The sequence below is a fragment of the Albimonas marina genome (assembly GCF_029223255.1).
Classification (GTDB): Bacteria; Pseudomonadota; Alphaproteobacteria; order Rhodobacterales; family Rhodobacteraceae; genus Albimonas.
The window spans coordinates 1-114,377 of the sequence record NZ_JARHUC010000006.1; the positions used below are offsets into that span (position 1 = coordinate 1).

Genomic DNA, 114,377 nt, shown 5'->3' on the forward strand with positions numbered 1-114,377 from the left:
CTCGAGCCCATAGGCAATGTGCCGCCCGCAGAAGCCGAAGCCGCATTCCACGCTGCGCTGGAAACGCGCGATGTGGCCGCGTAGCTAACGAACATCGGCCTCCGGCAGACCCGGAGCGGTTCAGACATCCTCGAGGGCTGCTGCGACATCGCCGGGCTCGAGGCGCCCAGCGACCCGGGTCTGGTCGACTGGCTGATCCACGCGAGCCGCGGCCGCTTCGGCCGCTGCATCGAGAACAACATCAACGTCATCGAGGTGGCGCTGCTGCGCCGCGACGCGCAACTCACGATCCGGCATTTCGTGGAAGCCTGGGAGATGGCCGAGGGCTGCGCGCCCGAGCGCAACGTCTTCGTCGCCGCCCGCTGGGCGCAGATCGACCTCTCCGCCTGACCGTCGCCGCCCCGCCCATTTCGTTTCGATCCGGAGCTCACGCGATGACGACCCTGTTCCCGCACCTGCCCTTCGACCCGACCGAAACCCCGCTGTCCTTCGCGACCCGCCTGGCCGCGCTGCATACCGGCGACCGGCTCACGCCCTTCCTGACCGACTTGGGCATTCGCGCCGACCGCCTGGCCCGCGGCGACGAGACCTCGGTACGCCGCCTCTGCGAGGTGGCGGACGTCGACCGGGAGGCTGCGCTCGCCAATACGGCCATCGGCGGCGAACGCCGCCGCTATCGCCTGCGCGGCTTCGACATCTCGGCCGAGTTCCTCGCGAACCCCGCCACGGTGTTCTGCCCGGCCTGCCTGCGGGAGGACGACGCCCGCGACCCGCGCGCGGCGCTGGCCCGTCGGGGGCGGCTCGCCTGGACGCTGCGCCCGGTGCGGACCTGCCCGGCGCACGGCATCGCCCTGGTCCAGCGGGCGCCCAAGGGCTACGACGACAAGCTGCACGAACTGGCTGTTCGAGCGCCCGAGCGGGGCGAGGCGCTGGACCGCCTCGTCGACGCCGCCGAGGCCCGCTCCGTGTCGCCGCTGCAGACCTATGTCGAACGTCGCCTGGCCGGCGAGGCCGGCCCGGCCTGGCTCGATGCGCAGTCCCTCGAACAGTCCGCGCGCGCCTGCGAGATGCTCGGCGCCCTCGTCGCCGTCGGCCCGAAGGCGAGCGTCAGCGCCTTCACGTCGTGCGACTGGGACCGCGCCGGACGCGCCGGCTTCGCCGCCGCCGCAGAGGGCGAGTGCGGCATCCGGGCGGCGCTGCACGAGGTGCAGGCGACTTTCCGCGCCACCGGCGCCCAGCCGGGCCCGCGCAAGGTCTTCGGCCGCTTCTACGAGTGGCTCTTCGCCTCGCGCGGCGAGAAGGCGCCGGGCGACATCCGCCGGATCCTCGGCGAGCACATCTGCGAGACCATGGAGCTGGACGTCGGCCGCGAGGTCCTTGGCGTCGCCATCGAAAAGCGCCGCCTGCACAGCGTCGCGACGCTCGCCGCCGAGACCGGCTCCGACCGCCGCACGCTGCGCAACCTGCTGGCCGCCCGCAGCCTGGTCGGCAAGGACGACCATGCCGTCTACGACGTGTTCGACGCCGAGGCCGGCCGCGCCGTCGCGGCGACCCTGCAGCGGGTGGCGCACGCCATCATCCTTCCGAAGATCCTCGGCTGCTCGCGCCCGCAGGCCGAGGCGCTGATCGACGAGCGGGTCCTGCCGCCGCTGGCCGAGGGCTGCGCGCCCGGCAACAAGCACAAGGCGGTCGACGCAAGGAATGTCGAGACGCTGCTCGCCCTCCTGGCGTCCGAGGCGCCGACGGTGGAGGCCGCGCCGATCGGCCTGGTTCCGATCGCCAAGGCCGCCGAGAAGGCGAAGGTGGCCGGGATCGAGATCATCCACCTCGTGCTCGGCGGCTTCCTCGAGACTGTGGTGAGGCTGGAAGGGCAGGGCGGTTTCGCCGGCGTTCTGGTCGATCCCGGCGAGGTTCGTCGAGAGATCCGCCACCACCTGATCGGGATTTCGCCGATCGAGGCCTTCGGACGCCTCCGGATTCCGGTCCGCTCAGGCTGGGCGTTGACCGATGATGATCTTCCGGGCGGCGCCTTGCTGTCGCCGATCGAGGTGCAGGGAGCGAACGGGCGCCACCTGGTCCGTCGCTTCGATGAAGCCGAGGTCGATGCCTTGGCATCCCGTCTCATGAGCATCGCCCGGCTTTCGACCGAGACCTCGCTGTCGCGGCAGGAGGTTCGGCGCCGGCTGAGAGCCGCCTCGGTCCGGCCGATGCTCACCGAAGATCAGATCGGGGCCGATCTGTTCCGGGTCGAAGATCTCCCGGAAGACCTGGCGTCGGAACTGTTCCAAGACGGTCGCGCTGACCTCGCCGCCGCGTAGCCGACCCACATCGCCGAAAATCGAAAGGCCGCCCTTCGGGGCGGCCTTTTTCGTTTGGCCGCGTCCCGCCGGGGCCTATGTCTGATTTGTCATAATGCAGATTCAGCGCGCCTTTTGACGCCTGCGACCCAGTCGATCCGGAAACTGGTCAACTATTCATTGCATTGAGACCAAGCTGGCGGCGGCTTGGCCGGCGTGACGTCTCGTACATTGGCGTGTCTGTCGCTGCGATGGTCGATTGTTGCCCGCGCCCACAGGTGCGATAGCGGCGGCGCATCGGGCGCGCCGCCTCCATCGCGTCGGACGCAAGGGCTCAGAAGATCCCGATGTCGGCGGCGACCTGGTCGAGGTCCAGGGGGCCGTCGCCGCGCAGGGTCAGGACGTCGCCGCCGCCGAAGGCGAAGGTGGCGACGCGGCCGTTTCCGGAAAGGGTCGCGAAGGCGTCGACCACCTCCTGGCCGGTGTCGATGGCGGGGTCGCGGAACAGGTCCGCGTCGAGCCGCAGCGAGTCCGCGCCCGACTGGTAGTCCAGCGCCTCGTCCTTCCCGTGCCCCCTGGCGTAGACGAACACGTCGTCGCCCCCGCCGCCCGTCAGCTTGTCGCGTCCCGCGCCGCCGTCCAGCAGGTCGTCGCCGCCGCCGCCCTTGAGCGTGTCCTTGCCGGTGCCGCCGCCGAGGTCGTCGGCCCCGCCGCCGCCCTTCAGGACGTCCCCGCCCTTGCCGCCCCGCAGCAGGTCGGCCCCGCCGTCGCCGGCCAGGGCGTCGCCGCCGTCCTGGCCGAACAGGGCGTCCGCGCCGCCGCCGCCGGAGAGGTCGTCGCCCTTGTCGCCGCCCTCCAGCCGGTCGTCGCCGGCCTCGCCTTCCAGCGCGTCGGCGCCGTTCTGGCCGAACAGGGCGTCGTCGCCCTCGCCCCCGCGCAGCAGGTCGCCGCCGCCGGCGCCGCGGAGCTGGTCCTCGCCCGCGCCGCCGTCCAGCGAGTCCGCGCCGCCGCGGCCGGAGAGGCGGTCGTCGCCGCCGAGCCCGATAAGGATGTTGGCGCCGCCGTCGCCGCGCAGGACGTCCGCGACATCCGAGCCCTGCAGGTTCTCCACCGCGGTCAGCACGTCGCCCTGCGCGTCGCCGCCCGACTGGGCGCCCGGGCGCGTCAGGTCGACGTCGACGCCGGCGGCGCTGTCGGAATAGTCGGCCGCGTCGTTTCCGTCGCCGCCGCGGATCTCGTCGGCGCCCGCGCCGCCGGCCAGCAGGTCGCGGCCCTTGCCGCCGCCGAGCCGGTCGTCGCCGTCTCCGCCCTCGATCCGGTCGGCGCCCTCGCCGCCCGAGAGGTCGTCGTCGCCGCCCAGGCCGAAGATGCGGTCGGCGCCGCCGCCGCCCAGAACGACGTCGTCGCCCTGGTCCGCGCCGCTGATCTCGTCGTCGCCCTCGCCGGAGACGAAGCGCTCGATCCCGATCAGCACGTCGCGCTCGTCGTTCACCGGCGTCAGGATGTCGTCGCCGGTCACCACCCGGACGAAGCCGTCCAGAGGCGCGCCCCCGCCCAGCGGGTCGATGGCGAGGAAGACCTGCAGGTTCACGTCCGCGGGCGTGGCGGAGTAGTCGGCCGTGTCGAGGCCCGCGCCGCCGTCCAGCACGTCGACGCCGGCGCTGGCGATCAGGCTGTCGTCGCCCAGGCCGCCCGACAGGATGTCGTCGCCGGGCGTGCCCGCGAGGACGTCGTCGCCATCGGTCCCCTCGGTCAGGATCGGGGCGGCGAAGATGCGCGTCTCGATCGCGTCCTCGCCCTCGACCCGCCAGGTCAGCGCGATGCGCCCGTCGGCCAGCGATGCGGCGGTCAGGTCGGCGCCGTCGCGCTCCGCGGCCAGGAAGGATTCGCCCGCGGCCGCGCCGGCGGCGTCGAAGCGCTGGCCGCGGATCTGCGGCGGCTCGACCCCGTCGACGTCGTAGAAGACGACGAAGCCGCCGTCGGGCAGGGCGGCGATGGCGGAGTCGTCGTCCAGCCCGTCGATGGCCGCGCCTGTCTCGGTCACGGCCGAGAGCGGCTGCGCCTCGGCGTCGAAGACCTGGAACAGCACCCGGCTGCCGCCGAGGCTCTGCGTGCCCGAGACGACGAAGCCGCCGCCCTCCAGCGCCGCCACCGCCGGCTGCAGCGCCGAGCCGCCGGAGACCGAGAAGACGCCGGTCGCCACGGTCTCCCCCGCCGCGTCGCGGACCAGGATCCGGAACCGGTCGTCGCCGCCCGCGTCGCCGTCGGCGTCGACCACCAGCACGACGTTCCCGCTCTCCAGCGTCGTCGAGGCCAGGGTCGCCTCGCCGATGTCGTCGGTCAGGATCTCGTCGCCGCCGTCGCCGTCGGCCTGGCCGTCGCGCCCCTCGACGATGGCGCGGCCCTCGTCGCCGTCCGAGACGGCGTGGAAGACGAAGCCGTCGTCCTGGGCCGCGATGGTCGGGCGGAAGTCGAGGTCGAAATCCGCGAGGTCGATGATCGAACCCTGGGAGCCGGCGCGCAGGACCGCGTCGCCCGCGACCACGTCGTAGGCCCGCCCCAACACCGTCAGGCCGTTGGCCGCCAGGAAGGCCACGGCGAAGCCGCCGTCGGGCAGGGCCGCGAGGTCGTATCCGGCGACGGTGCTGATCGCGCTCTCGATCTCGAAGGCGTCGCCCAGCGGCGCGCCGTCGGCGTCGAACAGCCGGCCCTCGAGGGAGGAGAAGAACGCCTGGTCGATCTGCGTGACGACGAGGATGCGCCCGTCCGCGAGCGCGATCGACTGCGGGTCGCGGAAGGCGTCGGCCTCGACGCCGGAGGCGAAGGGCGCGTCGATCGGCCTGGGGTCGCTGGGCATCCGAAGTCCTTTCCATGGCCGACCGCGGCCTGGGGGCCTTCGGCGAAACGATCTGATCCGAAATGTCGACGCCCGGCGCGCGCGGGGGCCGTCGCGTCGGCGAGGTCTCAATCCTGGGGAATGAAAGTCGGCTCCGGGCCGGAAGGCAACACGGTTGCGCGATCACGCGGCCGCGGCGCGCCGTCCTGTGCGCGAGGGGCGGGATCGCGGGACCGGACGATCCGCGGGCCGGTCGGCCCCGGACCGGGCGGACGGCCCGGCCCCCGCGCGCGACGCGCGGGCCGGGCGGCCGCGGAGGAGCCCGGCCGTTTCCGGCCGGGCGCGGAGGGCTTACTGCATGCCCTGGCTCAGGAAGTCCTCGACCACGTTCGACATGTCGAACGAGGCGCCGCCCTGGACCGGCGGATGCTCGGCCAGCGTCTGGAGGTGCTGGGAGAGCAGCACGTTCATCGGCTGGAACAGCCAGGAGACCTTCTGGATCAGGTGGCCGAAGGAATCCGTCGAGTCGTAGCTCTCGAACGGGTCCATGCGCAGGTTGAACACCCGGGGCATCGAGTGGGCGACGATGTCGCCGTAGTAGTCCTCGCGGGTGATGAAATGGAACTTCCACGGCCCCATCCGCACCGCCGCGAGGCGCCCCTCGTAGTAGTGGAAGATGTGGGTCCGAGCGGAGTCCTCGGCGTCGCCTTCCCAGTAGGGCAGGTTGTTCACGCCGTCGATGACCTGGTCCTTCTCCTCCATCACCTCGGCGGCCACGTCCTCGATGCCGGCGGCCGCGGCGAAGGAGGTGAACATGTCCTGGTGCGCCTGGATGCCGTTGAGGGTCTTGCCCGCCTCGAACTGGCCGGGCCAGCGGAGCATCGAGATCACGCGGACGCCGCCCTCCCAGGTCGTCATCTTCTCGCCGCGGAAGGGCGTGGTGGCGCCGTGCGGCCAGGAGGAATGCTCGGGCCCGTTGTCGGTCGAGTACCACACGATGGTGTTGTCGCTCAGGCCCTGCTCGTCCAGCCAGTCGAGCACCATCCCGATGTCGTGGTCATGCTGGAGCATGCCCGAGCCGTGGTAGTCGGCCTCGGACGTGTATTGCTCGGCCGCGTAGCGCCACTCGTCGTTCAGGCGGGTGTAGAGGTGCATGCGCGAGGTGTTGAGCCAGACGAAGAAGGGCTCGCCCGCCTCCTTCGCCGCGCTCATGAAGTCGAGCGCCAGCGGGATCACCTCGTCGGCGTCGAAGTTCTTCATCCGCTCCTGCGTCAGCGGACCGGTGTCCTCGATGGTCTGCTTGCCGATGCGGCCGAAGCGGGGCTGCTCGGTCGGGTCGTCGGTCTCCGAGGCGAAGGAGTGGATCACGCCGCGGGTGCCGAACCGGGCCTCGTAGTCCTCGAGGCTGCCGGAGAAGGCCTCGGCGAAGCGCTGGTAGTCGCGCTGCTCGGCCTCCTCCTGGGTGTTGAGGTGGTAGAGGTTGCCGAAGAACTCGTCGAAGCCGTGCACCGTGGGCAGGTGCTCGTTGCGGTCGCCCAGGTGGTTCTTGCCGAAATGCCCGGTGCGGTAGCCCACCTGCTTGAGCTGCTCGGCCAGCGTGGGGGAGGCCGCCTGCAGGCCGAGCGGCGAGCCGGGCTGGCCCACCGTCGTCATGCCGGAGCGGATCGGGTACTGGCCGGTGATGAAGGCGGCGCGGCCCGCGGTGCAGCTCGGCTGGGCGTAGTGGTCGGTGAAGCGCAGGCCTTCCTGCGCGATCCGGTCGATGTTGGGCGTGGTGTAGCCCATCGTGCCCAGCCCGTAGGCGGACACGTTCTGCCAGCCGATGTCATCGCCCCAGATGACGAGAATGTTCGGCCGTTCCGCCTCCTGCGCGGCCGCGCCGCCGAAGAGCGACGTCGCGACGAGCGCGCAGATCGCCAGTGTCCTGGTCATGGTGTCCTCCCTTGCCCGCTCTTCTGCATCGAGCTTGAATATCAAAGCACAACTCAGGTGATCGCGCCATGACGCGCGAGGGGGGCGGGGCGGTTTCTCCTCCCGCGGGAGCGTCGGGTCGGGGGCTTCGTCGGGGCCGTCGCCGCGGAGCGCAGGACGGGCGCGGCGCCCGCCGGGACGGCCCCCGGTCAGCCCTTCCCGGGCCGGTAGAGGCTCGGCGCGGCGCCGGTCCAGCGGCGGAAGGCGCGGTGGAAGTTGGCGGCGGAGGAGAAGCCGAGGTCGTGGGAGATCTCCTCGACGCTCTTGCGCCCGTCGCGCAGGGCGCGGATCGCGAGGTCGCGGCGCAGGCCGTCCTTGATCGCCTGGAACGAGGTCTCGTCCGCCTCCAGCCGCCGCATCAGCGTGCGGGGCGTCAGGCCCAGGGCCGCGGCCACCTCGGGCAGGCGGCCGTCGGGGCCGTCGGCGCGGTGCAGAAGCTCGCGTACCCGGAGCGGCAGGCTGTGCTCGCGCGAGCGGGTGAAGATCCAGTCGCGCGGGGCGCGGTCGAGGAACTCGACCAGCTCGGCGGCGCTGCGGGCGACGGGCGGGCCCAGCGTCGCGGGATCGAAGGCGATGGCCGAGCGGGGGGCGTCGAAGTCCGCCGTCGCGGGGAACAGGACCGGGTAGTCGGCCGCGAAGGCCGGGCGCGGGAAGGCGAAGGCGACGCCCGCCACCGGCAGCTCGCGCCCCGCGAGCCAGGACAGCAGCCCGTGCGAGAGCTTCAGGATCAGCATGTGCCCGAAGCGCTGCACCGACGGCGGCGGCTCGGCGCGCGGGAGCAGCGACAGGCGCAGCCGGGCGGGGCCCGTCTCGACCTCCAGCCGCCAGTCGTCGAGCAGCAGGTTCCAGAAGGTCGAGAACCGGTGCAGGGCGGAGGGTAGGCTCGAGGCCTCGCGCACCGTGGTCAGCAGATGCTGGAGGGCGCGGGCGCGGATCGGGCGGCTCCACAGGCCCATCATCTCGTCCCCCGTCTCGACCGCGGCGATCTGGTAGAGGCGCACGATCTCGTCGAGGGTGATGCGCCCCGGCCGGCTGCGCGCGCTCTCGCCCAGGCCCGCGCGGCGCAGGAACGAGGTCAGCTGCGCCTCGGAGCAGACGCCGCGCAGGGCGGCGAGCCAGTCCTCGACGAAGGCCATTGACACGGTGGGGATGTCGGGCGGGGCCGGAACGGGCGACAGGGGCGGGGGCGCGGGCGATTTCGTCACTTTATGACAGCGATCTGTCCTCAGCGGAGATTTCGGAGCGGGTCCGGAGCATGTAGATGGCGCGATGCGACAGTACGGGGGAGGGGCCGGCCCGGTCCAGCCTGCGCGGGACGCGCCGCCGGCCGCGGCGGGCGCCCCGGGCGCGGGGGCGCGGGCCTCTCCGCCGTTCCGTCCGCCGCCCGCCCCGCCGCGCCCGGATCCCATCGGCCGCCGGGCTCCGCCTCGCCGCGCCAAGAAAGGACCGAAACATGGCCCTCGACCCCAAGGACCTCGCCTACGACAACCTCGCGATCCGCGAGCATGGCGACGGCGTCGCCATCCTGACCCTGAACCGGCCCGAGAAGCGCAACGCGCTCGACGTCGCCACCATCGAGGAGCTGGTGACCTTCTTCAGCTCGGCGCGCCGGATCGGCGTGAAGGCGGTGGTGCTGGCGGGGGCGGGGGACCACTTCTGCGCGGGTCTCGACCTGGTCGAGCACTGGAAGGCCGACCGCAGCCCCGACGACTTCATGCACGTCTGCCTGCGCTGGCACGAGGCGTTCAACAAGATGGAATACGGCGGCGTGCCGGTGATCGCGGCGCTGAAGGGCGCGGTGGTCGGCGGGGGGCTGGAACTCGCCAGCGCTGCCCATATCCGGGTGATGGACGACAGCACCTATTTCGCCCTGCCCGAGGGGCAGCGGGGCATCTTCACCGGCGGCGGCGCGACGATCCGGGTCTCGGACCTGATCGGCAAGGCGCGGATGATCGACATGATCCTCACCGGCCGCGTCTACCAGGGGCGCGAGGCGGTGGACCTCGGGCTGGCGCAGTATCTCGCCGAGGGGTCGAGCTTCGACCTGGCGCTGGAGCTGGCCGAGAAGATCGCCGCGAACCTGCCGCTGACCAACTTCGCGATCTGCTCGGCGATCAGCCACCTCAACAACATGTCGGGGATGGACGCGGCCTATGCCGAGGCGGTGGTGGCGGGCGTGGTCAACACCCAGCCCGCCGCCCGCGCCCGGCTGGAGGCCTTCGCCAACAAGACCGCCGCGCGCGTGCGCCCCAACGGCTGAGCCGGCGCCGGGCCGCGCGGCCGGCCGGCGCCGGCGCCGGCGGCGGGCGGGGCCGGTCCCCGCCCCCGTCGACCCGGCCCCGTCGCCCCGGCCCGCCGCCGCGGTTGCCCGAAGGGCCGTTCCCCGCTACCGCAGGAGGGGCGGGCCGCCTCCGCCCCCGCTCGACGACGAGGATACCGCATCATGTCCCAGCCCCGGCGCGTCCCCCATTGCAGCCACTGGGGCGCCTACGACGTCCTGGTGGAGAACGACGAGATCGTGGGGGTCGAGCCGTCGCCGCTCGATCCCGCGCCCTCGCCGATCCTGCGCTCGGTGGCGGCCTGGCTCGATCCCGCGCGGCGGGTGAAGACGCCCCGGGTGCGCGAGGGCTGGCTCGCCGCCCGCGGCAAGGGCGGCGCGGGCGAGGGCCGGGGACGCGACCGCTTCGTGGAGGTGAGCTGGGACCAGGCGCTGGCGCTGGTGGCCGAGGAGCAGGCGCGGGTGCGCGAGGCGCACGGCCCCGCCTCGATCTTCGCCGGCTCCTACGGCTGGACGAGCTGCGGGCGCTTCCACCATGCGCAGACGCTGGTGAAGCGCTGGCTGAACCTCGCCGGCGGCTTCACCGGCCATGTGGACACCTACAGCTACGGCGCGGGCCCGGTGATCCTGCGCCACGTGCTGGGCGAGACCGACGCGCTGACCGGGCGGGGGGTGACGCTCGACGCGGTGGCGCGCCACGCGGGCACGGTGCTGATCGTCGGCGCGCTCAGCCCGCGCACCGCCCAGATCGAGGCCGGCGGCCTCGCCCGCCGCACCCTGCCGCGCAACCTCGAGGCGCTGCGCGAGAGCGGGGCGCGGATCGTCCACGTCTCGCCCCTGCGCGACGACGTGCCGGCGGAGCTGGGGGCCGAGTGGTGGGCGATCCGGCCCGGCACGGACGCCGCCCTGCTGCTGGGGCTGGCGGGCGAGATCGTGGCGGCGGGGCTCGAGGACGCGGACTTCCTCGACCGTTGCTGCAGCGGCTCCGACCAGCTTCTCGCCCACCTGCGGGGCGAGGACGACGGGCGGCCGAAGACGGCGGAGTGGGCGGCGGAGATCACCGGCCTCGACGCCGAGGCGATCCGCGGCCTCGCCCGGCGCTTCGCGCAGACCCGCAGCTTCGTCACCGCGAGCTGGAGCCTGCAGCGCGCGCGCTTCGGCGAGCAGCCCTACTGGGCCGCCATCGCGCTGGCCGCGGTCGCCGGGCAGATCGGGCTTCCGGGCGGGGGCGTGAGCTTCGGCCTCGGCTCCACCGCCGGCAACGGCGGGCCGTTCGGCACCGGGCGCGCGCCCTCGATGACCGCCGGACGCAACGCCATCGACAGCTTCATTCCCGTGGCGCGCATCGCCGACCTGCTGGGGAACCCCGGCGCGCCCTTCACCTACCAGGGCGAGACGCGCGCCTATCCCGACATCCGCATGATCTGCTGGGCGGGCGGCAACCCGTTCCACCACCACCAGGACCTCAACCGCCTGGCCCGCGTCTGGGCGCGGCCCGAGACCATCGTGGTGCAGGATCCGATGTTCACCGCCACCGCGCGGCGGGCCGACATCGTGCTGCCGGCCTCGACCTCGCTCGAGCGCAACGACATCGCGGCGACCTCCCGCTCGGACACGATGATCGCCATGCACCGGGCGGTCACGCCCCGCTGGCAGGCGCGCGCGGACTTCGAGATCTTCCAGGAGCTGGCCGAGCGCACCGGCGTGCGCGCGGGCTTCGACGAGGGGCTGGACGAGATGGGCTGGCTGCGCCGGCTCTACGAGGACGCGCGCGCGGCGACCCGCGCGGCGACGGGGGCCGAGGGCGTGGGCTTCGACGAATTCTGGGCCCGCGGCTGGACCGAGAACCCCGCGCGGGAGGATCACGCCTACCTCGCCGGGTTCCGCGCCGACCCCGAGGCCGCGCCCCTGCGCACCGAGAGCGGGCGCATCGTGCTGGGCAGCCGCAAGCTGGCGGCGCTGGGCCATGACGACTGCCCTGCGCATCCCGCGTGGCTCGAGCCCGAGGAGTGGCTGGGCGCGCCCGAGGCCGAGGGGCGCTTCCACCTGCTGACCCAGCAGCCGCAGGGCCGCCTGCACAGCCAGCTCGACACCGGCGCGGCGAGCGTCGAGGCGAACAAGGCCGGCGGGCGCGAGGTCGCGACCCTGCACCCGCAGGACGCGGCCGGGCTGGGCGTGACCGAGGGCGACCTGATCCGCCTGTTCAACGCGCGGGGCGCGTGCCTCGCGACCGCGCGGCTGAGCGACACGCTGCGCCCCGGCGTGGCGGTGCTGCCGACGGGCGCGTGGTGGACGCCGGAGGGGGAGGGCGGCCTCGACCTCGCCGGCAATCCCAACGTGCTGACGCGGGACGTGCCGGCCTCGGCCTTCTCGGGCGGCTGCGCGGCCTACACCTGCCTCGTCTCGATCGAGCGGGTGGAGACGGGGGCCGAGGACGCCATGGCCCGCTATGACGCGGAACTGGCCGGGCTGGTGGCGGCGGGCTGAGCCGGCGCGCGCCGCGCTCAGGTCACCTTGGCGCGGCGGCGGAACTCGGGGCGGTCCCAGGCGGCCGTCTCCAGCACCTCGACCAGGATCTCCGCGGCGCGGGCGACCTCGTCGCGGGTGTTGTAGAGCGGCGCGAAGCCGAAGCGGATCAGATCCGGCGCGCGGAAGTCCCCGATCACCCCGCGCGCGATCAGCGCCTGCATCACCGCGTAGCCCTGCGGGTGGCGGAACGAGACCTGGCTGCCCCGCGCCGCCGGATCGCGCGGCGAGGCGAGGACGAGGTCCTCGCGCCCCGAGAGCGCCGCGACGAAGGCCTCCGACAGCTCGATCGAGCGGGCGCGCAGGGCGGCGAGGTCCACCCCCTCCCAGACCTCCAGCGCCGCGTCGAGGGCGGAGAGGGAGAGGATCGGGGGCGTGCCCACCAGCATCCGGTCCATCCCCTCGGCGGGGGCGTAGTCGGGAACGAAGCCGAAGGGCGCGGCATGGCCCATCCAGCCCGCCAGCGCCGGCGCGGCCTGCGCCTGGTGGCGCGGCGCGACATAGAGGAAGGCCGGCGCCCCGGGCCCGCCGTTGAGATACTTGTACCCGCAGCCCACCGCGAAATCCGCGCCGGCGCCGGCGAGGTCCACGGGCAGGGCGCCCGCGGAATGGGCGAGGTCCCAGACCGTCAGCGCCTCCGCCTCATGCGCTCGCGCGGTCAGCGCCGCCATGTCGTGCCGCCGGCCGGTGCGGTAGTCGACCTCGGTCAGCATCAGCACGGCCACGTCCGCGTCGATCGCGTCGGCCACCGCCTCGGGGGCGGCGAGGCGCAGTTCATGGCCCTGTCCCAGCGCCTCGGCCAGCCGCTGGGCGACGTAGAGATCGGTGGGGAAGTTGCCGGCGTCCGACAGGATCACCCGCCGCCCGGGCCGCATCGCGAGCGCGGCCGAAAGGACCTTGAAGAGGTTGACGGAGGTCGAGTCCGCCGCGCGCACCGCCCCGGGCTCGGCCCCCACCAGCCGACCGATGCGCTCGCCGACCCGGGCGGGCAGGTCGATCCAGCCGGCCTCGTTCCAGCCCCGGATCAGCAGCCGGCCCCATTCCTGCGCCGCGACCGTCGCCAGCCGCGCCTGCGCCGCGCGGGGCAGGGGGCCCAGCGAGTTGCCGTCGAGGTAGATCACCCCCTCGGGCAGATCGAACAGGGCGCGGGTGCGCGCGAAAGGATCGGATGGGGTCACGGGCGGGGCCTCCTGCGGGGGAGGCCTCTTGTTCCGCGGGCCGGCGGCGGGCGCAAGGGGGCGGCCGGCGGCCGGGGGCGAGGGTCGGCTCCCCTCGCAGGGGGAGAGGGGGCGGCCGCGCCGCCCCTTCCCGCGTCTCGCGCCGTCACTCGGCGGCGTGGCGGCGCGCCTCGAAGAAGCCGCCAAGCGCCTCGGCCATGCGGGCGCGGACCTCGGCGCCCGACAGGATCACGTCCACCGCCGAGTAGGAGGTGTGGATGTGGCCCCGCCCGACCAGCAGGGTGGTGGGCACGCCGGCGGCCTTCATCGCCTCGGCGTAGGCGATGCCCTCGTCGCGCAGGGGATCGAACTCCGAGACCACGACCATCGCCGGCGGCAGGCCCGCCAGCGACGTCGCGCGGATCGGGGCGACGCGGGGGTCCCTGCGGTCGGCCTCGTCGACGTAGTGGTCCCAGAAATAGTCCATCAGCTCCCGCGTCAGGACCGGACCGGCGGCGTTGTCGGCGTAGGAGGGGCGCGAGAAGTCGCTGTCCGTCACCGGCGTCACCAGGAGCTGCCCCGACAGGGCCGGCCCGCCGTGGTCGCGCGCGTGCTGGGCGCAGACCGCCGCGAGGTTGCCGCCCGCGCTCCAGCCCGCGACCGCGAGCTTGCCGGGCGCGCCGCCCAGCGCCTCCGCCTGCGCCCCGATCCAAGCCAGCGCCGCCAGCGCGTCGTCGACCGCGGCGGGGAACCGGGCCTCGGGCGCGTGACGGTAGTCGCAGGAGACGATCACCGCGTTCGAGCGCACGCAGAGATCCCGGCAGAAGGCGTCGTCCGAGACCTCGGAGCCGATCACCCAGCCGCCGCCGTGGAAATAGAGGACCAGCGGATGCGGACCCGGCGTGGCGGGGCGGTAGAGGCGATGGCGCAGCGGCGCGCCGTCGGCGCCGGGGAAGGTCCCGTCCACGACCTCGCCGACCTCGGGGCCCTTGGGCGACTGCTCGCCGATGGCGGTCATGGTCGCGCGAAGCGCCTCCGGGGGAAGCGTGTGCAGGGGCGGCAGGCCCGCCTCGGCCATCGCCTCGAGCAGCGCGGTCACGTCGGGCCGGAAGGGGCGTACGATCCGCTCGTCGACCCGCTCGCCGGCCTCGCCGCGGAAGTTCAGCCCGATCCAGTCGCCCGCCTTCATGTCCTCGCAGGCGCGGCGATAGGCGTCCACGCCTCCGATGAAGGGCAGGAAGCGCCGCGGCTTGCCCGGCACGTTGGCGCCCATGTACCAGCTGTTCGCGGTGACGTGCAGCGTCAGGTTCCCCGCGTCGTCGTTGTAGCGGGTCCAGGCGGCCTCTGCGGCCTTCGAGGGTTCGACCACCTCGCGCCCCTTCGCCGCCATGTCGGCCAGCAGGTCGTCCACCAGCTCCACGTGCTGCTCGATCGAGACGGCCATGTTGGACAGGACCGAGGGGCTGCCCGGCCCGGTGATCAGGAACAGGTTGGGGAAGCCCGCGGTCATCAGGCCCATGCAGGTCTGCGGGCCGTCGGCCCATTTCTCCTTCAGGCTCAGCCCGTCGCGGCCCTTGATGTTCACCCGCACCACCGCGCCGGTCATCGCGTCGAACCCGGTGGCGAGCACGATCACGTCGAACTCGTGCAGGCCGCTGCGGGTCCGCACCCCGGTCGCGGCGACGCCCTCGATCGGGTCCTTGCGCAGGTCCACCAGCGACACGTGGGGCAGGTTGAACGCGGCGTAGTAGCCGTCGTCGAGGCAGGGGCGCTTCGAGGCGATGGGATGGTCGGTCGGGCACAGGGCGTCCGCGGTCGCGGGGTCGTCCACGATCTCGCGGATCTTCTCGTGCATGAAGGCGACCATCGTGTCGTTGGCGGCCTTGTCGAACAGCGTGTCGGCGAACTGGGCGAACATCGGCTGAAGCTCTCCGGTCCGCCAGACATGCTCGTAGCGGCGGCGGCGCTCGTCTTCGGATACGGTCTTCGTCTGCTCCATCGAGACGGGGCCGGGCACGCCCAGCTTCGACCAGCGCGCGGCCTCGCGGTAGGCGTCGGGGTCGGCCTTGAAGGCGGCGATCCGCTCGTCGGAGACGGGGCCGTGGCGGGCGGGGATCGAGAAGTTGGGGGTCCGCTGGAACACGGTCACCGACCTGGCCTGCTTGGCGATCTCCGGGATCGCCTGGATGCCGGAGGAGCCGGTGCCGATCACCCCGACCCGCTTGCCGGCGAAGTCGACCGCGTGGTGCGGCCAGCGGCCGGTCGAGTAGACCTCGCCCTCGAAGGCCTCGATGCCGTCGAACTCGTTCTCCTTGGGGACCGAGAGGCAGCCGGTGGCCATGATGTAGTGGCGGCAGGTCAGGACGTCCCCGGCCTCGGTCGTGATGCGCCACAGGCCGGCGGCGTCGTCCCAGGCGGCCTCGGCCACGCGGGTCTCGAAGCGGATGTCGCGGCGCAGGTCGAAGCGGTCGGCGACGTGGTTGAGATAGGCGAGGATCTCGGACTGCTTCGCGTAGCGCTCGGACCAGGTCCAGTCGGTCTGCAGGTCCTTGTCGAAGCTGTAGGAGTAGTCGACCGAGAGGATGTCGCAGCGCGCCCCCGGATAGCGGTTCCAGTACCAGGTGCCGCCCACCCCGTCGGCGGATTCCAGCACCTGCACCGAGACCCCGCGCGAGCGCAGGCGGTGGAGCATGTAGAGGCCGGCGAATCCGGCCCCCACGACGATGACGTCGAGATCAGGTTTGGTGAAAGACATGGCGTTTCCTCGGGCTGTCGCGCCCGCATTCCGCGGCGGGCGTCGTCGGGCCGTTTTCGGCCTCTGACGGCGGGAGAGCGCTCCCGCGTCCCGGGGGCGGCGCGGCGCGCCGGAAACGGAATCCCCCGGGGACGCCTCCATGGAAATCGCCCTTGGGTTGCCGGTCAAGCCTTGCGACGCGTCCGCCGGTTGCGGGGCGCAACAACGTTACGTCAACGTGAGCTTGGGATGAGCGGAGGCTGCACCTGCGCTGAACACAGGCGGCCGGGGCCGCGGGAGAGCCGCTTCCGATGCGGGACCCGGAGTGCGCGGATCCGGGCGCCAGCGCGTCCGTGCAGGGCGGTCCCGCCGCCGGATCGTTTCGGCGGCGGGGCGAGGGGGCGGCGGAGGCGTCCGCGGCCCCGCCCCCCGGGGCCTAGCCCTCGAGGAAGCGCGCGGCGGAGGCGGCGATGGCGGCGGCGAGGTCGGCGAGCTCGCTCACCTCCAGCGCCTCGTCGGGGCCGCCGAGGTTGCGGGGCGTCAGGCCCATGGCGACCGTCTCGAACCCCGCGCGCCGCCACAGCCGGGCGTCGGAGCCGCCGATGCGCCCGTCGTGCCAGGCGTCGCCCAGCGCGGCCGCCGTCCCCTCCAGGCAGGCCCGCGCGATGGGGCTGCCGGCGGGGGTCCAGGTGGGCTCGTAGCGGCGCACGATCTCGAGCGCGACGTCGTGGGGGGCGAGCAGGCGGCGCGCCTCCGCCTCGACCTCGGCGGTCGAAAGACCCACGGGGATGCGCACGTCGCAGGCGGCGCGGGCCGCGCCGGGCACCAGGTTGGCCGAGGTTCCGGCCTCGATCCGCCCGAGGTTGACGGTCAGACGGCGCATGGTTCGGCGCGCCTCGGGCCCGTCGGCGCCGGGGTGGGCTGCGGCGGCGTCGAGGATGCGCGCGGCCTCGGCCGGCTCCTGCAGGGGCAGGGCCTCGAGGCCCCGCAGGGCGACCAGCGCGTCGAGCATCCGGTCGGCGGCGTTGTCGCCGGCGTGGACATGGGCGCCGTGGGCGGCGCGGCCCTGCGTGGAAAGCTCCAGCCAGAGCATCCCCTTCTCGCCCAGCCGCACGGCGCGGGGGCCGCCGGCGTCGGCCACGATCACCCCGTCGCCGCGGGCGCGGGGCAGGTCGTCGATCATCGCCTGGGTCCCGAGCTCGCCCATCCGCTCCTCGTCGCCGCCGAAGACCAGCGCGATCTCGCCGGCGAAGGGGCGGGCGGCGAGCAGGCGGGCGGCCTCGATCATCGCGATCAGCCCGCCCTTCATGTCGGCCGAGCCGCGGCCGTAGAGCAGCCCGTCCGCGATCTCGCCGCCCAGGGCCGCGCGGGTCCAGCGGGCGGCGTCGCCGATCGGGTAGGTGTCGAGATGGCCGTTCAGCACCAGCCGCCGCCCCGGCCGGGCGCCGGGGAGGACGGCCAGCAGGTTGGTCACCGGGGCCTGCGCCTCGTGGAACTCGATCTCCACGCCGGGCAGGTCGGCCATCAGGGCGGCGCAGGCCTCGGCCATCGGGCGGGTGGCCGAGGGGGGGGTCTGGCTGTCGATGCGCACCAGCTCGGCCGTGCGCGCGGCCATCTCGGGCGCGCGGGCGGCCATCCAGGCGCGCGTCGCGGCGCCGTCGCGGGCGTCGGGCGCGTCCCCGGCGGCGCCCGGCAGGTCGCGGGCGCTCATGCGCCGGCCCCGGGCAGGCGGGCGCGGGCGGAGCGGATCAGCATCAGGATCTCGAAGGTCACCGCGGCGGCGAGGAAGGCGGTCATGCCGTTCACGTCCTGCGGGGGGCTGACCGTGTTCACGTCTGCGGCCACGATGTTCAGCCCATCCAGCGCCTTCAGCAGGCCCAGCCCCTCGCGCGAGTTCAGGCCCCCCCAGACCGGCGTGCACACGCCCGGCGCGCAGGAGGGGTCGAAGACGTCCATGTCCCACGACAGATAGACGGGCCGGTCGCCCAGCGTCGCCTTCAGCTCGGCCACCACGTCGTCCTGTCCCCGCTCCAGGAACTGGGCCAGCGTCAGGGTGTTGTAGCCCAGCTCCCGCGCATGGGCGTGGGCGCCCGAGCGGATCGTCGTGCCCCGCAGCCCGAGGTGCCAGGACAGGCCCGCCAGCGCCCGCTGCTCCAGCGCCACGTGGGTGAACTGGGTGGAGGGGTCGATGGGATAGGCGGGGTCGATGGGATAGGCGTCGGTGTGGCTGTCGATATGCAGCACCGCCAGCCCCGGATGCACCCGCGAGGCCGCCCGCACCAGCGGCAGCGAGACCGAGCCGTCGCCTCCGAAGCCCACCGGCGCCGCGCCTTGGGAGGCGAGGCGGAAGGCGGCCTCCTCCATCGCGGCGAAGCTCTCCTCGATGCGCGAGGGGGTCAGGATCACGTCGCCCGCGTCGACCACGCCCATCTCGGCGATCACGTCGAGGTCGGCGCGCTCGCTGTCGTAGCGGCGCACGAGGGCGGACTGGGCACGGATCGCCTCCGGCCCCTGGCGCGAGCCGATGCGGAACGGGTGGATGCCGCAGTCGAAGGGGCAGCCCAGGATCGCGGCCTGCGCGCCGCGGGCGTCGGTGGAGAAGGGGGCCGACATGAAGGTCGGCGGGCCGCGGAAGAGGTCGGCGTCGGGCAGGTCTTCGAGGGGCATGGTCCGGGTTCCGTGGCGGCCGGCGCAGGGCGCGCGGGCGGCGTCTGGGCAAGGCGGCCGCCGCGGGGCGGCGGGTGGGGCAGGGCGGCCGGCGCCCGGCGGCGCCCGAGAGGGGCGCCGGCCCCGGGGCCGGGATGGACGAGGAAGGCGGCGGTCGGTCGAGCGTCTCAGCGGCGGGAGAGCCGACGCTCCCACACCCGGATCGCCATGGCCAGCGGCCAGCAGATCAGGAAGTAGACGACCGCGATGAAGGTGAAGATCTCCAGCGGGCGGAAGATCGAGGACGACAGCTCCATGCCGCGCCGGGTGATCTCGCCCACCGAGATGACCGAGCCCAGCGAGGAGTACTTGATCAGCTGCACGAAGTTCGCGGCCAGCGGCGGCAGGGTCATGCGCACGGCCTGGGGCATGGTGATGCGCACGAAGGTCTGCAGGGGCGTCAGGCCCAGCACCTGCGCCGCCTCGCGGTGGCCGACGGGCACCGACTGGATGCCGGCGCGGTAGGCCTCGGCGATGAAGGCCGAGGCGTAGAGCGACAGGCCGATTACCAGCGCCGTCCAGGCGTCGAGGTTGATGCCCAGCGTGATGGGCATGACGTAGTAGACCCACAGCAGCTGCACGAGGATCGGGGTGTTGCGGATCACCTCGCCCACGCTCAGGCCGATCAGGCGCAGGACGCGGAAGGGCGACAGGTCCAGCAGCGCGATCACCAGGCCGCCGACCAGCGCCAGCGCCAGCGTGATGGCCGAGATCAGCAGCGTCTGCTGCAGGCCGCTCATCAGGAAGTCGATGTTGGCGGGAATGACGTCCCACCGGAAGCTGTAGTCGCCCATTCGGCGGCCTCTCCGGGTTCGGGGTTCGCCGCGAAGGGCGCGGCGGTCGCGGGGCGCGAGGGGGCGGGGGACGGGCGGCCGGGGCCGCCCGCCGGCGCCGCGTCAGGGGGCCACGATCGGGCCCAGCTCGTTCTTCTCGGCGAACTGCTGCAGGCGGCCGTCCAGCTTGATGGTCGACACGAACAGGTTGATGTAGTTCAGCCAGATCTGGTCGCCCTGCGGGACCACGTAGGAATAGGGCGTCGGGCGCAGCGCGCCGTCGGGCTCGATCGTGTGGGTCCAGTCGAACAGCGAGGCGAGCTTCACCGAGGTTGGGTAGTCGGTCATCAGCACGTCGGCGCGCCCGGCGATCACCTCGCCTTCGCGCGAGGCGGGCGGGGCCACGGTGACCAGCTCGGCGTTCTTGAGGTAGCCGCGCATGAAGGGCTCGATGTAGGAGCCCAGCGTGACGACGACGCGCACGCCCTCCTTGTCGATGTCCTCCCAGGCCTGGATCGGCCCGCCCTTCTTGGTCACCGCGTAGATCGAGGAGACGAGGTAGGGATCCGAGAAGGCCACCGCCTGCGCGCGCTGCAGGGTGGCGCCGATGCCGAACATGCCGATCTCGCATTTGTCGGCCTGCAGGTCGGCGATGAAGGTGCCGAAGGAGCTCTCGACGATCTCGAGCTCCACGCCCAGCTCCTTGGCGAGCTCCTTCGAGAGGTCCGCGTCGATGCCCTCGATCTCGCTGGTCTGCGGGTTGCGGTAGGAGATCGCGTAGTAGTTCGGGTACTGGCACACGCGCAGCGTGCCCGAGGAGGTGACGCGGTAGAGGCGCGAGTCCGTCTGCTGCGCGGCGGCGGGCTGCGCGGCGGCGAACCCGCCGGCGGCGACGAGGGCGGCGAGGGCCGTCTTCAGGATCTGCTTCATGGGTCGGCTCCGTTGCAGGGAAGGGAGGGGGGAGGAGGGGGGCGTCTTCGGCGGCTCAGTCCTCGAGCCGGGCGAGGAAGCGGGCGGCGCGTTCCGTCTTGGGGGCGTCGAAGAAGCTCGCAGGCGCGCCTTCCTCGACGATCTCGCCCGCGTCCATGAAGATGACGCGGGTGCAGGCGCGGCGGGCGAAGCTCATCTCGTGGGTGACGGCGAGCATGGTCATGCCCTCCTCCGCGAGCTGGCGCATCACCGCCAGGACCTCGGCCTTCAGCTCGGGGTCGAGCGCCGAGGTCGCCTCGTCGAACAGCATCAGCCGGGGCTTCATCGCCAGCGCGCGGGCGATCGCGACGCGCTGCTGCTGACCGCCGGACAGGCGCTTGGGGCTGGCGTCGCGCTTGTCGGAGAGGCCGACCTTGGCGAGCAGCGCCTCGGCCTCCTCCACCGCCTGGGCGCGGGGCAGGCCGCGGGCGCGCATCGGCGCCTCGATCACGTTGCCCAGCACGCTCATGTGCGGCCACAGATTGAAGTGCTGGAAGACCATGCCGATGTCCGAGCGCACCGCCCGGGCGGCCCGGCTCACGGCGCGCGAGGGCGCGCCCGAGGCGATGATCGCGCCGTCCATGCGGATCTCGCCTTCCGAGGGCGTCTCGAGCAGGGCGAGGCTTCGCAGCAGCGTGGTCTTGCCCGAGCCCGAGGGGCCGACGACGCAGACCACCTCTCCGCTCTGCACGCCCATGGTGACGTCGCGCAGGACCGTGTTCTCGCCGAACCGCTTCGTGATAGCCCGCGTTTCGATCAGGGGCAGGGCGGGTGCTTCCGTCGGATGCATTCGGGCGGGACTCGCTGCTGATTCATTGGTCATCACGAGTCGTTATGCATTGACCGACCTATGCCAGCAAGGATAAATTTTTGCCTGCCTACAATGGAAATCTGGCCATAAGGATTTTGAATGACCCTCGATCCGCGCTTGCTGGAGGCGTTCCGCACCGTCGTCGAGGCCGGATCGGTCACCGGGGCCGCCCGGCTGCTGGGCGTGACCCAGCCGGCGGTCAGCGCCCAGATCGCGCGGCTGGAGGCGCACGCCGGGTTCGAGCTGTTCGAGCGCTCCGGCGGCCGCCTGGCGATCACCTTCCGCGGCCGCCGCTTCTACGAGGAGATCCGCACCGCGCTGGGCGCGCTGGAGCGCCTCGAGCAGGCCGCGCGCGACATCCGCTCGGGCGAGACCGAGACGCTGGTCGTCGCGGGCCACCCCTCCGCCTCGATCTCGCTGCTGCCCGAGGTGGTGGCCCAGCTTCGCGCCCGCCGGCCCGACGCGCGGATCGTGATGCTCAACCGCACCTCCGAGGAGGTCGCCGCCGCCTTCGAGGCGGGCGCCGTGGACATCGCGGTCGCCGAATGGCCGATCCATGTGCAGGGCGTCGAGATCCGCCGCCACGCCGCCGACTGCGTGGCCATCGTCCCCGCCGGCCACCCGCTGGCCGAGGCGCCCTTCATCGGCCCGGCCGAGATGGCGGGCCACCCGCTGGTGGGCATGTCCGAGCGTCGCCTGATCGGCCACCGGGTGCGCGAGCTGTTCGTGGAATGCGGGCTCGACTACGCGCCCGCGATCGAGAGCGAGTTCTTCGCCGCGATCTGCGGCCTGGTCGCCGCCGGCGCGGGCGTGGCGGTGGTCGACGCCTGGTCGGCGCGCACCTTCGCCTCGCTGGGACTGGTGGCGCGGCCGTTCCGCCCCTCCCTGCGCTACGAGATCGGCGTGTTCCGCCGCGCCTCGACCTCGCCCACGCCGCTGGCCGAGGAGCTGATGGCGCTGATCGAGCGGCGTCTGTCGGACCGCGCGCCGCCGCCGGCCGAGGCCGCCCCCCTTTCCCCCGCCCCTCCGGAGACCGATGCATGACCGACGCCGCCTTCCTCGACCGCGCCTTCGCCGCGATCTGCGACACCGGGGGCCGGCTGTGCGGCACGCCCTCCGAGCGCGCGGCGACGGCGCTGCTGAAGGCGCTGGGGCGCGAGGCGACGGGCGTCGAGGCGCGGGCGGAGGCGTTCGACTACGCCGGCTGGCGCCCGCTCGCCTGCGCGCTGACCGGGCCCGACGGCGCGGCGCTGCCCGCCCATCCGCTGGTGCGCAGCGCGCCGGGCGAGGTCGAGGCCGAGGTGATCGACCTCGGCCGCGGCGAGCCCGAGAGCTTCGCCGCCCATGCGGACGAGATCGCCGGCCGCATCGTGCTGGTGCGCCATGAGCTGATGTTCAATCCCGGCACCATCCATCGCCGCATCAAGTACCGCGCCGCGGTCGAGGCCGGCGCCGTGGGCTTCCTGATCGCGGGCCCGGCCGAGGGCGGCTGCGTCGCCGGCTCCTCCGGCCGCGGCGGGGACGAGCCGGGCATCCCCGCCTTCGGCATTTCGCCCGAAGCGGCCCGGGCCCTCGCCCGCCGCGCCGCGGGCCGCCCCCGGGCGCGGATGTCCCTGAGCGTCGAGGAGGCGCCGGCCTCGGCCGAGAACCTGTTCTTCGACCTGCCGGGACGAACCGACGAACGGGTGGTGCTGACCGCCCATATCGACGGCCACGACCTGGGCGAGAGCGCGATCGACAACGCCTCGGGCCTCGCCGCGGCGCTGGAGGCGGCGCGACGGCTCTGCGCGGACCGGCCGGCGGGCGGCTGGCGGCGGGGGCTGACGCTCGCCTTCTTCAACGCCGAGGAATGGGCGCTGACCGGCTCGGCCCTGCACCTCGCCGCCCTGTCGGAGGCCGAGCGCGCGCGCATCGCGGTGGCGATCAACCTCGACTCGCCGGTGGGCGGGGCGGGGCCCGACGGGGGGCTCGCGGCGCTGACCTGCGGGGCTGCGGGGATCGAGCCGATGCTGCTCGCCGCCGCCGAGGCGGAGGGGATCGCCCTGCGCCTGCACCGCCCGTTCCAGGCGAACTCGGACCACGCAAATTTCGCGAAGGCCGGCATTCCCGCCTTCCGCCTCGTCGCCGGCTTCGGCCAGCACGCGGCGCCCGCGCGCCTGGTGCTGACTCCGCTCGACCGTCGCGACCTGGTCGAGCCCGCCGAGCTGCGCCGGGCCGCCGACCTCGCCGAGCGCATCGCCCGCCACGCCCTCGACGCGCCGGCGGAGGAGGCCGCCGCCTGGCGCCCCGTGGCCCCCGCCGCCTGAGGCGCGCGCCCCCTCGCGCTTGAGGCCCGCGGGTCGGCGCTCTATGCCTTCCGGCAGACGACCGACGTTTCAAGCGCGAGGATCACGAATGGACATGGGCGGCGCGACGGACCCGCGGGAGCGGAGCTGGGAGGTGGACGGGCTGCGCTTCGCCGGTCTCGAGTGGGGACCCGAGCGCGGTCTTCCGGTGCTGGCGCTGCACGGCTGGATGGACCACGCCGGCAGCTTCGCGGAGCTCGCGCCGCGGCTCGAGGGCTGCCGGGTGGTCGCGCTCGACCTCTCGGGCCACGGGCTGAGCGGGCATCGCGCGGCGCACGCCACCTACAACATCTGGGACGACCTGCCCCAGATCGCGGGCCTGCTGGAGCAGCTGGGCTGGCGCAGCTGCGTGCTGGTGGGCCATTCGCGCGGGGCGATCATCTCGGGCCTCGTCGCCGCCACGATGCCCGATCGGGTGCGGGCGCTGGTCTCGCTCGATTCCCTCGCGCCCTATCCGCACGAGGCCGACGCGGTCGAGACGCTGGCCGCCTTCGTCGAGGAGACCCGGAAGCAGGCCGCCCGCGGTCCCCGGCGCTTCGTCGACGTCGAGGACTACGTGCGCCGGCGCAGCGCGCAGGGCAACTCGCCCGAAAGCTCCCGCGCGCTGGCCGGGCGGGCGCTGGAGAAGACCGCGGACGGGTTCGTGCTGCGCGGGGATTCGCGGCTGTTCGCCAGCTCCGCCATGAAGCTCACCCGCCCCCAGGTCGAGGAGCTGCTGCGCGCGATCCGCTGCCCGGTGCTCAACATCTGGGCGGAGGAGGGCTCGCTCGCCGCGCGCCCGCGCTCGGCCGAGATCGCGAAGCTGGGGGCGGAGCTGATCGCGGACTACGTGCGCGCCGACCTGCCCGGCGACCACCACTTCCACATGGATCCCGAGGTCGCCGGCCCGATGGCCGACACGATCCTCGATTTCCTCCGGCGCCGCCTTCAGGGCTGAGCGCCCGCCCCCGGCCCGCCGGGGGCCGCGCCGGGATCAGGCCGCCCCGGGATCAGGCAGCGTCGTAGCGCGACCACAGGCTGAGGGCGCCGTCGCGGCCGATCAGGACCACGTCGTAGGCCTCGCGCTCGCTCTCCGGCCCCATGCCGGGGGAGCCGTAGGGCATGCCGGGCGTGGCGATGCCGACGGCGTCCGGCCGCTCGGCCAGCAGGCGGCGCACGTCGGCGGGGGGCACGTGGCCCTCGACGACGTAGCCCTCGATCACCCCGGTGTGGCAGGAGGCGGCCTGCTGGGGGATGCCCAGCACGATCTTGCGCTGGACGAGGAGGGCGTTGCCCATCTCCTCGGTCGTGACCTCGAAGCCCGCGTCCTGCATCACCTCGACCCAGGCCGAGCAGCAGCCGCAGCCGGGATCCTTCATCACGTGCAGGGCCGGCGCGGCGGCGGCGCGGGCGCGCGGCGCGGCGGCGACGAAGGCCGAGGCGGCGGCGGCCAGAAGCAGGGTCCGGCGGGCGGGATCGAAACGGGTCATCGGGCGTCCTCTCTCGTCGGATCGCCGCCGGGGCCGGAGCCGCGGCGGACGCATCGAAGCCCGGCATGGGCCGGGCGTCGGGCAGGGTATCGAACCTTCCAGCGCGGGAAGGCAAGCCGCCCGTCGCCCCCGCCGCTCACGTCCGCGCGACCGTTTCGCGAAACGGCCCTCCGGGCCGCCTCCCGGACCCGGCGCGCGCCGCAGGCTCAGCCCGCCGCCATCGCCGACTGGGCGCAGAAGCACGAGGCGTTGACCGGCATGTCGGCCCGCGCCGCGGCGAGGTCGAGGCGCTGGCGGATCAGCTTGCCCTCGGCGGTGTCGGCGGCGCCGCGCCTCTCCAGGCACTGCATCAGGCCGCGCAGGCTCCAGACGTTGTCGGGGTGCACGCAGGCGCGCGACAGCTTCCGGCCCAGGCCGAGGTCCTCGCGATAGGCGGCCTCGGCCTCCTCGACCCGGCCCTGCTCCAGCAGCAGGGCGCCCAGCGCGTGGCGGGTGGGCTGCATCCAGCCCCAGGGCTCGTCGTAGGGCAGGCCGTCGTCCAGCTCGACCGAGCGGCGAAGCGCGGCGAAGGCGGCCTCGTAGGCGCCCTTGCGGTATTCCAGCTCCCCCTCCAGCATCGCCTCGGCGATGGCGAGCTGGTCGACGCAGCGGTTGTTGTGCATCAGCCGGCTTTCGGGGACCTGGGCGTAGGCCTCCTTGAACAGCGCCTGCTCCCGCTCCGCCGCCGCCACGTCGCCCAGGGCCGCGTGCGCCACCCCCTTGGCGTAGCGCCAGGAGGCGGTCAGCACCCGCCAGATCTCGGGGCGTTCGGGCATCGGTTCGGCGATGATCTCCCGCCAGCGGCCGAAGCGGACGAGGATGTGGGGCTTCATGCCGAGGTAGCTCTCGAAATAGTCGGCCATGGGGGGCGACTGGATCTCGAGCAGGTCGGGGGGCGTGATCGCCACCATCTCCTCGCAGGCGTCGAGCGCGGGCTGCATCTGGCCCAGGAACATCGCCCCGTAGATGGCGAAGTGATAGTTGTGCAGCCGGTAGCCGGCGTAGATGTTGTAGGGGCCGAGGCGCTCGTAATACAGCCGGTCCCGCTCGATCGCCTTCAGGTTCCAGTGCAGCACGTCGCGATAGTGGCCGCACAGCACGTCGATATGGGTCGGCATGTGGATCAGGTGGCCCGCGTCGGGCACCAGTTCGCGCAGCCGGTCGCCCTGCTTCAGCGCCTTTTCGGGGAAGGGCGACATCTCCATCAGGTGGACGTAGAGGTGCAGCAGGCCGGGATGGTCCCAGGCGGCGGGGTCGCGCTCGAACGCGCGCTCCAGCGCCGCCTGCGCCTCCGTCGTGCCGGCGCCGGGGGCGACCTCGCCCGAGGGCAGGTCCCACATCTTCCAGGGCGTGCGGTTCATGATCGCCTCGGCGAAGACCGTGGTCACCTCCAGGTCGTCGGGCAGGGCGGCGTGGGCGGCGCGCATCGCGTCGGCGTAGGCGTCGTCCCAGGCGCGCATGTCGGGCAGCGGCGCGCGCTGGGGATAGCGGGCGGGCAGGGCCTCGATCAGCGCGCGTTCGGGCGGGGTCAGCCCGTCGCGCCGGGCCATGGCGGCCTGCGTCGCGTCGAAGGCCTCGGCCAGGCGCGCCTCGCGCATCGCGGCGTCCATGCGCACCCAGGGCATGTTGTAGTTGGGCCCCAGCGCGTAGGCGAGGCCCCACCAGGCCATGGCGCAGTCCGGGTCCGCCTCGAGCGCGCGCTTGAAGCATTCGATGGCTTCTTCGTGGCTGTAGCCGTAGGTCCAGATCAACCCGCGGTCGAACCACAGCTGCGCCTCGGCGGAGCCTGTCGAGACCTTCCGCGAATAGACGTCGATGTCGAAGTAGCCGTCCATGAGCGTCCCCTCCCTGTCGCGGACGGCACGATAGCAGCATCCGCGCCGCGACCGGGAGGCGAAATGCGCCCTCAGCCCATGCCGGCCACGGCCTTGTGACGGGGGCAGCCGGCGAGGTGGTCGTTCACGAAGCCGGTGGCCTGCATGAAGGCGTAGACGATGGTCGGCCCGCAGAAGCGGAAGCCCTTCGCCTTCAGCGCCTTCGAGACCTCGCGCGAGAGCGGCGTCTCGGCCGGCACGTCGGCCATGGAGGGGAAGTCGTTCTGCAGCGGGCGGCCGTCGACGAAGTCCCACAGGAAGCGCGAGAACCCCTGCTCGCCCTCGATCTCCAGCCAGGCGCGGGCGTTGCCGATGGTCGCCTCGATCTTGCCGCGGTGGCGCACGATGCCGGGATCGGCGAGGGCGGCGACGATCTCGGGCTCCCCCCAGGTCGCCAGCCGCTCGGGGTCGAACCCCTCGAAACGGGCGCGGAAGGCGTCGCGCTTGCGCAGGATGGTGATCCAGGCGAGGCCCGCCTGGAACCCGTCCAGCATCAGCTTCTCGAACAGGGCCCGGCCGTCCCGCTCCGGGACGCCCCATTCCTCGTCGTGGTAGGCCACGTAGAGCGGATCGGTCCCGCACCAGGGGCAGCGATCAACCATAGGGCGAACTCCTGCTTGACTCGAATCGGGACAAAAGTAGAACATGATCGCGCCGGCCGAAAGCGCGCGTTGGGGATCGCGCCGGGCCGGAGAGGGAGGGATCCGGGATGACGGATCGACATCGCACGGGCCCGCCCGGCCGCCCGCCGGGCGACGGCCGCCGTCGCGACCCGCGCGGCCGGGGCCGGACGCCCCCTGCGGGAGAGCGCGGGGCGGACGGAGGCTCCGACGAGGTCGGCGCGACGGCCGCGGCCGGCGGCGCTCCCGTGGGCGCGCAGGATCCCGCGCGCGACGCCGAGATCGCGGCTGCGGCGCTGGGCGCGGGACGGCTGCGCCTCGCCCTGCAGCCGGTGCGCCCCGCCGCCCGGCCCGACCTTCTGTGCTTCCGCGAGGCGCTGGCGCGGGTGGAGACGCCCGACGGCGCGCTGCTGCCCGCCTCCCGTTTCGCCGAGGCGCTGGAGCGGCAGGGCCTCGCCCCCGCGCTCGACCGGGCGGCGCTGGCGCTGGCGCTGGGGCTGCTGCGGCGGGACCGGGGGGCGCGGATCTCGGTCAACGTCTCGGCGCTGAGCGTGGGCGACCGGCGCTGGGGCCTGCTGCTGGACGCGGCCGCCGAGGCCGACGGCGACGCCGTGCGCCGCTTGATCGTCGAACTGACCGAGACGGCGCGGGCCGTGCCCGCCGCCGCGCTCGCCTTCCGCGACCGCGTCGCCGCCCGCGGCGCGGCCTTCGCGCTGGACGATTTCGGCGCCGGCCACGCCGACGCCGAGGCCGCCCGCGCTCTGCGCCCGGACGTGCTGAAGCTCGACGCCGCGCTCTGCGCCCACGACGCCCAGGTCGCCGAAGCGGTGGCCCTCGCCGCGGAGTTCGACGCGATGACGGTCGCCGAGGGCGTCGAGCGCCGCGCCGACGCCCGCCGCCTGCGCCTGCTGGGCGTCGACGCGCTGCAAGGCCGCCTGACCGGCGAGCCGGTGTGCATGGCGGCCTGAGCGGAGCGCGTCGCGGAGCGTGGCGACGAGGGCTGCGCCGCCGCGACGGAGCAGGGGACGTCCCCGCGATGGCTCGCGCCGGGACCGGGAATTCAGCCGCCCGGCGCGAATGTCGCTTCCGCTCCCCCGACGATTCTCGCCGCCGATTCCAGCCGTCGGGCGTCCTCCACGCGATTCGCCCCGCAGCCACCGTCTGACCGCGGGCGCCGGGCGCGCCGAGCCTGCCGCCGGTCGCTCGGGACCGGGCGTTCGGCGCCGCAAGCCGGTCGGCCGGAACGGAAACGGGCGGGCCTTCCGGCCCGCCCGCTCGATCTCGTCAGCCGGCCGTGCGCCGGATCACTCGCCCTTGTCGCGGGCCAGCGCGTCCAGGCGCGCCTGCATCGCCTCGAGCTGCTCCTTGAGCGAGGCGAGGTCGCCGGTGGTGCGGGGCACCGGGGGCTCGGTCGGGGCTGCGGGGGGCCTGGGCGCGTCGGCGGGGCGGCCCGCCGCGAAGGGCGCGAACATGCGCATGGCGTTCTCGAAGAACTCCATGTTCGACTTCGCCATCGCCTCGAAGTTCGACAGCGCCGGATTGGCCCCGAACGCCGCCGTCACCTGGTCGCGCAGCTGCTCCTGGTTGCGGGTGAAGGTCTCCATCGAGGCCTCCAGGTACCCCGGAACCACGCCCTGCAGCGTGTCGCCATAAAGCCGGATCAGCTGCCGCAGGAAGCTGATGGGCAGCATGTTCTGCCCCTTGGCCTCTTCCTCGAAGATGATCTGCGTCAGCACCGAGCGGGTGATGTCCTCTCCGGTCTTGGCGTCGTAGACCACGAAGTCCTGCCCGTCGCGCACCATCTGGGCCAGGTGATCGAGCGTGACGTAGCTGCTCTTGGCCGTGTTGTAGAGACGCCGGTTGGCGTACTTCTTGATGGTGATCGGCGTGTCGCCCTTCGGCATGTCCTTCGCCAAACCGCAACCCTCCCGTGTCGTCCGCGTCGCGGTCCCCGTCTTGGGAAAACTCGCCGCACGGCGCGTGAATAGGCGCAGACCCTATCGCGCTTGGCGCGGCGCCGCAAACGCGATTTCCGCAGGCGCGAAGCGCGGCCGAGAACGACCCGCCCGCCGGGCCGGGCGTCGTTTCCGGGCGCGAGCCCCGCGCGACGCGGTCGAGGGAGGGGACTGTTTCGGAATGGCGCAGCGCTGCGACCGCGGTTCGGCGCCGCGGCGCGTTGTGGACCGGCTTCGCCGGGGCTAGGCTGAGCCTCGCCGAGAGTTGGGAGTCCACCGTGGCGCGCAGGGAGATCGACGTCGATGGCGCAGGCCCGCAGGCCGTCCGCACGGGACCGCAGGCGGACCCGCACGCGTCGCCGGGCGCGGCGGGCGACGGCGCGGGCCGCGCGGCGGCGCGCTATCTCGACGCCTGGGACGCGAACCAGTCGGAAGTCTCGCGCGTCGGGCCGCAGGTGCTGCCGGGGTTCCCGCCGGGCGGCTTCGGCCGCTAAGGCGGAGGCGGCAGGCGCTGCGCCCGAATCCCTCTCCGAATCTCCCAACCCCTCCGAATCGCCCGGGGCCGAGCCCGCGCCCCCGCCCGACCGTCGCGGCCTGCCCTCGCCCCTCCTGATGCACCTGGCGGCGGCGGCGGCGAACTATTCGCAGGCGATCTCCCTCCAGGCGCTGGCCGACGATCCCCGCTTCCCCTGGACGCCGGAGGTGCGGCCCGAGGGGCGCGCCTCGGGCAAGGGCCTGGGCGAGGCGGGGCGCGAGGCGCCCTTCGCGGTGGCCGCCGAGGCCGGGCGGCGCCTGCGCGAAATGCTGGCGGGGATCGAGCGCTACCAGGCCCATCCCCTGCGCCGCACGCTGCCCGATCCCCCCGTCGTCTGGAAACGGGGGGCGGCGCGCCTGCTGGACTACGGCCGCCCCGGCGCGCGGGGACCGGTGATCCTGGTCACGCCGTCGCTGGTCAATCGGGCCTATATCCTCGACCTGCATCCCGAACGCTCGCTGATGCGCTGGCTGGCGGGGCGGGGGATGCGGCCGCTGCTGCTCGACTGGGGCCTGCCGGGGCCGGAGGAGGCGGGCTTCGACCTCTGCGACTATTTCCGCGAGCGGGTGCTGCCCGCGGCCGAGACCGCGGCGGCGCTGGCGCGCGAGGCCGGGGGCGGGCCGCCCGCCCACCTGGGCTATTGCATGGGCGGCGCCTTCGCCGCGGCGCTGGCCGCGCGGCGCCCGGACCTGTGCGGGCGGCTGTCGCTGATCGGCTCGCCCTGGGATTTCTCGCGCCTCCAGGGGCTGGGGGAGGTGCTGGCCGGCCTCGCGGCGCGGGAGGATCCGGAGGCCGTGCGCAGCCGCATCCTCGCCGTCGGACAGGCGCTGGGGGCGGTGCCGGTGGACGCGCTGCAGGCGCTGTTCGCCGCCCTCGACCCCACGCTGGCCCTGCGCAAGTTCCGCCGCTTCGCCCGCCAGCCCGAGGGGCTCGCCGCCGACCTCTTCGTGGCGACCGAGGACTGGCTGAACGACGGCGTCACCCTCGCGGCCCCCGCCGCGGCGGAGATCGCGACGGGCTGGTACATGCGCAACCTCACCGCGAAGGGCGAATGGATCCTGGACGGCGAGCCGGTGGTGCCCGAGGCGGTCGAGGCGCCGACCCTGGCCTTCTGCGCCCCCTCCGACCGGATCGCGCCGCCGCTCTGCGCCGAGGCGCTGCCCCGCGCCATCCCGGGCGCCCGCCTGCGTCGGCCGCGGACCGGCCATGTGGGCATGATCATCGGCTCGCGCGCCGAGGCGGAGGTGTGGTCGCCGCTGGCGGCGTTCCTCGAGGAAGGCTGAGCCCCGACCGGACGCCGGCCCGGCCCCGGCGCCATACGCCGCACGGCGCCAAGGTCGCCCCCGGTTCCCTTGCGTCGCCTGCGCCGCAACGCTTTCGCGAGGCGGGAACAGCGTCTAGGCTCCGCCCCACGAGGTTGCGAATGAAACCGGTCGGGCAAGTCGCCGCAGCGTCAATCTCCAGGTCGACATGGAGGCTCGCCCGGGTATGTTGCGCTGCAACAAGAGATTGAAGGGCCGGCGCGTTCGAGGCGCGCGGGCCCCGGACATCCGGCCCGCCCCGCAACCGGCGCGGACCCAGACGCGGAGGAAGACTTCATGACGGACGTGGTGATCGCGGGCGCGGCCCGCACGGCCGTGGGCAGCTTCAACGGCGCCTTCGCCGACGTCCCGGCGCACGAGCTGGGGGCGACGGCGATCAAGGCGGCGCTGGCACGCGCCGGCGTCGAGGCCTCGGAGGTCTCCGAGACGATCCTCGGCCAGGTGCTGACCGCCAACCAGGGCATGAACCCCGCCCGCCAGGCCCACATCGCCGCCGGCCTGCCGCAGGAGAGCGCGGCCTGGACGGTGAACCAGGTCTGCGGCTCGGGCCTGCGCACCGTGGCGCTGGGCGCGCAGCACGTGCTGCTCGGCGACGCCGACGTGGTGGTCGCCGGCGGGCAGGAGAGCATGTCGCTCTCGCCCCACGCCGCCCACCTGCGCGCGGGCAAGAAGATGGGCGACATGCAGTTCGTCGATCTGATGATCAAGGACGGCCTGTGGGACGCCTTCAACGGCTACCACATGGGCATCACCGCCGAGAACGTGGCCGAGGGCTGGCAGATCTCCCGCGAGATGCAGGACGAGTTCGCCGTCGCCTCGCAGAACAAGGCCGAGGCCGCGCAGAAGGCCGGCAGGTTCGCCGACGAGATCTGCCCGGTGACGATCAAGACCCGCAAGGGCGAGGTGGTGGTCGACGCGGACGAGTACATCCGTCACGGCGCCACGATCGAGGCGATGCAGAAGCTGCGCCCCGCCTTCAAGAAGGACGGCTCGGTGACCGCGGCCAACGCCTCGGGCATCAACGACGGCGCCGCCGCGGTGGTGCTGATGAAGGCCGCCGCCGCCCAGTCCAAGGGCGTGAAGCCGCTGGCGCGCATCGCGGGCTACGCCACCGCCGGCCTCGATCCCAAGATCATGGGCATGGGCCCGGTGCACGCCTCGCGCAAGGCGCTGGCCAAGGCGGGCTGGAAGGTCGAGGACCTGGAGCTGGTCGAGGCCAACGAGGCCTTCGCCGCCCAGGCCTGCGCGGTGAACAAGGACATGGGCTGGGATCCGTCGATCGTGAACGTGAACGGCGGCGCCATCGCCATCGGTCACCCGATCGGCGCCTCGGGCGCCCGGGTCCTGATCACGCTGCTCTACGAGATGGAGAAGCGCGACGCCAAGAAGGGCCTGGCGACGCTCTGCATCGGCGGCGGCATGGGCGTGGCGGTCTGCGTCGAGCGCGACTGACCGCGCGCAGGTCCCGCCCGCCGTCGCCTCCGCCAGGGGGCGCCGGCGGACGGGTCCGCGCGGGCGCCGAGGCCAAGCCTTGAAATTTTCCTGCGCAAAATCACCTGACGCCTTGAAGAAAATTGCGCGTTAGGTTCTAGGTGAGCGCCCCGCCGGTCGACCCCCGGCAGGCAGGGCGGACACGCGGACTTCACTTGGGTTCCAGGCGGCGGAGACCGTCCCGGGACCGGACAGAACGGACAGGAGGAACTCCCCATGGCACGTGTGGCGGTGGTCACCGGCGGCAGCCGAGGCATCGGCGCTTCGATCTCGATCGCGCTGAAGGCGGCGGGCTACTCGGTCGCGGCGAACTACGCCGGCAACGACGAGGCGGCGGCGGCCTTCAAGAAGGAGACCGGGATCCCGGTCTACAAGTGGTCGGTGGCCGACTACGACGCCTGCAAGGCGGGCATCGAGGCCGTCGAGGCCGACCTGGGCCCCGTCGACGTGCTGGTCAACAACGCCGGCATCACGCGCGACGGCATGTTCCACCGCATGACCCTCGACATGTGGAAGGCCGTGATCGACACCAACCTGACGGGCCTGTTCAACATGACCCACCAGGTCTGGCCCGGCATGCGCGAGCGCAAGTTCGGCCGGGTGATCAACATCTCCTCGATCAACGGCCAGAAGGGCCAGGCGGGCCAGGCCAACTACTCGGCCGCCAAGGCCGGCGACCTGGGCTTCACCAAGGCCCTGGCGCAGGAGGGCGCGCGCGCCGGCATCACCGTCAACGCGATCTGCCCGGGCTACATCGGCACCGACATGGTCATGGCCGTGCCCGAGAAGGTTCGCGAGTCGATCATCGCCCAGATCCCCGTCGGCCGCCTGGGCGAGCCCGAGGAGATCGCGCGCTGCGTGGCCTTCCTCGCCTCGGACGAGGCCGGCTTCATCACCGGCTCGACCATCTCGGCCAACGGCGGCCAGTCGATGATGTGATCGCTCCGGGCGCGCGGGCAGGGGGACGTCCCCGCCGCGCGCCCGCTTTCCGGGGTCCGGCCCCGGAGGTCCGGACGGGGCCCGCGCGGCCCCGCCGTCGACCGCTCGCTTCCAGCGCAGCCGGGAACGCGGATCGGCCCGGCCGATCGCATCTCTTCATGAACTCGCGCACCAGGCGCCTTCAGCGCCTTGCGAAGGTCCTGCGCAGGGCGGGGCCTGGGGCCCTGCTCGCCGAATGGGCCGACCAGCGCGCCCCGCGCGCTCGACCGCTGGTATCGCGACGCGCTGGCCCGAGGCGCAGGTCGTCGCCCTCGAACCCTCGTCCGAGAGCTTCGCGCTGCTGACCCGCAACGTCGAGGGCTACGCCAACATCCGCGCCGTGCACGCCGCCATCTCGGACCGCCGCGCCTATTTGCGGGTCGCGGACGAGGGCCGGCAGCCCCGGGGCGTGCGCACGCAGGAGCTGGAGGTCGGCGAGGCCGAAGACGGCGAGCCGTCCGGCCCCGCGCCGGAAGGCATGGCCTGCTCGGTGACCGTGCCCGACCTGGTCGCCGCCTGCCCGGAGGCGGAGCTCTTCATCGTGAAGATCGACATCGAGGGATTCGAGCGCGAGCTGTTCCGTTCGAACCACGACTGGGCGGACGCTGCGCCGCTGGTGGTGTTCGAGCCGCACGACTGGCTGATTCCCTTCGGCGGCACGGGGCATACGGTGTTCTCCGCCCTCGCCGGGGCGCCGCGGGATTACCTTATGCGCGGCGAGAACGTCTTCGCCTTCTCGGTCCCCCTGCTGAAGCCTTTCGCCGAAGGCTGATCGGCGCGGCGGGGGGCCCTCGGCCGCGCGTTCCTTTCCGGCCGACAGGTCATCGGGCCTTGGAAAAGACAAGGCTTCCGAATTATCAAGGGAGGAAGAACCCGCGCGCGGGCCCCCGGGGCCCGGCCTTCGACGCGGGACCCGAAGGGAGGCGCGTTCGCTCCATGGCTCATGCTCTGGCGGAGTCCGCCAAGGCCCGCACCCTCGCCACCGAGGCGGCGGAGACGGCCGAGGCCGAGCGGCGGAAGGTCCTGCGCGGCATCGGCTGGATGGTGGTGACCACCCTGCTGTTCGTCTGCGTGACCGGCATCGTGCGCCACGTCGGGCCCGCGGCCCCGGCGGTGGAGGTCGCCTTCATCCGCTACGGCGTGGGCATCGTGCTGATCGTGCCGATCCTGGGCCAGATGATGCGCAATCCGCCCTCGCGCCGGGCCTGGGGCTTCTTCGCCGGGCGCGGCATGCTGCATGCCTGCGGGGTGATGCTGTGGTTCTACGCCATGGCCCACATCCCCATGGCCGAGGTCACGGCGCTGAGCTACGTGGCGCCGATCTTCGTGGCCGTGGGCGCGGCGATCTTCCTGGGCGAGCGGCTGCAGCTTCACCGCATGCTCGCCATCGGCGCGGGCATCGTGGGGGCGATGGTCATCATTCGCCCGGGGTTCGAGGAGATCAAGCTCGGCCAGCTGGCGCAGCTGGGCGCGGCGCCATGCTTCGCGGCCTCGTTCCTGATCGCCAAGGGTCTGACCAAGAACGAGAATCCCACCGTCATCGTCGCGATGCTGTCGATCTTCACCACCATCGCCCTGGCGCCGGCGGCCCTCGCGGTCTGGGTGCCGCCCAGCTGGGAGATGATCGGCTGGCTGAGCCTGTGCGCCGTCTTCGCCACCGCGGGCCACTGGACGATGACCAAGGCCTTCCAGTGCGCCCCGATCACCGTCACCCAGCCGGTGCAGTTCCTGCAGCTGGTCTGGGCGACCCTGCTGGGCATCGTCGCCTTCGGCGAGCCGATCGACCCGTTCGTGATCCTGGGCGGCGGCATCGTGGTCGCCTCGGCCACCTACATCGCCCACCGCGAGCGGCTGAACGCCAAGCGCGCCACCACCCCGCCGGCCGTCGCCACCAAGACCTGACGCCGCGGCTTCGCTTGACACCGGGGCGGGGGAGGACGAAACCTGCTCCCTGCGCATGGTTCCGATGGGCGGCCTCTCAAGGCGGCCCGGGATGAAAACGGGAATGCGGACAGGACCGACCCACGCCGGGGGTCCGAAGCCGCAGCCGCCCCCGCGACTGTATGCGGCGAGCTCGCCCCAAGGCCACCGGAGACGGGAAGGCGGGGCGCGCGTGGAGGGAAGCCCCCTCCGAAGCCGCGAGCCAGGAGACCTGCCACGCGTCGTTGAAACCCCGAATCCGTCCGGGTGGGACGGAGAGGAGACAGACCGATGACGACCGCTTCCAAATCCTCTTCCCGCGTTCTCGACCGCGAACTCCTGGCCGTGGCCTTCGCGCTCGTCGCGGGCGCGTTCCTGGTGTTCGGCGCGGGCTTCGCCAACTCGGCGACGCTGCACGACGCGGGCCACGACTCGCGCCACTCGCTGTCGTTCCCCTGCCACTGAGGTCATGACCTCCCGCCTGTTCGCCAGCGCGTTGATCGCTGGCTTGGCGGCAGGGCTCGCAAGCGCGGCCCTGCAGCAATGGTTCACCGTGCCTCTCATCCAGCAGGCCGAGCTCTACGAGTCCGGCGAGATGACGCATGACTTCGGGCAGCCGATGACCGCCGCGCACGATCATGCGGCGGGCGATCACGCTCACGACGACGACGGCCATGCCCATGACGAAGGTCATGCGCATGGATCGGACGGGCACGCCCACGAGCACGGCGCGGGGCCCGAGGGGCTGACGCGCACGGCTCTGACGGCGCTGACCACGGTGCTGGCGATGGCGGGCTTCGGCCTGCTGCTGACCGCCGGCTTCGCCCTGGCCGAACGTCTGACGGGCGCGCGCATCGACCTGCGCGCCGGACTGGCCTGGGGGGGCGCGGGGTTCCTCGCCACCCAGCTGGCCACCGCCGCGGGCCTGCCGCCGGAGCTTCCGGGCTCGGCCGCCGCCGAACTGGGCGCGCGGCAGACCTGGTGGGTCTTCGCGGCCGTCGCGACGGCCGCGGGGCTGGCGGCGCTGGGCTACCTTCGGGGGCCCGTGCGCTGGGTCGGGCTGGCGCTGATCGCGCTGCCCCACCTGGTCGGCGCGCCGCATCCGCACGAGCTCTGGGGCGTGACGCCGCCCGAGCTCTCCGGCCTCTTCGCCGCGCGGGTGCTGTTCGTGGGCGCCGTGGGCTGGCTGGTGCTGGGCGCCGTGGCCGGTCACCTGTGGTCGCGGGGCGAGAGCCGCCCGGCCTGACCTGAACCCTTCGCGCCGGCGCGGGCCCGCCCCCGCGCCGGCGCCTCCTTTCGGCGGCCGGCGCCGCCGAGCAACCCGCCGCCCCCCGAAGGGAGAGCGCCATGCCCGCCAAGATCCCCGCCACCGTCGTCACCGGCTTCCTCGGGGCCGGCAAGACCACGCTGGTGCGCCACCTGCTGACCCACGCCCACGGCCGCCGCATCGCCCTGATCGTCAACGAGTTCGGAGAGCTCGGCGTCGATGGCGAGATCCTGAAGTCCTGCGGGATCGAGGGATGTTCGGACGACGACGTGGTCGAGCTCGCCAACGGCTGCATCTGCTGCACCGTGGCCGAGGATTTCCTGCCCGCCATGAAGGCGCTGCTGGACCGGCCGAACCCGCCGGAGCACATCGTCATCGAGACCTCGGGCCTCGCCCTGCCGCAGCCGCTGGTGCGCGCCTTCAACTGGCCCGAGGTCCGCTCGCGCGTCACCGTCGACGGCGTGGTGACGGTCGTCGACGGCCCCGCCGTCGCCGCCGGCCGCTTCGCCGCGGACGAAGCCGCGGTGGACGCCCAGCGCGAGGCCGACGACTCGATCGACCACGAGACCCCGCTCTCGGAGCTGTTCGAGGATCAGCTCGCCTGCGCCGACATGATCGTGGTGAACAAGGCCGACCTGATGGACGGCGGCGCCCCCGCCACCGCGGCCGCCCTGCGCGAGCGGGCGCGGCGCGGCGTGCAGGTGATCGAGGCTGCCATGGGCGCCGTCGATCCCGCCGTGCTGCTGGGCCTGGGCATCGGCGCCGAGAACGATATGGAGGCGCGCCACGAGGTGCACCACCATCACCACCACCATGACGACGACGATCATGACGACCACGACGATCATGACCACGAGCACGAGCACGGCCACGACGAGTTCGAGAGCTTCCACGTCGACCTGCCGGAGCTGCCCGATCCGTCCGCCTTCCAGGCCTCGGTCTCCGAGATCATCGCCGCCCACGACCTGTTGCGCGTGAAGGGTTTTGCAGCTGTCTCCGGCAAGCCCATGCGCCTCCTGATCCAGGCCGTCGGGCCCCGCGTCGACGCGCATTTCGACCGGCCCTTCGCGGCGGGCGAGACGCGCGCGACGCGGCTGGTGGTGATCGGGCTGGCGGGGATCGACCGGGAGGCGGTCGCCTCGGCGCTCGTCGCCGCGGCCTCGCCCGAGACCGCGCCCGCCTGATGCACCTGCTCGCCGCCACGCCGGGAGAGATCTCCGACGGGACCGAGCCGGTCGACCCCGCGCAGGACCCCGCGGACCTGGTCTTCGTCTCCGCCGCCGACACCGAGCTGGCGGCGCTGTCGGAGGCCCGGCGCGGGCTGGGGGAGGGCGCGCCCTCCCTGCGGCTCGCGCATCTCAACTGGCTGGCGCATCCCTATTCGGTCGACCTCTACCTCGACCGGACGGCCACGAAGTCGCGCATGGTCGTCGCCCGCGTGCTGGGCGGCGCCGCCTACTGGCGCTACGGGCTCGAGCAGTTCGCCGCCCGCCTGCACGCGGCCGGCGTCCCCTTCGCGGCGCTGCCCGGCGACGACAAGCCCGACGAGACGCTGGCCCGCCTCTCCACCGTTTCGGCGGAAGATTACGCCGCCCTGTGGTCCTTCTGCGTCGAGGGCGGCCCCGACAACGCCCGCGGATTCCTCTCCCACGCCCGCGCCATGCTGGACGGGACCGAGCGGCCGGAGGCCGCGCGTCCGCTGTTGCGCGCGGGGCTGATCGGCGCCCCTCGCGCGGCCTGGCGGGCGGGGGCGCCGGTGGCTGCCGTCACCGTGTATCGCGCGCTGGTGCAGGGCGCGGGCCTCGCGCCGGTGGAGGCGTTGTGCGCGGCCCTGGCCGAGCGCGGGCTCAACCCCCTGCCGATCTTCGTGGCCTCCCTGAAGGACCCGGTCTCCGCCGCCACGGTGGAGGCGATCTTCGCCGAGACGCCCCCCGACGTGGTGATCAACTGCACCAGCTTCGCCGTCGGCTCCCCCGACGCGCCCGGCGCGGGCACGGTGCTGGACCGCTCCGGCGCGCCGGTCCTCCAGGCGGTGCTGTCCGCCGGGTCCGAGGCGGCCTGGGCGGAGGCCGCGCGCGGCCTCTCGGCCCGCGACATCGCCATGAACGTGGCGCTGCCCGAGATCGACGGCCGCATCCTGACCCGCGCCATCGCCTTCAAGGGCGAGGCCTGGTTCGACGAGGCCACCCAGTGCCCCATCGCCGCCTTCCGCCCCAAGGCCGACCGCATCGACTTCGTGGCGTCTCTGGCCGCCAACTGGGCCCGCCTGCGCCGGGCGGCGCCGTCCGAGCGGCGGGTGGGCATCGTGCTGGCGAACTATCCCAACAAGGACGGGCGGCTGGCCAACGGCGTCGGCCTCGACACCCCCGCCGGCACGGTCGCGGCCCTCGCGGCGCTGAAAACCGCCGGCTACGCGGTCGAGTCGCCTCCCGAAAGCGCCGCCGCGCTGATGGAGGCGATCCTCGCCGGCCCCACCAACTGGCTGACCGACCGCGCCGAGCGGCGGGGAGGCGAGCGCCTGTCGCTCGCCGCCTACCGAGAGGCCTACGCGCGGCTCCCCGAGGCCGCCCGCCGCTCGGTCGAGGAACGCTGGGGCCCGCCCGAAGCGGACCCGTTCTGCGATGGCGAGGGCTTCGCCCTCTCGATCCTGCGCTACGGCAATGCGGTGGTCGGCGTGCAGCCCGCCCGCGGCTACAACATCGACCCGGACGAGACCTACCACGCCCCCGACCTGGCCCCGCCGCACAACTACCTCGCCTTCTACATCTGGCTGCGCGAGGCCTTCGGCGCCCACGCCCTCGTCCACTTCGGCAAGCACGGCAACCTCGAATGGCTGCCCGGCAAGGCCGTGGCGCTGGCCGAGGAGGATTTCCCGGAGGCGGTCCTCGGCCCCCTCCCCCACCTCTACCCGTTCATCGTCAACGATCCCGGCGAGGGCACGCAGGCCAAGAGGCGCACGCAAGCGGTGATCGTCGACCACCTGACCCCGCCCCTGACCCGCGCCGAGTCCTACGGCGACCTGCGCGCGCTCGAGGCGCTGGTCGACGAATACTACGAGGCCGCCGGCGTCGACCCCCGCCGCATCGACCACCTCAAGGGCGAGATCCTGTCCCTGATGTCCGCCACCGGGCTGGACGTCGACGTGGGGGCCGAGGGCGACGACGCCGACAGCCGCCTGCAAAAACTCGACGCCTACCTCTGCGAGCTGAAGGAGAGCCAGATCCGCGACGGCCTGCACGTCTTCGGCGAGAGCCCGCAGGGCCGGCTGCGCCGCGACCTCGCCATCGCGCTGGCCCGTGTGCCGCGCGGCGACGGCAAGGGCGCCGACGCCTCGCTGATCCGCGCGCTGGCCGTGGACCTCGCGATGGACTTCGACCCCCTCGACTGCCCGATGGCCGAGCGCTGGACCGGGCCGCGGCCCGCAGCCCTGACCGCCCTGACCGACGACCCCTGGCGCACCCAGGGCGACGCGGTGGAGCGGCTGGAGCTGCTGGCCATCGCCCTGCTGGAGGGCGAGGCGCAGGCCCCCGGCTCCGCCTCGGCCGAGGTCATGGCCCATGTCCGCGACCACATCCTGCCCACCCTCGACGGCTGCGGGCCGGCGGAGATGGGGGCGCTGCTGACCGGGCTCTCCGGCCGCTTCGTGCCGCCCGGACCCTCGGGCGCGCCGACCCGCGGGAGGCTCGACGTGCTGCCGACCGGGCGCAACTTCTTCTCCGTCGACAGCCGCGCCGTTCCCACCCGCGCCGCCTGGGCGCTCGGCTGGCGCTCGGCGAGCGAGCTGATCGACCGGCATGTGCAGGAGCAGGGGGACTGGCCCCGCACCATGGCCGTCACCGCCTGGGGCACCGCCAACATGCGCACCGGCGGCGACGACATCGCCCAGGCGCTGGCCCTGATGGGGGTGCGGCCGCAGTGGGACGACGCCTCGCGCCGGGTGACGGGGTTCGAGATCATCCCGGCCTCCGCCCTCGGCCGGCCGCGGGTGGACGTCACCCTGCGCGTCTCCGGCTTCTTCCGCGACGCCTTTCCGGCGCAGGTGGACCTGGTGGCCTCGGCGGCGGCCGCGGTCATGCGGCTGGACGAGCAGGAGTCGGAGAACCCCGCCGCCGGCCGCTTCCGCCGCGAAGCCACGGAAATCGGCGAGACCCGCGCCCTGCGCCGCGTCTTCGGCTCCAAGCCCGGAGCCTACGGCGCCGGCCTCCAGGCGATGATCGACGAGAAGCTGTGGACCAACCGCGCCGACCTCGCCGACGCCTACCTCGAATGGGGCGGCTACGCCTACGGGGCGGGGGAGGAGGGGGCCTCGGCCCGCGCCGATCTCGAAACCCGTCTCTCCCTTGTCGAAGCCACCGTCCAGAACCAGGACAACCGCGAGCACGACCTGCTCGACAGCGACGACTACTACCAGTTCGAGGGCGGCATCGCCGCGGCGGTCGAGACCCTGCGCGGGCAGGCCCCGATCAGCTACCACACCGACCACTCCCGCCCCGAGCGCCCGGTGATCCGCACGCTGGACGAGGAGATCGGCCGCGTGGTCCGCGCCCGCGCCGTGAACCCCAAGTGGATCGAGGGGGTCAAGCGCCACGGCTACAAGGGCGCTTTCGAGATCGCGGCGACGGTCGACTACCTGTTCGCCTTCGCCGCCACGACCCATGCCGTTCGCGACCACCATTTCGATCTGGTCCACGCGGCCTATCTGGAGGACGACGACACCCGCGCCTTCATCGAGGACGCCAACCCTGCCGCCCTGCGCGAGATCGCCGAGCGCCTGCAGGAGGCGATCGACCGCGACCTGTGGCGCCCGCGCTCGAACTCCGCCCGGGCGCTGCTCGACGCGCTGACCGACAGGAGCCCTGCATGACCTATGCCGGACGCTGCCAGTGCGGCGCCTGCCGCTTCGAATTCGAGGGGCCGGCCAACTGGGTCGGCCACTGCCATTGCCTCAGCTGCCGGCGGGCCTCGTCGTCTCCGCTGACGACCTACGTGGCGGCGGAGAACGGGCGCTGGCGCTGGACGGGGGCGGCGCCGAAGGTGTGGAGCAGCTCGGCCCAGGCCCACTGGCATCGCTGCCCGACCTGCGGGGACCTGATGGCCTACGCCTCTGACAAGCCCAAGCTGGCGCACGAGATCCACTTCCTGCTGGCGCTGGTCGAGGATCCCGCCGGCCTCTCCCCCACCGTGCACTGGCACTGGGACGAGCGGGTCGACTGGTTCCCTGTCGACGACGCCCTGAAGAAGGTTTCCGGATGATCCGCGCGCTCTTCGTCGGCGGCCTCGCCCGCACCCGCGGCCCGACCGCCGCCCAGGTCTTCGGCGACTGGCCCGGCGTGCGCGCCGACTTCGCGGGCATCGAGCCCGGCGCCGACGCGCGCCTGAGCCCCGAGCAGCTCGACTGGGCCGACCGCATCTATTGCTTCGAGCCGCGCCACAAGACGCGGATCGCCAACCTTCACGGGCGGTCGCTGCGCGGCCGCACCGTCTACACGCTGGACGTGCCCGACCTCTACACCTTCATGCAGCCCGAGCTGGTGGAGCTGCTGGTGAACCGCGTCGGCCCCGACCTGAAGAAAGCCTGAGGGAGGCCAGAATGTCCGAGAAGCCGCCTGTCGACGACGAACGTCACGCCGCCAAGATGGCCAAGAAGAAGGCCGCCCGCGACAAGATCATGGCCACCAAGACCGACGAGAAGGGCCTGATCGTCGTCCACACCGGCAAGGGCAAGGGCAAGTCGACCGCCGCCTTCGGCATGATCTTCCGCTGCATCGCCCACGGGATGCCCTGCGCGGTGGTCCAGTTCATCAAGGGCGGCATGGCCACCGGCGAGCGCACCCTGATCCAGGACCGCTTCGCCGACCTGTGCGAGTTCCACGCCATGGGCGAGGGCTTCACCTGGGAGACGCAGGACCGCGCCCGCGACATCGAGATGGCGAAGGCCGCCTGGGAGAAGGCCAAGGAGCTGATCCGCGACCCCAAGCATCGCATGGTGCTGCTCGACGAGATCAACATCGCGCTGCGCTACGATTACCTCGACATCGACGAGGTGGTGACCTTCTTGGTGGAGGAGAAGCCCGAGATGACCCACGTGGTCCTGACCGGGCGCAACGCCAAGGACGAACTGCTGGAGATCGCCGACCTCGCCACCGAGATGGAGCTGCTCAAGCATCCGTTCCGCTCCGGCGTGAAGGCGCAGATCGGGGTCGAGTTCTGAGGGCGGCGGTCTCTTCGGGCCGCGTCCCGGGCCTGACCCGGGACCGTTCGCGGCCGCCCGCAGGCGCGACCATGGGGGCCTCATGCCCGCGATCATGATCCAGGGCGCCGGCTCCAACGTCGGCAAGTCGGTGCTGGCCGCGGGGCTGTGCCGGGCGGCGGCGCGGCGCGGCCTGTCGGTGCGCCCGTTCAAGCCGCAGAACATGTCCAACAACGCCGCCGTCACGCAGGACGGGGGCGAGATCGGCCGCGCCCAGGCGCTGCAGGCGATGGCCTGCGGGGTGGCGCCCCATACCGACATGAACCCGGTGCTGCTGAAGCCCGAGACGGACGTAGGCGCGCAGGTGGTGGTGCAGGGCAGGCGGATCGCCACCTGCAAGGCGCGGGACTACGCGCGCCTGAAGCCGTCGCTGATGGCGCCCGTGCTCGACAGCTTCGCGAGGCTGAGCGCGGGCTGCGACCTGGTGGTGGTCGAGGGCGCAGGCTCCCCGGCCGAGGTGAACCTGCGGGCGAACGACATCGCCAACATGGGGTTTGCAGAGGCCGCAGACGTGCCGGTGGTGCTGATCGGCGACATCGACCGGGGGGGCGTGATCGCGCAGCTGGTGGGCACGCTCGCGGTGCTCGACCCCGCCGACGCCGCCCGCATCAAGGGCTTCGTGATCAACAAGTTCCGCGGGGACCCCAGCCTCTTCGACGACGGCTACCGGCTGATCGAGGCGCGCACCGGCTGGCGGGGGCTGGGCGTCGCGCCCTGGTTCGCGGGCGCCGCGCGCCTGCCGGCGGAGGATGCGCTCGACATCGGCTCGGGCGGCTCGGGGGCGCTGAAGATCGTCTGCCCGATGCTCTCGCGGATCGCCAATTTCGACGACCTCGACCCGCTGAAGCTGGAGCCCTCGGTCTCGGTCGAGATGATCCGCCCCGGCCGGCCGCTGCCCGGCGACGCCGACCTGGTGATCCTGCCGGGGTCGAAGTCGACGCGGGGCGACCTCGACTTCCTGCGCGCGCAGGGCTGGGACGTGGACCTTGCGGGGCACGTGCGCCGTGGGGGGCGGGTGCTGGGGCTGTGCGGCGGCTACCAGATGCTCGGCCGCTCGGTGATCGACGAAGACGGGATCGAGGGGCTGCCGGGGGAGACGCCGGGGCTTGGCCTGCTCGACGTCGTCACCCGCATGACGCCCGCCAAGCGGCTGGAGCGGGTGCGGGCGCGCCACCTCGCCGCCGACCGGACGGTCGAGGGCTACGAGATGCACATCGGCGTCACCGAGGGCCCCGACCGCGCCCGACCGCTGCTGGAGATCGAGGGTCCGGACGGCCCCCGGCCCGAGGGCGCGGCCTCGGCCGACGGGCGCATCGCGGGGACCTATGTGCACGGCCTGTTCGCGCAGGACGGGTTCCGCGCCGCCTGGCTGGAGAGCCTGGGCGCCGCCGCCTCGGGCCTCGGCTACGGGGCGGAGGTGGAGGCGACCCTGGACGCGCTCGCCGACCACATGGAGGCGCATCTCGACGTCGACGGGATCCTGGAGATCGCCGGCGCGCGCTGAGGCGGGGCCTGCGCCGGGCCTCGCGCGGGGAGCCTCGCGAGGCGGCGCTCGCTCGGGGGGCGCTCCGCGCGGCGCCCCGGCCCGGCGTCGGCGCGGGACGTCGGGCCGCGGCGGCGGCCGTATCGCGCTCGGGCGCCCGGCCGGGGCGCCCCGGCCCGGAGCCGGGGCTTCCGATGCTCCGCCTTCGCCGCAGGCTCGCCCGTCCGCGCGCCCCTGCGGCGAGACCGGCTCAGAGGGTCAGCGCCCAGAGCAGGGCGAGGCAGGCGGCGGTCAGCCAGATCATGCGGCGGTAGAGGTCCAGCGCCCGGCGCAGGTCGGCGGCGCCGGGGTCGGGCGCCTCGGCGTTCAGCCAGGGCTCGTGGGCGATGTGGCTGCCGTAGACCCGCGGGCCCGACAGGCGGATGTTCAGCGCGCCCGCCAGCGCCGACTCCGGCCAGCCGGCGTTGGGCGAGCGGTGGTTGCGCGCGTCGCGCCGCATCACCCGCAGCGGCGTCTCGGGACGGCCGGAGGCGAGGGCGAACAGCACCCCCGTCAGCCGCGCCGGGACCCAGTTCACCACGTCGTCGAGCCGGGCGGCGAAGCGGCCGAACGCCTCGTGGCGCGCGTCGCGGTGGCCGATCATCGAATCCAGCGTGTTGATCGCCTTGTAGGCCACGATCCCCGGCAGGCCGAGCAGCGCGCCCCAGAACAGCGGCGCGATCACTCCGTCGGAGGCGTTCTCGGCCAGGCTCTCCATCGCGGCGCGGGCGAGGCCGGCCTCGTCCAGCGCCGAGGGATCGCGGCCGACGATGCGCGACACCGCCTCCCGCGCGCCGTCGACGTCGCGCGCCTCCAGCGCCCCGGCGACGGGGGCGACGTGGTCGTGCAGCGAGCGGGCGGCGACGAAGGGCCAGGCCAGCACGCCCGCCAGCGCCACCCCCAGCGCCCCGCCCGGCAGGACCCACAGCGCCAGCGCCGCCAGCCCGGCCGAGAGGCCGATCACCAGCAGCGCCGCGCGGATGCCGGCGGCGCGCCGCGTCTCCCAGTCCGCGTCCTCCTGGTTCCAGCCGCGGTCGAGGCGGTCGATCAGCCCGCCCATCCACACCACCGGATGCGAGATCCGGCGATGCACCTTGTCGGGCCAGCCCGCGAAGGCCTCGATCCCCAGGGCGATCAACATGACGAGGGCGCCGGTCATGGCCGGAGGTCTCCCACAAAAGCGCTAAGAGGGGGTTTCGCGCCGACGCCCGCCGCGACGCCGGGCGCGGCTGGGCGCGCGGCTGGGCGTGCGGCCGCGCGGGGCGCGGCGGCGGCGCGCTCAGATCTTGCCCGAGACGCCCGCGCTCTCGAAGCTCGCCATCTCGCGCAGCATGGCGGCGGCGGACTTCACCAGCGGCCAGGCGAGCAGGGCGCCGGTGCCCTCGCCCAGCCGCAGGTCGAGCTCCAGCAGCGCCTGCCCGCCCAGGTGGTCGAGCGCGGCGCGGTGGCCGAGCTCCGCCGAGCGGTGGCAGTAGACGAAGGCGGGCTCGCAACCCGGCTCCAGCGCGCGGGCGGCCATGGCGGCGGCGGTGGCGATGAAGCCGTCCACCAGCACCACCTTTCGCGCCTGCGCCGCGCCGATCATGGCGCCGGCCATCATCGCGATCTCGAAGCCGCCGTACTCGGCCAGCGCCTGCTCGGGCGTCAGCGCGCCGGTGCGGGCGGCGGCGGCCTCGAGCACCGCCAGCTTGCGGGTCAGCCCCTCGTCGTCCAGCCCGGTTCCCCGCCCGGTCAGCAGGTCCAGCGGCAGGCCGGAGAGCTTGTGGATCACCAGCGAGGCGGAGGCGGTGTTGGCGATCCCCATCTCGCCGAAGGCCAGCGCGTCGGCGGGCGAGGCCTCCGCCAGCTCGCGCCCCGCGGCCATCGCCCTGGCCAGCGTCGCGGCCGACATGGCGGGCCCCTGGGAGCTGTCGGCCGTGCCCGGGCCCATGCGGCGGTCGACCAGGTCGGGGTGGTGGATCTGCTCGGCGATGCCGGCGTCGACCACCTGCAGCTCCACCCCCACCGCGCGGGCGAAGACGTTGGCCGCGGCGCCGCCGGCGAGGAAGTTCAGCGCCATCTGCGCGGTGACCGCCTGCGGGAAGGCCGAGACGCCCTGCGCGGCGATGCCGTGGTCGCCCGCGAAGATGGTCAGGGCGCAGGTCTCCACCACCGGTTCGGTCGTGCCCTGCAGGGCGGCGATGCGGGCGGCGAGGTCCTCGATCCGGCCCAGCGCGCCCAGCGGCTTGGTCTTGCCGTCGATGGCGCGGCGGATGGCGGCGGCGAGCTCCGGGTCGCAGGCGAGGGCGAGGGCGGGGGTCAGGTCCTGCATGCGGGGGCTCCTGCGTCTGGATGGGCGCGCGGACCCTAGGCGCGGCCGGGGGACCGCGCAAGCCGGGCCGCGGCGTCGCGCGGGCGCTTCGCGACGCAGGCGCGAGGGCAGGGGCGGGACGCAGGCGCGAGGGCAGGGGCTGGACGCGGGCGCTAGGGCAGATGCGGGAGGTGGGCGCGAGGGCGGGGGGCTGGCCCCCCTGCGCGCCAGCGCCTATGGGGAAGCGCACGCATCCATCCGCAGGGAGAGACAGGATGACCGCCGGCGACGCCCCCCCCGCCCCGCGGCGCCACGCGCTGGTTCTGGGCGGCGCCCGCTCGGGCAAGACCGCCCGCGCCCAGGCCTGGGCCGAGGCGCTGGGCCCCGCGCGCGTCTACCTCGCCACCGCGCAGGCTTTCGACGACGAGATGGCCGACCGCATCGCCCGCCACCAGGCCGAGCGCGGCGCGGGCTGGGCGACGCTGGAGACGCCGCTCGACCTGCCCGCCGCCGTCGCCTCGGCCGCCGCCGCGCCGGGGCCCGCGGCCGCCGACGTGCTGCTGGTCGACTGCCTGACCCTGTGGCTGTCGAACCTGATGCACCACGACCGCGACCCGGAGGCGGAGACGGCGGCGCTGCTCTCCGCCCTGGCCGGGGCGCCGCGCCCGGTGATCCTGGTCTCGAACGAGCTGGGCCTCGGGCTGGTGCCCGAGACGCCGCTGGGCCGCGCCTTCCGCGACGCGCAGGGGCGGCTGAACCAGGCGGTGGCGGCGGCGGTCGACGACGTGGTCTTCGTCGCCGCCGGCCTGCCGCTGGTCCTGAAAGGGCGGCTCCCGGCCTGAGGCGCGGAAGGCGGGCGCGGGACGGCTGAACCGACGTCGCTGCGGATTGCGCAGGCGCCGGGCCGGTCGGGCGCCTGAAATGCGGGCGTCGGGGCGACCGGGGCGGGGATTTCCCCCCATCGTATCCCGTCTGGCCCGGAACATGCTTTACTCAAGGGACCGCCACCTGCCGGGAGCGCCCTTGCCCATGGCCGACATCGCCGCCACCGCCAAGCGGTGGAGCCTCCGCGTCAACTGGATCGTCGAGCGCGTGTGCGTGGCGCTGCTGGTCCTGCTGGTGCTGGACGTCTGGCTGGGCGTTCTGGTGCGCTACGTGATCCCGCTGCCGCTGACCTTCACCGAGGAGCTGGCGCGCTACCTGATGATCTGGATGGCGCTGCTGGCGGTGTCCTCGGGCATCGCGCATCGCGAGCACATCGGGGTCGAGTTCGTCTTCTCCCGCCTGCCGGCCCCGGCGCGGCGCTGGCTGTCGGTGGCCTTCGACCTCTGCGCCTTCGCCTTCTTCTTCGCGCTGTTCTGGTACGGCGTCGCCTTCGCCGAGCGGGGCTTCTCCCGCCTGACGATGATCTACGCGATCCCCAAGGGCTATCCCTACCTGGGCGTGCCGCTGGCGGCCTTCATGGCCTGCGTGCAGCTGGGGCTGATGCTGGTCCACGACTGGTTCGCGGAACGCGCGCCCGAAAGCACGGGCGCCGCCACGCCCGACGCGGGCAAGAACCTGGAAGGGGACGCGTGATGGGCATCTACCTGGTTCCGCTGGCCTTCTTCGGCTTCCTCGCCTTCGGCATGCCGGTGGGCTTCGCCATCGGCATCGCGGGGATGATCGGCATCCTCGACATGGGCCCGCGCTTCATGACGATGGCGCCCGACCGGCTGTTCGCCGGCCTCGACCTGTTCCCCTTCCTCGCCATGCCGTTCTTCATCCTGGCGGGCGAGATCATGAACCGCTCGGGCATCACGCAGGGCCTGGTGAAGCTCGCCGACGCGCTGGTGGGGTGGATGCGCGGAGGGATGGCGCATTCGAACATGGTCGCCTCGGTCATGTTCGCAGGCATCACCGGCTCGGCCACGGCGGATGCGGCGGCCTTCGGCAACACGCTGGTGCCGGCGATGCAGAAGGCAGGGTATTCGCGGCCCTACGCCTGCGCGGTCACCGCCGCCGGCTCGATCATCGGGCCGACCATTCCGCCCTCGACGCTGGCGATCATCTACGGCTCGATCATGGGGGTCTCGATCGCGGGGCTGTTCGCGGCCGGCATCCTGCCGGGGCTGCTGATCTGCGCGATCTGCATGGGGGTCATCGCCCTGACCGCCCGCCGCAAGGGCCTGCCGAAGGGCGAGGGGCGCCCCTCCTTCATGATCGTCATCCAGGCCCTGCGCGAGGGGTTTCTGGCGGCCCTGCTGCCGGTCTTCATCCTGGGCTCGATCCTCGGCGGCTTCGCCACGCCGACGGAAGCCGCGGCCATCGCGGTCGCCTATGCGCTGGTCGTGGGCGGGCTGGTCTACCGGGCGCTCAGCTGGCGCGACCTCTACGAGGTCTGCGTGCGCACCACCCGGATCACCGGGGTGATCTTCCTGATCATCGCCTCGGCCACGATCCTGGGCTGGTGGATGACCTTCAACCAGATCCCGCAGGCCATCGCCGCGGCCATGCTGTCGGTGTCGAACGACCCGATGGTGATCATCGCCCTGATCCTCGCGCTGCTGCTGCTGATCGGGCTGGTGATGGACATCAACGCGACCCTCATCATCCTCGCCCCGGTGCTCGCCCCGCTGACCGTCAAGATCGGCATGGATCCGGTCCATGCGGGGATCATGATCATCCTCGCGCTCAACATCTCGCTGATGACGCCGCCGGTGGGCGCCTGCCTCTTCGTCCTCGCCTCGGTCACCGGCGAGAAGGTCGAGGCCATCACCCGGGAGCTGTGGCCCTTCATCCTCGCCGAGGTCGGGATCCTGCTGGTGATCGCCTACTGGTCCGACCTCACCCTCTTCATCCCCCGCCTGCTCGGCCTCTGAGCGGGCGCAACATCACGGCAACAGGGAGCCAACCGATGTCCTTCATGAAAACCGCCCTGCTGGGCGCCGCGACCGCCGTCGCGCTGGCCGGCCAGGCGCTGGCGGCCGACGTCACCATCCGCGTGGCCCACCTGAACCCCGAGGATCCGTTCGCCTCGCACTCCGGCGCCATGGCCGCGGTGTTCAAGAGCCTGGTCGAATCTTCCTCGAACGGCGCGATCGAGGTGCAGCTGTTCCCCAACGGGCAGCTGGGCAAGGACAACGAGGTCATCGACCAGGTCCGCGCGGGGATCGTGGAGTCGACCATCTCCTCCTCCGGGGGCATGGCGCAGCACTACCCGCTGGTCGGCGTCTTCGACATCCCCTTCGCCTTCCCCAACATCGGCGTCGCCTCGAAGGTCATCACCAAGGAGAGCGAGTTCGGCCAGAAGTTCGTCGGCGACCTCGAGGCGAAGACCGGGCTGAAGGTGCTGGGCCTGATCGACTCGGGCGGGTTCTTCGCCTTCACCAACTCCAAGAAGCCGATCACCTCGGTCGCGGACATGGACGGGATGCGCATCCGCACCATGACCCTGCCGACGCATGAGGCGATCATCTCCAGCCTCGGCGGCCAGCCGACCCCGCTGCCTTGGGCCGAGGTCTACACCGCCCTGCAGACCGGCGTCGCCGACGGCCAGATGAACCCGGTGCCGATCATCGCCTTCGCCAAGTTCGACGAGGTGCAGAAGTACCTCTCGATCACCAACCACGTGATCACCCCCTACATCTGGACGATGAACCAGGAGTTCTTCGACGGCCTGAGCCCCGAGCATCAGTACCTGATCAACTGGGCCTCCGAGGTCGCGACCGAGGCCGGCCGCTCGATGAGCCGCGTGATCGAGGCCTCCGAGAAGGGGCTGCCCGCGCTCGCCGCCAAGATGGAGGTCAACGTGGTGCCCCCGGCGGAGCAGGCCAAGTTCGCCGAGGCCGCCCAGCCCGCCGTGCGCAAGCTGATCGAGGAGCAGTACGGCGCCGAGGGTCTCGCGATGCTCGACAGCCTGCTCGCCTCCGTCGAGGAGGAGAATGGCGCGTTCTGAGCGCCGCCATGCCATGATGCTGGGCCGGGGGGCGACCCCCGGCCCTTTCCGTCCCGGCGCATTCCCCTTGCCGTGGGGTCGCGCACCGACTAGAGGCGCCGTCATGACCGCCGTGATCGACCGCCACGAGGGCGACGCGAAGGATTTCGCGCTGGCCCTCAATCCCCTCGCCTCCCGCGACGCGCCGTGGAGCGCGGCGCAGGACGCGATCCTGTCCGACGCCGCCTTCGCGCAGGCGAAGGCGACCATCTCCTCCTGGCCCGGCTACGCGCCCACGCCGCTGGTCTCGCTGCCCGCGCTGGCGGCGTCGCTGGGGATCGCGGAGCTGCGCTGGAAGGACGAGGGCGGACGCTTCGGCCTCGGCTCCTTCAAGGCGCTGGGCGGGGCCTACGCGGTGGCCCGCCTGCTGAAGACGCTGCTGTCGGAGAAGCTGGGGCGCGAGGTCTCGATGGACGAGGTCGTCGCGAACGCCCACCCCGAGGCCGCGGCCGAGGTGACCGTGTGCTGCGCCACCGACGGCAACCACGGCCGCTCGGTCGCCTGGGGGGCGCGGACATTCGGCGCCCGCTGCGTGATCTTCATCCACGCCACCGTCTCGGAGGGGCGGAAGGCCGCCATCGAGGCCTACGGAGCCGAGGTCCGCCGCTGCGCCGGCAACTACGACGACAGCGTGCGCGAGGCGCAGGCGACCGCGGACCGGGAGGGGTGGTTCGTCGTCTCCGACACCTCCTATCCCGGCTACATGGACGTGCCGCGCGACGTCATGCAGGGCTACGAGATGATGGCGGCCGAGGCCTACGCGGCGCTGGAGGAGCCCCCGACCCATGTCTTCATCCAGACCGGCGTCGGCGGGCTGGCCGCGGCGGTCGCGGCGCAGGCCGTGCGCCGCTGGGGCGCGGCGCGGCCGATGATCGTGCTGGCGGACCCCGACCGCTCGGCCTGCTGGCTCGACTCCATCGTGGCGGGGACGCCCACCGCGGTGGAGGGCGACCTCGACACGCTGATGGCGGGCCTCGCCTGCGGCGAGGTCTCGGCGCTCGCGTGGGAGGTGCTGAAGGACCACGGCGACGCGGTTATGGCGGTGCCCGACCGCGCGGCGGTGGAGGGCATGCGCCGGCTCGCCCGGCCGCTGCCCGGCGATCCCGCGATCGTGGCTGGCGAGAGCGCGGTGGCCGGCCTCGCCGCGCTCGCCAACGCGCTCGCCGATCCGCGGGCGGTGGAGGCGCTGCGCCTCGACGCGGCCTCGCGCGTGCTGCTCTTCGGCACCGAGGGCGACACCGACCCCGAGCTTTACACCCAGCTGGTCGGCCTGAGCGCCGACCAGGTCCGCGCGGCCTGAGCCGCAGGAGAGCGCCCATGTCCCGCAAGCTGATCGTCGCCGGAGCGCAGCTCGGCCCCATCGCGAAGGACGAAGACCGCGCCTCGGCCGTGGCCCGGCTCTGCGCGCTGATGCGCAAGGCCCATGCCCGCGGGGCGGAGCTGGTGGTGTTCCCGGAACTGGCGCTGACCACCTTCTTTCCCCGCTGGTGGATGACCGACGCGGCCGAGATCGACGCCTGGTTCGAGACCGAGATGCCCAACGCCGCGGTCGCGCCCCTGTTCGATCTGGCCCGCGAGCTGAAGATCGGCTTCCACCTGGGCTATGCCGAGAAGACGCCCGAGGGCCGGCATTTCAACACCGCGATCCTGGTCGACGCGGGCGGCGAAATCATCGGCAAGTACCGCAAGATCCACCTGCCGGGCCATTTCGACGACCAGCCCTGGCGCCCGTTCCAGCACCTCGAGAAGAAGTATTTCGAGAAGGGGGACCTGGGCTTCACCGTGGTCGACGGGTTCGGCGGCAAGATGGGCATCTGCATCTGCAACGACCGCCGCTGGCCCGAGACCTGGCGCGTGCTGGGCCTGGGCGGGGCGGAGCTGGTGGTGCTGGGCTACAACACGCCGCTGCATTACCCGCCCGCGCCCGAGCACGACCACCTGCAGTATTTCCACAACGAGCTGTCGGTGCAGGCGGGCTGCTACCAGAACGGGATGTGGGCCGTCGCGGTGGCCAAGGCCGGGATGGAGGAAGGCTCGGAGCTGATCGGCGGCTCGGTGATCGTGGCCCCGACGGGGGAGATCATCGCGCGGGCCCAGACCACGGCCGACGAGGTGATCTCGGCCGAGATCGACCTCGACCGCTGCGCCGAGATCCGCGCCAACATCTTCGACTTCAAGGCCCATCGCGAGCCCGGCGACTACGCCGTCATCACCGCGAAGAAGGGCTGAGGCCCCGCCGCCGAGCGGCGGCCGCTCCCCCGTCCGGGCGTCCCGGGCGCGACCCGGGGCCTCCCGCCCGCCGCTCCCGCCCGGGTCCCGGGTGGACCACTCCCGCTCGGGACGGCCGGCGATCCGCGTCTCCGCCCCCCTCCGTCGCGCCGTCCGCCGGCCGCGCGCCCGCGCCCGGCAGGCCTCCCGCCCGCCCACCCCGGCCCGCCGGGCGCGGGCGCGCGGCCTCCGGGCGGTCTCCTCGGGGCGGGCGACGCCGACGCCCTGCCGGCCGGCCGGTCCGCAAGGGGCTGGCGTCCGCGGCCCATGCCCGCCATCCTGCGCGCCGAGCGCGGCCCGGCCAGACGCCGCGACCTGCAGGAGAGGACCCCCCGACATGACCCATTCCACCCCCGTCGCCTTCGTCACCGGCGGCGGCACCGGCGTGGGCGCCGCCGCCGCGCTGATGCTCGCCGACCGCGGCCACGCCGTCGCCGTGAACTACTCCCGCTCCGCCGAGGAGGCCGAGGCCACCGCCGAGGCCTGCCGCGCCAAAGGCGTCGAGGCGATCGCGATCCAGGGGAACGTGGGCGCCGACGCCGACTGCCGCCGCATGGCGCAGGAGGTCGCGGACCGCTGGGGCCGGCTCGACGTGCTGATCAACGCCGCCGGCACCACCCGCTTCATCAGCCTGGGCGACCTCGAGACCGTGACCGAGGACGACTTCGACGCGATCCTCGACGTGAACCTGAAGGGCGCCTTCTGGATGACCCGCGCCGCGGCGACGATGCTCAAGGCCTCGCCGGCGGGGGCGGTGGTGATGATCTCGTCGATGTCGGCGGTGACCGGGATGGGCAGCTCGATCCCCTACGCGGCCTCGAAAGGGGCGATGAACACGATGACCCTGTCGCTGGCGCGCGCGCTCGCCCCGAAGGTGCGGGTCAACGCGGTTCTGCCGGGGATGATCGACACCCGCTGGTTCCGCAAGAGCCTGGGCGAGAAGTCCGCCGTCTCGATCCGCGACCGCTCGGCGAAGGGCGCGGCGCTGGGCGACGTCTGCACGGCCGAGGACGTGGCGGCGGGGGCGGTCTACCTCGCGCTCGACGCGCGCATGGTGACGGGGGAGCTGATGCAGATGGACGGCGGCGCCCTTCTCGGGCCGGCGGCCTTCGCCTGATCCCGCCGGCCGGGCCTGCCGCGCCGCCGCGTCCCCGCGGCGGCCAGCAGCCCGGCGGCCGCGGTCAGCAGCCCCGCCGCCGCGGGCAGGGGGACGGCGGCCGAGCGCACCTCGAACACGTCGCCGTCCTCGTCGAACAGGTAGAGCCGCCCGGCCTCGTCCTGGGCGAAGCCCATGGTCCGGGCGAGGTCGCCCGAGAGCTCCGTCGTCTCCCACAGGCGGGCCTGCGGCGCGCCCGGGCCGTCGACGTCCAGCGACCACACCGGCGGCCCGTCGCCCGTCGCGCCCCAGCCCAGGTAGTCCCCGAACAGGTAGCGCCCGTCGAGCGCGGCGAGCGGCCCGTGATAGACCAGCCCCCCGGTGATCGAGGCGCGCGCGTCGCCCCCGCTCCAGTCGTAGTCGAAGACCGGGTCCACCAGGTCGAGGCCCGGCGGCGCCGCGCCCTCCCGCGGGGACGAGCCTTCGTAGACCGCCCAGCCGTAGTCGCCGCCGGGCTCGATCAGGTCGACCTCCTCGCGCGCGTCCTCGCCCACGTCGGCCACGAAGAACAGGCCCGAGACGGGATCGTATTTCCCCTTGAACGGGTTGCGCAGGCCCACGGCCCACAGGGCCGGATCCGCGCCGGGGCCGAAGTCGGGATTGCCCGCAGGGATCGCGTAGTTGTTCGCGGGATCGTCGGGATAGGCGTCGCCCGCGGGGTCGATGCGCAGCACCTTGCCCAGCCGGCTGGCGACGTCGCGGGAGGGGTTGTCCGTCCCCGGACCGAAGGGCGCGTTGTGGTCGCCCGTCGTCATGAACAGCATGCCCGCGTCGTCGAAGCTGATCGCGCCGCCGAAATGCGCCCCGATCTCGGCCTGCGGATGCCGCTCGATCGTCAGCACGCGCCGCTGGGAGCCGGGATCGGCCACGCCGCCGGTCGAGGTGAACTCGACCAGCACGTTGTCCCAGCCCCGGGTGTTGGCCGAGACGTAGAACTTGCCCGAGCTCGCGAAATCCGGCGCCAGCGCGATCGAGAACGCGCCCGCCCCGTAGACCGAGGCCAGGTCCTCGCCCCCGACCACCAGCGAGTCGAGCATCACCTGGGAGGTTCCCGTCGCCCGGTCCGCGATCACCACGCGGCCCGAGTATTCCAGCAGCACGATCCGGTCCGGCTGGCCGGGCAGCGCCACCGCGTCGATCACGAAGCTCTCGACGTCGAGCCCCGCCACCGGCGCGAGCTCCAGCCGCCCCGCCTGCGCCGCGTCCGCGCCGAACAGTCCTGCAAGCCATGCCGCGCACACCGCCGCCGCCGGCAGGCCCTTGCCCGCCGTCGCCCGTCGAACGCGTCCGCGCAGCGCTCCCCACGCCGTCGCACCCATGCGTCGTCCCCATCGTAATCCGAGTCTCAAATACCCCCTCAGCATGGACCCGGACCGGCCGGGCGCCGAGCGGAAAATCGATACGCCGCCGCCTGCGGTTCCGCTCGGCCCGTGGCACGCGATTTGCTAGGCTTGCGCCATGACGCCCCACGCTCCTCGCCCCGCCCTTCGCCCCTCCCGCCGCCCCGGTCGGAGGGCTCCGCGTTGACCGCCCTCGGCCTCGCCGCCGACATCGGCGGAACCTTCACCGACATCGTGGTCGAGCGCGTCGGCCCGGCGGGCCCCGAGCGGATCTCGGCCAAGGTGCTGACCACCCACGACGCGCCCGAGCGGGCGCTGCTGGAGGGGGCGGAGCAGGCGCTGGCGAAGGCCGGCGCGAGCTGGGCCGAGGTCACGGCCTTCGTCCACGGCACCACGCTGGCGACCAACGCGATCATCGAGCGCAAGGGCGCGCGCACCGCGCTGCTGGCCACCGACGGGTTCCGCGACGTGCTGGAGATCGCGGACGAGAGCCGCTTCGACCAGTACGACCTCGACATCGAGAAGCCCGCGCCGCTGGTCCCCCGCTCCCGCCGCTTCACGGCGCTGGAGCGGATGGACGTGGAGGGGAACGTGCTGACCCCGCTCGACGAGGCGGCGCTGCGGGCGCTGGTCCCCGCGATCCTCGCCTCCGGCGCCACGGCCGTCGCGGTCGCCTTCCTGCACAGCTACGCCAACCCCGCCCATGAGCGTCGGGCGCGGGAGATCCTGGAGGAGGCCGCGCCTGGCCTCGCCGTCTCTCTCTCCTGCGAGGTCTGCCCCGAGATCCGCGAGTACGAGCGCACCTCGACCACCGTCGCCAACGCCTACGTGCAGCCGCTGATGGCGGGCTACCTGCGCCGGCTGGAGGCCGCGGTGGCCGAGCGCGGCTGCCGCGCGCCGATGCGCCTGATGACCTCGGGCGGGCGCCTGGCCGGCGTCGACACCGCCTGCCGCTACCCGGTGCGGCTGGTCGAATCCGGCCCCGCGGGGGGCGCGATCCTGGCGGCCCACGTCGCCGCCTCGCGCGCCGAGGACAAGGTGTTGTCCTTCGACATGGGCGGGACGACCGCGAAGATCTGCCTGATCGAAGGCGGAGAACCGCTCTCGGCCCGGACCTTCGAGGTGGACCGCTCGGCGCGCTTCATGAAGGGCTCCGGCTTCCCGCTGCGCATCCCGGTGATCGAGATGATCGAGATCGGGGCGGGCGGCGGCTCCATCGCCCGGCTGGACGCGACGAAATCCATCGCCGTGGGGCCGGAGAGCGCGGGGTCCGAGCCCGGGCCCGCCTGCTACGGCCGCGGCGGCACGGGGGCGACGGTGACCGACGCCGACGTGGCGCTGGGCCGGATCGCGCCCGACCGCTTCGCCTTCGACCTGGACGTGGGGCGCGCCACCGCCGCCATCGCCCAGTCCATCGCCGGGCCCCTGGACCTGACGCCCGAGATGGGCGCCTGGGGCATCGCCGAGATCGTGGACGAGAACATGTCCAACGCCGCCCGCGTCCACGCGGTGGAGCGTGGCGCGACGCTCGCCGACCACACCCTGATCGCCTTCGGCGGCGCGGCGCCCCTGCACGCCGCCCGCGTGGCCGAGAAGCTGGGCCTGACCCGCGTGCTGATCCCCGCCGACGCCGGCGTCGGCTCGGCCATCGGCTTCCTGCGCGCGCCGGTGGCCTACGAGCTGCTGCAGAGCCGCTACATGCGCCTCGACGCCTTCGATCCGGGGCTGGCGAACGATCTGCTGGACGCGATGTCGGCCGAGGCCGCCGCGCTCGCCGAGGGCGCAGAGGCCACGCAGGAGCGTCGCGCCGCCTTCATGCGCTACCGCGGGCAGGGGCACGAGATCGCGGTGGACCTGCCGGTCGCAGCCCTGACCGACGCCGACGCCGAGGCGATGCGCGCGGCCTTCGAGGCGGAATACGACCGCCTCTTCGCCCGCCACATCCCCGGCGCGACCATCGAGATCCTGTCCTGGTCCGTCACCGTCGGCGCCGCCCCGCTGGCGGCCGAGACGCCGCCCGAGGCCCCTGCGCCCTCGACCCCCGTCCCGGTCCGCGACCGCCTGATCTTCGACACCGCCACGCGCGAGACCCGCAGCGTGCCCGAATACGACCGCCTCGACCTCGCCCCCGGCGCCCGCATCCCGGGCCCGGCGATGATCGTCGAGCCGACCACCACCACCTTCGTGACCGAGCGCTTCTCGGCCCAGGTGGACGGCGGCGGCGCCCTGGTCCTGACCGCGCAAGGAGCCCTGTGATGAGCGACCTGTCCCCCATCGAGCTCCAGATCATGTGGTCCCGCCTGATCGCGGTGGTCGAGGAGCAGGCCCAGACCCTGCTGCGCACCGCCTTCAGCCCCATCGTGCGCGAATGCGGCGACCTGAGCGCCGGCGTCTTCGACGTCGAGGGCCGGATGCTGGCGCAGGCCGTCACCGGCACGCCGGGCCACGTGAACTCGATGGCCGAGAGCGTGCGCCACTTCCTCGACCGCTTCCCGCCCGAGACGATGGAAGAGGGCGACATCTACATCACCAACGATCCCTGGATGGGGACGGGGCACCTGAATGACTTCGTTCTGACCACGCCCTGCTTCCTGGACGGGCGCCTGGTGGCGCTGTTGTCCTGCACCTCGCACCTGATGGACATCGGCGGCATCGGCTTCGGCCCGGACGCCACGGACGTGTTCATGGAGGGGCTGTCGATCCCGTTCCTGAAGCTCGCCTCGAAGGGCGTGCTGAACGAGACGCTTCTGGCGATGATCCGCGCCAACACCCGCCTGCCGGTGGACACCGAGGGCGACGTCTACAGCCTTGCCGCCTGCAACGACGTCGGCTGCCAGCGCCTGCAGGCGATGATGCGGGAGTTCGGGCTGGAGAGCCTGGACGCGCTGGCGACCCACATCCTCGAGCGCTCCCGCGAGGCGGTGCTGGAGGAGGTGCGGGCGCTGCCCAAGGGGACCTGGTCCTCCTCGATGACCGTGGACGGCTACGAGGCGCCGGTGACGCTCGCCTGCACCGTGACGGTGCATGACGAGGGGATCCACGTGGACTTCGAGGGCACCGGGCCGCAGTCTCCGCGGGGCATCAACGTGCCGATGAGCTACACGACCGCCTACACGGTCTTCGGGCTGGGCTGCGTGGTGGCCTCCCGCGTGCCCAACAACGCCGGCTCGCTGGGCCCGCTGACGGTCTCGGCGCCCGAGGGCTGCATCCTCAATGCGGTGAAGCCCGCGCCCGTCGCCTCGCGCCACGTGATCGGGCAGATGCTGCCGGACGTGGTCTTCGGGGCGCTGCGGCAGGCGGTGCCGACGCGGGTTCCGGCCGAGGGCACCTCCTGCCTGTGGAACCTCAACGTCCGCGGCGTGGCGGCGGAGAGCGACGGGAACTACGGGTTCTCGATGGCGGTGACGTCGAACGGCGGCACCGGCGCGCGGCCCTTGCGCGACGGGCTGTCGGCGACGGCCTACCCCTCCGGCGTGAAGGGCACCCCGGTCGAGATCGCCGAGGCCATCACCCCGCTGGTCTTCCGCCGCAAGGAGTTGCGGCCGGACTCGGGCGGCGAAGGCCGCTCCCGCGGCGGCCTCGGCCAGGTGATCGAGATCGAGAGCCGGATCGGCAAACCGTTCGAACTGCTGGCCGCCTTTGACCGCATCGACCATCCCGCACGCGGGGTGGACGGGGGCGGCGACGGGGCGGCGGGCTCGGTCTCGCTCGCCTCGGGCAAGCCGCTGAAGGGGAAGGGCTTCCAGACCATCCCGCCCGGCGACCGGCTGGTGGTGCTGACCCCGGGCGGCGGCGGCATCGGTCCTTCGGCCGAGCGGGCCGAGGAGGCGGTCGCCCGCGATCTCGCCGAAGGCTACGTCACCGCGAAACCCTGAGGACGCAGGCGCCGCGCCACGGCCCCGTCCGTGGCCGGCGCCCCGCCCGCGGCGCGGTCCTGGCCGGGGCGCCGGTCGCGACCATCTCCCGACGGCGTCCGCCGGGACCCCTCGCCCCATGCGCGCGGCCGGTCCGCGCCGCGGGCGAGGGGCCGGCCAAGGGCGCGCGGCCCGACGCGGCGCCCCCGCCCGGCGACGGGCGTCAGCGGGAGATCATCCAGCCGACCGGGGCCGTCACGATCTCCGGGATCACGGTGATGATCACGATCCCGACCAGCATCAGCGCGAAGAACGGCATCGAGGCGCGGGTCACCTTCAGGATGTCCCGCCCGGTCAGCGATTGCAGCACGAACAGGTTGAACCCCACCGGCGGGGTGATCTGGGCCATCTCGACCACGATCACCGTGAAGATGCCGAACCACAGCAGGTCGATCCCCGCATCCTTCACCATCGGCAGCACCACCGAGGCGGTCAGCACCATCATCGAGACGCCGTCCAGGAAGCACCCCAGCACGATGTAGAGCAGCGTCAGCACCGCCAGCAGCTCATAGGCGCTCAGGTTCCAGGCCTTCACCTCCGCCGCGATCACCCGCGGCACGCCGGTGAAGCCCATGGCGATGGACAGGAACGCCGCCCCCGCAAGAATGAGCGCGATCATCGTCGAGGTCCGCACGGCGGCCATCAGCGCGTCCATGAAGCTCGCGACCGTCAGCGTCCGGCTCCACGCCGCCAGCGCCAGCGCGCCGATCACGCCCATGGTGGCGGCCTCGGTGGGGGTGGCGTAGCCGCCGTAGATCGAGCCGATCACCAGGAAGATCAGCAGCGCCACCGGGATCAGCAGGCGGGACCGCGCCAGCTTCTCGCGCCAGCCCAACCGCTCCTCGAAGGGGGGCGCGAGGCTCGGGTCCAGCTTCGCGCGGATCGCCACGTAGCCCATGAACAGCGCGATCAGCATCGCGCCCGGAACCACGCCCGCGATGAACAGCCGGCTGATCGAGACCTGCGCGACGACGCCGTAGACGATCAGCATGATCGAGGGCGGGATCAGCAGCCCCAGCGTGCCCGACCCGGTCAGCGTGCCGATGATCAGCCGCTCGTCGTAGCCGCGCTTGGTGAGCTCGGGCACCGACATGCGCCCGATGGTGGCGCAGGTGACGGCCGAGGAGCCCGCCACCGCCGCCATCACCCCGCAGCCCAGGATGTTCACGTGCAGCAGGCCGCCGGGCAGGCGGCCGACGACAGGGCTCAGGCCGCGGAACATGTCCTCGGACAGGCGCGTGCGGAACAGGATCTCGCCCATCCAGATGAACAGCGGCAGCGCGGTCAGCGCCCAGTTCCAGCTCGCGTCCCACACGGTCGAGGCCAGCAGCGACCCCGCCGGCGCCGGCGAGAAGAAGTTCATCGCCACGAACCCGACCGCGGTCAGCGCCACCGCGACCCAGATGCCCGAGGCCAGCAGCAGCCCCATCACCGCGAAGAGGACGACGGCGACGGTTCCCGGATCGCTCATTCCCCGCCCTCCAGCACGTGTTCGGCGTTGGCCTCGTAGGAGGGGACCTCTCCGCGCAGGATCGCGATGAACTCGTCCACCAGGGCGACCAGGAACACCGCCGCCCCCAGCGCCATGGCGCTGCGCGGGATCCACAGCGGGATCGCCATCAGGCCGGGGCTGATCTCGTTGAACTTCCAGGAGAACCAGACGAAGTCGATCGCCCAGTAGAGGAAATACGCCACCGCCGCGATCGAGAAGGCGACGCACCACAGCTCCAGCCAGCGGCGGGGGCCGGCGGACGCCCGTCCGATCAGCAGGGTGACGCGGATATGGGCGCCGCGCCGGAACGCGTAGGCGAGCCCGAGGAAGGTCGAGGCGGCGAGGCAGAACCCCGCCGTCTCGGTCGAGTCGATGGTCCCGCCCAGTTGCCGGGCGACGACCTGCGCCACGATGGTCGCGGCGATGCCGACCAGGAACAGGCCGGCGAGCGCCCCCGCAGCCAGGTAGAGCCCGTCCAGGGCGCGCCTGAGCGCGCCCCGGGACGCCGCGGGAGCCCCGCTCATCCCCCGGTCACTCGGCCAGGTAGGCGTCGAGCACGGCGATGGCCTCGGGGCTGGCGGTGGCGCGCCAGTCGTCGACCATCGTCTTCCCGATCTCCTTCATGCGGGCCATGATCGGCTCGGGCGCGTCGGTGGTGGTCATGCCGTTGGCGGCCAGCACGCCGATCTGCTCCTTGGTGGTGGCGGCCGACATCTCCCAGCCGCGGGCCTCGGCGGCCTCGGCGGCGTTGAGGATGGCGGTCTGGGTGTCGGCGGGCAGGGCCTCGAACATCGCCTTGTTCACGATCACCGCGTTCTTGGAATAGATCGCGCCGGCGTAGGTGAAGTAGTCGGTGTTGTCCCAGGCCTGGATGTCGATGCCGGTCTGGGGCGAGGTGAACAGCGCCTCGATCAGGCCGGTCGAGAAGGCCTGCGGGATCTCGGCGAAGGGCAGGATGGTGGCCTGAAAGCCCAGCATCTCGCCCATCTTCTGGGTGGCGGTCGAGTAGATGCGCAGCTTCTTGCCCTCGAAGTCGGCCAGCGTCTCGACCGGGGTCTTGGTGTAGAAGCCCTGGCCCGGCCAGGGCTGGTAGAACAGGACCATCACGCCCGCCTCGCCCAGCTTCTTCTCGAAATAGGGCTTCTGGAGGTCCTTCAGCCGCCAGGCGTCCTCGTAGGTGCCGGCGATGAAGGGCACGCCGGCGAGGATGTACATCGGATCCTCGTTTCCGTAGACGCCCAGCCGGATCTCGCCGATCGGGACCTGGCCGCGCTGCACCGCGGTCTTGATCGCGTCGAGCTTGATCAGCGTGTCGTTGGACTGCAGGTCGATCTCGAGATCCGTGTTCGCGCTCACGTCCTCGATGAACATCCGCAGGTTCTTGGTCAGGAAGTTGTCCTCGGGGTAGCCCGAGGCCATGATCCAGGTCTCGGCCTGCGCGGCCGCGGCCGAGAGGCCCATGGCCAGCCCCGCGATCCCTGCGGCGATGAAGTTCCGGTGTGCGAACATGGTGCGCTCCCTGTCATGAAGCCTGCGGCGCTTGCTGGCCGCCCGAATGATTTGAACGCAAGCGACATGCCAAGGGCAAGCAAGTTGCCGCCAGGTCGGCGGAGGCGCCCTGCGGGCGGGCTTGGGCCCGGCACGGGCGTTCGCGCGTTCGGGAGGAGGCGGCGACGGCGGAGAGCGGGCCGGCGCTTCGGGAACTCACCGAAGAACAGGCGCTCCGCGAGGCCCGCAGGCGTCGCGCCGGGGCGCTTGCGGCGGGGGTGGCGCCAGCATTCGGTTGCAGGGGAGCGGCTGCGGCCTTGGGGCCTCGGTCGAAACCTCCGTCGGAGGCTGCTCGAGCCGGCGATCCCTTCAGGCGGTTGGACGGGAGCGAGGTGGCGTTCGGACAGGCGCCGGCGCGGCAGGCGGCAGGGGAAGCGAGCCGTTGATCGGCGCGGGCGCGATGGGCGGAAGGTCCTCGCCCGAGGGGGACGGAGAACGGCGCTTCTCCCGTGCTTCTCGGTTCCGCCTGGTTCGCCGCGGCGTTGGGGCGGTTGGGAGAGGGACATTTGCGGCCGGCATGCACGGCACGGCCTGGCGACGTCCGCGCCTCAACGCCTGCGCTTGCAGAGGCCACTGGAGACGCCGAGGCGGTCGCAGACGTGGACCGCCGACGACCTGCGTCACGGACAAGTCGCCAGCCCGCATCGCGCGGGCGGGCGCCTCGCGAGCGCTGGCGCGCGCACGGTGGGGTCTGCGCGCCCCCGGGTCGTCCGACCGCCCGCGGGGCGCGGAGCGGCGGGCGGGGCGCTCAGTAGGTGCGGATCAGGCCCACGAGGCGGCCCTGGATCGAGACCTGGTCGGCGCGGAACAGGCGCGTCTCGTAGGCGGGGTTGGCGGCCTCGAGCGCGATCATGCCGTTCTGGCGGCGGAGGCGCTTGAGCGTCGCCTCCTCGTCCTCGACCAGCGCCACCACGATGTCGCCGTTGTCGGCGGTGTCCTGGCGCTGGATGACCACCAGGTCGCCGTCGTGGATCCCGGCGTCGATCATCGAATCGCCCTTCACCTGCAGCGCGTAGTGGTCCTTGCCCCGGCGCAGCATGCCCGTGGGGACGCCGACCTCCCGCTCCTGGTGCTGGATCGCCGAGATCGGGGTGCCGGCGGCGATGCGGCCCATCAGGGGAACCGTGCCGAAATCGGCCGTCTCGAAGGCGGGGAGCGCGGGCGCAGGCTTGCCGGCGCCGCCCTCGATCACCTTGGGCGCGAAGCCCGCGGGATGGTCGGCCAGGCTGTCGGGCAGCTTCACGATCTCGATCGCGCGGGCGCGATGCGCCAGGCGGCGGATGAATCCCCGCTCCTCCAGCGCCGTGATCAGCCGGTGGATGCCGGACTTGGAGCGGAGGTCCAGCGCCTCCTTCATCTCGTCGAAGGAGGGGGAGACGCCGTCCCGCTGCACCCGTTCGTGAATGAATCGCAGGAGATCGAGCTGCTTGCGGGTCAGCATCCGTCGTCATCCTCCCTTCACGCCGCGGTCACGGTCCGTTCCGCGCCCCGGCATGGATTCGCGCGTCGATCGCGCCGCCATGCCTGCAAGTTCTACATACGTTCCCGTTTTGTGTCAACGGGTTCCGTTTTCGTAGCGCCGGGAAACCTAGCACGGAACATTCCGCGACGGGTTAAAATACGATGACCTCGACCGTCGCGCCCGCCTCGAGCGCCGGCGAGCCCGGCGGCAGCACCGCCAGCGCGTCCGCCTCGGCCAGCACCGAGAGCAGCGAGCTGTCCTGCCGGCCCAGCACCCGGACCCCCAGCCCCTGCGGCCCCGGCTCCAGCCGCGCGCGGGCGAAGTGCTCGCGCGGGCCGTTGGCGCCGACGGGCTCGACCAGGCGGGCGGGCAGACGCGGGGCGGGCGTCGCGGGCAGGCCCGACAGCGCATCCACCGCCGGCAGCAGGAACAGCTGCGCGCAGACCATCGCCGAGACCGGGTTGCCCGGCAGCCCCAGCAGCGGCCGCGGCCCGGCGGCGCCCGGCAGGCGGCCCGCCATCAGCGGCTTGCCCGGGCGCATGTTCACCTTCCAGAAGTCGAGCTCCAGCCCCGCCTCGGCCGCGGCCCTGCCCACCAGGTCGTGGTCTCCGACCGAGGCGCCGCCCAGCGTCACCACCATGTCGGCGTCGGCGACCGCCGCGAAGGCCTCGGCCAGGCTCTCCATCGTGTCGCGCGCGATGGGGGCGAGGCGCGGCGCGGCCCCGCGGGCCGCCAGCAGCGCATGCAGCCCGTAGCTGTTGGAGCTCACGATCTGGTCGGGGCCCGGCGTCTCGCCCGGCTCGACCAGCTCGTCGCCGGTGGCCAGGATCGCCACGACCGGACGGCGCAGCACCTCGACCTCGGGGATGTTCATCGCCGCCAGCAGCGCCACGTCGCGCGGGCTCAGGCGGCGGGGCGCGGAGAGCGTCTCGCCTTCCGAGAAATCGCCCCCCGCCGGGCGGATGTTGGCCCCGGCGTCGAGGTTCTCGCGGGCGCGGATGCGCGCCCCCTCGCGCTCGGCGTCCTCCTGGATCAGCACGTGGTCGGCGCCCTCGGGCACCGGCGCGCCGGTGAAGATGCGCACCGCCTGGCCCGGCCCGACCTCGCCCGCGAAGCGCAGCCCGGCCTGGGATTCGCCGATCACCTCGAACTCCGCGCCCGGGCGCAGCTCCGCCCCGCGGATCGCATAGCCGTCCATGGCCGAGGCGGCGAAGGGCGGCTGGGTGCGCCGGGCGGCCGCCGGGGCCGCCAGCACCCGGCCCGCGGCCTCCAGCAGGGGCACGGTCTCGGTCTCCCTCACCGGGGAGATCAGCGTCAGGATGCGCGACAGCGCCTCGGCGGTGGGGATCATCGGAGCCTCCGGCGGCGGACGGGCCAGAGGGCGGCGGAGGTCACTCCGCCTCCCAGCGCCCGGACTTGCCGCCTTCCTTGAGAACGACGCGGGCGTCGACCAGGCGCATGCCCCGGTCGACCGCCTTGACCATGTCGTAGACGGTCAGCTGCGCGACCGAGAGCGCGGTCAGCGCCTCCATCTCCACCCCCGTGCGCCCGGTGGTCTTCACCCGGGCCTCGATCTCGACCCGGTTCGTCTCGGGCACGCAGGTCAGGTCCAGGGTCACCGAGCTCAGCGGCAGGGGGTGGCACAGCGGGATCAGCTCGGCCGTGCGCTTGGCGGCCATGATGCCCGCGAGCCGCGCGACGGCGAGCACGTCGCCCTTCTTCGCGCGCCCCTCGGCGATCAGGGCCAGCGTCTCGGGCTGCATCTCGACGGCGCCGCGGGCCACCGCCACGCGCGTGGTCTCGGCCTTGTCCGAGACGTCGACCATGCGCGCCTCGCCCTTCTCGTCGAAGTGGGTCAGCGGCATCGGCTCAGCCCTCGGCGTCGAGGGGCAGGGGATCGGCCAGCAGCGCATGGGTGGCCGAGGCCACGTCCGCCTGGCGCATCAGGCTCTCGCCGATCAGGAAGCTGCGCGCGCCGACCCGGGCCATGCGCGCCAGGTCCGCGGGCGTGAACAGGCCGGATTCGCAGACCAGCACCCGGTCCGGCGGCAGCATCGGCGCCAGCCGCTCGGTCGTCTCCAGCGAGGTCTCGAAGGTGCGCAGGTTGCGGTTGTTCACGCCGACCAGCGGGGAGGAGAGCTTCAGCGCCCGCTCCATCTCCGCCTCGTCATGCACCTCGATCAGCACGTCCATGCCCCAGGCGAGCGCCGTGTCCTCGAGCTCCAGCGCCAGGTCGTCGGAGACGGCGGCGAGGATGATCAGGATGCAGTCGGCGCCCAGCGCGCGGGATTCGACCACCTGCCAGGGATCGAAGAGGAAGTCCTTGCGCAGGGCGGGCAGGGTGACCGCGCGGCGCGCGGCCTCCAGGAACTCCGGCGCGCCCTGGAAGGAGGGGCCGTCGGTCAGCACCGACAGGCACGCAGCCCCGCCCGAGGCATAGGCCTGCGCCAGCGCGGGGGGATCGAAATCCTCCCGGATCAGGCCCTTGGAAGGGCTCGCCTTCTTGATCTCGGCGATCAGGCCGTACTGGCCGGCGCCGTTCTTGGCGCGCAGCGCGTCGGCGAAACCGCGGGGCGCTTCGGCGCGGCGCGCGGCCTCCTCGACGGCGGCGAGGGGACGGTCCGCCTTGCCGGCGGCGATCTCTTCGAGCTTGTAGGCCCGGATGCGGTCGAGAATGTCGCTCATGCCCTGCGTGTTAGCGCGCGGGACGGCGGATGGAAAGCGGCGAAGCCGCGTCCGGAGGATCGGCGCAGGATCGGCGCCGGAGCGCGTCCCTGCGACCACCGGCGCAGGATGAAATCCGCCCCGCGTCGCGGTATCTGGAAGGCATGGTGCGACTCGTCCCCAAACCCCTTGTGCCGGAGACCGGCCTCCCCCGCCCCGCATCCGTGCGGGAGCGCGCGGCCGAACCCGCCGAGCCGGCGCCGGCGTCCGCGCCGAAGCCGCCCCGCCGCGTCCTCGCCGCGCCGCGCGCGCTCGGCGCGGGCTCCGGGGCCGAGACGCCCTCGCGCCCCCAGTCGACCTCCCCGGCGCGCCCGCGCAGCCGGGCCTCGGCCGCGGCCTTCGATCCGCCCTCGACCCCGCGCGACGATCTTCCCTCGCGCAGCCACAACCAGGGTCCGCCGCTGCACGGGGGCTTCAAGCTCTTCGCCTGGCGCAAGGCCCAGGCCGAGGCCTGGACGCCGCCGCGCCCCGAGGTCCTGCGCCGTCGCCTGAAATACGCCGCCGAATGCGGCCTGACGCTCCGCGAATACACGCTCGAGATCATGGAGCGCGGCCGCTGGCTGACCCCCGAGAAGGACGCCGCCCGCATCGCCCAGATCAAGTCGCTCCGCCGCTAGCCCCGGGCGCCCCGGCGCGACGCCTGCGGACCGCGCATAGCGCCTGTTCTTCGGAGCCGTCTCTCGCTGATGCCGTTAAGAGCGACTCGGCGGGAGGGGTCCAGGATCGCGAAGCGACCCCGCCCTTGGGCGGGGCTTGTCCTTGACCCCTCCCGACGAGTCGCTCAGGCATCTTCAGCGAGAGACGGATCCGAAGGACAGGCGCGGGCCCTTGTTCTTTGGTGAGTCGGGAGGGGCCGTCACGCCGCCCCCAGCACCTCCCCGAAGAAATCCGTCATCGCCGCGAACGACCGCCGATCCGCCCGCGGATCGTAGACCGCCCGCCCCGGCGTGTTCGCCTGCGGCGTGGTGAAGGCGTGCACGACCCCGCCGTAGGCGTGGAGCTGCCAGTCCGCCTCCGCCGCATCCATCTCCCGCGCCAGCGCCAGCACGTCGTCGGGCGTCGCCAGCGGATCGTCCCAGCCGTGCAGCACCAGGACCGAGGCGGTGATCTTCTTCGCCTCCAGCCCGCTGGGCGACAGCACCCCGTGCAGCGCCACGGCGCCCAGCAGCCCCTCGGGCGCCGCGCGGGCGAGGTCGAGGGCGCAGAGCCCGCCGAAGCAGTAGCCGCAGACCGCGGTGCGCGCGCCGTCCACCTCGGGGCGGGCCTTCAGCGTCTCGAGCGCCGCCAGCAGTCGCCGCTGCAGCACGTCGCGCGCCGCGACCATGCCCTGCATCCGGGCCATCGCGTCGATGGTCTGGTCGGCCATCGACTCGATCCCGTAGGGGTCGAGCAGCAGCACCGGCCGGCCGGTGGCGGCCACCCGCTCGGCGTTGAGCTTCATCTGCTCGCCGACGCCGCCGAAGGCGGGGGCCATCAGCACGCCGGGGACGGGGCCCGTCAGGTCCGCGGGGGCCGCCCACCACCCCTCGAACTCGGTCTCGCCGTCGGAATAGCGCAGGGGCGCCGTGGTCAGCCGCATCGTCGGTCTCCTCCCGTGCCGGGCGTCGCGCGCCCGCTTCTTGGTCCCCGCCCGGGGCCGGACGGGCGCGCGCAGCCGCGCAGGGCCGAGGGGGGCTCGACGCCCCCCGAGGACCGCACCCGGCCTCAGGCCTTCGCGGCGGCCGCGGTGATCCGCGCCAGCGCCTGGGCCTTGCCGCGCGCCGCGCCCGAATCGATGCTCTCCGCCGCGATCTCGACGCCCGCCTTCAGGTCGCCCACGCGCCCCGCCACCACCAGGGCGGCGGCGGCGTTCAGCAGCACCGCGTCGCGATAGGCCCCCGCCTCGCCGCCCAGCAGGGCGTTCAGGGCGCGGGCGTTCTCCTCGGGCGAGCCGCCCAGGATCGCCTCGAACGGATGCACGGGCAGGCCCGCGTCCTCGGGGTGCAGCTCGTATTCGCGGATCTCGCCGCGATCGACCTCGACCACGTGCGAGGACGCGGCGATCGACAGCTCGTCGGTGCCGTCGCCGCCATGCACCAGCCAGGCGCGCTCGGTTCCCAGGCCCATCAGCGTCTCGGCCATCGGGCGCAGCCAGCGCACGGCGAAGGCGCCGGTCAGCTGGCGCTTCACGCCCGCGGGGTTGGTCATCGGGCCCAGCAGGTTGAACAGGGTGCGCGTGCCCAGCTCGGCCCGCGCCGGCCCCACGAAGCGCATCGCGGGGTGGTGCATGGGGGCCATCATGAAGGCGATCCCCGCCTCGTCCAGCGCCTGCTGGGCGATCTCGGCGGGCACCATCACGTTCACACCGATGTGGCTCAGCGCGTCCGCCGCCCCCGACTTCGAGCTGAGGTTGCGGTTGCCGTGCTTGGCCACCGGCACGCCCGCGCCCGCCGTCACCAGCGCCGCGGCGGTCGAGATGTTGAGCGTGCCCTTGCCGTCGCCCCCGGTGCCGACGATGTCCATCGCCCCCTCGGGCGCGCGCACGCGGGTCATCTTGGCGCGCATCACGGCGACGGCGGCGGTCAGCTCCTCGACCGTCTCGCCGCGGGTGCGCAGCGCCATCAGGAAGCCCCCGATCTGGGCGGGGGTGGCGTCGCCCGACATGATCGCGTCGAACGCGCCCTCGGCCTCCTTGCGGGTCAGGGGGCCGTCGGCGGCCTTCCCGATCAGCGGTTTCAGCGCCTCCGACATCAGGCGGCCGCCTTCAGGGGCGACATCCCGGCGAGCCGCAGGAAGTTCCCCAGGATCGTCCGGCCATGCTCCGAGGCGATGGATTCGGGGTGGAACTGCACCCCGTGGATCGGCAGCGTCCTGTGCGACAGGCCCATGATCGTCCCGTCCTCGGTCCAGGCGGTGGCCTGCAGGACGTCGGGCAGCGTCTCCCGCTCGACGATCAGCGAGTGATAGCGGGTGGCGGTGAAGCCCTGCGGCACGCCCTCGAAGATGCCCTCGCCCGTGTGCGAGACGGCCGAGGTCTTGCCGTGCAGGATCTCGTGGCAGCGCAGGACCCGGCCGCCGAAGCTCTGGCCGATGGTCTGGTGGCCCAGGCAGACGCCGAAGAGCGGCGTCTTCGCCTCGGCGCAGGCGGCGACCATGTCCAGGCAGATGCCGGCGCGGTCGGGGTCGCAGGGCCCGGGGCTGAGCATCACCGCGGTCGGCTCCAGCGCCAAGGCCTCGGCCGCCGACATGTCGTCGTTGCGGATCACCTTCGTCTCGACGCCCAGCTCGCCCACGTAGTGGACCAGGTTCCAGGTGAAGCTGTCGTAATTGTCGATCAGCAGCAGCATCCCCGGTCCTCCTTCGTGATTCCGATGACCCGGCGTCGCGATCCGCGCGCCGAACTGGCCATGCCGCCCGCGCGGCGGCTATACATGTCGCGGATGCCCCGGCGCCCGTCAAGGCGACCGCCCGCGCGCACGGGGGCGACCGAACCGCCGGCCCCGTTCCGCCGGCCCGGACGAGATGAGGGAGAGACCCGAATGCTCCGCGGACTGATCATGGGCGTCTTCCTGTGCGCCGTCGCCGCCGTCGCCGCGGCGCTGGCCTTCCCGATGCCCAGGCCCGAGCCTGCGCCCGCCGCCTCGGCTCCCGCCGCCGCGCCCGCGGCGCCGGCGTCGAGCGACACCACCCCCGCCGGCGCCGCGCCCGCCGCGGCCCCCGCGGGCGACAGCGCCCCGGCCGCCGCGCCCGCGGGCGGCGACACGGCCCCCGCCGCGACCGAGTGATCCCGGCGCCCGCCGCCGAACCGGCGCGCCGCGGCCCGGCCCCCGGGCCGGGCGGCGCGTCCGCCCTTGCGGCCCTGCGCCCGGCCCGGTCGGACCTCGTGGCCGGCGCCCTGATCCTCGCCGCCTTCGTCGCGAGCCGCCTGCTCGCGATCCGCGCCGGCCTCTCGGTCGATCCCACGGTGATCGGGGGCCTGTGGCAGATCCTGGCGCTGGAGCGGCTGGCCGAGGATCTTCCCGGCGCGCTCCTCTCCCTCCACGCGCAGCCGCCGCTGTGGAACGGGCTGATCGGCCTGTTCGTGGCGGCCTGCGGCCCGGACGAGCTTTGCGTCAGCGAGGGACTGTGGGCGCTGCACATCGGCCTCACCCCCGTGATCGCGGGGCTGATCTGGGGGACCCTGCGGCTCGCGGGCGTCGCCCGGCCGCTCGCCTGGGGGGCGGCGGGGCTGTTCGCGCTGTCGCCCGGCGCGCTCTTCTACGAGACCTTCACGCTCTACACCCACGTCTGCTGCGCGCTGCTCGCCGCCGGCGCCTTCGCCGCGGCGCTGTTCGCACGCGGGGCGCGGGGCGGGGCGGCGGCGGCGCTGCTGGCGGCGGCGCTCCTGTGCCTGACCTGGCCGCTGTTCCACCCGGCCTGGATGCTGATGGTCTTCGCGGGCCTCGTCGCCATCGACCGCAGGCGGGCGCTGCGCGCCGGCCCGCTCGTGGCCTTCGCGCTGACGCTGGCGCTCTCGCTCGCGCCCTCGGCGTGGAACCTGCACCGGCACGGGCTGTTCTCCAACGGCTCCTGGATGGGGCTGAACCTCGCCCAGACGGTGGAGTGGATGGACGCCGACCAGCGCGCCCGCTGCCGCTTCCGCCCGGTGATCGAGGACATCGAGCAGGCGCATCGCGACGGCCTCCTGCCGGGCCCCCCGGCCGCGCGGGACAAGTCGGTCCACGACCCCGCGATCATCGAGCGCTCGAAGGAATGCCTCGCGATGGCGGTGGCCGAGATCCGGGCGCATCCGCTGGAATGGGCGGCGGGCCGGGTGATGACCGCCGTGCGCTCCCACCGAATGTGGAGCTGGGAATACCCGCTCTACGCTCCCATCGGGTGGGAGCGGATGCCGATCCCCGACAAGTCGCGCGAGGGCGCCCGCTGGGCCGAGGGGGCCGAGGGCTGGGGCCTGTTCGCGCTCTTGTGGGGCGGCTTCCTGCTGGCCGCGGGGGCGGTGGTCAGCGGGCTCATGGGGCGCCGCGCGGGGCTGACCTTCGCGCTGCTCCTGCAGATCGCGGCCTTCACCGCCGCCGCCCATGTCGCCAACGGGGTCGAGCAGAACCGCATGCGCCACGTGATCGCGCCGGAATGGCTGATGGTCACGGCGCTGGGGCTCGACGCCCTGCGCCGCCGCAGGACCGTCCGTCGCGAAAGCGGGTCCGGTCCGGACGCGGCGCCACGCGAACGAGGGGCGTGACCGGCGCCGGCCCCGCCCCCCGGACCCGCGTCAGCGGTTGCCGCGCGGGGCGAAGCGGCCGGCTTCCGAGGCGGCGGTGAACAGCGCCTTGGCCTTGTTCACGGTCTCCTCGAACTCGGCCTGCGGGTCGGAGTCGTAGACCACGCCGCCCCCGGCCTGGATGTACATCTTGCCGTCCTTCACCACCGAGGTGCGCAGGGCGATGCACATGTCCATCTCGTCGGCGGCCGAGATGTAGCCCACCCCGCCCGCGTAGACGCCGCGCTTCTCGCTCTCCAGCTCGTCGATGATCTCCATCGCCCGGACCTTCGGCGCGCCCGAGACGGTGCCCGCCGGCAGGCCCGCCAGCAGCGCGCCCAGCGCGTCCACGTCCTCGCGCAGCTCGCCCTCGACGTTCGAGACGATGTGCATGACGTGGGAATAGCGCTCGACGGTGAACTGGGCGGTGGGGTGGACGGTGCCGATCTTGGCCACCCGGCCCACGTCGTTGCGCCCGAGGTCGAGCAGCATCAGGTGCTCCGCCCGCTCCTTGGCGTCGGCCAGCAGCTCGGCCTCCAGCGCCTCGTCCTCCTCGGGGGTGGCGCCGCGCTTGCGGGTGCCGGCGATGGGGCGGATGGTGACCGTGCCGCCGCGCACGCGGACCAGGATCTCGGGGCTCGCGCCCACCACCTGGAAGTCGCCGAAGTTGAAGAAGAACATGTAGGGCGACGGGTTCGTGCGGCGCAGCGCGCGGTAGAGCGCGAAGGGCGGCAGCGGGAAATCCAGCGTCCAGCGCTGCGAGGGCACCACCTGGAAGATGTCGCCGGCGCGGATGTACTCCTTCGCCGTCGCCACCATCTCGGCGTAGCGCTCGGGGGAGGTGTTCGAGACCGGCTCCCCGATCTCGCGCAGGTCGCCGTCGGCATGGCCCTCGCCGACCGCGCGGTCGAGGTCCATGACCGCGTCCGACAGCCGCTCGGCCGCGCGCGCGTAGGCGGCGCGCGCGTTGGCGCCGTCGCCGGCGCGAACGGGGGTGACGAAGGTGACCTCGTCCTTCACCGCGTCGACCGCCGCCACGATGGTCGGGCGCATCATCACCGCGTCGGGCAGGCCCAGCGGGTCGGGGTTGGTCTGGGGGATGCGCTCCACCTGGCCGATCATCTCGTAGCCGAGATAGCCGAACAGGCCCGCCATGCCCGGCGGCAGGCCGCCCGGCAGCTCCACCCGGCTCTCCTCCAGCACCGCGCGCAGGGACTCGAGAGGCTTGCGGGGATCGGCCTCGAAGGCTTCCGAGTCCCAGCGGGCGGAGCGGTTGATCTCCGCCTTGTCGCCCCGGCAGCGCCAGATCAGGTCGGGCTTGAAGCCGATGAAGCTGTAACGGCCGCGGGTGTCGCCGCCGGTGACGCTCTCGAGCATGAAGGCGTCGCGCCGCGCCTGGGTCAGCTTCAGCATCAGGCTGACGGGCGTCTCCAGGTCGGCGGGGATGGTGCAATAGACGGCGACGTTGCGGCCCTGCGAATAGGCGGCCTCGAAGTCGGCGAACTCGGGTTTGATCTGCATGACGGAACGGGCCTCGCGAAGCGGGCGGAGCGACGGGGCGGCGCGGGCCGGCCCGCCGCGCCCGGCCCCCCGTCTCCCGCAGGAGAGGGGGCCGGGGCCGGGCCGGAGGCGCCGTCAGCGGATCGAGTTGATCGCGCGGTCCATCGCCTGCGGGTTGTACTGGGGGGCCAGCCGCTCCTGCAGGGCGGCGGCGTAATAGACGTAAAGGTCGTTGGCGACCGCCTCATCCAGCGCGTCCCGCCATCGCCCGACGAGCTCGGCGCCCTGGCCGTCCTCGAGATCCGCGGGCATCACCTCCACCAGCTGCACCAGCGCCACCCCGTCGGCGGAGGGGGCGACGGCCGCGGTGCCGGCCTCGGCGCGGCTCAGCGCCTCGCGCGCGGCGGCGGGGATCCCGGCGTCCTCCTCGTCCCGGCGCAGCGGGCGGGAGCGGACGAGGGAGCCCGGCAGGTCGGCCGCGACCGCGTCCAGCGGCTCCCCGGCGTCGAGCCGGGCGCGGGCGGCCTCGGCCATCTCGGTCAGCGCCTCGCGGCGGCGCGCGTCGGCCCAGTCGGCGGCGACCTGCGCGCGCGCCTCCTCCAGCGTCTGCGGGGCGGAGGGGGTGACCGCGTCGACCCGCACCAGCGCCCAGGCGCCGCCGTAGGTCTCGACCAGGTCGCGCTCCTCGCCGGGCTCGGCGGCGAAGACCTCCTCGATCAGCTCGGGCGAGCCCTCGACGCCCGCGGCCTCGGCCATGCCGTCGCGGGTCAGGCCGGTCTTCTCGCGCAGCGGCAGGCCGGTCTCCTGGGCGATCTTCTCCAGCGTCTCGCCCGAGGCCAGCAGGTCCGCGGCCTCCTCGGCGCGCTGGTGGGCGAGCTCGCGCGCCTCGTCGCGGGCGAGCTGGCGGCGCAGCTCCTCGCGCGCGTCCTCGAAGGGGGTGACGCGCGCGGGGATCGAGGCGCGCACGTTGTAGAGCGCCGGGCCCAGCGAGCTGGGCAGCGGCCCGACCACGCCGAGATCGGCCGAGAAGATCGCCTCGGCGGTGGCGTCGTCGTAGTCGTCGCGGGTCACCTCGCCCTCGTCCACGTCGGCGGGGGAGAGGCCGCGCTTCTCGACCTCGGCCTCGAAATCGCTCTCGCCCGAGGCGATGGCGTCGACCGCGGCCCGGGCGGAGGCCTCGTCGGGGAACACCAGCCGGTCGACGGCGCGGCGCTCGGGGATCGCGTAGCGGGCGCCGGCGGCCTCGTAGGCGGCGCGCAGACGCTCCTCGGGGATCTCCACCGTCTCGGCCAGCGCCTCGGGCGAGATCTCCAGCCAGGCGGCGTCGCGCCGCTCGGGCCACTGGTAGGCGTCGGCATGCGCCTCGTGCCAGGCGGCGAGGTCGGACTCGCTCGGCTGGCCGGGATCGGGCGCCCCGGCGAGGGGCAGGTCGATCGCGGCGAAGACCCGGCGCTCCAGCCCGTAGGCGGCGAGATCGGCGGCGAGGCCGGGCGCGGCCACGGCGCCGCCGCGCACGCCGCGGGCCACCGCCTCGCGCGCCAGCGACTTGCGCAGGTCGTCCTCGAACCGGTCGACGCGGAAGCCCAGGCGGTCGAGCACGAAACGGTACTGGTCCTCGTCGAAGGTCCCGTCGAGCCCCTGGAAGGAGGGGCTCTCGAGGATCGCCTCGCGCAGCGCGTGATCGTCGGCCGAGATGCCCAGCCGGCGCGCCTCCTCGTTCAGGGCGGCGTCGCGGACCATGCGGCCCAGCAGCGACTGGGGCAGGCCCATCGCCTCGGCCTGGGCGCGGTCGACGGGCTGGCCGGTGCGGCGCGAGACGGACTGCATCTCGCGGATCAGGCCGTTGGCGAAGTCCTCGACGGTGACCTTCTCCTCGCCCACCGAGGCGACCGGCGTGCCGGCCCCGCCCAGGTCCAGGTCGCCCACGCCCCAGACGGCGAAGGAGACGACCAGGACGCCGAAGAGGATGCGGAACGCCCAGGTCTTCGAGGCGCGGCGGAGGAGATGCAGCATGATCGGGCCTTCGGATCGCAGGCGAGGGACGACCATGGGTCTTAGAGACTCGCGAAGGCGGGGGCAACGGGGCGGGGCGCGCACGATGTCGTAGGGGCGACCCGGGCCGCGGAAGGCGCGCGGGGCGGGGAGGGGGGCGCCTCCGAGGCGGGGCTCGTCGGCCGGCCGCTGCGCGGGGGCGCGCTTGGGCGCGCCCGGAAGGCCGCTTCGGGAGCTCACCAAAGAACAGGGCCGCGCCTGTCCTTCGGATCCGTCCGTCGCTGAAGATGCCTGAGCGAGTCGGGGAGAGGGGTCAAGGACAAGCCCGCGCAAGCGCGGGTCGCTTCGCGATCCTGGACCCCTCCCCCCGACTCGCTCTTCACGGCATCAGCGACGGACGGCTCCGAAGAACAGGCGCTTCGCGCGGGCCCGCGGGCGTCGCGCCGAGGCGCCCGGTCATGGCGTCGGTCATTCGGCGGCGGCGGCGGCTTCCTGGGCGTCGAGATGGTCGAGCAGGGGCTCGATCAGCTGGGCGGCGAGCCAGCGGGCCACCGGGGCGGCCACGCCGTCGCCGGCGAGCTTGTAGGCGTCGGTGTAGCGGCGCGGCAGGCGGTAGTCGTCGGGCAGGCCCATCAGCCGGGCGGCCTCGCGCGCCGACATCAGGCGCGTGCGCACCCGCCCCGACGGCTCGACCATCACCAGCGTCTGGCGGGAGGAGCCGCCGGCGGGCGTGCGCAGGCAGCCCGCCAGGTCGAAGCGCACCTCCGCCCGCTGTACCGAGCCGCCCTCGCCGTCGGGCCGCGTGCGGCGGTAGAGGGCGCCGGCGACCGGGCGGCCGTCGCGCTTCGCCTCGGCCTTCGCGGCCTCGATCCGGGCGAGGTGGCGGGGCGTCATCATCGCGAGCAGGCGCTTCGTCTCCGCCGCCGTGCGCCAGCGCACGTCCGAAGGCGCCTCCTCGACCACGTCGGAAAGCTGCAGGTTGCGCGGCGGCGGCGCGGGCAGGCGCAGGGGGCGGCGGGCGGGCGCGGCCTCGGCCAGGCGCGTGAAGGCGGTCGCCAGCGACTTCGGCGGCAGGGGCGTGCCGTCGCCGTCGCGGCGCAGCAGATGCGCGGGCGGCTCCTCCTTCCAGGCGATCACGAAAAGGCGCGGGCGGCTCTGCGGCAGGAAGCCGGCGGCGTCGACCACATGCGCGTCGTAGCGGTAGCCCCCCGCCGCCAGCGCCCCGCAGAGCGCCGCGAAATCCTTGTGGCCCGAGGCCGAGGCCAGCCCCACCACGTTCTCGATCACCAGCACCCGCGGCGCGCGCCCCTCGGCGGCCAGCCGCTCGACCAGGAACCAAAAGGCCCAGAACACCGAGGACCGGGTCGAGCCCCCCACCCGCATCCCCCGCCGCGCGCCGGCGAGGCTGAGGTCCTGGCAGGGGAAGGAGGCCCAGGCGAGGTCCGCCCGGCCGGGGATGTCGGCGGTGGCGACCTTGGCCACGTCGCGCTCGACCAGGTGGTCGCCGCCGAAGTTCTCCCGGTAGGCGGCGCACTTGGCCGCGTCGAAGTCGTTCGCCCAGAGGCACTCCCAGCCCTCGCCCAGGCCGATGCGGGCCATGCCGCCGCCGGCGAAGAACTCGAGGAACCGGCGTCCCCGGCGGGCGGGCGCGCCCGCCCCCTCCGAGGCGTCGCTCGAGGTCACGCCCGCGCCTTCCGATCCGCGGTGAAGGCGGCGAGCCGGGCCAGCGCCTCGCGCAGGCCGTCTGCGTCGGCGTTGGCGAAGGCCATGCGGAAGCTCGAGGGGCCCAGCGGGTCGTCCCCGGGGGTGAACATCGTGCCGGGGAGCATCAGCAGGCTCTGCTCCTCGACCAGCGCCTTGGCGAGCTCGGCGGAGCTTTCGGCGAACGGGTGGCGCAGCCAGGCGAAATAGGCGCCGCAGCCCATCAGCTCCCACTCCGGCAGGGCCTGGCGGAACTCGTGCATCACCACCGCGCGGCGGGCGAGGATCTCCCGGCGCTGCTCGGCGACGAAAGGCGCGAGATGGCGAAGCCCGTGCAGCGCCGCGATCTGGCCCAGCTGCGAGGTGCAGATGGTCACGGTGTCGAGGAACTTCTCCGCCTGCGCCAGCCGCAGGGGCGAGGCGATGGCCGCCCCGACCCGGTGGCCGGTCAGCCGATAGGCCTTCGAGAAGCTGTAGAGCTGGACCACGTGGTCGCGCCAGGACGGGTCCTGGAACAGCGCGTGGGGCGCGCCCTCGCGGCTGTCGAAGTCGCGGTAGGTCTCGTCGAGCACCAGCATCGCGCCGTGGCGGCGGGCGAGCTCGGCGAAGGCCTGGACCACGCCGGCGGGATACTCGGCGCCGGTGGGATTGTTGGGGGTGATCAGCACGATGGCCTTCACGCCCGCCATGCGGGCCTCGGCCTCCGCGAGGATCGGGACGAGGGCGCCGTCGCAGGGCAGGGGGCGGGCCTCGACCCCGGTGATGTCGAGCCACATCTTGTGGTTGAAGTACCACGGGCTGGGCAGCAGGACCGCGTCGCCGGGGCCGGCGATGGTGGACATCAGCGCGCAGAAGGCCTGGTTGCAGCCCGGCGTGACGGCGACGTCCTCCATCGCGATGTCGCCGCCGTAGGCCGCGGACCACTGCGCGGCGATCTCCTCGCGCAGCTCCGGCATGCCGAGCACCGGGCCGTAGAGATGCGCCTGGGGCGTGTTCAGCGCGGCGTCGGCGATCGCCTGGCGCAGGTCCTCGGGCGGCGGGTCGACGGGCGCGGCCTGGCTGAGGTTCAGCAGCGGCCGGTCCGCGGGGAAGCTGCGCCCGGCGATCCAGCGCCGCGCCTCCATCACCGGCGGATCGTAGGCCATGGCGACCCCCGCCGCGAGCGGGCCGGGGAACGGGGCGGAGGGCGGGGTCGGGGCGGAGCTGCTCATGCGCGCGACGATAGCCGCGCGACGGGAGCGGCGGAAGAGGGCGCGGACGCGGCGCGCGGTCTTCGCGAGGGGCGGGCGTCGCGCGCTCCCGGCCGTCCTCGGACGGGAGCGCCGGGGCCTCCGCCTGGACCTGAAAGGCGGCAGGCGCCGGATCGGCGGGCGTCGCCCCCGGCGGGCGCGTCGCCGGCCGATCCTGCGAACGCGCCTGCCGGCGCGCGAGGCGGGGGCGCAGACGCCCGCGCCCGCCGCCTCTCAGTCGAGGAAGCGGCGCAGAAGGCCCGCCACCTCGTCGGGCTTCTGGTGGATGACCCAGTGGTCGGCGCCCTCGATCTCGACCACCTCGAGGTCGTCGCACAGGTCCGCCAGGCCCTCCCGGCTCTCGGGCAGCAGGGCGCCGTCCTCCATGCCCCAGATCAGCAGATGCGGCATGCGGATGCGCATCGTCTGCGGGTCGAGCGAGGCGAGCAGCGTGTCGTCGGCGGCCTCGCCGACCTCGGGCACCACCAGGGGCGTGGCGCGATACCAGTCGACCATCGCCTTCATCGCGCCCGGCTGGCCCCAGGCGCGCTTGTAGGCGGCGGCCTTCTCGGGCGTCAGCCAGGCCATGTCCATCTTCTTGTCCAGCATCCGCAGCACGCCCGCGAAGTCGTCGGCGGCCAGCTTCTCATGGCTGTCGGGCTGGCGCAGGAAGCGGATGTACTGGCTGGCGGCGCGCTGGGGGCCGTCCTTCAGAAGCTCCCGCTGGAAGGGCAGGGGGTGGACGCCGTTGATGATCGCCAGCCGCTCGATCTTCTCCGGGCCCCGGATCGCGGCGTTGTAGGCCGCGCCCGCGCCCCAGTCGTGGCCCACCAGCGCATGGGCCTTCCCGCCCGGGCGCCAGGCCTCGATCATCGCCAGCGCGTCGGCGCCGATCTTGCCGGTCGCGTAGTCCGAGGTCTCGGCCGGCTTGTCGGTCAGGTTGTAGCCGCGCTGGTCCGGCGCCACGCAGAAATAGCGGTCCGACAGACGCGCGATCATCTCCTCCCACGCCCCGGAATACTCCGGGAACCCGTGCAGCATCAGCACCAGCGGACCGTCCTCGGGCCCGTCCACCAGGCAGCTGAAAGTCAGCCCGCGCACCTGAACCGTCTCGCGTCGCATGTCGTCCTCCCAGGGTCACGTCATCTTAATCGCGTGATTAAGCGTGCAGACTAGCGGCGCCTGCGCCACGGCGCCACCGCGACGTGCGCCGCCTCCCTTGACCCCTCCGCCCCCGCGCCGGAAGAGGGGGGGCGCGAGGAGGCCCCATGGACCCGGTGAAACGCCAGTACGAGAGCTACCCCTACCCCGAGCGCGATCCAGCCGACGAGGCGCGCCGGCTGGTGGAGGGCTCGCCCTCGGACCCGATCGAGATCGACCACTTCCTGTTCAAGGGCCGCCGCGACTGGCGCCGGCCGTTCCGGGCGCTGGTGGCGGGCGGGGGCACGGGCGACGCGCTGGTGATGATGGCCCAGCGGCTGGCCGACGCCGGCTGCCCGGCCGAGATCACCTACCTCGACCTCTCCGAAGCCTCCCGCGACGTCGCGAAGGCGCGGATGGAGGCGCGGGGCCTGCGCGCGACCTACGAGGTGCGCAGCCTGCTCGACGCCCCCGCGATCGCCGCCGAGCGCGGGGCCTTCGACTACATCGACTGCTGCGGGGTGCTGCACCACCTCCCCGACCCCGATGCGGGCTTCGCCGCGCTGGCGGGGGCGCTGGCGCCCTCCGGCGGGCTGGGCCTGATGGTCTACGCCCCCTACGGCCGCGACGGGGTCTATCCCATGCAGGACGCCTTGCGCGCCCTGCTGGGGGAGGACGAACCCTCGACCCAGGTGGCGCTGGCGCGCGAGGCGCTGGCCGCGGCCCCAGAAACCAACGGCTTTCGCCGCAACCCGTTCGTGACCGATCACGAGGCCTCGGACGCCGGCCTCTACGACCTGCTGCTGCATTCCCGCGACCGGCCCTATTCCGTGCCCGAGCTGCTGGGCGCGCTGGAGGGGGCGGGCCTCGGCCTCGTCTCCTTCCTCGAGCCGCTGCGCTACGATCCCGCCCCGCACCTGCCGCAGACGCCCGCCTTCGCCGAGCGGCTCAAGCGACTGTCCCCGCAGGAGAAATGGGCCCTGGCCGAGCGCCTGTCGGGCAACATGCGCATGCATGTCGCCTATGCCGTGAAGGCGGGGCGCGAGGGCGAGGCGATGGCCGGCCTCTCGGCCGAGGCGGTTCCCCGCTGGGGCGGCCCCGACCCCCGCGCGCTGGCGAAGAAGGTCCATGAGGAAGGCGGCTTCGCCATCGCCATGGCGGGCCTGCGCCACTGGGTCCCGATCCCGAAATCCGCCGCCCCCTTCCTGCCCGCGATGGCCGCCGAGCGCAGCTTCGGCGAGATCGCCAGGGCTGCGCGGATGGACTGGTTCGCCTTCGCCTCCACCTTCGGCCCCGCCTACCGGGCGCTGGTCGGGGTGAACCTGCTGCATTGCTCGAAAGGTCTTGCGCGATGACCGAGGCGCCTTCCGCCGCCGCCGCTCCCGGCCATGCCGCGCCCGCGGTCCCCGGCGTCCTGCCGCCCTGGGCGCTGCCCTATGCGCCGGTGGCCCCCTTCGCCAACGCCCGGGTGGCGGTGGCGCCCGGGATCCAGCCGCTCGACCCCGCCGAGTGGTTCCTGATCGCCGAGGACTTCGCCGGCCAGATGGCCGAGCGCGATCGCCTGATCGCCGACCATGCCGCCTGGGCCTACGGCACGACGCCCGAGGGCGAGGAGGCCGCCGCCGAGCTGCTGGAGACGATCGCCGAGCATGTCGTCGCCCGCCACGGCTTCACCCCCGACGGACCGCGCGCGCTGATCCGCCCGGACGGGGTGCGCGTGGCGCTCGACGACCTGCCGCCCATCGCCGCCGCCGGCCGGCTGGTGCAGGACGACCTCCTGCTGATGGCCAGGCCCGAGGGCGCCGAGGAGCACGTGCTCGTCGCCGGGGTCCTGTGCTTCCCCGCCCACTGGACCCTGTCCGAGAAGCTGGGCCGCCCGCTGCTGCGCATCCACATGCCGGTGCCGGAGTATCCCGGCGACCTCGCCCGCCGGGTGCAGCGCTTCTTCGACGGGGTGCAGCCGGGGCGGCCGATCTGGCGGGCCAACTGGCACTTCGCAGCCCACCCCGAGATCGTGACCCCGATGCCCGAGGCGCAGAAGACCGCCATGTACCGCGAGCGGCTGGCCCTGGGCGAGGACGCCTGGCTGCGGGTCGAGCGGCAGACGGTCCTGCGCCTGCCGCGCACCCGCGCGGCGCTTTTCGGCGTGCGCACCCTGATCACCCCCGCCGACGGGCTGAGCCCCGCGCAATGGCGCGCGCTCGACGCCGTGGTCTCCGAACTGCCGGCCGAGCAGGGCGCCCGCAAGCTCGGCCCCGCGCTGCGCGCCCGCGCCGCGCGGGAGGCCGCGAAGGCCGACTGAGCCGGCGCCTCCGATCTCCAAGGCGCCGCGCCCCGGGCCTGACCCGGGGTCCCGCCCTGCGCCCGCCGCCCGGGCGCCGTGCCCCGGGCTTGACCCGGGGCCTCCCGCGCTCCGCGACGCGCGGGGCGCCCCGGCCGCCGTTCAGGCCGCGGGGGGGCGCTTGTGCAACGGCCAGTCCGCCTTCGGCTCCATCGCCAGCAGCGCGGGAATGTCGAGCGTGGGGATCGGCGACCAGCCCGCGCCGGGCGGCGGGCGCATGTCGGCCTGCATCGTCTTCGCGCTGGCGTGCAGGGCGTGGCGGAAGGCTTCGACGATCCTCCACCGCTCCCCCGGCGCGCCCCACATCGCCTCCAGCCTTCCATTGTGGAAGTTGCGCCACAGCGCGGCCGCCCCCGCCACCTGCGGGGTGGCGTAGGAGGTGCCGGAGGGTTCGCCCGCGTCCCCGTCCTCGGCCCATTCCGGGGCGGGGGGGACGGCCGCGAAGTCGAAGCCCGCGCGGTTGATCCGCATCGCCTGCGCGTGGACGTCCACCCGGTCGCTCCCGTGGCGATAGCCGCCCGGCGGGTAGTGGCGGCACTGGCCCCCGGTTCCCTGCGCGTCGTAGCCCGAGACGGCGACGGTCCGCTCCCAGAACGCGGGATAGATCACCGAGTCGATCACCTGCCCCGCCGCGCAGCACAGGATCACGCCGGCCTCGTAGCAGCGGTTCACCGCCGCCGCGACGTTGTCGGCAATGCCGACCTCGCCCCCCAGCGCCGCGACCAGCGGGCCGTAGGCGGGGCCCAGCCAGCCGGGATTGCCCATCGACATCGTCACCACGCCGGGGACCTGCGGCTGGCCCAGCAGGTGGTCCAGCGCCCAGCCCAGCCGCGCGGTCGCCTGCCGGGTCGACACCGGCCCCACCCCCATCGGGCTGTAGAAAAGCGGCCCGTTCGAGATCCGGTAGGGGATCACCCGCACGCCCGGAACCACCCCGACCAGCCGTCCCGGCACGTTCCCGCAGAGCGCCGAGAGGGTCTTCACCCCGTGGTCCGGCCACTCGATCAGCCCGTCGCCCAGCCCGCCCGAGCGGGTCATGTCCGCGATGGGCCGGCAGTCGGTCCCCGGCGGCGGGGCGCCGGGCGTGTCGCAGGCGCCGTCCAGGAAGTTCCGGCCGCGGTCCAGCAGCAGCCAGGCGGGCGGCGGCCCGCCGGGCGCCCAGCCGATGCCGGGATGCGGCGCGACCCCGCTGTCGACATGCGCCACGATCGCATGGCCGGGCGGGCCCGAGCCGTCATCCGCCTGCGCGTCGACCAGCAGCTGCAGCGCCGAGGCGTAGCCGCCCCGGTCCGGTTCCGGCAATCGCTTGATGAAATCCATCGGCCGTCCTCCCTCGGCGAGCGTCCCCGGGCGGTCCTGCCCGGGGATCTTCCCCAGCGGCATCCTGCCCGGCCCGACCGCGCCCCGAGATGAACGGCGCCCGAGGGAGGCGCCCGCCGACGGAAAAGGGCGGCGCCTTTCGGCGCCGCCCCCGGTGTTCCCTCGGTCCGATCTTCAGCGATCAGAGGTTGTAGTACATCTTGTACTCGATGGGGTGCGGGCAGTGCTCGAAGGCGTAGACCTCCTCCCACTTCAGCTCCGCGTAGCCCTCGATCTGGTCGCGGGTGAACACGTCGCCCGCGGTCAGGAACTCGTAGTCGTCCTCGAGCGAGTTCAGCGCCTCGCGCAGCGAGCCGCACACGGTCGGGATGCCGGCCAGCTCCTCGGGGGGCAGGTCGTACAGGTCCTTGTCCGCGGCCTCGCCCGGATCGATCTTGTTCTTGATGCCGTCCAGGCCGGCCATCAGGAGCGCCGAGAACGCGAGGTAGGGGTTCGCGGAGGGATCGGGGAAGCGGGTCTCGACGCGCTTGGCCTTGGGCGACTCGGTCCACGGAATGCGGATCGAGGCGGAGCGGTTGCGGGCCGAGTAGGCCAGCAGCACGGGGGCCTCGAAGCCCGGGATCAGGCGCTTGTAGGAGTTGGTCGACGGGTTGGTGAAGGCGTTGAGCGCCTTCGCGTGCTTCAGCACGCCGCCGATGTACCACAGCGCCTCGTCGGAGAGGTCGGCGTACTTGTCGCCCGCGAACAGCGGCTTGCCGTCCTTCCAGATCGACTGGTTGACGTGCATGCCGGTGCCGTTGTCGCCCGCGATGGGCTTGGGCATGAAGGTGGCCGACTTGCCGTAGGCGTTGGCGACCTGCTGGATGATGTACTTGTACTTCAGGATCGCGTCGGCCTGCTCGGTCAGCGAGCCGAACACCAGGCCCAGCTCATGCTGGCACGAGGCGACCTCGTGGTGATGCTTGTCGACCTTCATGCCGATGCGGGCCATCGTCGAGAGCATCTCGGCGCGGATGTCCTGCATGTGGTCCACCGGCGGCAGCGGGAAGTAGCCGCCCTTGACCAGCGGGCGCATGCCCATGTTGCCCATCTCGAAGTCGGCGTCCGAGTTCCAGGCGCCGTCCACGGCGTCGACCTCGTAGGACACCTTGTTCATCTCGACCGCGTACTTGACGTTGTCGAAGAGGAAGAACTCGGCCTCGGGGCCCCAGTAGGAGGCGTCGCCGATGCCCGACGCCTTCAGGTAGGCCTCGGCCTTCTTCGCCGTCGCGCGCGGGTCGCGCTCATAGTACTCGTTGGTGTCCGGCTCGAGCACATCGCAGTGGATGCACATCGTCTTCTCGGCGAAGAACGGATCCATGTAGGTCGAGGTGCAGTCGGGCAGCAGCTTCATGTCCGACTTGTCGATCGACTTCCAGCCGGCCACCGACGAGCCGTCGAACATGAAGCCTTCCGTCAGGAAGTCCTCGTCGATTTCGGACTCGATGACGGTGACGTGCTGCAGCTTGCCCTTGGGGTCGACGAAGCGCAGGTCGAGGTATTCGACCTCCTCGTCCTTCATTTTCTTCACGACGGAAGCGGCGTCGGTCATGCTGGATCCTCTCCTTGGTGTCGCATGGGGCCCCGTTCAGGCCCGGGTCCCACCTTGGGGACCCTTGTATACGGGCCGGGGGCGTTCGGCTTGCGGCGCCCGCTGCGGCGGGCGGCCGCGGATGGGCGGCCCGCAGGGGTCAGAGCGCGTCGGCGCCCTCTTCCCCGGTGCGGATGCGGATGGCCTGCTCGACGTTCGAGACGAAGATCTTGCCGTCGCCGATCTTGCCGGTGCGGGCGGCGGCGACGATCGCCTCCACCGCGCGCTCGACCATGTCCTCGTCGACCACGACCTCGAGCTTCATCTTGGGCAGGAAGTCCACGACGTACTCGGCGCCCCGGTAGAGCTCGGTGTGGCCCTTCTGGCGGCCGAAGCCCTTCGCCTCGATGACGGAAAGGCCCTGCACGCCGATCTCCTGGAGCGCCTCCTTCACCTCGTCGAGCTTGAACGGCTTGATGATGGCCTCGATCTTCTTCATGGACCTGCGGGCTCCCTCGTTGTCCGCTGCGGCGGAGGGCCGGACGCCCCCGTTCGCCGCGCGTGATGTTCATGCAGGCCGCATGCCAAGCGCATCGGCCGGTGGGATGCAATGGGCGCCGGGGCGCGGGAACCGTCGCCGGACGGGAATCGACGCGAGGCGCCCGTTGCGAAGGCAGTTTGCCCAAACCTTGGGCAAAGATGAAGGGAAAGCGAGTCGCCATGGATCCCGAGCTGCGGACCTCCGCCCAGATGCGCGCCCTCGAGGCCGCCGCGATGGCCGAGGGCTACCCCGGCCGCGAGATGATGGAGCGGGCGGGCGCCGAGACCGTCGCGGCGATCTTCGAGAGCTTCCCCGACCTCGCCGACCTGCCGGGCGAGGCCGTGATCCTGTGCGGCCCCGGCGGCAACGGCGGCGACGGCTACGTGATCGCCCGCCGCCTGGTCGAGCGGGGCTGGCGGGCGCGGGTCCTGGCCCTGGGCCGGCCGGCGGAGGGCGGGGACGCCCAGGCGATGGAGGCGCGCTGGCGGGCCATGGGCGGCGTCGTCGCCCCGCTCGACGACGCCGCGGCGCGCGCCTTCGCCGCCGGCGAGGGCGGCGAGCCGGCTCTGGTCGTGGACGCGCTCTTCGGCATCGGCCTCTCGCGTCCGCCGGAGGGCCCGGTCGAGGCGCTGCTCGCCGATGCCGCCTGCTACGGGCGGGGCGAGCGGGGGGAGCGCTGGGTGGCGGTCGACGTGCCCTCGGGCCTCTGCGCGGACTCGGGCCGGGCGCTGGGCGCCGCGGTCGAGGCGGACCTGACCGTGACCTTCCACGCGGCCAAGCTCGGCCACCACCTCGCCGACGGGCCGGCGCTGTGCGGGCGGCTCGCGGTGCGCGATATCGGGTTGGGCCCGTGGCTGCCCTCGTGGCTCCCCTCCTGGCCCTTCGCCGTCTCGCCCCCCGCCGCGCGCCCGGCCCCGCGCGTGCCGGACGACGCGGCCGCGCGCGGCGTGGGCTGGACCCTCCAGGCCGACGGAACCCTGGCGCCGCGCCAGCCGGAGACCGCCACCGAGGCGGAGCGCGCGGCCGCCGCCGAGGCCGCCGCCCGCTTCGCCGCCCGCACCTCGGCCGCCTCGCCCGCGCAGGCGCCCTCCGCCCCCCCGCCCCAGACGCCGCCGGCGCGGCTGGTCTCGGCCCCGACGGCGGAGCTTCTCGCCAAGCGGGCGGGGGATCACAAGTACGGCCACGGCCACGTCCTGGTGCTCTCGGGCGGGGTCGGGCGCGGCGGCGCCGCGCGGATGGCGGCGCGCGCGGCGCTGCGGGCGGGGGCGGGGCTCGTCACCCTCGGCTGCCCGCCCGCCGCGCTGATCGAAAACGCCGCCCGCCTCGACGCGGTGATGCTGCGCCCGGTGAAGGACGCCGACGCGCTGTCGGAGATGCTGGAGGATCGCCGGCTGAACGCCCTGGTCCTCGGCCCCGGCCTGGGCGCGCCCGAGCGCGCGCGCCTCTTGGTCGAGGCGGCGCTGGCCGCCGGGCGGTCCACGGTGCTGGACGCGGACGCCCTGACCGCCTTCGCCGAGGCGCCCGAGACGTTGTTCGAGCGTCTGCACCGCGGCGCCCTGCTGACGCCCCACATGGGCGAGTTCGCGCGCCTCTTCCCCGACCTCGCCGAGCGGCTGGCCGAGCCGCCGACCCGCGGCCCCGCCCTCTCGCGTCTCGACGTGGTGCGGGAGGCGGCGGCGCGGGCCGGGGCGGGGGTGCTGCTGAAGGGGGCGGACACGGTGATCGCGGGACCCGACGGCCGGGCCTGGATCCACTCCGCCGCCTACGGGCGCGAGGCGCCCTGGCTCGCCACCGCGGGGGCGGGGGACGTGCTGGCGGGGATCGCGGCGGGGCTGATGGCGCGCGGGTTCACCCCGGCCGAGGCCGCCAAGACCGCCGCCTGGCTGCATGTCGAGGCCGCGCGCCGCTTCGGCCCCGGCCTGATCGCCGAGGACCTCGCGGAGCAGCTTCCGGGGGTGTTGAGGGATCTGCTCGCCCCCGGCGCCCGATAGGGGCGGGGAGCGCAAGGCGCGGCGACCGGCGGCCGCCGCGCGAAAGGGCTCAGAGCGCGGCGGAACGCGTCTCGAAATGCTCGCGCAGCAGGGCTGCGTTGCGGCGGTTGGCCTTGAAGGCGAAGTCCAGCAGGTCGCCCAGCAGCGGCACCGCGCCCACGATCGCGTCCAGCGCGACGTTGCCCGCCATGCGCAGCAGCAGCGGCATCGGCAGGCCGACCTTCCAGCCCGTGTAGACCACGTAGCCCGAGACCAGCAGCCCCGCGCCGTCGCCCACGCCGGGGATCAGCCCCAGCAGCCCGTCGAGGCCGAAGCGGAAGTCGGTCAGGGGCAGGCGGAAGCGGCTGTCCATCCACTTGGCGGCGAGCTCCGCGCGGCGCAGCACCTCCTCCTCCTCGGTGGTCAGGGCCGAGCCCGACAGGGGCTCCCCCGCCGCCGCCGAGGCGAAGCGGGCGCGCTCGGCGGCGCGCAGGTGGTCGCGGTCGCCGTCCGCCGCGGGATCGAGCGGCTTTCCGTCCAGAACGGTCTCGTGTCGCATGGCTGTTCGTCTCCTCGCCCGGGCGGCGTCCGCCCGGATGGCCCTCAGCGCCGTGCGATGATCCACACGGCATGCACGATGCCGGGGATGTAGCCGCAAAGCGTCAGCAGGATGTTGACCCAGAACTGCAGACCGATGCCCACCTGGAGGAACACGCCCAGGGGCGGCAGCAGGATCGACAGGATGATGCGGATCAGGTCCATCGGTGTTTCTCTCCGGTTGCGGTCGGCGCCGCGCCCGCATTCCCGCAGGACGGCGCCGCAACCTGCCAGCTAGGTCGGAAGCCGGGGCCCGGCGAGCAATGAGGCGCAATGACCCCGGTTGCGGCGGCGCGATGGCGAAGCGGCGGCGCCCGCCGGGCGTGCGCCTCGGCCCCCGCCCGCGCCCGCCGCCCCCGCCGCCCGTCGCTCCCGGTCCGCCGCGCTCGGGCCGGACCGGTCGGAAACCCGCCGATCAGGACTCGCGCCCCGCGCGGAACCCTGATAGTCACCCCCCGAATCCGCGCCGGCCCCGGCCGGCGGCGGCCGCTGCGGGCGTGGTGGAACCGGTAGACACGCGAGATTTAGGTTCTCGTGCCGCAAGGCGTGGGGGTTCAAGTCCCTCCGCCCGCACCACGCCTCCGCGAGCGGCCGAGACGAAGCTGGAGCAGGACGTAAAATGCAGGTCGTCGAAACCAAGTCCGAAGGTCTGAGCCGCGCCTATGCGATGACGCTGCCCGCGTCGGCGCTCGCGGCGAAGATGAACGAGAAGCTCGAGGCCGCCCGCGAGGAGGTCCAGATGAAGGGCTTCCGCAAGGGCAAGGCCCCGCTGCCGCTGCTCAAGAAGATGTTCGGCAAGTCCCTGCTGGGCGAGATCGTGCAGGAGACGGTCGACGGCGCCATCCGCGATCACTTCGAGCAGACCGGCGACCGTCCGGCCCTGCAGCCCGACGTGAAGGTCACCAACCAGGACTTCGACGAGGGCGACGACCTCCACCTCGAGCTGGCCTACGACAAGCTGCCCGACATCGAGGAGCCCGACTTCTCCAAGATCGCGCTCGAGAAGCCGGTCGCGGTGGTCGAGGACGCCGACGTCGACGAGGCGCTGGCCAAGCTCGCCGAGGGCGCGCAGACCTTCGAGCCCCGCGAGGAGGGCGCGGCCCTGGAGGAGGGCGACCAGCTCACCTTCGACTTCGTGGGCAAGGTCGACGGCGAGCCCTTCGAGGGCGGTTCGGCCGAGGACTTCCAGCTGGTGATCGGCTCCGGCCAGTTCATCCCCGGCTTCGAGCCGCAGCTGGTCGGCATCAAGGCCGGCGAGACCAAGGACGTGACCGTCACGTTCCCCGAGGACTACCAGGCCGAGCACCTGGCGGGCAAAGAGGCGGTGTTCACCTGCACCGCCAAGACCGTCGCCGCGCCGAAGACCGCCGAGATCGACGACGAGCTGGCCAAGCAGTTCGGCTCCGACGACCTCGCCGGCCTGAAGGAGCAGGTGCGCGAGCAGCTGGCCAACGAGTACGGCGTCGCCTCGCGCGCGCTGGTCAAGCGCAAGCTGCTCGACGCGCTGGACGAGGCCGTCAGCTTCGACCTGCCCGCCTCGCTGCTCGACGTCGAGGCCCAGCAGATCGCCCACCAGCTGTGGCACGAGGAGCACCCCGAGGTGCAGGGCCACAACCATGACGCCATCGAGCCGACGGAGGAGCACAAGAAGCTCGCCGCCCGCCGCGTGCGCCTGGGCCTGCTGCTGGCCGAGACCGGCACCAAGCACGAGATCCAGGTCTCCGAGCAGGAGATCATGCAGCGGATCGTGCGCCAGGCGCAGCAGATGAACGTGCCCCCGCAGGCGTTCTTCGAGTACGTGAAGCAGAACGAGGGCGCGATGCAGCAGATCCGTGCGCCCCTGTTCGAGGACAAGGTCGTCGACTACATCCTCGAGCTCGCGCAGATCACCGAGGTCTCCGTCTCCAAGGATGAGCTCCAGTCCCGCCTCGAGGCGATGGACGCCGAGGACGAGACCGCCGCGGCCTGATCCGCCGCCTCCGCGGCGACCGACCTGCTTCGACGGCCCGCCCCTCCGGCGGGCCGTTTTGCGTTTCGGCGCCGCCCGTTCGTCCGCGCTTCGCCGCCGGGCGGCAGCGGCGAGGCCCGCCCCGGCGGGTCAGGATCGACCGCCGGGACCTTCCTGCCGGCGCGCGTCGGACGGTCGGGCCCGGAGGCGCCCTGCGGGCGGGCTTGGGCCCGTCGCGGGCGGGCGCGCCCGGACGCCCGAAGGGATCGCGGGGCGCGGACAGCCTGGCGCTCGGCCTGCGCAACCCGGGCGGGATGCCTGCCCGGGCGTCGCTCGCGCGCCGCAGGTCGGCGCGCGTCGCGCTCCGGGACGAGGTTCGGGGGTTGCCCGGGCGCGAAACCCCTTATGCTGGACCGACGCGCCATTCCGCCGCCGCCGCCCTCGGGCGGATCCGCAGAGGGGGACGCCCTGTGAGCGACCGACCGAACCCGCCGCGCCGCCCTGAGCCCCGCCGCGCCGTCGGCCCGCGGCTCGTCCGCCTGTCCGCCATGGGCCTCGCCGCGCTGGGCCTGCTGGCCGTGGAGGCCGCGCCCGCCGCCGGGCAGACCGCCGCTTCCGTCCGCAAGGCCGTGCGCCAGGCCGCGCGGCAGGGCGACTTCGGCAAGGAGGTGCTGGGCCTGACCGGCTTCGCCGCCCTGCCGGGGGTGAACGCGTCGAGCTTCACCATCTCCAACGGCGCCGGCGCCGGCGACACCGAGTTGGGCCGCTTCGCCGCCTCGCCCAAGCACCGCTTCCGCGACACCGAGCTGCTGGGCGGGGACCTCTACGCCGAGGGCACGCTGAGCTGGTTCACCGCCTCCACCGACTACGGCCCGTTCTTCGCGGGCACCCGGTTCGAGGCCTCGCCCCGCAACCGCATCGACGCCTGGACCGCGATGGGCGGCCTGGGCGTCGCCTACGACCTGACGCCCCGGCTCTCGGTCACCCCGATCCTGACCGCGGGCTGGGGCATGGTGCAGGACGACACGACCTTCGTGGGCCCCGGCGCCGCGCGGCTCGACAAGGCGACGGACGACCTGCTGTTCAACTGGGACGTGCAGGAGCTGCTCTACGGTCCGGCCCTGCGGCTGGACCACGTGACCGCGATCCCCGGCGACGTGAACGTCACCACCACCGGGCGGGTCAACTACGTCTACGGCTCCACCTACTCCGCCTCGAGCCGGGTGCTGGAGGGGGACGTGAGCTTCGCGGTGATGTCGCTGCACGGCGAGCTCGACGGGCCCACCCGCCACTCGGTCTTCGGGCGGGAGCTGCGCTGGATCCTCTTCGGCGCCGGCACCTGGATCGAGGGCGAGGGCGCCCGGGCGCTGGGGGTCGACTGGATCTCGGAGTTCGGCCTCGGGCTGGAGCTGGTGGACCGCGAGGCGGTCCCCGAGATCGGCCTCGAAGGCGCCAGCCTGCGCCTCTCGGTCATCACCGGCGACAACGTCTTCGGCTGGAGCATCGGCGGCGGCCTGGAGTTCTGAGCAGACCGGCGCCACGCCGGCCGGCGGTCCCGACGGAGCCGCCGCAAGCGCCCGTCGATCCACCGAAATCCTTCGGCCGGCCAGCGGCAGTCCGCCGGACGGCGACCGGCATCCCTGCCGCCGACCCGTCGCAATCCTCCCGCCGACGAGCCGCATTCCGTCGGCCGCGCCCCCCGAGATTCCCCGGCGGTCCTGCCGCGATCCGCGACACACTCGTCTGCAATCCGTCCGGCGCCAAACCTTTCGCCGCCGCGCCGCCCGCTTCTGCGCCTTGGCACGTTGGGGCGGCCCGGCTGCGGGACGGCGCTGAAACTCCCGCAACAGGCTCGCGAGCGCCCGCCCGGCCCGCGGGCGGGTCGGTCCCTGCGGACGCCCGGGGGCTTCAGCCGAAGAGGAAGTCGCCGCGTCCCAGGTCGTCGGCGTCGGCGTCGAGGATCTTGAACTCTCCCTTTCCGTAGTCGACCACCACGTGCTTGCGGTGCTGGTCGATGTCCAGGTCGCGGAAGCCCGCGCCCTTCACGTCGATGACGAAGCGGTCCTTGCCGTCCTCCCAGCCCCTGACCACGTCGCGGCCGTCGGCGCGGGCGAACTCGATCCGGTCGCGCCCGGCGCCGGCGATCAGCAGGTCGTCGCCCTTGCCGCCCTCGAGCCGGTCGTCGCCCGAGCCGCCGCGCAGGACGTCCTTGCCGGCGCCCCCGCTCAGCACGTCGTCGCCGCCGTCGCCCGAAAGGTCGTCGTTGCCCGCGCCGCCCTCCAGCTTGTCGCGCGCGCCGCCGCCCGAGAGGCGGTCGCGATCCTCGCCGCCCGCGAGCCGGTCCTTGCCGTCGCCGCCCTCCAGCCGGTCGCGGCCGGCGCCGCCCAGCAGCCGGTCGTCGCCCTTGCCGCCCAGCAGGCGGTCGTCGCCGCGCCCGCCGTCCATGCGGTTGTCGCCCGGGTCGCCCTTGATCCGGTCGTCCTTGCGCCCGCCCTCGGCGTCGTCGTCGAGGATCGCGGTGCGCGCCCGCGTGTCCTCCCCGAGCACGCCGCCCGTGGCGGAGGTCAGGCGGATCGCCAGCAGCTCGTCCGCCTCGGCGACACGGTCGCCCGCCACCGCGATCTCCAGCGTGCGGGAGGCCTCGTCGGCCTCGAAATCGACCCGGCCGGTCAGCTTCGCCACGTCCAGGTCGCCGCCGCCGACCTTGCCGTCGCCGGTCAGGATCTCGTAGCGGACCGAGCCGGCCTCGGCCGTGTCGCCGGTGCGCGCGACGGTGAACCGGGCCAGGCTTTCGCCGCGGTCGCCCTCCCGCATCGCGTCGCGTTTCGCCACGACCGCGAAGATCGAGCCGACGTCGCCGTCGTCGTTCAGCACCGTCGCGGTGCGGGACGAGGCGAGCACCGCCACCCCCGCGGCGCCCGTGGAGATCGCGACCGTCACCGTCTCGTCCAGCTCCGCGACCTCGTCCGAGGCGATCTCGACCGAGATCGTCTTCGTCGTCTCCCCGTCCTCGAAGCGCACGAAACCGTCGCCCGAGAGCAGGTCCGCCGTGCCCGAGACCGTGTAGTTCACCCGCAGCGCGCCCGAGACGTCGCCGCCGCGGGTCACCGCGAAGTCGACGAGGATCGAGCCCGCGTCCCCCTCCGCCGGGTCGTTGCCGGTGCGCGACAGCAGCAGGGTGGTCGTGGGCGTCGGCGCATCCGTGGGGGCGGTCGCGACGGCGGTTTCGGCGCCCGAGACGCCCTTGGCGCCCGAGGCGAAGTTCAGGTCGCCGGTCAGGGCGATGTCGAGGATCGCGGCCTCCAGCGCGGCGGCGTCGGCGATGCCCGCCGCCTCGGCCTGCGCCCGCGCCCAGGCGACCAGGTCCTCGGGCAGGGAGTCGAGCGTCACGGCCGCGCCGGGGAAGCTGCGGTCGGTGTAGTCCTCGGTCGTCTCGCCCTTGCGGTAGTCGAGCAGGGAGGTCGCGGTCTTCACCCGCCAGCCGTCGGCGAAATCGCCGTAGAGCAGGTCGAAATCCACCGGCAGCAGCAGGGGCGCGCCGTTCAGCTGCAGATCGTTGTCCGGGTTCCCGTCGAGGTCGCCCAGCAGCCCGCGGGTCGAGCCCGCGGCGCGCCCCTCGTCGAGGAAGACCTGCACGTTGAGGTTCGTCTCGAACAGCTCCACCCGGATCTGTTCGCCGTCGGCCTGGACGATCGTGTAGACGCCGTCGTTGAGATAGACCTTGCCGTCGCCCACGCTCAGCGGGCCGTCGCCCTCGCGCAGGCGAACGGCCTCGCCGTCGACCCACAGCGCCTCGGCCCGGTGCAGGTCGACGGTGACGCGGGCCTCGCCCAGCCGCACGCCCACCTGGCTGATCACCGAGACGGCGTCGGTCAGCGCCTCGGTCCGCACGTGGACCTTGAGCGGGTCGTCGGCGCCGACGCCGCGCACCAGCACGAACTCGCCCACCGCCTGGAAGTCGTAGCCCAGCCCGTCGAGCGTGGTCAGGTGCGGGTCGCCCCACAGCCGCGCGCCGAACGGGGGCGGGGGCGGGGGCAGGGCGTCGTCGTCCAGAACCTCGACGCGGGCGCGATCCTCGACGATCACGACGGGGGAGGAATCGGAGAGGTTGCGCGCCGCGGTCAGGCGCAGCTCGACCACCTCGTCGCGCTCCATCTCCAGGTCGCCGCGCACCTTCAGCTCCACCGTCGCCTCCGAGGCGCCGGCGGCGAAGGTCGCCGTGCCGCTGCGCGGCAGCAGGCCCGTCACGTCGTCCGAGCTCAGCGCCCGGCCCGTGCCGGTGTCGCCGCGCAGGGTCCAGTCGACCGCGATCTCGGACGAGAGGTCGCCGAAGCGGGTCACCACGAAGGTCACGGTCGTCTCGCCCGCATCGCCCTCGACCACGCTCTCGGGGGCGGAGACGGAGACGGCGGAGGCAATTTCGCCGTCGCGCACCTCCCAGTACCACACGCCCGGGGTCCCGGTGTTGCCGGCCGTCGCGTCGAGCGCCAGCATCGCGGCCTGGTCGCCCGAGCGGGGGAGCTCGAAGAACGTCTCCCCGTCGCCCGCGGTCCAGCCGGCGCGGGCGGGGGCGCCGCCCAGCCCCCCCTCGCCGCCCGAGGCGTCGCCCGTGGTCCAGGAGACGTTCTCGTAGCGGAACATGATGTTGAAGTCGCCGGCCGCCCGCCCGTCCTGCCCCGAGGCGTCCTCGAGGATGAGCTGGAAGGCGTTGGTGCGGGTCACGTCCGCCTCGTAGAAGCCGACGTCGTCCCAGGTGGCGGTGAAGCGGCCCGTCGTCTCGTCGACGTCCCACCACACCCGGTTCGCGCCCGAGGAGGTTCCCCCCGGGCTCGCCCCTGTCTCGCCGCCGCGCGTGTCGACGTCGGCGAAGAAGGGGAACAGGCCCGCGGTCTCTCCGGCGGTGATGGCGAAGGGCGTGAAGCTGGTCAGCGGCGCGGCGAAGGTGACGTTGCCGTTCGTGTTCACGAACAGGCCCGAATAGGTCCGCCCGAAGAAGCTCAGGCCGTCGCCGAACAGGGCGGAGAGGTCGATGAAGGGGGAGTGGCCGTCGTCCAGACGCTCGACCGCGGTCTCCCCGAAGCCGGCGTCGCCGCCCAGTCCGTCCATCAGCACGCCGCCCGCCAGCGCGTCCGCGTCCTCGATCAGGGTGGAGCCCGCCATGGCCCGCCTCCTCGCACAGCCAACCGATCGCCGCAGGGGCCCGAAGCCCGCCGCGGCGCGCCCGTCGGCGGCGGCCTGCCGCGCCCGGATCGCCCCCGCCGTCTAGCGGGCCATCGCATAACGATCTGTTAAAGCCGCCCCGTCATGCTGTCCGCGAGAATGACCGGAGGATGAACGCCTCGCCGGGCGGGCCTCGCCTGGCCGTGCAGCTCCGCGCGGCCGGCCCGCATCGGCGCCCCGGGCTCGGCTCCGGGGCGCCCTTGAAGCGGGTCGGTCGAGCGCATAGGACTTCTAGGCGAGCTTCTTTTCAGCCCTCGCCGCGCCCCCGTCCGGGTCCGCGCGACGGCCCCCGACCTGACCCCGCCGCCCGTTCCGCGCGGCGCGCCCCACCCGAAAGGCCGATCTCATGAAGGACCCCGTCGAGCATTACATGAACACCCTGGTCCCGATGGTGGTCGAGCAGACCGCCCGGGGCGAGCGCGCCTACGACATCTTCTCGCGCCTGCTGAAGGAGCGGATCATCTTCGTCTCGGGCCCCGTCCACGACGGCATGTCGACGCTGATCGTCGCGCAGCTGCTGTTCCTCGAGGCGGAGAATCCCAAGAAGGAGATCTCGATGTACATCAACTCCCCGGGCGGGGTGGTGACGTCGGGGCTCTCGATCTACGACACGATGCAGTACATCCGCCCGAAGGTCTCGACGCTCTGCGTGGGGCAGGCGGCCTCGATGGGCTCGCTGCTGCTGACCGCGGGCGAGAAGGGGATGCGCTTCTCGCTGCCCAACAGCCGGGTGATGGTCCACCAGCCCTCCGGCGGCTACCAGGGCCAGGCGACCGACATCCTGATCCACGCGCGCGAGACCGAGGCGCTGAAGCGTCGCCTCAACGAGATCTACGTGCGCCACACCGGCCAGGACTACGAGACGGTCGAGGCCGCGCTGGAGCGCGACAACTTCATGTCGCCGGAGACGGCCAAGGACTGGGGCCTGATCGACGAGATCGTGACCAGCCGGGCCGAGCCGGAGGCCCCCTCGGCCTGAGGGCCGCGGCGCAGGGGCTCCGCCCGCGCGGGGCCCCCGAAAAACACGCGGCGCGCCGCCGCAAGCGACCACGGGATCACGGTTTCGTCGTCGCCGCAGGTCGGAAATGCACGGGCTTCGCCCTTGCCTCGGCCGCCGCGGCGTGCAGGAATGGGAGAAACGCCGGGATTCGCGGCCTGAGAGCTAGCGATCCCTTAAGGTTCGAGGCCCTACGGTGACCCCGTGGCGCGGACCGCGGGGCGGGAGAACTGGATGACCAAGCCGACCGGACAGGACTCGAAGAACACGCTCTACTGCTCTTTCTGCGGAAAGAGCCAGCATGAGGTCCGCAAGCTGATCGCGGGCCCCACCGTGTTCATCTGCGACGAGTGCGTGGAGCTGTGCATGGACATCATCCGGGAGGAGACGAAGACCTCCCTGGTGAAATCGTCCGACGGCGTGCCCACGCCCACCGAGATCTGCCAGGTGCTCGACGACTACGTGATCGGCCAGCAGGTGGCCAAGCGCGTGCTGTCGGTCGCCGTCCACAACCACTACAAACGCCTCAACCACGCCCAGAAGCAGCAGGACGTGGAGCTGGCGAAGTCGAACATCCTGCTGATCGGTCCGACCGGTTGCGGCAAGACTCTGCTCGCGCAGACGCTCGCCCGCATCCTCGACGTGCCGTTCACGATGGCCGACGCGACGACCCTGACCGAGGCCGGCTACGTCGGCGAGGATGTCGAGAACATCATCCTCAAGCTGCTCCAGTCCGCCGACTACAACGTCGAGCGGGCGCAGCGCGGGATCGTGTACATCGACGAGGTCGACAAGATCAGCCGCAAGTCGGACAACCCCTCGATCACCCGCGACGTGTCGGGCGAGGGCGTCCAGCAGGCGCTTCTGAAGATCATGGAGGGCACCGTGGCCTCCGTCCCGCCCCAGGGCGGCCGGAAGCATCCCCAGCAGGAGTTCCTGCAGGTGGACACCACGAACATCCTCTTCATCTGCGGCGGCGCCTTCGCGGGCCTCGACCGGATCATCTCCCAGCGCGGCAAGGGCTCGGCGATGGGCTTCGGGGCGGAGGTCCGCTCCGAGGACGACCGCCGCATCGGCGACGTGCTGATGGATCTCGAGCCCGAGGACCTGCTGAAGTTCGGCCTGATCCCCGAGTTCGTGGGCCGTCTGCCGGTGATCGCGACCCTGAAGGACCTCGACGAGGCCGCCCTGGTCCAGATCCTGGCCGAGCCGAAGAACGCGCTGGTGAAGCAGTACCAGCGCCTGTTCGAGATGGAGGAGGTGAAGCTCACCTTCACCGACGCCGCCCTGTCGTCGATCGCCCGCAAGGCGATCGAGCGCAAGACCGGCGCCCGCGGCCTCCGCTCGATCCTGGAGAACGTGCTGCTCGACACCATGTTCGACCTGCCCGGCTCCGAGGGCGTGGAAGAGGTGGTGGTCAACGACGAGGTCGTCGAGGGCCGCGCCAAGCCGCTGCTGATCTACGCGGACAAGCAGGACAAGGACGCCAAGGTCTCGGCCTCCTGAGCCCTCCGCCACGGCCGACGTTTCGACGGGAGCGCCCCATGGGGCGCTCCCGTTTCGTTTGGGTGGCCGGACGGGCTTGCGGTCCCGACGCTCGCCCGGGGTTCGACGCCTAGGGCCGTCGCGCCCCGGATCCGGCCGCGTCTGCGCGCGCCTGCCGGCTCTTGCGGCGGAGGCGGCGGCTGGAGAGAGTGCGGCTCCTGCATTCCCGCAAGGCTTTCCATGCCCCTCATTTCCCTCGACGATCCGCTCTGGTCGCGCCTCTACGGCCCCTATGGCGTTCAGGACGTCCCCGGCGATCTCCGCGCCCTCCAAGAACAGTGGACGCCCGAGGTCGCCGAGCGCCTGCTGTGGGAGCGGCTGCATCATCAAGGCGACCTCTACCCCGCGACCTGGGCCGCGATCCCCTGGCTTTGGGAAATGCGGGAGGCCGGAGGCGAGACGCTGGCGCATTTCTTCGCGACCGTGCTGCAGGGCGCGAGAGAGCCGGACGCGCCCGGGTCCGACCTGCGCGGCCTCACCCTCGACGAGGCCGACCACCAGTTCGCGTGGCTGCCGGAGGACGACCGCCTCCGCGAGGCGGACGAGCCGCGGCTCGCGGCCCTCGCCGAGACCTTCGCGGAACTGGAGCGGGACCTGGACGCGCTGTGCCTCGCGTGGGCAGGCCGGACGGAGGACCCGTACCTGCGCGCCCTGCTCCTGGCCGGCTGCGCCGCCTCGCGCGGCTCCTATACGGCGGCGGAGGCGCTGGAGCTTCATGGCGACGGGCTCTCCGCCGAGGAGGTCGCGGAGGAGGTCCCGCAGCCCGACGCAAGGGAGCGCGCCGTCGCCCTGGAGCTCGCCCGCGCCGTGGAGACGCAGGCGCCCGAGCTCGCCGCCTTCCTTCGCGACCTGCGGGCCGAGGATTCATGCTGATCGGCCTGGACGCCCCCGCCCCGCGACCTTCGACTCCTTGATTCCGGGCCCTTCGCGCTCCACCTTCACGGTTCGTCGGGCCGCGTCTCGCGGGCGACGACTCCCTCCCGGGATCCCCCCGTCGCCGCTGGCCGGGACCGGGCGATCCGCCGAAAAGGAAGAACCATGTCCGAGACCTCCACGAGCGCCCCTCCCACCGGCAAGGTCACCCTTCCGGTCCTGCCGCTGCGCGACATCGTGGTCTTCCCCCACATGATCGTCCCGCTCTTCGTCGGCCGCGACAAATCCGTGCGCGCGCTGGAAGAGGTGATGCGGACCGACAAGTCGATCCTGCTCGCCTCCCAGACCGATCCCGGCGAGGACGACCCGGACGAGAACGACATCTACCGCGCCGGCGTCGTGGCCAACGTGCTGCAGCTGCTGAAGCTGCCCGACGGCACCGTGAAGGTGCTGGTCGAGGGCCAGCATCGCGCGCGCATCACCGGCTTCTCCGGCTCCGACCCGTATTTCGAGGCGACCGCCGAGCTGCTCGAGGAGGAGATCGGCGACGCCGCCGCCGTCGAGGCGCTGACCCGCTCGCTCGCCGACGAGTTCGAGAAATACGTCAAGCTCAACAAGTCCGTGCCGGACGAGGCGCTGGGCTCGATCTCCGAGGTCGAGAACCCCTCCCGTCTCGCCGACACCATCGCCGGCCACCTCTCGGTCAAGCTCTCTGAGAAGCAGGCCCTCCTGGAGACGCTGTCGGTCGAGCAGCGGCTGGAGAAGATCTATGGCCTGATCCAGGGCGAGATCTCGGTGCTCAAGGTCGAGAAGAAGATCAAGAGCCGGGTCAAGACCCAGATGGAGAAGACCCAGCGCGAGTACTACCTCAACGAGCAGATGAAGGCGATCCAGCGCGAGCTCGGCGAGGGCGAGGACGGCCGCGACGAGATCGGCGAGTACGAGGACCGGATCGAGAAGACCAAGCTCTCGTCCGAGGCCAAGGACAAGGCGATGGCCGAGCTCAAGAAGCTCCGCCAGATGGCGCCGATGTCCGCCGAATCCACCGTCGTGCGCAACTACCTCGACTGGATGCTGTCCATCCCGTGGGGCAAGCGCACCCGCGTGAAGAAGGACCTCAACAACGCCCAGAAGATCCTGGACGACGACCACTACGGCCTCGAGAAGGTCAAGGAGCGGATCGTCGAGTTCCTGGCCGTGCAGCAGCGCAGCCAGAAGCTGAAGGGTCCGATCCTGTGCCTCGTCGGCCCTCCGGGCGTCGGCAAGACCAGCTTGGGCAAGTCCGTCGCCAAGGCCACGGGGCGCGAGTTCATCCGCATCTCGCTCGGCGGCGTCCGGGACGAGGCGGAGATCCGCGGCCACCGTCGGACCTACATCGGCTCGATGCCCGGCAAGATCATCCAGTCGATGAAGAAGGCGAAGTCGGTCAACCCGCTGATCCTGCTCGACGAGATCGACAAGATGGGCCAGGACTTCCGCGGCGACCCGGCCTCGGCGATGCTCGAGGTGCTGGATCCGGAGCAGAACGCGACCTTCATGGACCACTATCTGGAGGTCGAGTACGACCTCTCGAACGTGCTGTTCCTGACCACGGCGAACTCCTACAACATGCCCCGGCCCCTGCTGGACCGCATGGAGATCATCTCGATCAGCGGCTACACCGAGGACGAGAAGCTGGAGATCGCCAAGCGTCACCTGCTGCCCAAGCAGATGAAGGCGCACGGGCTGAAGCCGTCCGAATACGCGATCGACGACGAGGCCCTGCTGGAGATCGTGCGCCGCTACACCCGTGAGGCGGGCGTGCGCAACCTCGAGCGGGAGCTCGCCAAGACCTGCCGCAAGGCGATCACCGAGATCGTGAAGGACGGCGCCAAGTCGGTCCACGTCACGGTCGCCAAGATCGCCGATCACCTGGGCGTGCCGCGCTTCAAGTACGGCCTCGCCGAGGAGGAGGACCAGATCGGCGTCGTCACCGGCCTCGCCTGGACCGAGGTCGGCGGCGACCTGCTGTCGATCGAGGCGCTGAAGCTGCCGGGCAAGGGCCGGATGAAGACCACCGGCAAGCTCGGCGACGTGATGAAGGAGTCGATCGACGCGGCCGCGTCCTACGTGCGGTCGAAGTCGGTGGACCTCGGCGTGAAGCCGCCGGTGTTCGAGAAGATCGACATCCACGTGCACGTGCCCGACGGCGCGACGCCCAAGGACGGTCCCTCGGCCGGCCTCGCGATGGTGACCGCCATCGTCTCGGTGCTGACCGGCATCCCGGTGCGCAAGGACATCGCCATGACCGGCGAGGTCAGCCTGCGCGGCAACGCGATGCCGATCGGCGGCCTGAAGGAGAAGCTGCTGGCGGCCCTGCGGGGCGGCATCAAGACGGTGCTGATCCCCAAGGAGAACGTGAAGGACCTGCCGGACATCCCCGACAACGTGAAGACGGGGCTGGAGATCATCCCGGTCGAGTCGGTCTCCGAGGTCCTCAAGCACGCGCTGACCCGTCAGCCCGAGCCGACCGAGTGGACCGAGGCCGAGGCCGAGGCCGCCTCCCGCGCGGCCGAGGTCCCCACGGCCGAGGTCCGCGCCCACTGATCCAGGCCGCCTGACGGCCCCTGAACCCGCGACGCCCCGCCCCCGCAAGGAGGCGGGGCGTTCGCTTTCAGCCCGCCGCCGCCCTGCCGCCGCTCGACCTCGCCGGCCGGCTCGGCCAGAGTCGCTCCCGGGCGCGGGCAGGGGAGCGGCATGAGCGAGCGGATCGGCTGGATCGACGCGGCCAAGGGCATCGGCATCCTGCTGGTGGTCCTCGGCCATGCCGAGCGCGGCCTGCGGTCCGCCGGCCTCCTCTCCGACCCCGGCTGGGCGCTGGCCGACTACTTGCTCTACAGCTTCCACATGCCCCTGTTCATGGCGCTGGCGGGGATGAGCGTGCCGGCCTCGCTGGGTCGTCCCGGCTTCGTGCGGCGCAAGGCGGGGCGGCTGCTGCACCCCTATCTCGTCTGGTCGCTGATCCAGGGCGGCGTCGCGGTGGCGCTGGCGGGGATGACCAACGGGCAGGCGACGGTCGCCGACCTGCTGGCGATCCCCTGGCGGCCGATCTCGCCCTTCTGGTTCCTCTACGCGCTCTTCGTCTACATGCTGGTCGCGGCCGTGGCGCCGCTGGACCGCCGGCTGGGCTTGGCGGCGCTGACGATCTTCGCGCTGAGCCCCCTCCTCTCCGTCGAGTTCCCCTTCCGCCTCGCCTACTTCTTCCTGTTCTTCGTCCTGGGCGCCCTTGCGCGGCCGCGCACCCTGCCGCTCTGGGTCGTGCCGGCGGGCTTCGCGGTCTGCTTCGGCTGGGCCGGGGCCATGCTGGGGGCGGGGCTGGTGCAGGTCCAGGCGGGGTCGGCGCTGGGACTGTCCTACCACTCGCCCCTCCTGCTGCCCTCGGCGCTGGCGGGGATGCTGGCGACGCTGGCGCTGGCCCAGCGGCTCGACCTGGGCTGGCTGCGGATGCTGGGGCGGCGCTCGCTCTCGATCTTCGTGATGCACATCCTCGCGCTGGCGGGGCTGCGCATCGCCCTCCAGAAAGGCGCGGGGATCGAGGATCCGGCGATCCTGCTGCCCGTGGTCCTCGTCGGCGGCGTGCTGCTGCCGCTCGGCGCCGACGCCCTCCTGCGCCGGCTGGGGCTGGCGCGCTGGCTGGGCCTCGGCGGTCCGCGCCCCGACGCCGCCTGAGCCGCCGGCTTGTGGCGGCGGCGGCCACGCGGCAAGCTCCGCCCATCCAACCGCCTGACGGAGGCTTCGCCGATGACCGCCCTTCCCCCGATCCGCAAGCGCCTGCTGCTGCGCGAGACGGTCGTCGCCGACGCCCACGGCCGGGCCTGCGATCCGATCACCCGCGTCGCCGCCATCGCGGTGGTGGCCAATCCCTTCGCCGGCCGGTTCGAGCAGGACCTGACCCCGCTGTTCGAGCTCGCCCGCAAGCTGGGCCCCGAGATGGCCGAGGAGGCCGTCGCCGCCCTCGCCGGCCCGCCCGTCAGCTACGGCAAGGCGGCCCTGGTGGGCGTGGCGGGCGACATGGAGCATGGCGGCGCCCTGATCCACCCCCGCCTCGGCGCGCCGATGCGCGCGGCGGCCGGCGGCGGGGCGGCGCTGATCCCCTCCAACGCCAAGATCGGGGCGGCGGGGGCCGTGCTCGACGTGCCGCTGGGCCACAAGGACGAGGCCTGGTCCTTCGCCCATTTCGACACGCTGACCGTCTGCGTGGCCGACGCGCCGCTGCCGAACGAGATCCTCTTCGTCGCCGCCTTCGCCGACGGCGGCCGCCCGCACCCGCGAGTCGGCACGGGGCCGATGACCGACTGACGCGCGCCGGGCCTGCGGGCGGCGGGCGTCGCATCGCCGGCCGCCTGTCCCGGAACGGGGCGCCTGTGCAGACGGGCGTCTGCACGGATCGTGCACGCGGCCGCGGGGGCGCGGGGGCGCCTGCAAGCGGATTGACGCCCCGCGCCCCATCGCCTATCCCCTCGCGCGACCGGGCGGTTAGCTCAGCTGGCAGAGCGCCTCGTTTACACCGAGGATGTCGGCGGTTCGATCCCGTCACCGCCCACCATCGCCGGAGCGCCCGTGCTGGGGACCGGCTCATCTAAGGACACTCCACCTAGCGGCCGCCTTGTGGCGGGCCACGAAATGCTGTATTTCGTGAGTCCCGTGCATGAGGGACGGGCGCAGGCCTGCGCCCCTCCGGCCGTCGCAGGATCGACCACGGGAACCCGCTTACATGGCGCGCTTCATCTTCATCACCGGCGGCGTGGTTTCGTCGCTGGGCAAGGGCCTCGCATCCGCCGCTCTGGGGGCGCTGCTTCAGGCCCGCGGCTACTCGGTGCGGCTGCGCAAGCTCGACCCCTACCTCAACGTCGACCCGGGCACGATGAGCCCGTTCGAGCATGGCGAGGTCTTCGTCACCGACGACGGGGCCGAGACCGACCTCGACCTGGGTCACTACGAGCGCTTCACCGGCGTGCCCGCCCGCAAGACCGACTCGATCTCCTCGGGGCGCATCTACCAGAACGTCCTCGACAAGGAGCGGCGCGGCGACTACTTGGGCAAGACCATCCAGGTCATTCCCCACGTCACCAACGAAATCAAGGACTTCATCCGCATCGGCGAGGATGAGGTCGACTTCATGCTGTGCGAGATCGGCGGCACCGTCGGCGATATCGAGGGCCTGCCGTTCTTCGAGGCGATCCGCCAGTTCTCCCAGGAGAAGCCGGCGGGGGACTGCATCTTCATCCACCTCACCCTGCTGCCCTGGATCGCCGCGGCGGGCGAGCTGAAGACCAAGCCCACCCAGCACTCGGTGAAGGAGCTGCGCTCGATCGGCCTCGCGCCCGACCTGCTGGTCTGCCGCGCCCAGACGCCGATTCCCCCCAAGGAGCGCGAGAAGCTCGCCCTCTTCTGCAACGTGCGCCCCGAGCGGGTGATCGCGGCCCTCGACCTCAAGTCGATCTACGAGGCGCCGCTGGTCTATCACGAGGAAGGGCTGGACCAGGCCGTCCTCGACGCCTTCCGCATCTCCCCCGCCCCGCGCCCCGACCTGCGCAAGTGGCACGACGTGGCGGACGCGGTGCACAACCCCGACGGCGAGGTCCGCATCGCCATCGTGGGCAAGTACACGCAGCTCGAAGACGCCTACAAGTCGATCAACGAGGCGCTGACCCACGGCGGCATCGCCAACCGGGTGAAGGTTCGGGTGGAGTGGATCGACGCCGAGGTGTTCGAGGCCGACGACGCGCCCGCCAAGCTGGAAGGCTTCCACGGCATCCTCGTCCCCGGCGGGTTCGGCGAGCGCGGGACCGAGGGCAAGATCAACGCCGCCCGCTTCGCGCGCGAGCGCAAGGTGCCCTACCTGGGCATCTGCCTCGGCATGCAGATGGCGGTGATCGAGGCGGCGCGGAACCTGCTGGGGATCGAGAACGCCGGCTCCCAGGAGTTCGACCACGAGGCCAAGGACGGGACCGCCCGCTTCGAGCCGGTGATCTTCCACATGTCCGAGTGGGTCGAGGGCAACGAGACGGTGAAGCGCGAGGTCGGCGACGACAAGGGCGGCACCATGCGGCTGGGCGCCTACGACGCCGTGCTGACCCAGGGCAGCCGGGTGGCCGAGATCTACGGCGACACCGCCATCGCCGAGCGTCACCGCCACCGCTACGAGGTCGACATCAAGTACCGCGAGCGGCTGGAGTCCTGCGGCGTGTCCTTCTCGGGCCTCTCGCCCGACGGTCGCCTGCCGGAGATCATGGAGCTGCCCGACCACCCCTGGTTCGTGGGCGTGCAGTTCCACCCCGAGCTGAAGTCGAAGCCCTTCGACCCCCACCCCCTGTTCCGCAGCTTCGTCGAGGCCGCGGTGCGCCAGTCGCGCCTGGTCTGACGGCGCGACGCCGGCCCGGCCTTGTCAGCGGCCGGGCAGGGGCGCCGAGATGCGAAACGGCCCCGCGGGATCGCCCGCGGGGCCGTTTTCATGTCGCACGATTTGCCCCCTCCGCCGGAGGGAGCGGCGCTCACATGCGCAGCAGCATGTCCTTGGCCTTGGGCGCCTCGACGTTCTCGGGGTCCATCTCCAGGCCCAGCTCAAGCTGCTCGCGCGCCTCTTCCTCGCGGCCGCGGGCCAGCAGGATGTAGCCGTAGTGGTAGCGGATCTCGCCCACGTCGGGCAGGGCCAGCACCGCCTTCTCCATCAGCTTCTCGGCCTCGCCCAGCGAGCCGACCTTGTAGAGCACGTAGCCCAGCGTGTGCGTCACCGCCGGGTTGTCGGGCTGAAGCTGCGAGGCGCGGCGCGCGTAGGTCAGCGCCTCCTGGTCCTTGCCCAGGCGCGAGAGCACCAGCGCCAGGTTGTTCATGGCCGCCCAGTTGTCGGGCTGGCGCTCGGCCACCTGGCGGTAGAACTGGGCGGCGGGGCCGTCCATGCCCGCGCGGTCCAGCAGGGTGGCGTAGATGAAGCGGTCGGGAACGCTGTTGGGCTCCAGCCGCAGCAGCCGCTCGCCCAGGCGCACCGCGTCCTCGTCGTGGCCCAGGTCCCGCGCGGCGATGGCGGCCAGGCGCAGCAGCACCGGCTCGGACGGGTGCAGCTCCAGCCCCGCCTGGGTCGTCTCGAGCACGCCCTGGAGTTCGCCCGCGTCGCGCTGGTTCATCGCCAGCCGGATGAAGCCGCCCACGTCGTCTGGGAAGTCCTCGGTCGCGCGCACCAGCGTCTCGCGCTCGCGCTCGGTCTGGCCGGCGGCGTCGTAGGCGGCGGCGAGCGAGGCGAGGGAGCGGGGGTCGGCCCCGTCGCGCGCGATCGTCCCCTCCAGCACCTCGGCGGCGGCCGCGGGCTCGCCCGTCGACAGCAGCACGGCGGCGTAGCGCTGCTCGAGCCGGCCGGGGGCGGCGGCCATCGCGATGGCACGGTTGAAGGTCTCCTTCGCCGTTGCGACCTCGCCCATGGCGAGCTGCGTCTCGGCGATCTGCATCACCGGCACGGGCGACTCCGGCGCCTGCTTGGCCAGCGTCTCGAAGATGTCGAGCGCCTGGCGATAGCCGGCGGTCGCGCGCAGGGCGATGCCCAGGCCCAGCTGGTTGGCGGGGTTGTCGGGATCGACGTCGATGGCGAAGCGGAACTGGCGCACGGCGGCGTCGCCGCGGCCCTGGCCCAGCATCGCGTCGCCCAGCACCCGCTGCACGGCGCTGTCGACGTTGCGGTCGCGCTGCCAGGGCGAGAGGGTGGCGATCGCCTTGTCGTAGTCTCCGCGGGCGTTGTAGAGGTTCGCGAGGTTCACGCGCACGCCCGGCGTCTCGGTCTCGGGCGCCTTGGCGACGAAGGCCTCGTACTGCGCGATCGCCTCGTCGTAGCGGCCCAGCCCTTCGTAGACCCGGCCCAGACGCTCGCGCGCGGGCAGCATGTCGGGGGCGAGCTCCACCGCCTTCTCCAGCGCCTCGCGGGCCTCCTCGGGCTTGTCCATGCCCATCAGCAGGACGGCGCGGTTGACGTGCGGCGCGGGCTGGTTGGGGTCGAGCCGGACGGCCATGTCCAGCTCCTCCATCGCGCCCTCGACGTCGCCCTTGCGGGCCAGGATCGCGCCCAGCACCTCGTGCGCCTTGGGCGAGGACGGGTCGAAGCGAAGGTAGTTCCGGGCGACCTTCTCGGCCCCGTCGTAGTCCCCCTTGGCGTAGAGGGCGACGGCCTGGTTCAGCGCCTGCTCGGTCTGCTGCTGCTCGAGGAACGGGTCCATCGAGGCGGCCTGCGCCGGCGCTCCCGGCCCCGTCGCTGCGGCGGCGGCCGCGAGGATGGCGACGGCCGAAAGTCGGCTGGCGATGCGCTTCATGAAGTCACCCTGTCCGGTCTCAAAGGTCGGCCGCCACTCCCCATCGGCGACCTTCCCTCTGGATACACCCCCGGGCGCCCACGCTTCAAGGGATCGGCGTTCCCGATGGCGCGACCGCCGATCCCTTGACGCGAAAGGGGCGGACGCCTGCGCGCCCGCCCCCCTTGCTTCCGGTCGGTCCCGAAGGCCTCAGCGCAGCTCGGCGCGGCGCTTGACCAGGCCCTTGGCGATGGTGGTCTGCTGGATCTGGCTGGTGCCCTCGTAGATGCGCAGCAGGCGCACGTCGCGATACAGCCGCTCGATCGCGTACTCGGCCATGTAGCCGGCGCCGCCGAAGATCTGCACGCAGCGATCCGCGATGCGCCCCGCGGCCTCGGTGGTGAAGTACTTGGCGCAGGCGGCCTCCATCGGGGCCGCGCCCTTGGTGTCGTAGAGGGTGGCCGCCATGTGGGCGAGGCTGCGCATCGCGTAGATCTCGGTCTGGCAGTCGGCCAGCATCGCCTGGACGAGCTGATGCTCGGCGATGGGCTTCTCCATGGTCTTGCGGTCCATGGCGTAGTCGGTCGCCATGTCGAGCATCCGCTGCGCGGTGCCGGTCGCCATGCCGGAGATATGCACCCGGCCGCGGTCCAGCACCTTCATCGCGGTGACGAAGCCCTTCCCCTCGTTCGCCTCGCCGCCGACGATCGCCGAGGCGGGGATGCGCACGTTCTCGAAGATCACGTCGGCGGTCTTGGCGCCGCGCTGGCCCATCTTCTTGTCGGGCTTGGCGACCGTGATGCCGGGCGTGTCGGCGGGCACGATGAAGGCCGAGATGCCGCGCGCGCCCGAGATCTCGGGGTTCGAGCGGGCCATGACCGTGAACACCGTCGCGTAGGGCGCATTGGTGATGTAGCGCTTGGTGCCGTTGATGATGAAGTCATCCCCGTCCCGGCGCGCCGAGGTCTTGATGCGCGAGGCGTCGGAGCCGTAGTCGGGCTCGGTCAGCGCGAAGGCCGAGATCGCCTCGCCGGTGGCGAGCTTGGGCAGCCACTCCGCCTTCTGGGCGTCGGTCCCGTCCATCACGATGCCCTGGGAGCCGATGCCCACGGTGGTGCCGATCAGCGAGCGGAACACGAGGCTCGCGTAGCACAGCTCCTCGATCAGCTTCGCTTCCTGCAGGGTCGACAGGCCCAGGCCCCCGTGCTCCTCGGCGATCGAGATGCCGAACAGGCCCATCTCCTTCATCTCGGCGACGATGTCGGCCGGGATCTCGTCGGTCTCCTCGACGGTGGGTTCGGCGGGGATCAGCCGCTCGCGCACGAAGCGGCGAACGGTGTCGAGCAGGGCTTCGAAGATGTCGTCGTCGACGCCGGCGTTGGCCATGGCTGTCTCCTCGGTTCGGATGGGGCGCGTTGCGATGCGCCGGCGGCGGGCCGGCGCATGGGATCGCGTCCGCGGGGGACGGCCCGCCCCGGGAAGGGGCGGGCCGGGGCCGGGATCAGATGGGATCCCAGGTGAAGATGTCGCCGGAGCGGTCGAGATCGAAGAAGCTGCCCTTCAGGGCGGGCAGGGCGGTCTCGATCACGCTCTCGGGGGTCCAGCCCTCGGCGGTGTGGACCGAGCGGATCGGGCGCGGCTGCGACATCAGGAAGATCTCGTTGGCGCGCACGGCGAAGATCTGGCCGTTGGCGTCCTCGCCCTTGTCCGACAGCAGCGCGACGGCGAGCGGCGCGATCTTGGCGGTGGTCATGCGCTTCATCTTCTCGACGCGGGCGGCCTGCTCGGGCGTGTCCACGGGGATCGAGGCGATCATGCGCGACCATGCGAAGGGCGCGATGCAGTTCGAGCGGACGTTGAAGCGCTGCATGTCGAGCGCGATCGACTTCGACAGCGCCGCGATGCCCAGCTTCGCGGCCGAGTAGTTGGCCTGCCCGAAGTTGCCGATCAGGCCGGAGGTCGAGGTCATGTGCACGAAGGCGCCCGACTCCTGCTCCTTGAAGTGCGCGCCGGCGGCCTTGGACATGTAGTAGGCGCCGTAGAGGTGCACCTTGATCACCGCGTCCCACTCGGGCTCGGACATCTTGTGGAAGATGCGGTCGCGCAGGATGCCGGCGTTGTTGATCACGCCGTCGACGCGGCCGAACGTGTCCACGGCCTGCTGGATGATGGCGTTCGCGCTCGCGGGCTCGGCGACCGAGTCCATGTTGGGAACGGCCTCGCCGCCGGCGGCCTTGATCTCCTCGGCGACCTGCTTGGCGGGGCCGGCGTCGCCGCCCTCGCCCGAGACCGAGGCGCCGATGTCGTTGACCACGACCTTCGCGCCGGCCTTGGCGCAGGCCAGCGCCATGTCGCGGCCGATGCCGCCGCCCGCGCCGGTGACGACGACGACCTTGCCGTCCAGAAGTCCGCTCATCAGGGTTCTCCTTGGTCTTGTTGCGTCAGGCGTTCCGACGGGACACGTCGGAGCCGTAGTCGGACCCGCCCGCGACGGTCGAGCCGCCGTCGACGGGAATGATCGCGCTGGTCACGTATTTCGACAGGTCGGTCGAGAGCACCATCGCCATGTTGGCGCAGTCCTCGAGCCCGCCCATGACCCGCAGCGGCGTCTTCTCGATCAGGCGCTTGCGCGCCTCGTCGGTGTTGAACAGCCGGTCGACGCCCTCGGTCCCCGCGATGGGGCCGGGCACGATGCCGTTCACGCGGATGCCCACGGGCCCCCACTCCAGCGCCAGCGTCCGGATCAGCTGGTCGATGCCCGCCTTCGCCGCGCAGGCGTGGGCCTGGTACATGGTCGGCCGGGTCGACTGGGGCGCCGAGATCACGATCATCGAGCCGCCGGGCTTCGAGGTGTACTGATACCCCAGCCGCAGCACGTTGAAGGTGCCGTTCAGGTCGATGCCGATGACGGTGGCGAAGGCGTTGGGCGACATCTCGGCCGCCGGCGCCAGGAAGTTGCCCGCGGCGCCCGAGACCAGCACGTCGATGTCGCCGTAAGCCTCGTGGAAGGCCGCCAGCGCCGCCTCGACCGTCTCGGGCTTGCGCACGTCGCCGGCCATGCCGAAGGCGGGGCCGTCGCCCAGGCCCTTCAGCCGCTCGACCGCCGCGTCCACCTTCTCCTGGCTGCGCGAGAACACGCCCACGGTGGCGCCGTTGACCGCGAAGGCCTCGGCGATGCCCTGGTTGATTCCGCTGGTGCCGCCGGCCACGAATACCTTCCGGCCGGTAAAATCAAAGCGCGGGTCGCGGGTTATGGTCATTCGGTCCTCCCCTGGGGGGCGGGCGGCTCTGCTGGCCGGCCCGTCTGTCGGTTGGGCGCACTATCGCCGGGCGGGCGCCGGGGTGCAATGGCGATGCGTTCCGCTAGGCGACGCGCGGAGACCGCAAATTGTCGCGCGGGACTGGCCGCAGGTTGGCGCGCTCCGGCGCCCCGGGGGATCGTCGGAATCAACGACCGTGGAGGGGCGGAACGCGAAACGCCCGGCGGTCTCCCGCCGGGCGTTCCTTGCGCGTCGCGTCGCGTCCCGGCTCAGGCCAGGGTCGTGACGAACTTGGTCACCAGGTAGGGCTCGACCGCCTCGGCCCCGCCCTCGGAGCCGTAGCCCGAGTCCTTCACGCCGCCGAAGGGAACCTCGGGCAGGGCCAGGCCGATGTGGTTGATCGAGGTCATGCCCGCCTCGACCGCCACGCCCAGCTTCTGCGCCGTCGTGGACGAGCCGGTGTAGGCGTAGGACGCGAGGCCGAAGGGCAGGCGGTTCGCCTCCTCCACCACCTCGTCGAGGTCCTTGAAGCGGTTGATCACGGCGACGGGGCCGAAGGGCTCCTCGTTCATGATCCGGCTGTCGAGGGGCGCGCCCGCGATCACGGTGGGCTGGTAGAAGTTGCCCACGTTGCCGATGCGCTCGCCGCCGGTGGTGATCTCGGCGCCCTTCTCGCGGGCGTCCTGCACCATGCCGTCGATCGCCGGGATCCGGCGCTCGTTGGCCAGCGGCCCCATGGCGGTGTCCTTCTCGAGCCCGTTGCCCACCACGGTGGCGCCGTAGGCCGAGGTGAAGTCGGCCACGAACTTGTCGTAGACCTTCTCCTGCACCAGGAAGCGGGTCGGCGAGATGCAGACCTGCCCGGCGTTGCGGGTCTTGAAGGCGACCAGCTGCTTGGTGGCGGTCGCGAGGTCGGCGTCGTCGAAGACGATCGCCGGCGCGTGGCCGCCCAGCTCCATCGTGGCGCGCTTCATGTGCTGGCCGGCGAGGCCCGCCAGCATCTTGCCCACGGGGGTCGAGCCGGTGAAGGTGATCTTGCGGATCACCGGGTGCGGGATCAGGTACTCCGAGATCTCGGCGGGGACGCCGTAGACCAGGTTGATCACGCCCGCGGGGATGCCCGCGTCCTGGAAGGCCTTGATGAGCGCGGCCGGCGAGGCCGGGGTCTCCTCCGGCGCCTTCACGATGATCGAGCAGCCGGTGGCCAGCGCCGCCGACAGCTTGCGCACCACCTGGTTGATCGGGAAGTTCCAGGGCGTGAAGGCCGCGACGGGGCCGACGGGCAGCTTCATCGCCAGCTGCGTCACGCCCGGCGCGCGCGCGGGGATCAGCAGGCCGTAGGTGCGGCGGGCTTCCTCGGCGAACCAGTCGATGACGTCGGCGCCGGCCATGACCTCGCCCTTGGCCTCGACGAGCGGTTTGCCCTGCTCGCGGGTCATCATGTAGGCGATCTCGTCGGCGCGGGCGCGCAGGTTGTCGGCCGCCTTGCGCATCATCTTCGCGCGGTCATAGGCCGAGATGCCCGACCAGGTCGCGAAGCCGAGCTTCGCCGCCTTCAGCGCCGCGTCCAGGTCAGCCTTGGTGGCGTGCGCCACGCGGCCGATCACCTCGTCCGTGGCGGGATCGACCACGTCGATCCAGCGGTCCTCGACGCCGCCGCGCCATTCGCCGTCGATCAGCAGCTGCGTATCGGGATAGTTCATCGGGGGGTCCTCCCGGTTTCGGAGAGCAGGGCCGGCTGGCCGCCCGTCTGGGCGCGCTTGCAGGTCCTGAGGTAGGCGCCCGCTCCGTGCGCGCAACGCCTGACGGCGCGTCGCCGGACCGGGGAAAAGTCGGTCGCATTGGTAGGCCCGGCAGGATTCGAACCTGCAACCAAACCGTTATGAGCGGTCTGCTCTGACCGTTGAGCTACGGGCCCCCGCGGCGCGGCGTCCCTTCGATAGCCGCCGGGCCGCACGGGCGCAATGCATGGGAAACGGGTCATCGAGACCGGGCCGCCGGGGGGATCCGGCGGCCCGATGGATCAGGCGCAGGCCGCGACCGCGCGCTTGGTCAGCACCTTGATCAGGTGGGCGCGATACTCGGGCGTGGCGTGGATGTCGCCCATCAGCCCGTCGGCCGACACCGTCAGCCCGTCGACCGCGTCGGGCGAGAAGCTGCCGGCCAGGGCCGCCTCGGCCTCCTCCCAGTGGAAGACGCCGTTCTCGCCGGCGCCGGTCACCGCGACGCCCACCTTGTCGGCGAACTTCGCGACGAACACGCCCACCAGCGGGAAGCGCGAGGCCGGCTGCTCGAACTTCTGGTAGTTCGCGGCCTGGGGGATGGGGTAGCGGATCTCGGTGACGATCTCCCCTTCCTCGAGCGCCGTGGCGAACAGGCCCTGGAAGTAGTCGTCGGCCGCGATCTCCCGCGTGCCGTCCTTGCCGGCGGCGACGATGGTCGCCCCGCAGGCCAGCGCCGCCGAGGGATAGCAGGCGGCGGGATCGTTGTTGGCGATGCTGCCGCCCATGGTGCCGCGGTGGCGCACCGCGGGGTCGCCGATCTTGCCGGCGAGCGCCGCCAGCGCGGGGAAGTCGGTCTGGGCCGCGACCGCGCCGTGGGTGGTTGCGCCCTTCACGCTCAGCACCCCGCCGGAGGCCGAGATGCCGACCAGCTCCGGCAGGCCCGCGAGGCTCACCAGGCTGCCGGGCATCGCCAGGCGCTGCTTCAGGGTCGGGATCAGGGTCTGGCCGCCGCCCAGGGGCTGGGCCTCCTCGGCCTGCAGGGCCTCGATCGCCTCGGCCAGCGACTTGGGCTTCACGAACTCGAAGGCGTACATGTCCGCGTCTCCCTTACTCGGCCGCGACCTGCTCGCCGCGCAGGGTGGCGGCGGCGGCGAGGATCGACTTGACGATGTTGTGGTAGCCCGTGCAGCGGCAGAGGTTGCCCTCGAGGTAGTGGCGCACCTCGGCCTCGGACGGGTTGGGATTGTTCTTCAGCAGGTCGGCGGCGGTCATCACCATGCCGGGGGTGCAGAAACCGCACTGCAGGCCGTGGTTGTCCTGGAAGGCCTGCTGGATCACGCCCAGCGTGCCGTCCGGGTTCGCCATGCCCTCGATCGTCGTCACCTGGGCGTCCTCGGCCTCGGCGGCGAACATCGTGCAGGCCTTCACGCTCTCCCCGTTCACGTGCACCACGCAGGCGCCGCACTGGGAGGTGTCGCAGCCCACGTGGGTTCCGGTCAGGCCGAGCTGCTCGCGCAGGAAGCTGACCAGGAGGGTGCGCCCCTCCGCCTCGCCGGAAACGGTCTTGCCGTTCACCGTCATCGAAATCGTCGGCATCGCCGCGTTCTCCCCGTCTTGCTGGCGTTTTCGCTCGCTCGTATCCGCGCCGGCCGCAGCCGCCGACCGGCGCTCAGCCGATCAGCTTCTTCAGCCAGCCGCGTTTCTCCTCGGCCGGGGCCTCGAGCATGTCCTCGGGACCGGCCTCTTCCTCTCCGCCGCCTTCGACCACCTTCTGGAAGTTGCCGAAGAACTTGTCGGCCATCTGCTTGGCGAAGCCGTCGATGATGCGCGAGCCCAGCTGCGCGAGCTTGCCCCCCACCTTGGCTTCGACGTCGTAGTCGAGCTGCGTCTCGGTCTCGCTGACCTCGGTCAGCTTCACGGCGGCGGCGCCCTTGGCGAAGCCGGCGGCGCCGCCCTTGCCCTCGCCCACGATCCGGTAGCTCTCGCCTTCGACCACGTCCTCGAGCGTCACCTCGCCCTTGAAGGTCGCCTTCACGGGGCCGACCTTCTGAACGACCGTGGCGGCGAACCCCTCCTCGGGGCTGCCGGTCAGCTCCTGGCAGCCCGGGATGCAGGCGCCGAGCACGTCCGGGTCGTTCAGCGCGGCCCAGACGGCGGCGCGGGGCGCGGCGATGACGCGAGACCCCTTGAGTTCCACATCGCTCTCCTTGTTCGGTCCGCACGGGCGGCGCGCATGGCGCGGGCGCCCGGGCGACACAGATAAGACCCTCGGGCGGGGGGGGCGCAACCCCCAAGCGGGCGGGGAGCGCGCAAAAGAAAACCGCCCGCCCCGGGCGTCGGGGCGGGCGGCGGATCCTGCGTCGCGGCGCGCGGGTCGGCGTCAGCCGCGGCGGCGGCGGCGGGCGACCAGCGCCAGTCCGCCGAGGCCGGCCGCCAGCAGCGGCAGGGCGGCGGGGACCGGGACGGGGGCGACGCGGGCGGTCAGCGCGAAGTCCATCGTGCCCTTCCACTGGTCGGCCGCCAGGTTCAGGAAGTAGTCGGTCTGC

Annotated in this window: 93 protein-coding genes, 3 tRNA genes and 1 riboswitch (1 of these 97 running past the window's edge); of the genes, 48 read left to right on the forward strand and 48 right to left on the reverse strand. The window is 72.9% G+C overall.

What is annotated here, in order from left to right:
* Positions 1-255: 255 nt before the first annotated feature.
* Together P2H44_RS16545 and P2H44_RS16550 are read left to right on the forward strand one after the other, a co-directional pair.
* Positions 256-390, forward strand: a complete 135-nt coding sequence (locus tag P2H44_RS16545) for a hypothetical protein (RefSeq protein WP_275765109.1) — start codon at positions 256-258, stop codon at positions 388-390.
* A 44-nt stretch (positions 391-434) separates the two neighbouring features.
* Positions 435-2,318, forward strand: a complete 1,884-nt coding sequence (locus tag P2H44_RS16550; protein ID WP_275765111.1) for a TniQ family protein — start codon at positions 435-437, stop codon at positions 2,316-2,318.
* Positions 2,319-2,631: 313 nt separating this feature from the next.
* On the opposite strand, the gene P2H44_RS16555 is transcribed toward P2H44_RS16550, so the two are convergent.
* The 3 genes from P2H44_RS16555 to P2H44_RS16565 all read right to left on the reverse strand — a co-directional run bounded on the left by P2H44_RS16555 (position 2,632) and on the right by P2H44_RS16565 (position 8,240).
* The gene (locus P2H44_RS16555; RefSeq protein WP_275765113.1) at positions 2,632-5,154 is read right to left on the reverse strand and encodes a calcium-binding protein; all 2,523 of its coding nucleotides are present in this window, start codon (positions 5,152-5,154) and stop codon (positions 2,632-2,634) included.
* Positions 5,155-5,484: 330 nt separating this feature from the next.
* Positions 5,485-7,065 carry an arylsulfatase gene (locus P2H44_RS16560; protein WP_275765114.1) on the reverse strand — a complete coding sequence of 527 codons (1,581 nt, stop codon included), beginning with the start codon at positions 7,063-7,065 and terminating at the stop codon, positions 5,485-5,487.
* 188 nt (positions 7,066-7,253) lie between these two features.
* Positions 7,254-8,240, reverse strand: coding sequence for an AraC family transcriptional regulator (locus P2H44_RS16565; protein WP_275765676.1), 987 nt, complete (start codon positions 8,238-8,240; stop codon positions 7,254-7,256).
* A 317-nt stretch (positions 8,241-8,557) separates the two neighbouring features.
* Between P2H44_RS16565 and dmdD the strand changes: the two genes are divergently transcribed.
* The gene (gene dmdD / locus P2H44_RS16570) at positions 8,558-9,364 is read left to right on the forward strand and encodes a methylthioacryloyl-CoA hydratase (RefSeq protein ID WP_275765116.1); all 807 of its coding nucleotides are present in this window, start codon (positions 8,558-8,560) and stop codon (positions 9,362-9,364) included.
* 183 nt (positions 9,365-9,547) lie between these two features.
* Positions 9,548-11,869: a molybdopterin-dependent oxidoreductase gene (locus P2H44_RS16575; protein ID WP_275765118.1), complete on the forward strand. Its 2,322-nt coding sequence runs from the start codon at positions 9,548-9,550 to the stop codon at positions 11,867-11,869.
* A gap of 17 nt (positions 11,870-11,886) precedes the next feature.
* Here P2H44_RS16575 and kynU read toward each other — a convergent pair whose 3' ends face one another.
* The 7 genes from kynU to P2H44_RS16610 form a co-directional block, all read right to left on the reverse strand.
* On the reverse strand, positions 11,887-13,086 hold the full coding sequence (kynU, locus tag P2H44_RS16580) for a kynureninase (RefSeq protein WP_275765120.1): 1,200 nt from the start codon (positions 13,084-13,086) through the stop codon (positions 11,887-11,889).
* Between the two features lie 145 nt (positions 13,087-13,231).
* A complete protein-coding gene (locus tag P2H44_RS16585) occupies positions 13,232-15,820 on the reverse strand; it encodes a flavin-containing monooxygenase (protein WP_275765122.1) in 2,589 nt (862 codons plus the stop codon).
* Between the two features lie 415 nt (positions 15,821-16,235).
* A complete protein-coding gene (locus tag P2H44_RS16590) occupies positions 16,236-17,510 on the reverse strand; it encodes a M20/M25/M40 family metallo-hydrolase (protein ID WP_275765124.1) in 1,275 nt (424 codons plus the stop codon).
* Positions 17,507-18,466 (reverse strand): arginase family protein, encoded by a 960-nt coding sequence (locus P2H44_RS16595; RefSeq protein WP_275765126.1) that lies wholly within the window; start codon positions 18,464-18,466, stop codon positions 17,507-17,509. The genes P2H44_RS16590 and P2H44_RS16595 overlap by 4 nt, the downstream gene beginning before the upstream one ends.
* Positions 18,467-18,633: 167 nt before the next feature.
* Entirely contained in the window at positions 18,634-19,299 is a 666-nt protein-coding gene (locus tag P2H44_RS16600) for an amino acid ABC transporter permease (RefSeq protein ID WP_275765128.1), read from the reverse strand.
* A gap of 102 nt (positions 19,300-19,401) precedes the next feature.
* The gene (locus P2H44_RS16605) at positions 19,402-20,208 is read right to left on the reverse strand and encodes a transporter substrate-binding domain-containing protein (protein WP_275765130.1); all 807 of its coding nucleotides are present in this window, start codon (positions 20,206-20,208) and stop codon (positions 19,402-19,404) included.
* A gap of 55 nt (positions 20,209-20,263) precedes the next feature.
* Positions 20,264-21,037, reverse strand: a complete 774-nt coding sequence (locus P2H44_RS16610) for an amino acid ABC transporter ATP-binding protein (protein ID WP_275765132.1) — start codon at positions 21,035-21,037, stop codon at positions 20,264-20,266.
* Positions 21,038-21,157: 120 nt separating this feature from the next.
* Here P2H44_RS16610 and P2H44_RS16615 point away from each other — a divergent pair, with 120 nt between their 5' ends.
* The 3 genes from P2H44_RS16615 to P2H44_RS16625 all read left to right on the forward strand — a co-directional run bounded on the left by P2H44_RS16615 (position 21,158) and on the right by P2H44_RS16625 (position 24,340).
* Entirely contained in the window at positions 21,158-22,102 is a 945-nt protein-coding gene (locus tag P2H44_RS16615; RefSeq protein WP_275765134.1) for a LysR family transcriptional regulator, read from the forward strand.
* The gene (locus P2H44_RS16620; protein WP_275765137.1) at positions 22,099-23,364 is read left to right on the forward strand and encodes a M28 family peptidase; all 1,266 of its coding nucleotides are present in this window, start codon (positions 22,099-22,101) and stop codon (positions 23,362-23,364) included. The genes P2H44_RS16615 and P2H44_RS16620 overlap by 4 nt, the downstream gene beginning before the upstream one ends.
* A gap of 88 nt (positions 23,365-23,452) precedes the next feature.
* A complete protein-coding gene (locus P2H44_RS16625; protein ID WP_275765139.1) occupies positions 23,453-24,340 on the forward strand; it encodes an alpha/beta fold hydrolase in 888 nt (295 codons plus the stop codon).
* Positions 24,341-24,392: 52 nt separating this feature from the next.
* Here the strand turns inward: P2H44_RS16625 and P2H44_RS16630 are convergent, their stop codons facing one another.
* The 3 genes from P2H44_RS16630 to P2H44_RS16640 form a co-directional block, all read right to left on the reverse strand.
* Entirely contained in the window at positions 24,393-24,872 is a 480-nt protein-coding gene (locus P2H44_RS16630; RefSeq protein ID WP_275765141.1) for a DUF411 domain-containing protein, read from the reverse strand.
* Positions 24,873-25,078: 206 nt separating this feature from the next.
* A complete protein-coding gene (locus tag P2H44_RS16635) occupies positions 25,079-26,746 on the reverse strand; it encodes a tetratricopeptide repeat protein (RefSeq protein WP_275765143.1) in 1,668 nt (555 codons plus the stop codon).
* 71 nt (positions 26,747-26,817) lie between these two features.
* Complete coding sequence (locus tag P2H44_RS16640; protein ID WP_275765146.1) at positions 26,818-27,387, reverse strand: DNA-3-methyladenine glycosylase I; 570 nt, start codon at positions 27,385-27,387, stop codon at positions 26,818-26,820.
* Positions 27,388-27,653: 266 nt separating this feature from the next.
* On the opposite strand from P2H44_RS16640, the gene P2H44_RS16645 reads away from it, so the two are divergent.
* Entirely contained in the window at positions 27,654-28,373 is a 720-nt protein-coding gene (locus P2H44_RS16645; protein ID WP_275765148.1) for an EAL domain-containing protein, read from the forward strand.
* 336 nt (positions 28,374-28,709) lie between these two features.
* On the opposite strand, the gene phaR is transcribed toward P2H44_RS16645, so the two are convergent.
* Positions 28,710-29,321 carry a polyhydroxyalkanoate synthesis repressor PhaR gene (gene phaR, locus P2H44_RS16650; protein WP_275765150.1) on the reverse strand — a complete coding sequence of 204 codons (612 nt, stop codon included), beginning with the start codon at positions 29,319-29,321 and terminating at the stop codon, positions 28,710-28,712.
* 317 nt (positions 29,322-29,638) lie between these two features.
* Here phaR and P2H44_RS16655 point away from each other — a divergent pair, with 317 nt between their 5' ends.
* The 14 genes from P2H44_RS16655 (at position 29,639) to P2H44_RS16720 (ending at position 44,627) form a co-directional block, all read left to right on the forward strand.
* A complete protein-coding gene (locus P2H44_RS16655) occupies positions 29,639-29,854 on the forward strand; it encodes a hypothetical protein (protein ID WP_275765152.1) in 216 nt (71 codons plus the stop codon).
* Positions 29,855-29,972: 118 nt separating this feature from the next.
* Complete coding sequence (locus P2H44_RS16660) at positions 29,973-31,178, forward strand: alpha/beta fold hydrolase (protein WP_275765153.1); 1,206 nt, start codon at positions 29,973-29,975, stop codon at positions 31,176-31,178.
* 315 nt (positions 31,179-31,493) lie between these two features.
* Complete coding sequence (locus P2H44_RS16665; protein WP_275765155.1) at positions 31,494-32,669, forward strand: acetyl-CoA C-acetyltransferase; 1,176 nt, start codon at positions 31,494-31,496, stop codon at positions 32,667-32,669.
* Between the two features lie 255 nt (positions 32,670-32,924).
* Entirely contained in the window at positions 32,925-33,647 is a 723-nt protein-coding gene (phbB, locus tag P2H44_RS16670) for a beta-ketoacyl-ACP reductase (RefSeq protein WP_275765157.1), read from the forward strand.
* 235 nt (positions 33,648-33,882) lie between these two features.
* Positions 33,883-34,458: an FkbM family methyltransferase gene (locus P2H44_RS16675; RefSeq protein WP_275765158.1), complete on the forward strand. Its 576-nt coding sequence runs from the start codon at positions 33,883-33,885 to the stop codon at positions 34,456-34,458.
* Between the two features lie 164 nt (positions 34,459-34,622).
* Positions 34,623-35,588, forward strand: coding sequence for a DMT family transporter (locus P2H44_RS16680; protein WP_275765159.1), 966 nt, complete (start codon positions 34,623-34,625; stop codon positions 35,586-35,588).
* Between the two features lie 39 nt (positions 35,589-35,627).
* Positions 35,628-35,860, forward strand: a riboswitch (cobalamin riboswitch).
* Positions 35,861-35,897: 37 nt separating this feature from the next.
* The gene (locus P2H44_RS16685; protein ID WP_275765161.1) at positions 35,898-36,071 is read left to right on the forward strand and encodes a CbtB domain-containing protein; all 174 of its coding nucleotides are present in this window, start codon (positions 35,898-35,900) and stop codon (positions 36,069-36,071) included.
* Between the two features lie 4 nt (positions 36,072-36,075).
* A complete protein-coding gene (locus P2H44_RS16690; protein ID WP_275765164.1) occupies positions 36,076-36,852 on the forward strand; it encodes a CbtA family protein in 777 nt (258 codons plus the stop codon).
* Between the two features lie 101 nt (positions 36,853-36,953).
* Positions 36,954-38,057: a cobalamin biosynthesis protein CobW gene (gene cobW, locus P2H44_RS16695; RefSeq protein ID WP_275765166.1), complete on the forward strand. Its 1,104-nt coding sequence runs from the start codon at positions 36,954-36,956 to the stop codon at positions 38,055-38,057.
* Positions 38,057-41,737, forward strand: coding sequence for a cobaltochelatase subunit CobN (cobN, locus tag P2H44_RS16700; protein ID WP_275765169.1), 3,681 nt, complete (start codon positions 38,057-38,059; stop codon positions 41,735-41,737). The genes cobW and cobN overlap by 1 nt, the downstream gene beginning before the upstream one ends.
* On the forward strand, positions 41,734-42,126 hold the full coding sequence (locus P2H44_RS16705; RefSeq protein WP_275765171.1) for a GFA family protein: 393 nt from the start codon (positions 41,734-41,736) through the stop codon (positions 42,124-42,126). Before cobN ends, P2H44_RS16705 begins: the two co-directional genes overlap by 4 nt.
* Positions 42,123-42,452 (forward strand): phosphotyrosine protein phosphatase, encoded by a 330-nt coding sequence (locus P2H44_RS16710; RefSeq protein ID WP_275765174.1) that lies wholly within the window; start codon positions 42,123-42,125, stop codon positions 42,450-42,452. The genes P2H44_RS16705 and P2H44_RS16710 overlap by 4 nt, the downstream gene beginning before the upstream one ends.
* A gap of 11 nt (positions 42,453-42,463) precedes the next feature.
* Positions 42,464-43,084, forward strand: a complete 621-nt coding sequence (gene cobO / locus P2H44_RS16715; protein WP_275765176.1) for a cob(I)yrinic acid a,c-diamide adenosyltransferase — start codon at positions 42,464-42,466, stop codon at positions 43,082-43,084.
* An 82-nt stretch (positions 43,085-43,166) separates the two neighbouring features.
* Complete coding sequence (locus P2H44_RS16720; protein ID WP_275765177.1) at positions 43,167-44,627, forward strand: cobyric acid synthase; 1,461 nt, start codon at positions 43,167-43,169, stop codon at positions 44,625-44,627.
* Between the two features lie 229 nt (positions 44,628-44,856).
* On the opposite strand, the gene cbiB is transcribed toward P2H44_RS16720, so the two are convergent.
* A complete protein-coding gene (cbiB, locus tag P2H44_RS16725) occupies positions 44,857-45,804 on the reverse strand; it encodes an adenosylcobinamide-phosphate synthase CbiB (RefSeq protein WP_275765178.1) in 948 nt (315 codons plus the stop codon).
* A gap of 120 nt (positions 45,805-45,924) precedes the next feature.
* Complete coding sequence (gene cobT, locus P2H44_RS16730) at positions 45,925-46,956, reverse strand: nicotinate-nucleotide--dimethylbenzimidazole phosphoribosyltransferase (RefSeq protein ID WP_275765179.1); 1,032 nt, start codon at positions 46,954-46,956, stop codon at positions 45,925-45,927.
* Positions 46,957-47,210: 254 nt separating this feature from the next.
* Between cobT and cobU the strand changes: the two genes are divergently transcribed.
* The 7 genes from cobU (at position 47,211) to P2H44_RS16765 (ending at position 54,296) form a co-directional block, all read left to right on the forward strand.
* The gene (gene cobU, locus P2H44_RS16735) at positions 47,211-47,777 is read left to right on the forward strand and encodes a bifunctional adenosylcobinamide kinase/adenosylcobinamide-phosphate guanylyltransferase (RefSeq protein ID WP_275765181.1); all 567 of its coding nucleotides are present in this window, start codon (positions 47,211-47,213) and stop codon (positions 47,775-47,777) included.
* A 187-nt stretch (positions 47,778-47,964) separates the two neighbouring features.
* Positions 47,965-48,513, forward strand: coding sequence for a TRAP transporter small permease (locus P2H44_RS16740; protein WP_275765182.1), 549 nt, complete (start codon positions 47,965-47,967; stop codon positions 48,511-48,513).
* Positions 48,513-49,796: a TRAP transporter large permease gene (locus tag P2H44_RS16745; RefSeq protein WP_275765183.1), complete on the forward strand. Its 1,284-nt coding sequence runs from the start codon at positions 48,513-48,515 to the stop codon at positions 49,794-49,796. The genes P2H44_RS16740 and P2H44_RS16745 overlap by 1 nt, the downstream gene beginning before the upstream one ends.
* Positions 49,797-49,831: 35 nt before the next feature.
* A complete protein-coding gene (locus P2H44_RS16750) occupies positions 49,832-50,872 on the forward strand; it encodes a TRAP transporter substrate-binding protein (protein ID WP_275765186.1) in 1,041 nt (346 codons plus the stop codon).
* A 103-nt stretch (positions 50,873-50,975) separates the two neighbouring features.
* Positions 50,976-52,211 (forward strand): diaminopropionate ammonia-lyase, encoded by a 1,236-nt coding sequence (locus P2H44_RS16755; RefSeq protein WP_275765188.1) that lies wholly within the window; start codon positions 50,976-50,978, stop codon positions 52,209-52,211.
* Positions 52,212-52,228: 17 nt separating this feature from the next.
* Positions 52,229-53,140 carry an N-carbamoyl-D-amino-acid hydrolase gene (locus P2H44_RS16760; RefSeq protein ID WP_275765190.1) on the forward strand — a complete coding sequence of 304 codons (912 nt, stop codon included), beginning with the start codon at positions 52,229-52,231 and terminating at the stop codon, positions 53,138-53,140.
* 376 nt (positions 53,141-53,516) lie between these two features.
* Positions 53,517-54,296, forward strand: coding sequence for an SDR family NAD(P)-dependent oxidoreductase (locus P2H44_RS16765; RefSeq protein WP_275765192.1), 780 nt, complete (start codon positions 53,517-53,519; stop codon positions 54,294-54,296).
* Here the strand turns inward: P2H44_RS16765 and P2H44_RS16770 are convergent.
* Positions 54,209-55,654 carry a PQQ-dependent sugar dehydrogenase gene (locus P2H44_RS16770; RefSeq protein WP_275765194.1) on the reverse strand — a complete coding sequence of 482 codons (1,446 nt, stop codon included), beginning with the start codon at positions 55,652-55,654 and terminating at the stop codon, positions 54,209-54,211. The two genes, P2H44_RS16765 and P2H44_RS16770, sit on opposite strands and share 88 nt — an antisense overlap.
* Positions 55,655-55,858: 204 nt before the next feature.
* Between P2H44_RS16770 and P2H44_RS16775 the strand changes: the two genes are divergently transcribed.
* The gene (locus P2H44_RS16775) at positions 55,859-57,931 is read left to right on the forward strand and encodes a hydantoinase/oxoprolinase family protein (RefSeq protein ID WP_275765196.1); all 2,073 of its coding nucleotides are present in this window, start codon (positions 55,859-55,861) and stop codon (positions 57,929-57,931) included.
* The gene (locus tag P2H44_RS16780; protein ID WP_275765198.1) at positions 57,931-59,550 is read left to right on the forward strand and encodes a hydantoinase B/oxoprolinase family protein; all 1,620 of its coding nucleotides are present in this window, start codon (positions 57,931-57,933) and stop codon (positions 59,548-59,550) included. Before P2H44_RS16775 ends, P2H44_RS16780 begins: the two co-directional genes overlap by 1 nt.
* A gap of 202 nt (positions 59,551-59,752) precedes the next feature.
* Here the strand turns inward: P2H44_RS16780 and P2H44_RS16785 are convergent, their stop codons facing one another.
* The 7 genes from P2H44_RS16785 to trpC form a co-directional block, all read right to left on the reverse strand.
* Complete coding sequence (locus P2H44_RS16785; protein WP_275765199.1) at positions 59,753-61,060, reverse strand: TRAP transporter large permease; 1,308 nt, start codon at positions 61,058-61,060, stop codon at positions 59,753-59,755.
* Positions 61,057-61,605, reverse strand: a complete 549-nt coding sequence (locus P2H44_RS16790; protein WP_275765200.1) for a TRAP transporter small permease — start codon at positions 61,603-61,605, stop codon at positions 61,057-61,059. The genes P2H44_RS16785 and P2H44_RS16790 overlap by 4 nt, the downstream gene beginning before the upstream one ends.
* A 7-nt stretch (positions 61,606-61,612) precedes the next feature.
* Positions 61,613-62,590 (reverse strand): TRAP transporter substrate-binding protein, encoded by a 978-nt coding sequence (locus tag P2H44_RS16795; RefSeq protein ID WP_275765202.1) that lies wholly within the window; start codon positions 62,588-62,590, stop codon positions 61,613-61,615.
* Positions 62,591-63,377: 787 nt separating this feature from the next.
* A complete protein-coding gene (lexA, locus tag P2H44_RS16800) occupies positions 63,378-64,070 on the reverse strand; it encodes a transcriptional repressor LexA (protein ID WP_275765203.1) in 693 nt (230 codons plus the stop codon).
* Positions 64,071-64,242: 172 nt separating this feature from the next.
* Complete coding sequence (locus P2H44_RS16805; protein ID WP_275765205.1) at positions 64,243-65,442, reverse strand: molybdopterin molybdotransferase MoeA; 1,200 nt, start codon at positions 65,440-65,442, stop codon at positions 64,243-64,245.
* Between the two features lie 40 nt (positions 65,443-65,482).
* Positions 65,483-65,956 (reverse strand): cyclic pyranopterin monophosphate synthase MoaC, encoded by a 474-nt coding sequence (gene moaC, locus P2H44_RS16810; protein WP_275765206.1) that lies wholly within the window; start codon positions 65,954-65,956, stop codon positions 65,483-65,485.
* A 4-nt stretch (positions 65,957-65,960) separates the two neighbouring features.
* On the reverse strand, positions 65,961-66,776 hold the full coding sequence (gene trpC, locus P2H44_RS16815) for an indole-3-glycerol phosphate synthase TrpC (protein ID WP_275765207.1): 816 nt from the start codon (positions 66,774-66,776) through the stop codon (positions 65,961-65,963).
* A gap of 143 nt (positions 66,777-66,919) precedes the next feature.
* Between trpC and P2H44_RS16820 the strand changes: the two genes are divergently transcribed.
* Entirely contained in the window at positions 66,920-67,432 is a 513-nt protein-coding gene (locus P2H44_RS16820) for a hypothetical protein (protein ID WP_275765209.1), read from the forward strand.
* Between the two features lie 239 nt (positions 67,433-67,671).
* On the opposite strand, the gene P2H44_RS16825 is transcribed toward P2H44_RS16820, so the two are convergent.
* The 3 genes from P2H44_RS16825 to P2H44_RS16835 form a co-directional block, all read right to left on the reverse strand.
* A complete protein-coding gene (locus P2H44_RS16825) occupies positions 67,672-68,394 on the reverse strand; it encodes a dienelactone hydrolase family protein (RefSeq protein ID WP_275765210.1) in 723 nt (240 codons plus the stop codon).
* Between the two features lie 125 nt (positions 68,395-68,519).
* Positions 68,520-69,545: an anthranilate phosphoribosyltransferase gene (trpD, locus tag P2H44_RS16830; RefSeq protein WP_275765211.1), complete on the reverse strand. Its 1,026-nt coding sequence runs from the start codon at positions 69,543-69,545 to the stop codon at positions 68,520-68,522.
* Complete coding sequence (locus P2H44_RS16835; protein ID WP_275765213.1) at positions 69,545-70,141, reverse strand: anthranilate synthase component II; 597 nt, start codon at positions 70,139-70,141, stop codon at positions 69,545-69,547. The genes trpD and P2H44_RS16835 overlap by 1 nt, the downstream gene beginning before the upstream one ends.
* 192 nt (positions 70,142-70,333) lie before the next feature.
* Between P2H44_RS16835 and P2H44_RS16840 the strand changes: the two genes are divergently transcribed.
* The gene (locus P2H44_RS16840; protein WP_275765214.1) at positions 70,334-70,579 is read left to right on the forward strand and encodes a hypothetical protein; all 246 of its coding nucleotides are present in this window, start codon (positions 70,334-70,336) and stop codon (positions 70,577-70,579) included.
* 98 nt (positions 70,580-70,677) lie between these two features.
* The gene (locus P2H44_RS16845; protein ID WP_275765215.1) at positions 70,678-72,033 is read left to right on the forward strand and encodes a hypothetical protein; all 1,356 of its coding nucleotides are present in this window, start codon (positions 70,678-70,680) and stop codon (positions 72,031-72,033) included.
* Between the two features lie 30 nt (positions 72,034-72,063).
* Here P2H44_RS16845 and trpE read toward each other — a convergent pair whose 3' ends face one another.
* The 5 genes from trpE to P2H44_RS16870 form a co-directional block, all read right to left on the reverse strand.
* Complete coding sequence (gene trpE, locus P2H44_RS16850; RefSeq protein ID WP_275765217.1) at positions 72,064-73,572, reverse strand: anthranilate synthase component I; 1,509 nt, start codon at positions 73,570-73,572, stop codon at positions 72,064-72,066.
* A 114-nt stretch (positions 73,573-73,686) separates the two neighbouring features.
* Positions 73,687-75,564, reverse strand: coding sequence for a peptidylprolyl isomerase (locus P2H44_RS16855; RefSeq protein ID WP_275765219.1), 1,878 nt, complete (start codon positions 75,562-75,564; stop codon positions 73,687-73,689).
* Positions 75,565-76,011: 447 nt separating this feature from the next.
* Positions 76,012-77,226, reverse strand: a complete 1,215-nt coding sequence (locus P2H44_RS16860; RefSeq protein ID WP_275765220.1) for a DNA cytosine methyltransferase — start codon at positions 77,224-77,226, stop codon at positions 76,012-76,014.
* Positions 77,223-78,455 (reverse strand): aminotransferase, encoded by a 1,233-nt coding sequence (locus P2H44_RS16865; protein ID WP_462976304.1) that lies wholly within the window; start codon positions 78,453-78,455, stop codon positions 77,223-77,225. The genes P2H44_RS16860 and P2H44_RS16865 overlap by 4 nt, the downstream gene beginning before the upstream one ends.
* Positions 78,456-78,707: 252 nt before the next feature.
* On the reverse strand, positions 78,708-79,595 hold the full coding sequence (locus P2H44_RS16870; protein ID WP_275765222.1) for an alpha/beta fold hydrolase: 888 nt from the start codon (positions 79,593-79,595) through the stop codon (positions 78,708-78,710).
* A 146-nt stretch (positions 79,596-79,741) separates the two neighbouring features.
* Between P2H44_RS16870 and P2H44_RS16875 the strand changes: the two genes are divergently transcribed.
* Positions 79,742-80,968 (forward strand): class I SAM-dependent methyltransferase, encoded by a 1,227-nt coding sequence (locus P2H44_RS16875; protein WP_275765224.1) that lies wholly within the window; start codon positions 79,742-79,744, stop codon positions 80,966-80,968.
* Complete coding sequence (locus P2H44_RS16880) at positions 80,965-81,915, forward strand: heme-dependent oxidative N-demethylase family protein (protein ID WP_275765226.1); 951 nt, start codon at positions 80,965-80,967, stop codon at positions 81,913-81,915. Before P2H44_RS16875 ends, P2H44_RS16880 begins: the two co-directional genes overlap by 4 nt.
* A 141-nt stretch (positions 81,916-82,056) precedes the next feature.
* Here P2H44_RS16880 and P2H44_RS16885 read toward each other — a convergent pair whose 3' ends face one another.
* The 3 genes from P2H44_RS16885 to P2H44_RS16895 form a co-directional block, all read right to left on the reverse strand.
* A complete protein-coding gene (locus P2H44_RS16885) occupies positions 82,057-83,274 on the reverse strand; it encodes a S8/S53 family peptidase (protein ID WP_275765227.1) in 1,218 nt (405 codons plus the stop codon).
* 181 nt (positions 83,275-83,455) lie between these two features.
* A complete protein-coding gene (gene glnA, locus P2H44_RS16890; protein ID WP_275765229.1) occupies positions 83,456-84,865 on the reverse strand; it encodes a type I glutamate--ammonia ligase in 1,410 nt (469 codons plus the stop codon).
* Between the two features lie 139 nt (positions 84,866-85,004).
* Positions 85,005-85,343 carry a P-II family nitrogen regulator gene (locus P2H44_RS16895; protein WP_092859189.1) on the reverse strand — a complete coding sequence of 113 codons (339 nt, stop codon included), beginning with the start codon at positions 85,341-85,343 and terminating at the stop codon, positions 85,005-85,007.
* 221 nt (positions 85,344-85,564) lie between these two features.
* Here P2H44_RS16895 and P2H44_RS16900 point away from each other — a divergent pair, with 221 nt between their 5' ends.
* The gene (locus tag P2H44_RS16900; protein ID WP_275765231.1) at positions 85,565-87,376 is read left to right on the forward strand and encodes an NAD(P)H-hydrate dehydratase; all 1,812 of its coding nucleotides are present in this window, start codon (positions 85,565-85,567) and stop codon (positions 87,374-87,376) included.
* 49 nt (positions 87,377-87,425) lie between these two features.
* On the opposite strand, the gene P2H44_RS16905 is transcribed toward P2H44_RS16900, so the two are convergent.
* Positions 87,426-87,914: a DUF4112 domain-containing protein gene (locus tag P2H44_RS16905; protein ID WP_275765233.1), complete on the reverse strand. Its 489-nt coding sequence runs from the start codon at positions 87,912-87,914 to the stop codon at positions 87,426-87,428.
* Between the two features lie 44 nt (positions 87,915-87,958).
* Positions 87,959-88,117, reverse strand: coding sequence for a YqaE/Pmp3 family membrane protein (locus P2H44_RS16910; protein ID WP_275765234.1), 159 nt, complete (start codon positions 88,115-88,117; stop codon positions 87,959-87,961).
* Positions 88,118-88,443: 326 nt separating this feature from the next.
* Between P2H44_RS16910 and P2H44_RS16915 the strand changes: the two genes are divergently transcribed.
* The 3 genes from P2H44_RS16915 (at position 88,444) to P2H44_RS16925 (ending at position 91,426) form a co-directional block, all read left to right on the forward strand.
* Positions 88,444-88,528 (forward strand) — tRNA-Leu (locus tag P2H44_RS16915).
* 43 nt (positions 88,529-88,571) lie between these two features.
* Positions 88,572-89,921 (forward strand): trigger factor, encoded by a 1,350-nt coding sequence (tig, locus tag P2H44_RS16920; protein ID WP_275765236.1) that lies wholly within the window; start codon positions 88,572-88,574, stop codon positions 89,919-89,921.
* Positions 89,922-90,370: 449 nt separating this feature from the next.
* The gene (locus tag P2H44_RS16925; protein WP_275765238.1) at positions 90,371-91,426 is read left to right on the forward strand and encodes a hypothetical protein; all 1,056 of its coding nucleotides are present in this window, start codon (positions 90,371-90,373) and stop codon (positions 91,424-91,426) included.
* A gap of 382 nt (positions 91,427-91,808) precedes the next feature.
* Here the strand turns inward: P2H44_RS16925 and P2H44_RS16930 are convergent, their stop codons facing one another.
* Positions 91,809-95,060, reverse strand: coding sequence for a nidogen-like domain-containing protein (locus P2H44_RS16930; RefSeq protein WP_275765240.1), 3,252 nt, complete (start codon positions 95,058-95,060; stop codon positions 91,809-91,811).
* 406 nt (positions 95,061-95,466) lie between these two features.
* Here P2H44_RS16930 and P2H44_RS16935 point away from each other — a divergent pair, with 406 nt between their 5' ends.
* From P2H44_RS16935 to P2H44_RS16970, 8 genes are all read left to right on the forward strand, one after another.
* Positions 95,467-96,099, forward strand: a complete 633-nt coding sequence (locus P2H44_RS16935) for an ATP-dependent Clp protease proteolytic subunit (protein WP_275765241.1) — start codon at positions 95,467-95,469, stop codon at positions 96,097-96,099.
* Positions 96,100-96,351: 252 nt separating this feature from the next.
* Positions 96,352-97,623 (forward strand): ATP-dependent Clp protease ATP-binding subunit ClpX, encoded by a 1,272-nt coding sequence (gene clpX, locus P2H44_RS16940; protein ID WP_275765242.1) that lies wholly within the window; start codon positions 96,352-96,354, stop codon positions 97,621-97,623.
* Positions 97,624-97,842: 219 nt separating this feature from the next.
* Entirely contained in the window at positions 97,843-98,535 is a 693-nt protein-coding gene (locus tag P2H44_RS16945; RefSeq protein ID WP_275765243.1) for a hypothetical protein, read from the forward strand.
* 165 nt (positions 98,536-98,700) lie between these two features.
* Positions 98,701-101,121, forward strand: a complete 2,421-nt coding sequence (gene lon / locus P2H44_RS16950; protein ID WP_275765244.1) for an endopeptidase La — start codon at positions 98,701-98,703, stop codon at positions 101,119-101,121.
* A gap of 150 nt (positions 101,122-101,271) precedes the next feature.
* Complete coding sequence (locus P2H44_RS16955; RefSeq protein WP_275765245.1) at positions 101,272-102,243, forward strand: acyltransferase family protein; 972 nt, start codon at positions 101,272-101,274, stop codon at positions 102,241-102,243.
* Between the two features lie 72 nt (positions 102,244-102,315).
* Positions 102,316-102,873 (forward strand): amino acid synthesis family protein, encoded by a 558-nt coding sequence (locus P2H44_RS16960; protein WP_275765246.1) that lies wholly within the window; start codon positions 102,316-102,318, stop codon positions 102,871-102,873.
* 171 nt (positions 102,874-103,044) lie between these two features.
* Positions 103,045-103,120, forward strand: a tRNA-Val gene (locus P2H44_RS16965).
* Positions 103,121-103,288: 168 nt separating this feature from the next.
* Positions 103,289-104,938 carry a CTP synthase gene (locus tag P2H44_RS16970; protein ID WP_275765247.1) on the forward strand — a complete coding sequence of 550 codons (1,650 nt, stop codon included), beginning with the start codon at positions 103,289-103,291 and terminating at the stop codon, positions 104,936-104,938.
* Positions 104,939-105,068: 130 nt separating this feature from the next.
* Here P2H44_RS16970 and P2H44_RS16975 read toward each other — a convergent pair whose 3' ends face one another.
* From P2H44_RS16975 to P2H44_RS17020, 10 genes are all read right to left on the reverse strand, one after another.
* Positions 105,069-106,868, reverse strand: coding sequence for a tetratricopeptide repeat protein (locus tag P2H44_RS16975; protein WP_275765248.1), 1,800 nt, complete (start codon positions 106,866-106,868; stop codon positions 105,069-105,071).
* Positions 106,869-107,057: 189 nt separating this feature from the next.
* Positions 107,058-108,233, reverse strand: coding sequence for an acyl-CoA dehydrogenase family protein (locus P2H44_RS16980; RefSeq protein ID WP_275765249.1), 1,176 nt, complete (start codon positions 108,231-108,233; stop codon positions 107,058-107,060).
* 115 nt (positions 108,234-108,348) lie between these two features.
* Positions 108,349-109,263 carry an SDR family NAD(P)-dependent oxidoreductase gene (locus P2H44_RS16985; RefSeq protein WP_275765250.1) on the reverse strand — a complete coding sequence of 305 codons (915 nt, stop codon included), beginning with the start codon at positions 109,261-109,263 and terminating at the stop codon, positions 108,349-108,351.
* Positions 109,264-109,288: 25 nt separating this feature from the next.
* A complete protein-coding gene (locus tag P2H44_RS16990; protein WP_275765252.1) occupies positions 109,289-110,107 on the reverse strand; it encodes an SDR family oxidoreductase in 819 nt (272 codons plus the stop codon).
* Positions 110,108-110,376: 269 nt separating this feature from the next.
* A complete protein-coding gene (locus tag P2H44_RS16995; protein WP_275765253.1) occupies positions 110,377-111,810 on the reverse strand; it encodes an NAD-dependent succinate-semialdehyde dehydrogenase in 1,434 nt (477 codons plus the stop codon).
* A gap of 139 nt (positions 111,811-111,949) precedes the next feature.
* Positions 111,950-112,025 (reverse strand) — tRNA-Ile (locus P2H44_RS17000).
* A gap of 105 nt (positions 112,026-112,130) precedes the next feature.
* Positions 112,131-112,925 carry an FAD binding domain-containing protein gene (locus P2H44_RS17005; RefSeq protein ID WP_275765254.1) on the reverse strand — a complete coding sequence of 265 codons (795 nt, stop codon included), beginning with the start codon at positions 112,923-112,925 and terminating at the stop codon, positions 112,131-112,133.
* A gap of 13 nt (positions 112,926-112,938) precedes the next feature.
* Positions 112,939-113,427 (reverse strand): (2Fe-2S)-binding protein, encoded by a 489-nt coding sequence (locus tag P2H44_RS17010; protein WP_275765255.1) that lies wholly within the window; start codon positions 113,425-113,427, stop codon positions 112,939-112,941.
* A 73-nt stretch (positions 113,428-113,500) separates the two neighbouring features.
* Positions 113,501-114,028, reverse strand: coding sequence for a CoxG family protein (locus P2H44_RS17015; protein ID WP_275765257.1), 528 nt, complete (start codon positions 114,026-114,028; stop codon positions 113,501-113,503).
* A 183-nt stretch (positions 114,029-114,211) separates the two neighbouring features.
* Positions 114,212-114,377: the final stretch of a VPLPA-CTERM sorting domain-containing protein gene (locus P2H44_RS17020; RefSeq protein WP_275765259.1), read on the reverse strand. Its footprint extends 395 nt past the window's final position; only the last 166 of its 561 coding nucleotides appear in the window; its start codon lies off the right edge, out of view; it ends in the stop codon at positions 114,212-114,214.

Bases quoted from the DNA above. Each gene is read 5' to 3' on its own strand.
- P2H44_RS16550 (WP_275765111.1), top strand. From the start codon at position 435: ATGACGACCCTGTTCCCGCACCTGCCCTTCGACCCGACCGAAACCCCG.
- P2H44_RS16555 (WP_275765113.1), bottom strand. From the start codon at position 5,154: ATGCCCAGCGACCCCAGGCCGATCGACGCGCCCTTCGCCTCCGGCGTC.
- P2H44_RS16560 (WP_275765114.1), bottom strand. From the start codon at position 7,065: ATGACCAGGACACTGGCGATCTGCGCGCTCGTCGCGACGTCGCTCTTC.
- P2H44_RS16565 (WP_275765676.1), bottom strand. From the start codon at position 8,240: ATGGCCTTCGTCGAGGACTGGCTCGCCGCCCTGCGCGGCGTCTGCTCC.
- dmdD (WP_275765116.1), top strand. From the start codon at position 8,558: ATGGCCCTCGACCCCAAGGACCTCGCCTACGACAACCTCGCGATCCGC.
- P2H44_RS16575 (WP_275765118.1), top strand. From the start codon at position 9,548: ATGTCCCAGCCCCGGCGCGTCCCCCATTGCAGCCACTGGGGCGCCTAC.
- P2H44_RS16585 (WP_275765122.1), bottom strand. From the start codon at position 15,820: ATGTCTTTCACCAAACCTGATCTCGACGTCATCGTCGTGGGGGCCGGA.
- P2H44_RS16590 (WP_275765124.1), bottom strand. From the start codon at position 17,510: ATGAGCGCCCGCGACCTGCCGGGCGCCGCCGGGGACGCGCCCGACGCC.
- P2H44_RS16595 (WP_275765126.1), bottom strand. From the start codon at position 18,466: ATGCCCCTCGAAGACCTGCCCGACGCCGACCTCTTCCGCGGCCCGCCG.
- P2H44_RS16600 (WP_275765128.1), bottom strand. From the start codon at position 19,299: ATGGGCGACTACAGCTTCCGGTGGGACGTCATTCCCGCCAACATCGAC.
- P2H44_RS16605 (WP_275765130.1), bottom strand. From the start codon at position 20,208: ATGAAGCAGATCCTGAAGACGGCCCTCGCCGCCCTCGTCGCCGCCGGC.
- P2H44_RS16610 (WP_275765132.1), bottom strand. From the start codon at position 21,037: ATGCATCCGACGGAAGCACCCGCCCTGCCCCTGATCGAAACGCGGGCT.
- P2H44_RS16615 (WP_275765134.1), top strand. From the start codon at position 21,158: ATGACCCTCGATCCGCGCTTGCTGGAGGCGTTCCGCACCGTCGTCGAG.
- P2H44_RS16620 (WP_275765137.1), top strand. From the start codon at position 22,099: ATGACCGACGCCGCCTTCCTCGACCGCGCCTTCGCCGCGATCTGCGAC.
- P2H44_RS16625 (WP_275765139.1), top strand. From the start codon at position 23,453: ATGGACATGGGCGGCGCGACGGACCCGCGGGAGCGGAGCTGGGAGGTG.
- P2H44_RS16630 (WP_275765141.1), bottom strand. From the start codon at position 24,872: ATGACCCGTTTCGATCCCGCCCGCCGGACCCTGCTTCTGGCCGCCGCC.
- P2H44_RS16635 (WP_275765143.1), bottom strand. From the start codon at position 26,746: ATGGACGGCTACTTCGACATCGACGTCTATTCGCGGAAGGTCTCGACA.
- P2H44_RS16640 (WP_275765146.1), bottom strand. From the start codon at position 27,387: ATGGTTGATCGCTGCCCCTGGTGCGGGACCGATCCGCTCTACGTGGCC.
- P2H44_RS16660 (WP_275765153.1), top strand. From the start codon at position 29,973: ATGCACCTGGCGGCGGCGGCGGCGAACTATTCGCAGGCGATCTCCCTC.
- P2H44_RS16665 (WP_275765155.1), top strand. From the start codon at position 31,494: ATGACGGACGTGGTGATCGCGGGCGCGGCCCGCACGGCCGTGGGCAGC.
- phbB (WP_275765157.1), top strand. From the start codon at position 32,925: ATGGCACGTGTGGCGGTGGTCACCGGCGGCAGCCGAGGCATCGGCGCT.
- P2H44_RS16675 (WP_275765158.1), top strand. From the start codon at position 33,883: ATGGGCCGACCAGCGCGCCCCGCGCGCTCGACCGCTGGTATCGCGACG.
- P2H44_RS16680 (WP_275765159.1), top strand. From the start codon at position 34,623: ATGGCTCATGCTCTGGCGGAGTCCGCCAAGGCCCGCACCCTCGCCACC.
- P2H44_RS16685 (WP_275765161.1), top strand. From the start codon at position 35,898: ATGACGACCGCTTCCAAATCCTCTTCCCGCGTTCTCGACCGCGAACTC.
- P2H44_RS16690 (WP_275765164.1), top strand. From the start codon at position 36,076: ATGACCTCCCGCCTGTTCGCCAGCGCGTTGATCGCTGGCTTGGCGGCA.
- cobW (WP_275765166.1), top strand. From the start codon at position 36,954: ATGCCCGCCAAGATCCCCGCCACCGTCGTCACCGGCTTCCTCGGGGCC.
- cobN (WP_275765169.1), top strand. From the start codon at position 38,057: ATGCACCTGCTCGCCGCCACGCCGGGAGAGATCTCCGACGGGACCGAG.
- P2H44_RS16705 (WP_275765171.1), top strand. From the start codon at position 41,734: ATGACCTATGCCGGACGCTGCCAGTGCGGCGCCTGCCGCTTCGAATTC.
- P2H44_RS16710 (WP_275765174.1), top strand. From the start codon at position 42,123: ATGATCCGCGCGCTCTTCGTCGGCGGCCTCGCCCGCACCCGCGGCCCG.
- cobO (WP_275765176.1), top strand. From the start codon at position 42,464: ATGTCCGAGAAGCCGCCTGTCGACGACGAACGTCACGCCGCCAAGATG.
- P2H44_RS16720 (WP_275765177.1), top strand. From the start codon at position 43,167: ATGCCCGCGATCATGATCCAGGGCGCCGGCTCCAACGTCGGCAAGTCG.
- cbiB (WP_275765178.1), bottom strand. From the start codon at position 45,804: ATGACCGGCGCCCTCGTCATGTTGATCGCCCTGGGGATCGAGGCCTTC.
- cobT (WP_275765179.1), bottom strand. From the start codon at position 46,956: ATGCAGGACCTGACCCCCGCCCTCGCCCTCGCCTGCGACCCGGAGCTC.
- cobU (WP_275765181.1), top strand. From the start codon at position 47,211: ATGACCGCCGGCGACGCCCCCCCCGCCCCGCGGCGCCACGCGCTGGTT.
- P2H44_RS16740 (WP_275765182.1), top strand. From the start codon at position 47,965: ATGGCCGACATCGCCGCCACCGCCAAGCGGTGGAGCCTCCGCGTCAAC.
- P2H44_RS16745 (WP_275765183.1), top strand. From the start codon at position 48,513: ATGGGCATCTACCTGGTTCCGCTGGCCTTCTTCGGCTTCCTCGCCTTC.
- P2H44_RS16750 (WP_275765186.1), top strand. From the start codon at position 49,832: ATGTCCTTCATGAAAACCGCCCTGCTGGGCGCCGCGACCGCCGTCGCG.
- P2H44_RS16755 (WP_275765188.1), top strand. From the start codon at position 50,976: ATGACCGCCGTGATCGACCGCCACGAGGGCGACGCGAAGGATTTCGCG.
- P2H44_RS16760 (WP_275765190.1), top strand. From the start codon at position 52,229: ATGTCCCGCAAGCTGATCGTCGCCGGAGCGCAGCTCGGCCCCATCGCG.
- P2H44_RS16765 (WP_275765192.1), top strand. From the start codon at position 53,517: ATGACCCATTCCACCCCCGTCGCCTTCGTCACCGGCGGCGGCACCGGC.
- P2H44_RS16770 (WP_275765194.1), bottom strand. From the start codon at position 55,654: ATGGGTGCGACGGCGTGGGGAGCGCTGCGCGGACGCGTTCGACGGGCG.
- P2H44_RS16780 (WP_275765198.1), top strand. From the start codon at position 57,931: ATGAGCGACCTGTCCCCCATCGAGCTCCAGATCATGTGGTCCCGCCTG.
- P2H44_RS16785 (WP_275765199.1), bottom strand. From the start codon at position 61,060: ATGAGCGATCCGGGAACCGTCGCCGTCGTCCTCTTCGCGGTGATGGGG.
- P2H44_RS16790 (WP_275765200.1), bottom strand. From the start codon at position 61,605: ATGAGCGGGGCTCCCGCGGCGTCCCGGGGCGCGCTCAGGCGCGCCCTG.
- P2H44_RS16795 (WP_275765202.1), bottom strand. From the start codon at position 62,590: ATGTTCGCACACCGGAACTTCATCGCCGCAGGGATCGCGGGGCTGGCC.
- lexA (WP_275765203.1), bottom strand. From the start codon at position 64,070: ATGCTGACCCGCAAGCAGCTCGATCTCCTGCGATTCATTCACGAACGG.
- P2H44_RS16805 (WP_275765205.1), bottom strand. From the start codon at position 65,442: ATGATCCCCACCGCCGAGGCGCTGTCGCGCATCCTGACGCTGATCTCC.
- moaC (WP_275765206.1), bottom strand. From the start codon at position 65,956: ATGCCGCTGACCCACTTCGACGAGAAGGGCGAGGCGCGCATGGTCGAC.
- trpC (WP_275765207.1), bottom strand. From the start codon at position 66,776: ATGAGCGACATTCTCGACCGCATCCGGGCCTACAAGCTCGAAGAGATC.
- P2H44_RS16820 (WP_275765209.1), top strand. From the start codon at position 66,920: ATGGTGCGACTCGTCCCCAAACCCCTTGTGCCGGAGACCGGCCTCCCC.
- P2H44_RS16825 (WP_275765210.1), bottom strand. From the start codon at position 68,394: ATGCGGCTGACCACGGCGCCCCTGCGCTATTCCGACGGCGAGACCGAG.
- trpD (WP_275765211.1), bottom strand. From the start codon at position 69,545: ATGTCGGAGGCGCTGAAACCGCTGATCGGGAAGGCCGCCGACGGCCCC.
- P2H44_RS16835 (WP_275765213.1), bottom strand. From the start codon at position 70,141: ATGCTGCTGCTGATCGACAATTACGACAGCTTCACCTGGAACCTGGTC.
- P2H44_RS16840 (WP_275765214.1), top strand. From the start codon at position 70,334: ATGCTCCGCGGACTGATCATGGGCGTCTTCCTGTGCGCCGTCGCCGCC.
- trpE (WP_275765217.1), bottom strand. From the start codon at position 73,572: ATGCAGATCAAACCCGAGTTCGCCGACTTCGAGGCCGCCTATTCGCAG.
- P2H44_RS16855 (WP_275765219.1), bottom strand. From the start codon at position 75,564: ATGCTGCATCTCCTCCGCCGCGCCTCGAAGACCTGGGCGTTCCGCATC.
- P2H44_RS16865 (WP_462976304.1), bottom strand. From the start codon at position 78,455: ATGAGCAGCTCCGCCCCGACCCCGCCCTCCGCCCCGTTCCCCGGCCCG.
- P2H44_RS16870 (WP_275765222.1), bottom strand. From the start codon at position 79,595: ATGCGACGCGAGACGGTTCAGGTGCGCGGGCTGACTTTCAGCTGCCTG.
- P2H44_RS16875 (WP_275765224.1), top strand. From the start codon at position 79,742: ATGGACCCGGTGAAACGCCAGTACGAGAGCTACCCCTACCCCGAGCGC.
- P2H44_RS16880 (WP_275765226.1), top strand. From the start codon at position 80,965: ATGACCGAGGCGCCTTCCGCCGCCGCCGCTCCCGGCCATGCCGCGCCC.
- P2H44_RS16885 (WP_275765227.1), bottom strand. From the start codon at position 83,274: ATGGATTTCATCAAGCGATTGCCGGAACCGGACCGGGGCGGCTACGCC.
- glnA (WP_275765229.1), bottom strand. From the start codon at position 84,865: ATGACCGACGCCGCTTCCGTCGTGAAGAAAATGAAGGACGAGGAGGTC.
- P2H44_RS16895 (WP_092859189.1), bottom strand. From the start codon at position 85,343: ATGAAGAAGATCGAGGCCATCATCAAGCCGTTCAAGCTCGACGAGGTG.
- P2H44_RS16900 (WP_275765231.1), top strand. From the start codon at position 85,565: ATGGATCCCGAGCTGCGGACCTCCGCCCAGATGCGCGCCCTCGAGGCC.
- P2H44_RS16905 (WP_275765233.1), bottom strand. From the start codon at position 87,914: ATGCGACACGAGACCGTTCTGGACGGAAAGCCGCTCGATCCCGCGGCG.
- P2H44_RS16910 (WP_275765234.1), bottom strand. From the start codon at position 88,117: ATGGACCTGATCCGCATCATCCTGTCGATCCTGCTGCCGCCCCTGGGC.
- tig (WP_275765236.1), top strand. From the start codon at position 88,572: ATGCAGGTCGTCGAAACCAAGTCCGAAGGTCTGAGCCGCGCCTATGCG.
- P2H44_RS16930 (WP_275765240.1), bottom strand. From the start codon at position 95,060: ATGGCGGGCTCCACCCTGATCGAGGACGCGGACGCGCTGGCGGGCGGC.
- P2H44_RS16935 (WP_275765241.1), top strand. From the start codon at position 95,467: ATGAAGGACCCCGTCGAGCATTACATGAACACCCTGGTCCCGATGGTG.
- clpX (WP_275765242.1), top strand. From the start codon at position 96,352: ATGACCAAGCCGACCGGACAGGACTCGAAGAACACGCTCTACTGCTCT.
- P2H44_RS16945 (WP_275765243.1), top strand. From the start codon at position 97,843: ATGCCCCTCATTTCCCTCGACGATCCGCTCTGGTCGCGCCTCTACGGC.
- lon (WP_275765244.1), top strand. From the start codon at position 98,701: ATGTCCGAGACCTCCACGAGCGCCCCTCCCACCGGCAAGGTCACCCTT.
- P2H44_RS16955 (WP_275765245.1), top strand. From the start codon at position 101,272: ATGAGCGAGCGGATCGGCTGGATCGACGCGGCCAAGGGCATCGGCATC.
- P2H44_RS16960 (WP_275765246.1), top strand. From the start codon at position 102,316: ATGACCGCCCTTCCCCCGATCCGCAAGCGCCTGCTGCTGCGCGAGACG.
- P2H44_RS16970 (WP_275765247.1), top strand. From the start codon at position 103,289: ATGGCGCGCTTCATCTTCATCACCGGCGGCGTGGTTTCGTCGCTGGGC.
- P2H44_RS16975 (WP_275765248.1), bottom strand. From the start codon at position 106,868: ATGAAGCGCATCGCCAGCCGACTTTCGGCCGTCGCCATCCTCGCGGCC.
- P2H44_RS16980 (WP_275765249.1), bottom strand. From the start codon at position 108,233: ATGGCCAACGCCGGCGTCGACGACGACATCTTCGAAGCCCTGCTCGAC.
- P2H44_RS16985 (WP_275765250.1), bottom strand. From the start codon at position 109,263: ATGAGCGGACTTCTGGACGGCAAGGTCGTCGTCGTCACCGGCGCGGGC.
- P2H44_RS16990 (WP_275765252.1), bottom strand. From the start codon at position 110,107: ATGACCATAACCCGCGACCCGCGCTTTGATTTTACCGGCCGGAAGGTA.
- P2H44_RS16995 (WP_275765253.1), bottom strand. From the start codon at position 111,810: ATGAACTATCCCGATACGCAGCTGCTGATCGACGGCGAATGGCGCGGC.
- P2H44_RS17005 (WP_275765254.1), bottom strand. From the start codon at position 112,925: ATGTACGCCTTCGAGTTCGTGAAGCCCAAGTCGCTGGCCGAGGCGATC.
- P2H44_RS17010 (WP_275765255.1), bottom strand. From the start codon at position 113,427: ATGCCGACGATTTCGATGACGGTGAACGGCAAGACCGTTTCCGGCGAG.